The sequence below is a fragment of the Candidatus Bathycorpusculum sp. genome (assembly GCF_009778815.1).
Lineage (GTDB): Archaea > Thermoproteota > Bathyarchaeia > Bathyarchaeales > Bathycorpusculaceae > Bathycorpusculum > Bathycorpusculum hydrogenotrophicum.
The window spans coordinates 1-86,790 of sequence record NZ_WRFL01000002.1; the positions used below are offsets into that span (position 1 = coordinate 1).

Below are 86,790 nucleotides of genomic sequence, written 5' to 3' on the forward strand. Positions count from 1 at the left end.
GTCTTCGTTTCGAAAGAGATAATCCCCAGAAGGCTTAAATCTAATACATTTTTATTGTTTATTTGTAAGCTTCCGGCTTACTCTTCAGAAGGACAGGAAGACACATCATTGAACAGGGGCATTGTGACCCTTATTGATATGGTGTGTGACCTCTTTCCTGTTAAGTTTCGAGGATTGATAACAGCCTAAATTATCGTTCTTCTTCTCCGATTTCTTGAGAGTTAGATTCAGATTTTAACTCAGATTCAGAACTTAACGTTATCATCAAAGGCAGTGGTGAACAAATTGAGTAGTCAGGTTCGGAACTTAACACAGGTTTAGAATTCAACTCATATCCAACAGTTTTATTTTTCACACTAAACTGTAATATCAAATAAAGTGTACCTAACAATCCATAATACAAGCAAAGGACTGCGAAAAACAGAACTCTATACGGATGACCACCAGAAATTTCACCTACAAAATCGTTTCCTGACTGCTTTAAGGCCAAATAGTTTAAAGAGATAAACGATAAAAGCAAAGACAAACAAAGACACCAGAATATCCCTACAATATAACGTAATGTTTTCATCTTTTCTTTTCTCGCATTATCCATTTCAATTTTGGCCTTTTCGATCTTTCCTTTTCTTTCAAATTCAAGTTTTGCCTCCAGTTTGTTAACCAAATCATTATAAAAAATTATCACATATCCAGCAAAAACACCAAAGAGGCCAAGAAACGTAGCACCCACACCTGTTAAAGCACTAACAGCCGCATCAGACCACGTACCGGAAAATATGCCAACATAAATAAAAAATGCTAAAGGTAGCACAGTCAATACTAAAAGCCATTTATCCTTTTTGTGTACTGCTCTAATGAAATATCCAGTGAATATAATTGCTATAAATACCCCCCAAGCAGCAAGCATATTCAAAAAAAACATATCGTGATCTCTAATACAAAAAGTATAAACTACACCTATTACAGTGGATGCAATAAATAGAGCTATAATGATTAAACATTGCTTTTTGTACTTACTACAATAGTCCAAAAATGACTCTTCGCAATCATGATAAACTTTCCTGAGTTTCTTTGCTAAGCCATCTGGAGACTGCAACAAGGAAGCCATTTTTTATTGCCACCCCACCAAGCAATAACTATGTCTATGTGATATATGTCTTTATTTAAAAACATCGAGAAAACTATGCTAATATAAGAAGAGCTATCTGACGGCACAACAAACTTTTTCTCTCTCCCCCCCCTCCGACATTTCTGTCTCCATTATCTGCTGACTATTTGGCAGAGGGGCTGGTTGGAATGTCGGAGGAAAGAGGGGGGGTGCTTCTTCAGTCTTACTTTTTTCTTTTTCGTAATACTGTTTCTTTGTGGTGTTGTGGTTTTTATCTGTATCTTGATTTCAAGCAAGAATTCAAGAGGGGTGACTCAAAGCATGGGTGTATCTGGTGAAGATATGGGTCTGAGGGTGAAAACTGTATAAAATGCAACATAGGGAAAAAACAACATAAAACACGTCTGGGACAAATGGGACAGTTGGGACAAGGTTTTACAAATACAACGAAAAATAATTTAAAAAATTATATTCTTAGTAGTTTCAAAAGCCTGTCCCAACAGTCCCCACTGTCCCAGAAATCCGAGCTTAAAACAGCCTTTAAAACGTGAAAAGACCTCAATTTGAGGTGTGATATCGTAAAATATACGATAAAAACCCAAAAAAAGAGAAAAATGATATCGGAACTTTAACGATACACATACACGTGAAAAACACTGAAAAACTTTCAAAATCACCACAAAATCACAAAAAAACCTCCAAATTATTGTCCTAAAAAAGGGAAAAAAAGAATACGTTCAAAATCAATTAATAAGTATCATTATGACTCAAATAATGCATTCATTAAGCCCTCCTGAATCATCAGCACTTGCTTACTAAACTTCAACATATCCTCAGCTAAATAATGCCTACAGAATACACTCTTCGGAACACGTCCAGCGAGAATATCTGTAAGCTCCGAAATCACATCACTTTTTCTAACGAAAGTATTGTTAAAACTTCTCAATTCTTTCAATCGCAACTTAAACCCTCTCCGTTTGAAACGACAATGTAACGCATTGTAGTTTATTGGTTCACAATGGCAGATTTCAGTGATAAGCTCCTGAGAAACAAAGCTGATGTATGTGTTCTTAGTGCCTCTGAGAAAGAGATCTCCGAACTTGAAATGTTCCAATACATTCAGTTCTTTATTATAGTAATCATCAAGTTTCTTCTTAGAATTCAAAGAGATAATCAAGTTGAATGAATTGATTCCTTCACCAGCACGTAAACCAGTCACTGCTAAGAATTTAACCAGAATCTTCTCATCATTAGACAAATGTAACCATACTTTCTTGAGATATTCCGGCAACGTGTTATGTTTCTTGTTAAAGATTGATAAGAATCCCTTGAAAGCTGTATCCTCATTGCTCCATTTAATACCATAATTCTTGAGTTTACTCTTGTACTCTTCATAACATCCAAGATACTTAGCTAAACACATCATAGCTTTCATAATGTTTCTTCGTTGCCCTGATGGAATTGTTAGAAACTTAGACGGATTAATCAGCAGTTCTTGATAGTTTCGTGCATGATTATATTGTATTCTTGCATATTTCTTATTGGAATACTTTTTACTGAGGTAAATCTCATAATCCTTAAAATCTATATGCGTATCAAATGATTTATTATTCGGCTCCAATGGAGTTATAGAATACTTTTTACCATCGATAATGACGAAATTGCCTCCTAAGTTGGGGGTCGAGGGTTCAAATCCCTCCCCGTCCGCCATTAGGTCAATAGAAATCCGAACCAATCATTGTGATGAGACATTGATAGGCATTTTATTTCACCTTAAGACTGATTGAATTAGTCGATACCATATGTATATGCGGTAGCAGAGCTGGCGATAGGGAGAATAAAAGTATGAAAGACAAAAACAGGATACGGGATATAAGCCAAGAAGACAAAAGAGTATTTTTGGAAATGGCAAAAAAATTCTATGCGTCAGAAGCGGTAGCACACAATTTAGACGACCATATACTTGAGACAATCTTTGAGGTTGCAGTAAACAAATCTCCGTTTATACGCGTGCTTATTATAGAGGATAATGAGACACCAGCAGGCTTTGCTGTTTTAGCGTTTTCTTATGCGACCGAAGTAGGAGGTATGGTCGTATTGCTTGAAGATCTCTATATCAGCGAAACACATCAAGGAAAGGGATTAGGAAAGAAATTCATACAATTTATGGAGCAGACATATTTATCAGCTAAACGGTTCCGCCTTGAGGTTAAAAAAGAAAACAAAAAAGCCATAGAGCTATACTGTAAACTCGGATACAAAACCTTGGACTATATACAGATGATAAAAGATGTTTAATTTTATTTGAATACCGCAATTTAGCAAACGTCGCTATGTGGATGTAGAAAATTCTAATAAATATGAAAGGGGAAGGTTCTCAATTGTGTGTTGGCGACTGTTTGCAGGGTTATTCTAATTCGCGCTCAAACACACAGAGAATATATCTTGTGTTACCCATGCCTTCATTAGACGCAGTTTTTTCAACCAGTCTCCAACCTTGACTGCCCAATTCATTTAGGACTTTATCAAGGTCTTCAATGTTGACTTTGCCACCATTCCAGCCTTTAGCATCTATGACCTTGGTTTGATATTCATATCGTTTCATAAGGTTTAGCTCCGCTCATCAAAGACTTTTTTGTTAATATAAGGTTTCGGCAGGCTGTGCGCATCACTATTGCCACGCTGTTGTAAAATCCAAGTTACACCACAACAGAATGATATTTTTATATAATTTACACAAAACCACCAAAAACAATAATGATGAAAGGTTATATGGTTTCAGTCAATTGATGTAAATTAATCATGCCAGATAAGCACAAGCAATTTTGTATATACCTCAAAGGCGAGGACAAAACCGACAGCATCCGCGACGTGCGGCTTGTTGGCGAGAAATATGAGGTGATTTTTAACAATGGTAAAGCGTTTACATATAGCGCAAACAATGTGCAACTCATCAAAACCTTACAGAATAAGAAAGAGGGCCAGGAATGTTTTGAGTATTTAAAACGCATCGCACATGAAACCGGACTGAAAGTCAAGTTGGATAACGGAGAGGAGTTAAATATCCTTTCACACAATTATTCAAAAATTAAATTTATCACTCCGGAGAGTAGTCTTGGGGCGTTTCTTTCCGGAAAACTCCCAGAAGTTGCAACTACAAAACATAATAATATGGAGAAAGCGTTTGAGCCAGTATATCCTTTTGGATTTAACGCAAGCCAAAAAGATGCAGTTGACAAAGCGCTCGCAAATCAGCTGTGCATTATCGAGGGTCCACCCGGAACGGGTAAAACACAAACGATTCTCAATATTATCGCAAACGCAGTCATGCTTGGTGAGAGTGTTGCTGTTGTATCAAGTAACAATTCCGCAACGATGAATGTATTGGAAAAACTGCAAAAATACGATATTGATTTCATTGCGGCTTATCTCGGCAATTCAGAAAACAAGAAAGAATTTATTAATTCACAGAAACCCCTACCCGACATATCGGATTGGCGTCTCAAAGTAGAAACAGCTGATGCGCTTCAACAGGCTTTAAAACAGCTCTACAGTCTTTTACGTGAAAAGCTTGCCCAAAAAAATGAACTTGCCGCACTAAAACAAGAAATATCAGCAATTGAGACCGAACAAAAACATTTTCAACAATACTCTAAACAAATAAACCCACCATCAACCCCCTCTTCAAAGATACAAACTGTTGAAACCTCCCGACGTGCACTTGAAATGTGGCTACTTAGCGAAACCTATGAAGAATCCGCTCGCACAAAAGGGCTAATCGCGTTTATAAAAAGAATCCTCGAACAACGCGGATTCACCAGCAGAATAAAACAAAAAAACAACAATTTGCTCCAACAGTATCCACGTGAATACATCATCACAGTATTTCAACATCAGTTCTACGAACTAAGAGCCGCCGAGCTGACAAAACGCATTTCTATGTTGACAAATGCGCTTGATACATTTGATTTTGATGCAAAAATGCGAGAGTATTCAGAGATTTCGATGAAGATTTTCCGCCACAAACTCTCAGAAAAATTTGATGAACATAAAAGAGAGAAATATGACATAGACGACCTCTGGAGAAACTCAACGAATTTTATAAAAAACTATCCAGTGATTCTAAGTACAACATACTCACTGCGCAACAGCCTGTCAAGACACGTATTGTATGATTATGTGATAATTGATGAATCATCGCAAGTCGACTTATGCACCGGTGCACTTGCGCTCTCGTGCGCTCGAAAAGCAGTCGTTGTCGGCGATTTGAAACAGTTGCCAAACGTTGTGGATTCAAGTACTGCCACAATAACCGATGCCATTTTCGCAGAATTTGCTTTACCCGATACCTATCGCTATAAAAAACACAGTCTGCTGTCAGCAGTGATTGAATTATTCCCTAATGCACCAAAAACTTTGCTACGTGAACATTATCGCTGTCATCCAAAAATTATCGAGTTCTGCAACAAAAAATTCTATGATAACCAGTTAATTATACTCACCACACCAAAGTCCGACCGTGAACCGTTGTGCGTATATAAAACCGCTGAGGGTAACCACGAACGTAATCACATTAATCAGCGGCAAATTGACGTTATCAAAACTGAGATTATTTCTCAGCAAAATCTTGATGTAAAAACCGGCAACGTTGGAATTGTCACGCCTTATCGCAAACAAACTAACGCACTACAAACAGCGTTTGTTGATACTAATATCAAGGCGGATACGGTTGATAAATTTCAAGGGCAGGAAAAAGACATTATTATTCTCTCAACAGTTGACAATGAAATTACACCGTTTGCTGACAATGCTAATCGTTTAAATGTAGCAATTTCTCGGGCAATTGAGCAACTGATAGTTGTTGTAAACGAGTGGGATACGCTAAGCGACACAAATATTGGAGATCTTGTGCGCTATATTGAATACAATAATTGTATGATAGTGAAAAGTACCGTCTACTCGGTTTTTGACTATTTGTATAAGAGTTATGCTGAACGCAGAAAAGAGTATCTCAAAAACCAGAAACGCATATCAGAATACGACAGCGAAAATCTTATGTACACACTTATTGCGAGTGTGTTAAAAGACGAACGATTTACGCGGTTTGACATCGCAGCGCACGTTCCACTTAAAATGATAATCCGAGATATGAACAAACTTACACCATCTGAAAAACAGTATGTTGCAAACATTCTCACACACGTTGATTTTCTAATTTTTGATACCATTGGGAAATCTCCTAGACTAATCGTTGAGGTTGACGGCACAGCAGTTCACTCGGAGGGAACACGCCAAGCAGAACGCGACGTGATGAAAAACGAGATTCTTAAAAAACATGGACTGCCGATTGTGCGATTTCGCACCGATGGAAGCAATGAACGCGAGCGATTGATTACTACACTTTGCGATATAGTGAATAGTACATAAGCAACAACCTACCGAACAAGCAACAAGTGATGAAAAGAAACACACAACAATGCGGATAAGTGGGCGCTTTTTGTTTTCTAAAATACTCACGTTAGGGGGATTTATTGGTTGTATTTGGGTTTTTGTTGTTATGTAGTTCGGCTAGTCGCAGGATGGTTTCTTTGTATACTGCTATGGCTTGGAGGTATTCGTTGATTTCTATGTGTTCATCGGTGGTATGGTCGAGGTGTGAGTCTCCGGGGCCATATGTGACTATGGGTAGGTTCATGGCTTTGCCTAGGAGGTTCATGTCTCCTGTGCCGGTTTTGCGCAGAAGTGTGGCGGGTTTGTTTAGGATGCGTCGGACTGAGGAGGAGAGTACGTGGACTATTGGGGAGGATTTGTTGGCTTCGAAGGGTTCGACGGTGTCAAGTATGGTGGGGGTTATGTTGACTTTGGGGTTGGTGTTTTGGTAGTTGGCGATTATTTTTATCATTTTGTCGTAGACTTGGGTGGTGGTGAATTGGATAGGTACGCGTACGTCTAGGATCATTTCGGCTTCATAGGGGATGACTGAGTTGCCTTCTCCGCCAATCATCTGGACTAGGCAGACGGTTATGGAGGTGAAGGGGGTTTCGTTGGGATCCATTGAGGGGAAGGTGCAGGCGGATTTGATTTGTTTCCAGAGTTCGTAGGCTTTATCTAATGCGTTGTCGTAGAGCCAGGGTGTGGAGGCGTGGCCGGTTTCGGTTTTTAGGGTTATTTTTAGTTGGATTTGGCCTTTGTAGCCCACCGTTATGTTTTCTACTCCGCTGGGTTCGCCAAAGATTGCATAGTCGGCGTGTATGCCCTCGGTTATGAGGTGACGAACGCCTTTGCTTGTGGCTTCTTCTTCAACTACGCTTACGACCAAAACTTTGCCTTTAAAGTTGGGTTCTTTGGCGGCTTGGGCGGCTGCCATAACCATGGCTGCTAGGGGGCCCTTGGCATCGACTGCGCCGCGGGCATAGATTTTGCCTTCTTCGACGCGCAGGGGCATGTGGCCTGCGACGGTGTCCATGTGGCCGCAGAGCAAAAGAACGGGGCTACCGGTACCTATGACGCCTATGACGTTACCTATGGTGTCGATGCCGACTTCAAAGTCTAAGCGTTTCATTTCTGTGGCTAGAAATGAGGCTATGGCTTGTTCTTTGCCGCTTGGGCTGTAGATACCTAAGAGATTAGTTAGAAACCGTACGGCTGTTGTTTGCTCGCTCATTTGTTTCTTCCTCCAATACAATATCTAGTGTATTTATGACTTGGTCGATTTGGGGTTTGGTTATGACTAATGGGGGCAGGAGTCGTACTACGGTTCGTCCGGCATCTAGGAGTAAGATGCCGTGGTTTAGGGCTTTTGTGATTACGCCATATACGTCGTAGCGGAGTTCTATGCCCAGCATTAGGCCTAGTCCGCGGATTTCTTTGATGATTTTGTGTTTTGCGGCTAGGGTTTCGAGTTGGGTTTTGAAGTATTGTCCGTTTGAGGCGGCTTTGTCGGCGAGCTGTTCTTCTATTAGTACATCTATGGCGGCGCATCCAGCGGCGCAAACCAGTGGGCTACCGCTAAAGGTGGTGGAGTGTTCGCCGGTTTTTAGGGTGGACATAACCGAGTCGGTTGCAAGTGTTATGCCTATGGGTAGGCCTCCTGCGAAGGGTTTGGCTATACACATGATGTCGGGGGTGACATTCCAGTTTTGGCAACCAAATAGTTTTCCGGTTCGTCCAAATCCGGTTTGGACTTCGTCAAATATGAGTAAAATACCATGTTCGTTGCAGATGTCACGGACTGTTTGGAGATATCCCTGTGGGGGTACGCGGATGCCGCCTTCGCCGCGTATGGGTTCCATAATAACTGCAGCGGTTTTGTCCGTTAGGGCTTCTTGGAGTTTATCTGGGTTATCGGGGGTGATATGTTTTATATCAGGGATCAGAGGAAGGAAGGGCTCGCGGTATTTTTTGTCCCAGGTTGCTGATAGTGCTCCCATGGTTTTACCATGGTAGGAGCCCATTAGAGCGATGATTTCTGTTTTGCCGGTGGCTTTGCGGGCTAATTTGAGGGCACACTCTACGCTCTCAGCGCCACTGTTGGAGAGAAAGGCTTTGTTTAGGCCTTGAGGGGTTATTTTGACTAGTTTTTCTATGAATTGGGCGCGTGTGTTGTTGTAGTAGCTACTATGGCAGGTTATGAGTTGTTCGGCTTGGGTTTTTATGGCTTCTACAACTTTGGGGTGGCAGTGGCCTGTGGCGGCTATGCCATAGCCGCTTGTGCAGTCGAGGTATTCTTTGCCGTTGATGTCCCATACTTGGGTGCCTTTGCCGCGTATGAGAACAACGGGTTTTTTTGAGAATACGTTAGCTAAGTAGTTGTTTTCAGTTTCCATGATATGTTGCTGTTGTTGTTGGGCTTCATTCATTTTTTATCACGGTTCCAACTTTATAATTGAGTGCTGAGGTGAGGGGTTGGTTTGTGGTGCCCATGGTTACAATGACTTCATTGACGCCTTGGTTTAGGGCTTCAAGACCTGCGTGGATTTTGGTGCTCATGCCGCCTCCTATTTTTGGGAGCACCTCTTTGACCTCAGTTGAAGAGATTTTTTTGATGCACTCACCGTTTAGTATTAGGCCCTCTACGTCGGTGAGCATGATGAGTTTGTCAGCTTTGAGGGCGCCTGCGACGATGGCGGCTGTGCGATCACCGTCCACGTTTAGCGGTTCGTGGTCTTGGCTCAGAGCAATGGGCGTAACGACTGGAATGTAGCCCTGTTCAAGCAACAGGGTTAGAAAGGTTGTGTTGACTTGGGTGATTTTGCCGGTGTAACCGCCGTCGATTACTTTTTTGCGTCCTCGCTCATCGACTACAATTAGTTTGAGTTTGCGCTCGGCTCTTAGCAGTGAGGCATCTAATCCGCTGAGGCCTACGGCATTGATATTTTGGTTTTGGAGGGCCAGTACGATTTGTTTGTTGAGTTTGCCTGCCATAACCATGGTGTAGATTTCGATTGTTTCTTTGTCGGTGTAGCGGCTACGAAAGCCCTCAGGGGACATAACAAATTTTTGTTCTTTGCCCAGTTTGGAGGCGATTTCGGTGACTTCCACTCCGCCGCCATGGACCAACACTACCTGATGTTGTTTGGTGATTTCTGCTAAATCAGCAATAAGACTACTTGATGCGCCCTCTTTTAGGATAGATCCACCCATTTTAATGACTATCAGCATAGCATGCACCTATATGGGGTGGAATCCTGTACTCTTAAGAGCAGTAGTTTCATCGATACCCATCATTATGTTTAGGCATTGTACGCCTTGTCCAGCTGCACCTTTAACCATGTTGTCAAGAGCTGTGAACATTATGAGGCGCCCGGCATGTTCGTCGATTTCAAAGCCGACATCGCAAAAGTTGGTGCCGGTAACTATTTTGGGGTCAGGTAGCTGATAGGGGCCTTTGAGATATTTTACCAGCCGAATGAAGGGTTCGCTTCCATACATACCCCGCAATGCTCGCCAGAGATCTTTGCTTGTTATGGCTTGTTTAGGGAAGGTGTGAATGGTTGCTAGTATGCCGCGAACCATGTTAACAGCATGGGGCGTAAAGGAGATCTTGACTGGTTCACATAACATTGTGAGTTCCTGCTCGACTTCGGCTATGTGGCGATGCCCCACGACTTTGTAGGGTCGTACCCCGCTGGATCGCTCCGGATGATGGGAGGCTATTGTTGGTTGGCTACCTCCACCTGAGGAGCCGACCTTTAGATCCACAACGATTTTAGCTGGGTCAACTAATCCTGCTTTGACAATAGGAGCTAAACCCAAAATAGCCGCGGTTGCCTCACAACCCGGACAGGCAATGAGATTGGCGTTTTTGATTTCGTCTCGGTGCAGCTCAGGCAAACCGTAAACGGCTTGGTTTAGCATCTCGGGTTTGAGATGTTGCCAACCATAATAGGTTTCATAATCAGCAGGATTTTTGAGGCGAAAATCAGCGCTCATATCGATGACTTTAAGACCCGCATCAAGAAGTGTGGGTACCAGTGTTTGGGAGCCGCCATGGGGGGTGGCTGTGAAGACTAGGTCACAGTTTTTTTGAAGTTCCGCTAAGTCTTGGGGTACAAACTTGAGCTGGGTTAAACCGCGCAGGTTGGGATGCATGTTGAAGACAAATTCGCCTGCATACTGGCGTGAAGTAACCACTGTTACCTCTACTTGGGGATGCATAAGAAGCAAGCGTAGTAATTCGCTACCGACATATCCTGAACCACCAATTATTCCAATTCTCATGTTTATCTTCTCTTATTGGTCGATTAGACTCTTAGCGCCTCTTAGTAACGGCTCGGCTACGTTGAGTCCGGTTGCGAGTCGGGTGTTTTCCCAGAATTCGGGGCATGAATTTGCTTCATGAAACACCAAAGCGTCGCTGTTGGTTTGTAGGTTTTCTTCGATTATGTTTTTAATATTTTCGTACGCAGAAGTGTGCTTATATGTCATAAATTGAGATTCAAGCTGAGTGTTCCAAGCGTTGAAATTGGTAAGGCGGGAGTCGTCTTTTTTTATTTTCTGCACTGCCCCCCAGGCATCTGCAACCAAATCCAGCTGGGATTTAAGGTAGACTTCATCAGCGTTTTTGTTTTTTCCCACATTTACCATGGCATCTAGAGCCAATATCCAGGCGGAGCTGTCTTTGCTTAGGATTTTGCCGCATTTCAACGCTAAGGCCTGTACACTTTGGGGTAGTTTAGCGTCAAACACTAAATTGCCCAGAAAAGTATTGGTACGAAAATCCTTAAACCCGGCTCGTACCATAGCAACGGGATAGCAGACGGGTTCTTTGCCCTGTTCTTTGGAGACAATTATGCGTAAATCATAGAACCATTTCTGGATTAACTCTTGGGCAACAACGCCAACAGGGTTTATGAGACCCGGTTTGGTTTCTTTGATGTTGTTTTCCAATTCTTCGCGTGTTTTGGAGAGCATGATCATTTTGCCATGGGTTCCAGCATCAGCTTTGATAACAATACCCTCAGCAAGAGAAAGATCCTGCTCAAAAAGATCAGCCAGATCAGTTTGGTTGTGGATTTCTTTTCCGTTTTTTAAGGTGTCAGTGGCATCACAGGGCACAAACACCGTTTGGGGAATGGGAATACCTTCTTTGTAAAGATTTAACAGGGTACGCAACTTGCTATAACACATAAATTCGATTTGGGAGGAGTTCAGAGTTTTCTTGCCCAAAACCTCCAGGATATAGGAAGCTTGGAGGCGCCGATTCTTGCTCTGAGAGCGATTAAGAACCACCTTAGCATCCTGGAAAGTTTGAGTGTAGTCTTTACCTTTGGTCTTAGCACTAAACCCATTGCTACCAATGGAGAGTGCAATTTTACGAAAGGGAATATAAGTTAAGTCAAGACCTAGTTGTTGAGCAGTGAGTTTGATACCGTTCTCATCGCTCTCTGAGCGCTCATATAAGAGGGCAATACTCATTGATAGACCTCCCCCGAAAAAGTTAGCTTAAAAGGGTAATTTAACAAGGTGGGATATGGAGATGTTGTTTATTCTCCCCAGTCTTCCCCTTCAATGGTAAGCTCTTGAAGGTCTACGCAACCGCCTTTAACCCCTTTAACTTCAAGTTCAAGGCCGCAACCGGGACAACTCAGAATTTCGCCTTCCTCAATATCAGAAGGTACATCAAGCTCTGCATCACAATCAGGACACTTTGATTTAGATATAGCCTTCACCTCATCTGGTTGATTTGCTTGTTTAATCATTTTTTGTTCGTCACTTTATTTTTAGTTAGGAAACGTCATTGGGGTATTCCAAGAATCTTTTAAACATTGCGACCTATTTGTTACAACTTGGAGCTATAATGTCCCATTTGGTGCAAACAAAATGCGCAAAACACTCACAACAAACCGCCCTAAAACAACTAAAAACGCACAAAACCACCCGCCCCAGTAAAGAAAACGTTAAATTACCACCATACCAAACAACATACAGGCAAAAAACATGGACGAAAAAGACCGACAAATCATAAAAACCCTAAAAGACGACGCACGAGCAGGATACGCAGACATCGGAAACAAAATCGGCCTCTCCGAGGGAGCCGTACGCAAAAGAATCAAAACACTCACCGACGAAGGCACCATCAAAAAATTCACAATCAAAATCGACACCAAAGAAAGCGCCCAAGCCATCACCCTACTAGCAACCAACCCCGCCTACCCCACCCAAGAAGTATCCAAAACAATCCAAACAATCCCAAACATAGAAACCATCTACGAAGTCACAGGCGAATACGACATAATAGCAGTCATAACCGGAAACAACGTCACCGAAGTAAACGAATGCATAGAAAAAATCCGCCGCGTCGAAGGCATCAGAAAAACCAACACCATGATAGTCCTAAAAAACTGGTAAACACCCACCCAAAAAAACAAATGTGAACTTTTATAACAGGGAAACATTTTTCTTATATGAAGAGCTATGTGCGAATTTAATGTCATCTTAAACGACCAAATCCAGATGAGAGACGTAATCTACGCTAAAAAAGAAGAAAACAAAGTTATAGTGAAAGACATCCTTGGAAAAACCATGGAGTTCGCAGGCTGCAAAATCATCGAGGTAGATGTGCCCAACGCACGCCTGATACTTGCACAAGTGTGAGTTAAAGAAAAAATAGACACACTTAAAAAGTAAGTTAACAATGTTAACTACAATGTTAACTATACAACTTTTTTTTAATGAAAAATAACCAAAAATTTGAAACCGATCTCACCACCCTTCTGGACAGAATAGCTTCTGGAGTCCAACCCTACGTAGCAAACAGCCTAGACAAACTCAAAAACTGGCTTGTAGAGCTACATAGGGAAAACATTGTAAAAATTAACCATTCCGTTATGGAACTGGTATGTGCCAAATATCTAATTGAAAAAGAATACAACATACAACTTGAATATCCCCTAAATGAGATTTTAACCTGCGACTTATATGGCACAAAAGGGTTAGGCAATCTCGTAGTTGAAATAGAGACCGGCTTTATACCCCCAGAGAATGCGCTTGCACCTCTTACATATACTACAGCAAGGTTGGCAAGTAAAATTGTTCGCTATAGCGGTTTTACAGGCAAGTTTGCTTTGGGTGTACCGCCGCACTATATTTTGCCTTTTCCCAACACCTTTGCTAAGCCGCCGCGGATGCGTACTAAACAAGAAATTGAAGTGATAAAAGCTCTTTGTGATGCGTATTATCAAAAGCCGCCTGTGACTCTTGAGGGTATTCGTAATGCGCGTATTCAGGAGATATACATAATTGATGTGGATCATGGTTTAGTGCAGGAAATCGATCCCGAGACTTATTTAGATAGGGCAATGCAGAAAGGGGTCAGCTATAACTATCTAACAGCATATGTAGGGTAGGATAAAGCGAGTTTGCATGACGTTTTATGTTTACATATTGCAGTGTTGTGATGGTAGCTACTATACGGGTTACACCAAAGATGTAGAGGCACGAATGCAGCAACATCAAAATGGCAGAGGGGCCAGATATACCAAGTCTCATCCGCCTCAGAGTGTGGCATACCGTGAGCAGTTTAATACCCGTAGTGCTGCGATGAAACGTGAACGGGAAATTAAGAGGCTTAGTCACCAACAAAAAGAGAGCCTAATTGTTGAACATAGTAAAAAATAAAACAGTTATGTGGTTGTAGTCAAACAACAGCATACATTCATAGCATCGGCATGACCCTAAAGAATTTGAGGTTTTATCTGTGACTTCCACTTCGAATTCAAATTTTTCTGGGGAACCCAATCATATATCGGGCCATGACCCCGCAATAGTAGCAGTAAATGAGAATATGTATAAGTGTCCCGAATGCGGTAAAATGTTTACTATCAAAGATGCCGCTGAACAACATCTGCATGGTGTTCATTTGGAACATTTACGCAAGATGCATCAAGAATTCCACGGCAAAGACGTTGTGGGACACCACATAGGTTAGTATACACTTAAGAATTTTTTTCTTTAGCGGGTCATTTCGCGGCAGGCTTCTGCGCATCGTCTACAGGTACTGGCGCATTCTTTCATGAAATCCTCTTCAAATTTATCACAGTCATCACCGCACTCATCGCAGATATCGGCGCATATGCCACAGGTTTGGGGGTAGTAGGTGGAGTTTCGGAGCATAAAATCGGCGTTGATGTTGCAGATTTTGGCACAGTCCATGAGCAGGTTGATGTGTTTTGATTCTGCATGTTTACCACCCATAGTTAAGCAACGCAACGTGGTTTCAGTGCAAGTTTGATAGCAGTCTATGGAGTCCTGTATGCCTTCTCGGACTTCGTCACTATTCATCATCTCGGAGCTTTGGATGTCTTCAAGATCTGCCATGGTTCCAGAGATTCGTCCAGCCATAGGGGATTGGTTTTCTGTCCATCCCTCATCTATGTCTTCTTGCGTCTGTACTTCGATGTGGTCTTGTTCGGCATAGCTATGAGTGTCCATTGAGATGTCTTTGATGTAGTCAGGCTGTTTGCTATAGCTTTCGTTTTTGTAGGATTTTGACACGTTTCTTCACTCTCTAATTTCTCTTTGGCGGCAATTTAAGAATATGTGAGTGTAAACTGCGCCAACATAACCTGAAAAATATAAAAACTGCTAAAAACAGATAGTTTTTAGCATTAGAGACTATTTTTTGGGTAAAAGCTCGTTTAATTCATAGTTTGCGCCGCAGACTACGCTGTCAGCCCCGCCGTAGTAGAGAAAAAACCTATCGTCGATAACTACGTTGCCGCAGCTAAATACTACGTTGGGTACATCGCCTATGCATTCATAGTCTTTACAAGGTGTTAGAATGGGCTGGTCGGTGCGATAGAGGATGTTTTCGGGGTTGGTTTTATCAAGCAATGCTACGCCTAGTGAGTAGTGTTTGTTTGCGTCTACGCCGTGATAGATGAATAGGTAGCCTTCGTTTAGTTCTATGGGGGTTCCGGCGGCGCCGATTTTTAGGCTGTCCCACATTTTGTCGCGGGGTTCCATGATGGATTTGAAGCCGTGCCATGTTTTGAGATCCTCGGAGTAGGCGATGCAGATGCTGGGTTCGATGCGGTGGAACATGACATAGTTGCCATTAATTTTGTTGGGTAAGATGACGGCGTCTTTGTTGCGAACACCTGGGAATGGCAGGATACGTTCGTTCCAGTTCCAGTTATGGTTAACGAAGTCGCGGATGTTTATCGAGGTTAGTGCGATTTGGAAAATTATGGGGAAGTCATGATTGCGAAAAGCGGTGTAGGCCATATAACATTGATCATCAATTAGGGTTAAGCGGGGGTCTTCACAGCCGTCGCGTTCTGCGTACTGGGTAGGACTAAAAATGGGTGTGTCAAAGCGTTCTTTTATGGTGAAGCCATCATTTGAGGTAGCTAATCCGAGGCGTGAGATGTTGTCTTTGCCTTGGGCCCGATATACCAGATACACCAATCCGTCACGGTAGATTGCGGCCGCGTTGAAAACTGAGCGCGATTGCCAAGAACTATCCGATATTGGCGATAGTATGGGATTATGTATAAAACGATTCATAAACCCTTCTCCCTTCGAACTCATCAACGTACAAAGGCAACATATAAACTTGATGCGAAATGTGTTTGAAAATCGCCTGTGATTGGCGGGATACAATCACATTGGCTTAAAGCAATCCGAACCATATTTTACGGTGTGACTTGTTTGGCAAAGTATATGCTAGGCGACCCTGCGCTGGCAGGTGCTAGAAAAGTTGCATATGTAAGTACCTTTCCGCCTCGGAAGTGCGGCATAGCGACTTTTACATCCGATTTAGTTAATTCGATAACTTGTTTAAACAAATTATATGATCAGCGGGTTATCGCTATTGATGGTCGCCATCTCTTTAAACCTGCTTGTGAGGCTATGGAGCATAAAATTGGCCGAGATTTTTTGGAAGACTATGTGCTTATGGCAGATTTTCTAAATCAGTCATCAGTTGATGTGGTAAATATTCAGCATGAATTTGGGATTTTTGGGGGGGAAGCAGGTGAATATATCGGTGCCTTTCTTGACCACCTAAACCGCCCGGTTGCCACAACCCTTCACACGGTCCTGCCAAATTTTGAGAATAAATCCAAAGAAGTTTTTAGCAAAATTGTTGAAAAAAGTACGGCATTGGTTGTTTTAAATGAAACCACCCGCACCCTTATCAGACAATATGGGGTTCCAGCAAAAAAAGTAAAACTAATTCCACACGGTTGCCCGGATTTGCCTTTGGTGTCTAGCGCAAAAGCGAAGCCGAAATTGGGATTGCAAAATAAGGTGGTACTCTCAACCTTTGGGCTACTAAGTAAAGGCAAAGGCATTGAGCAGGTTATTGCAGCTCTGCCCGAGATCATAAAAAAAGAACCCCGCCTGATCTACTATGTTTTAGGAGTTACCCACCCCCAGGTTAAAAAAAATGAGGGAGAAGCCTATCGCAATATGCTACATGACATGGTTAAGAGGCTGGGGCTTAGTGGACATGTGCGGTTTCTCAATCGGTTCCTCTCTAAACCGGAACTCTATGATTATCTCCAAGCAACAGATGTCTACATTACTCCCTATGTTTCACCTAATCAGATAAGCAGCGGTGCATTAGTGAATGCATTAGCAGCGGGAAAAGCGGTGGTGTCCACGTCATATCTTCATGCCATAGAAGCCTTGGGTGGAGGACGAGGAGTTTTTTGCAGATTTAACGATTCGAACTCTATAGCCGAACGGGTTGCTGAGATTATTGAAAATCCAGCGCTACGAGAATCCTTGGAACAGAAAGCCTACGGGTATAGTCGGAAATTTACTTGGCAATCTGTTGCCAAAAAATATCTCAGATTATTTAATGAGTTAACACAACAATCGGAGGAAAAAAATTATTCAACAACTACCCCCCCTAAAAATCGACTATCTCCAAGCCTTCACTGATGATACGGGCATTTTTCAACATGCCAAATATAGTATCCCCAAAAGAGGCGAGGGTTATACTACCGATGATAATGCGCGTGCTTTGATTGCTGTTGTTAAATATCAGCAACTAAGAAATAGCGCAGAGTTGACCCCGCTTGTAAGGGTTTATTTGTCGTTTCTCAACCATATGCAAAAGCCTGATGGAGGGTTTCATAATTATCTTAGTTATGAGCGGACCTATTTGGATATGGAGGGTTCAGAGGATTCGGCTGGGCGGGCGCTTTGGGCGTGTGGGTGTACGCTTAATTCTTCGGTGCCAGAGGAGTTGCGGATGGTTGCTAGGGATCTTTTTGAGCGGGGATTATCGATGAGGGGGAAAGCGGTTTGTCTTAGGTTTCATGCGGCGATGCTTTTGGGGTTGTATGAGTATCATCAGGCGGTGGCAACGGATTATTTGCGGGATTTTGCAAAGGAGTTGGGGGATATTTTTGTTCAGCGTTTTCAAGATCAGGCTAAAGAGGATTGGCAATGGTTTGAGCCTTATTTGACCTATGATAATGCGCGGTTGCCTCAGGCGCTTTTTGCGGCTTATCGGTTGGTTGAAGAACCACAGTTTTTGGAGGTTGCTGAGAGATCGATGGAGTTTTTGCTTAAAACACAGCTGATGAATGGCGTTTTTGTGCCTATTGGTAATGATGGGTGGTATAGTCGGGGGGGTAAGCGACCGCTCTATGATCAGCAACCCTTGGAGGCGGCTGCGACTGTGGAGGCAACGGTGGATGGTTATTATGTTACTAAAAAGCGTGAGTACCTTGAGGCGGCGGAGAGTGCGTTTGGGTGGTTTTTGGGTAGAAATACTCAGGGGGTTATGGTGTATAATCCTCAGACTGGGGGGTGTTATGATGGTGTATCTGAGCATTGTGTTAATCTTAATCAGGGTGCGGAGTCGTCTGTTTGTTATCTTTTAGCTCGGCTTAAACTTGAGGAAGTTTGGCAGGGAGTTTTGTCAGAATGAGATTTAAGCAAGAATCAGTTTTCATTATTAGTTGCTGTTTTTGGTTTTTAGTGTAGGATGTTGAATGTATGCTTAGAGTTAAAGATATTATGTGTAGAAAAGTGATTACTGCTAAAGAGGATATCTCTATTCAGGATGCTGTGCAACTTTTAAGTGATCGGCATGTTGGGTCTATTGTGGTGATTGATGAGGAGGAGCGGTGTCGGGGTATTTTTACGGAGCGAGATGCCATACGGGTTTTTGCGGCCAAGTATTCCCCTGCGGAGCCGCTTAGTAAGATTATGAGTAGTCATGTTGTGACTATATCTCTTGAGGCATCTTTTGAGGAGGCTAAGCGGCTTATGCTTAGTCATAACATACGTCATTTGCCAGTCATAGATCAGACAGATAAGTTGATTGGGATGTTTTCGCTTAGGGCTTTTTTTGATGAGGTTTTGGGTGTAAAAACGCCTGGGTTAAGTGCGGGTAGTTAGGATTGATGGAGCGTTTTTTAGAAAATCCTATTTTAAAACCCATTGAGGCTCATGCGTGGGAGTCGCGGGAGGTTTTTAATCCTGCGGCGATTTATTTGCAGGGTAAGGTTCATCTGCTTTATAGGGCCTTAGGGAATGATAATATTTCTCGAATTGGTTATGCTGTTTCAGGGGATGGGGTTCATATTGATGAGCGTTTGTCTGAGCCTGTTTTAGAGCCGCAAAATGATAATGAGCAAGATGGCTGTGAGGATCCAAGGATAAGCAATGTTGAGGGCACCTTAGCTTTGACATATACTGCCCTTCGTGAGCACAATCATCTGCAGTCCTATCAAGTTGCGCTAACCACGATTTCAATGAATGATTTTCTTGATCATAATTGGAACTGGGGAACACGCCGCTTGCCCTTCCCCGGAGTCTATAATAAAAATGCAGTGGTTTTTCCTAAAAAAATCGGCGGCCGATATGTAATGTTTCATCGTATCGAACCCACTATATGCATTGCTTATTCGGAGGATCTCAAAAAGTGGTGTGATATTATGTCCATTATGGGGCCCCGAGCAGATGACTGGGATAGTTGGAAGGTAGGGATTGCAGGTTCGCCTATAAGGGTCAGTGAAGGCTGGCTGGTGGTCTATCATGGGGTGAGTGATGAGAAGACATATTCGCTAGGTATTGTTCTGCTTGATGCAGACCATCCTGAACAGGTGCTCTACCGCTCAAAAACACCCATTTTAACACCAAAAGAAGACTATGAACGCTTCGGTAAAGTCCCAAACGTAGTATTTAGCTGCGGCAACGTAGTTATCGACGATAGGTTTTTTCTCTACTACGGCGGGGCTGACAGCGTAGTCTGCGGCGCATCCATCAACTTTGAAGACCTGCTATCATCAATACGCAAATAACCCACACACCACAAACAAACAAATAACGAACGATAAAAATGGATAACGCTACTACAACCTATCGTACTTGGTGCATTATACTTTGATTATGTGGTAGCCTGATGCTTTCCGTAGTCGGTTCATAATTGCTAATCCCAGTCCCTCCGATGATACTCCCTCTGCTATGATAATATCAATGCCTTGGGCGTCAACGTCGCGTAGAAGACCAAAGAGGTTTTGGGCAACGCTTGATAGATTAGTGCGGCTACCCAGAGATTTTACGATATCGGCTTGGTAGGCTGTTTGGGTTTCGTCTGTGGCTAAAATGGCAACTTTGCAACCGTTTTGTTTATAGGTATTTGTTAGGATTGAGATTTTGGTTGTGACTGCTTTCGGGTTGCCCTCGACTAGGATGACGTCTGCTTTGGGGGAGTAGTGTTTGTGTTTCATGCCAGGGGAAGGCGTTTTTTCAAGGGCTAATTCTATGTCGGTTTGTACAAAGGGATGAAGCTCTAAATCAGCTATTGTTGCTTTTAGGGCCTCATAGGGTGTGCCTCCGGGGCGCAGAAGCATCGGAGGATCAACGCTTAAGTCGACAACAGTGGATTCTACGCCGATATCGGTTGGTCCGCCATCTATTAGGGCATCTATAGCTCCATCGAGATCATCTAGGACATGTTGGGCGGTTGTTGGGCTGGGTTTACCTGAGAGATTAGCGCTGGGTGCGGCTATGGGACAGTTAGCTTGTCGGATAAGAGCTTGGGCGATGGGGTGGTTGGGTATGCGAATAGCAATGGTATCTAGGTTGGCAACGGTTTGTTTGGGCACTATCTTTGAGTGTTTAAAGATAAGGGTTAGCGGACCAGGCCAGAATTGTTCCATTAAGCGTTGGGCTTTTTGAGAAACCTGCTGTACCAAGGGATAAACCGCTTGGGGGTCAGCTAGGTGTATGATTGGAGGATTATCCAAGGGGCGTCCTTTAGCTTCAAAGAGGCGTAAAACGGCACTGCTGTTTAGTGCATCTGCGCCAAGACCATAAACGGTCTCTGTTGGGAAAGCCACTAACCCGCCGTGTTTGATGATGTCAGCTACGGGTTGGATTTTTTTTGGGTCCGGGCATTGAGGATTGATTTTTATCAGAAGAGTCTTCATCTTAGGCGCCTGATCAGTGAGCTAACTACGTGGATACACAGTATTCTTTAAGAGCTTATTTGTTTCTGCCCAAAAATCTCAAAGATAACTAGCAAAACGCTACTAAGAGATGTTTATAGGGGGATTGGTTGTGTGTGCGAGAGGGTTGTTTAGTAGATGGCGGTTGGTTCTTTTTGGCTGTCGGTTTTTAGTACCTTATCGATGAGGTACATAAAGATCTCTTGAGCTTGGCTTTCGCTTATGTTTTGGAGATAAACTGAGACTAGTGCGGTTTTGCCTTTTTTGGTTGCTGTGTACTCGGCAAACATGCGAGCGGAAATTACATTTTTGTCTCCTAGAAGCACTGAGGATGAGGCTGAACCCATACTACTATCGCGGGGTTTAGGAATTGCAACCGCTAAAGTGCCTAGTTTATCTTCTTTTTCACTTAGCATAATCATAATGCTGTTTTTTGTTTCCACATAAACAGCTAAAAAGAGATTATCTTGATGTTCAACTGCTTCTTTGATGACATTGGCCCGCTCGCTCAAGTTTTCTCCCCAAGGGCTAAGAGAAGTTGCAGCTTAAAAAAACTTTACACCCCAAACATGTCAACTGACTACAAATTTCAGTCAGTTGTGTTACAGGTTTTTTAGGTTGGTGGTTTTGGGGTATTGAGGTTTTGTTGGAGTGTTGGAAATGCTTAATTAAGGGCGTTTGTCTTTTCTGGGTACGAAGGAATAAACTTTGAGTGATGAATTATCCAAGTTGCCTCCTAACGTTCAAGAAAGGTTACTTAGACTCCAACAGCTTCAACAGACTCTACAGTCGATAATGGCACAGAAGCAACAGGTTGAGATGGAAAAAGTAGAGGTTGAGCAGACCGTAGCAGAGCTAGCTAAAACTGCTGATGATGCAGTTATCTACAAAACTGCTGGTTCACTTCTAATTAAAGCAGAAAAAACCAAAGTTAACGAAGATCTCAACGAACGCAAGTCCCTTCTAGAGACCCGCAGTACAGTTATTGCTCGTCAAGAAGAACGCGTAAAAGCTCAAGTTAAAGAAATTCAAACTAAACTTCAGGAAGACCTCAGCCCAGTCTCAGGTCAATCCCTCTCTTAAGCAGGACTTGATGTTGTTGGATGAGCTCGGCTTTCCAGAGCTAACTGCCGAGCAAATCGAACTTTTATGCCAAACTACCGAAGATGGAGTTCGCAAATACATCCTAAACCAAGTGTCCAGTAAAAATGTCAATCAGCTTGACATCTTTGTTGAGGTTGAAGGCACCAAACCGGTTAATGTCTCTGTTGAAGTGGAACTAGTACTCACAAAACAAGCAGAAGCTATTGATGCGGATGCATTGGTTAAGCAAGCAGTAGATGCAGGACATGCTGCGGCTGAAAACTTTTTGAGAAAGATACAATGAGTTTCAAAGATTTACTGGCAATTATAGAAGAGAAGCAGGCAGGCTTTGTGTTGCTGATGTGTCATCGCAGTGCTGATGCTGATGCAATTTGCTCAGCCTATGGTCTGCAGGGCTTAATTAAGCGATTTTTACCCAATACTGTGGTAGAGATTGGCTGTCCAGCAGGCATCAACAAACCCTCCAAAACTCTATTGGATTATCTGCCCATAACCGTTAGCCTCAAACCCAACATTGAATCCGCAGAAGTCATTGTACTTTTAGACATGAACACCATAGAACAACTCGATGAAGCAACCGAAGCGGTTAAAAAATCTCCGGCGCCAAAAATAATCATTGATCATCATGCACCAAATCAAGAAACCCTAAAACAATGCAGTCTCTGCATAATTGATGATAAGGCATCGGCAAACTGTGAACTTATCTATCGCCTCTATGCAGAAGCGCAAGTTAAACCCAATTTAAATGAAGCAAAGGCATTGTTTGTGGGCATAGCCTTTGATACGCGCCATTTTGCACTGGCAAACTCACCCACATTTGGTATTCTTGCAGCTCTGGTAGAAGAGGGTATAGATGCTCAGCAAACGCTTGCTCAATTTGCCCTGCCCATCGAAACCTCTGAGCGTATTGCTAAACTCAAAGCGTGTAAACGAGCAAAAATAGTTCAGGTGGATAATTGGATAATTGCACTCTCCCATGTGAGCGCCTTTCAGGCTCCAGCAGCAAAAGCCCTGATAGATTTGGGTGCACACGTATCAGCGGTTGCAGGCAAAAAGAGCGGCAAAATTGAAATCAGCCTCCGAAGCGTCCGTCAATTTAACGAGGGCGCAGGCGTCCATCTTGGAACCGACATCGCAGCCCCCCTTGGAGAGTACTTACAAGGCATAGGCGGCGGCCATGCCATGGCATCAGGTGTGAGCGGCAAAGGAGAAATCCAAGACGCACTCAAACAATGCCTAACACTCCTAAAACAAAAAATAACCAAACCCGAGCAACCACCAACGGATAAAACTGTTGAAGATACCTAAAGAACTTTAAGGGTTAGCTTTTTTTAAATCGCTTGTTTGTTTTTACCGTTTTTTGAGCAGATTTGATTCCAGAAATATAGTACATATTGGCTCACAATTTCACACGTCCACATAATCTATCACCACATTTGATTTATTATAACCCGCCAAAAAAAGGTCAAGCGATTGCATCCACAACCCCGCGCCCATCAAAAACCGCAAACAGATAAACCTCACAGCCACACCATAGAAGCCAAACACAGACCACCCCCATAAGGTAAAGACCGACTTGTTGGTAACATGCAAACATATCGGCAGTAAGAAGTTTAGGGAATTTTTAATTATATCGAAGCATTTGTGTATAAAATCAGAAATGGGTAGCTACGCTTAAATGAGCAAACTTACGCTTAGAGGGGGCAGGCACGAAATATGGCATTAATCGAAACTAGAAATCTCACCTATACCTATCCGGGCATATCCAAGCCGTCCATTGAGGATGTGTCTATCCAGATAGAGAAGGGAGAATTTGTCTTAATCACAGGGCCTAGTGGTTGTGGTAAGACGACTTTGTGTCGGTGTTTTAATGGGTTGGTGCCGCATTTTTATCAGGGTGAGATTAAAGGGGACATAACGGTTGCGGGTATAAATACGCTGGATCATCACACCTATGAGTTGGCTAAACATGTGGGTTTGGTCTTTCAGAATCCGGAGAATCAGTTATTTGCGCTCTCAATTGAGAAAGATGTGGCGTTTGGTTTAGAAAATGTGGGTGCTTCTCGAGAGGCGATGCGCCAAAAAGTGGATTGGGCGCTTCATCAGACAGGTATTTATGATATTAGGGATCGGTCTCCGCATGAGATTAGCGGGGGACAACAGCAACGAGTGGCGATTGCATCAGTTTTGGCAATGGAACCTGAGATTATTGTTTTGGATGAGCCGACCTCTTTTTTGGATCCACTGAGTGCAGAGAAGATTTTTGAGGTTATCTACAAACTCAACAAAGAGCAGGGCATTACGGTTGTGCTAATTGAGCATCGGTTGGATTTAACGGCGAAATATACCAATCATCTTATCGTTATGGATCAGGGCAGAGTATGTTTGGAGGGAGATCCACGTGATATTCTCAGCAAGGAAGAAACACAACGTATTGGTGTGGGCATACCCAAAGCAACTTTGCTCTATCAAATGTTAAAAAAAGAAGGATGCAGTTTGGGCAATAGAACACCTCTGTGTTCGGAGGAGCTGGCAGATCAAATTTTGGAGGCTCTTAGTAGATGATTGAGATTTTAGATATTCACTATAGCTATCCCAGCAAGATAGAGGCTCTGAGGGGGGTTTCGCTTACTATCAAAGATGGGGAATTTGTTGCCATCATGGGACAAAACGGGGCAGGCAAGTCCACCTTTGTTAAGCATTTTAATGGACTACTCAAACCCTCTGTGGGCAGCGTTAAAGTCGATGGAGTGGAGACGACTAAGTCTAGTGTTGCGGCTTTGGCACGTAGTGTTGGGTTTGTGTTCCAAAATCCTGATCATCAGCTATTTAGTGAAACCGTTGAGGCTGAAGTGGGGTTCGCACTTAAAAATTTTGGATTTGACGCAAAAATAATTGAGGAGCGCATTACCGCGATGTTAGAGTTGCTTTCGCTTTCGCAGTACCGTAAAACCTCTCCGTTTCTGTTAAGCGGGGGAGAGCGTAAGCGGGTGGCTTTGGCATCGGTTTTAGCGTGTGATCCCAAGATGTTGGTCTTAGATGAACCTACCATTGGGCAGGATCATGAGCAGAAAGAAAAGCTTCAACAGTTCATCTTAAAGTTGCAGGAACAGGGAAAAACCGTTGTTGCGGTCACTCATGATGTAGAGTTTGTGGCTGAGTGTAATCCGCGTGTGGTTTTGATGCGGGAGGGTAAAATTGTGGCCGATGGCGAGGGGCATCAAATTCTAACTGATCCTGCGATGCTTGAGGCGGCCTCGATTGTTCTGCCTCAAATCGCGCAAGTATTTACTAAACTTTCAGCCGCAGGATTGCCTAAAGATATTATTGATATCTCAGAGGCTAAATCGGTTCTTCTAAAAGCCCTGGAGAAACGTAAACAATGAGTATTTTTGATGGTTTAAAGTTTCGCAGAGTTAACTCTATTATTCATAATCTGGATCCGCGTATCAAATTTATCTATGTTATTGGGGTCTTCATTGCGGCGCTTTTGTTTCTTCAGATAATTCCGCTTGTGGCGCTGTTTTTGTTACAGTTACCGTTTGTGTTTTTGGCGCGTGTTCAGCGGCAGTGGATGCGTTCTTTGCGCGGTGCAGCGTTTTTGGCGGGGTTTATCTTTTTTATAAACATCGTTACAATCTTTTTGGGAAACAACTACACGGTAACGCCTAGCAATATTGAGGGTGCCTTATCTATGACTCTGCGCTTTGTGGTGTTAGTGGAGTCATTTTCGGTGTTTTTCTTAACCACCTCTCCGGATCATCTGGGGTTGGCTTTGGAGCAGTCTCGGGTGCCCTATGAGTTTGCATTTGCATTTACTACTGCGGTACGTTTTGTGCCGGTATTGGCTGAGGAGGCTCAAACCATCATGGATGCTCAAAAAGCAAGGGGATTAGAATTGGAGAAGGGCAATCTGCTAAAACGCATCCGCAACTACATACCCATTTTGATTCCTTTGATTGTGAGTGCTATTCGGCGAAGTCTTGAACTCGCTGAAGCTATGGAATCACGCGCTTGGGGAGCATGCAAAAAACGCACCAACCTATATACACTACGGCTACACAAAGGAGACTATGTGCTACTGGGAATCACGGCAATAATTGTGATCGGTGCAATCTATGCATACTTCTATGTGTCAATTCCCACGATTGTAAGCTTGCTACTACTATAATCAAACAAACAACAAAAAGAAGATGCATAGAACCCACAAAAAGCAGATAGCCAAACAGATATTTGTGCAGGAACCAAAGGCTAAATGGCAGGGAAGTAGCGGTAAAGGAAAGGGCAAGCTAATATTCCTTAACATTTGATTAATAGAAGTATTAGTAGCATGATGTGATGTTATGGCTGAGCGTACTCGTTTTGGACCTGCAGGTGTGCCGCCTATGTTTCGGCTGTTAGGGGCGTCTACGTTTGATACTCCGCGTTTGCTTTGTGAGGAAGGTTTAGATGCGTTTGAATATCAAGCGGTAAGGTGGGGTCCCAAACCGCAGATAAAAGAGGCTGATGCTCGTCGGCTAGGGGAGGAGGCAAAGCGCAATGATGTTAAGCTCAGTATGCATGGCAGCTACTTTATCAATCTCTCAGGCAAACCTGAAGTGGTAAAAGCCAGCAAACAGCGCATTATAGCCTGTGCAACGGGCGCTGAGTGGATGGGCGCAGGGGTTATGGTGTTTCATATGGGGTTCTATGGGATGTTTGAAAAAGACTATGCGCTTAAATGTTCTATTACAGCACTCAAAGAAATCCACTCTGAGATGCAAAGTTTGGGGTTGAAGGTCAAGTTGGGGCCCGAAACCATGGGACGTAAATCCCAAGTGGGCACTTTGGATGAAATCATAGCCATTAATCGTGAAGTTGAGGGTACGCAACTAGTCGTTGACTGGGGACATCTCCATGCCCTACATCATGGGGCCTTCAAAACTGTAGATGACATGCGACACATAGCTGAAAAAATCGAGCAAGAACTCGGTACTCAAACCCTGCGCAACATGCATTGCCATTTCTCAAAAATAGAATTCACAAGCCAAGGAGAAAAAAAGCATCACCCCCTTGATGAAGAGCAGTTTGGACCTGATTTTGGGATGCTATCAGAGGTAATTTTAGATTTTGGGATGCATCCTACATTTATCTGCGAGACACCAATTCTAGATGTTGATGCCCGAAAAATGAAGGAAATTCTTCAACAAGCCCAAAAACAAAGACAAGAACAAAAATAAGGTAAAATGTTAGCGGACAGAGACCCCCCGCTACTTTCTACAATAACCAAGCATCTATGTCTCAGCGGGGTTCTTTGCGCTTAGTTTGCGGCTCAACACTAAGCCTTCTTTTAGAAAGAGAAGCATTGCCACCAAAGTTAGGCCTGTTAAAACTAAGAAACGTACTTCAATTACTAAAAAGCCCTCAACAACCAAGCTGAGCAATATTAGACTTATTTCTGCTACAAAAGCGCCTATAAAAAAGAAAGAATAAAACATCAATGGGGCACAAGACTCTTACCAACCATATATGGCAAAAAAAATAAACAACCTGTTAGTTGCTATGGAAAACACCAAAAATATTACACCGCTAAGGATAATATAGAAAGAAAAAGCATCCAGTAATTTTATGCTCAATTTAGCAGATTATTTTGGTCCAAAAATCACAAACAACGCCGACATACACAAGCTATACCACCATTTTAGCGTTTTAAAATCTCAACTATCACTTTCACACCTTTGTTGAAAGGAGCACATATAATCAAATTGTCAACCAATTTAGAATATCAACAATTTAGCCAAATCCATGCATCATATATAAAATGACTTAAAACATAATTATTTTGAATTAGGGATAATGTTTTTATAATTTCGTGACCTCCAAATAAAAAAATCACAACCGAGCGAAAGGTAGATGGCTGTAAATGTTTGCATTATGGGTTTAGGTAACATAGGATTACCAGTTGCCCAACACATCTCAAAAATATACAAACAAACCCAAGGATACGACATATCCCAACAAGCCATAAAAACAGCCAAACAAAACGGAATCAACACCACAACCAAACTCCCATATGCAGACATCTATGTAATCACAGTCAACACCTGGTTCCGCAATAACCAACCCGACATGAGTGCCATCGAAGACTGCACAAAAAAAGCAGCCAAACTCAACCCCGACGCGCTCATATGCTATGAATCAACCCTAACCATAGGCACCGCACGAAAACTCGCCGCAAAATACAAACTAACCAACATAGCCGTCTGCCCTCACAGATGGTGGAAACAAGAAGAAGACAAACACGGCGTCGTACAAATAAGAGCCTTGGGTTCACTAAACCAACAAAGCCACACAAAAGCCCTTGAATTCTACAACACCCTAGGCATACCCACCCACCCCGTTAACTCCCTAGAAATCGCCGAACTAACCAAACTAGCCGAAAACACCTACTACTATCTCCGTATCGCATATGCCCAAGAACTAAAACTCCTCTGTGACGAAAACAATCTAAACTATGACGAACTACGCGACGCCGCCAACACAAAATGGAATGTAGATCTGCCTGAAGCACGCAACGGCATAGGCGGAGAATGCCTCCCAAAAGACATACAATTCCTCATAAACACCTACCCAACAACCGCCCTGCTCCAAGCCGCCATAATAGCAGACAAAAACTACCAAACAAAACAACAACACAACAACAAAACCCCCAAACAGACAACAACAAAATCCCCACGTAAAACAACAAAAACTACGCGCACACAATCAAACTTACAAACCGAAATCAGCACATCACAAGATAGATCGAGTTAATGCATTAACCAGTGCATTTCGTCAGTTTATTTCAAGGTTAGACACTACGAGTAAGCTTTTTTCGGTTATATAGAAGTATGATAGTTAACGCCGCTATTATGATGTATAATGCCGTCACAATACCAATCAGGCAAACTAAACCCCACTATTACGGCGCCAGTTTGATCTGATGAAGTTTGATTGGGAGTTAAATCAGGTTGATTTGGCGCTTCATCAGAATATGTGGGCATAGTTAGAGTTTTTGTGCTACTCCAGCCGCTTTTTTCACCTGTCCAGACATAGTCGGTAGGGGATTTGAGATTATTTGTGTAACATCCCCATTCATTGCTTCAACTTGAAAATCTATCTTTGATCCAGGAAAAGCTTGAAAGCCAGATCCGGAAATTCCCGCATCAAACCAGTCACCACTGCCTCCTCGAAAAGCTATCACGGTGTATTGAGAGTCGGTTTGATCTGGAAATCCCTGTGAAGACCGAAAACATTCAGTCCAGCTGTCTTCTGAGGCAAAATATCCTTTAGTTCTAATGTTATACGCTAGTGCTTTGTAACATCTAAAAGTTTATAGTTTGACCGGGTAGTTTTTTCAGTTTTATGCGTGCATCTTTGGTGGTGAATTGCCAGTCAACACCTTTCTGAGTTTGATTACGCTCAATATGCCAAGCGGTCAACTCAACATTGAGCGATTCAATATTTGAAATACGTCTTTTTCCAAGACATTGCACCCCAAGAACCGACAACTCTACCTCAGCAACATTTAACCAGCCGCCATGCTTAGGAGTAAAATGAATCTCTAAGCACTGTGCCAAACCAAACGCCCTCTCCGCAACAAACGCCCCATACAACGCAGACAACCCATGCGTATTCAAATTATCCAAAACTAACACCACCCGCTCAGCATCAGGATATTGTTCCTCAAGCAGCCAACGCAGCTTATGCGCCCAATCTACTTTTGTTCGATACACCAAAGCCTCCACATGACGCCACCCAACCAAAGGCTCACAAAACACAAAAATGCTGCACACACCCATACGCACATACTCATTATCAACCCAAAGGACCAAACCCGAACGCGTTGACAACAGCTCACATACATCTAATAGAAGCTGATATAATTTCTCATCCATACAAACAACCGATTTCTTAGCATCATAGGGGCAAGCATAAACAGCTAAAACATCCTCCAGGGCAGCGACAAAGGCACTATTTTGATGCGGAAGTATGCACCACATTTTCTTTAAATGAGGTTTAAATTGTGTTTTTTTAAAAGCCGCTTCACACTCATATGGGATAATGTGTTAACGTATCCCAGCTTGATGCTTTTATCGGCTAGGAGGCGCAGGGTCCATTTTGCGTAGCCGTCAGGGGGTTTGCTGCATGCTAGGGCGATGATGTGAGCTTGTGTTTCGTCTGTTATTTTTGGTGCTATGGGGGGTGTGGTTCTCTTTTTGCGCTGCAAAAAACGGGTTACTGTTTGGGCAGCGAAAAAAGCGTTTTTTACGTTACTGATTGTTTGATTGCTTACGCCTATTCTTTTTGCGATTTTGGTTTGTTTTTCTTTTTTTCTCCCCTCAGACTCATCTAGGGCTAAAATTATTTTTGCACGATTAACCAGCCTCACACTGTGTTTGCCTTTGGCACTAAACCGCTCAAGCTCAGCTCTATCAGACGAACTTAACACAACACCAACATACTTACCTTTCATAACATCACACTACCAATAGAGAACAACACAACAAACAAAACTATAAACTTTTAGATGTTACAAAGCACTAGATTTAAAAATAGGGTCTCAAGCAGGCGGTAGCTTAGTTGCTGTTTGAGGTTCTGATTGTGGGTTATTCTATGAACTGGGTTAGATATTGAGTAATTAGCTCATAAGCTTCCAAGTCCTCAGGACCTTTTTTGTTACCGTTTTCGTCTGTTCCAATCAACTGTTCACCATCACTTTCAGAAACCGGTTCGTTGTACTCTATACGAAACACGCATTGCACAACTGTGCCGTTGCGGGCTTCAAATGTTAAGAGGGGATACTTTACGCCGGGTAGAATCAGATCATATTTTCCTTCTGTTCGGGGTTCAACAAGAAAAGTTTTGGTTTCTGCCAGTGAGAGCAGGCTCAGTAGAAGGGAGCCTTGATAGGGTTGGAAGCTGATTTTGGGATTGTCGTAGGTTAGTTTATCTTTTGCTTCCTCGATTTTTGTGGTTAAGGCAGTGTTGTTCCACAGTTCTACTCTGCATCTTTGCGCCTCTTGGGTAGCTTGTTCGGTAAAGGATGTGGTCGCTATGATAAGGGCACGGTCGCATTTCTGGGTGCTTTGGGCTTGTTGGGCGGCCAAAATTATGACATCGCTAAGGGTATAGCTGGGAGGATATTTCCGTGCTAAAACCGCAATCTTTTCAGCGTTTTTGATGGTGACTAAATCAGCGCCGTGGTTAACTACACAGCTACTTTGTATTTCATAGCCCAATGTTTCAAAGAGCCACTGGATAAATAGTCTAAACTCTTTATCTGAGAGAACTCCGATCGAATAATTCGCGGTTTGCGGTTCGGGTTTGGAGTGTTTCTCCACAAGAGTTTTTATGCTGGGTTTTTGGGGGGTTAGATTAGGAGTTTTTTTTATTCGATTTGCTAGTATTTCGGCTTTATCCAGGGGGAGCTGTAGTTCATCTGCTAGTAACTCGATTAGGTCATTGTTTTTTGGTTGTTCGGCGATTTTTTTTAAGGTGTTGTTTTTTTGGTGGCTCATCTTAGGGCTCCTTTTTTGCATGTTGAGGGCAGAGTTTTTTTCTGAATTCGTCAGTGTGGGTGAGGTTGAGTTTGGAGAAGGGTTTGTTGCAGACATCGCAGATATCGTAGTGGTGGATGCATACACTTGTGTTGTCGTGAGTGCATTTGAATTCGAGGAGACGGCTGTGGCGTTTGCCGCAGACTGTGCAGATAAAGCCTTTGTCGCGTTCAAAGTATTCGTTTAGGGTTTCGTCGTGGGTTAGGGTTGCTTTTTTGGAGTATATTTTTGCTGTATCTATGGATTGTCGGGTGCAGTCTTTGCAGACATAGAAGCCGTCTTCGGTTGGGTAGCCTTCGGGGTGGGTTTTTTTGCACATAGGGCAGATGACTTCGGGGTTCTGGATGCCTATGATGAGGGTGGATTGGATGGTTGCTTTGTTGTTGAGGGTGATTTCGAATTTGATTTTTAAGGTGTTGATTATGAGAAGATTATGGAGTTTTACGGTTATGTTTGTTTGGCAGGATTCCTCTTCGCGCTGTAGCAACGCTTCATAGGTGGATTGCCATTTTTGGAAGTCGAAATCATGTTTTTTGGAGATAACTTGTTCGCGTCGTTCTCGTTTTAGTCGGCGCTCAAAACTTTGTAATCTCATTTTTTTCTCTTTGACCAAGGGGAGGTCAAAGAGTGTGACTTTGTTTTTGAGAAAGGCTATTAGTTTTTGGTCTGCCGTTGCTTTTAGTTCGTCGTAGAGTTCGGGTTTTATTTTTGATTTCGAGTTCTCGATTTGTATTGTTTTGTTCTCCAGCACAGATGCTAAATTGAAGGTGTCATCGATGCAGTGGCATTCTTCGTTGAGTAGAATGGTTAGGGTTTCTTCGCTTTTTGTTCTGAGTTTGTTTTGAAAGTTTAGTGCATAGTAGAACTGGAAGAAACGTAAGGTTTCTTTTTTAGTAATTTTTATCGAGGTGATTTGGCCGTTGTTTATTTGGTGAAAACAAGGTTCGAGTTTGGTACAGACTTGGGTGTCTTGTATGGTTTGGGTTTTTTGGCAACTCAAACATGCATCGGTGTTGTTAAAGTGGGATTCTATTAGGGTTTCTATGGGGCCGTTGTTTGTGAGGTTGATTTGGCAAAGAGCTCCGTTGTCTATGGATTCTTTGAGGAGCTGTTGAAATAGGGGGCTTCCGGGGGCAAGCAGAGGGATTTTTTTTTCTTTTGCGGTGTTGGGTTGGTAGGTAAATTCTTGGGTGTTGCCGTCGGGATAGGCGACTGTTAGGGTGTCGTTTGTTTGGTGGGTAATTATGCCGCCTTTGATTTGGACGTAGGTTTCAAAGAATTTGCAGAGATCTGCTTCGGCTTGGGTGCTCAATCCAAGACTCCCTGTGTGAATTGTTCGGATAATTCTTGGTTTTCCTTTACTATGTTTAGGTTCTCGGCTAGTTTTTCTAGTTCTTTTTGGATGTCGAGTCGGGAGTTGCTACGCAGGAGAATGTCGCCTATGGTTTTTTGTATGTCTTGTGCACCCTCTTTGAGGTCAGCTAGCACGGTCTCCATTTTGCCCACAGTCATGGTGAACAGATCGATTTTTTGATAGAGCACATGCAAAACGTAGTCGTCGATAGTGTCTTTGACGGCTAAGTTGAAAATTGTTACATCGCGGTCTTGTTTGTAGCGATGTATTCTGCCGATGCGTTGTTCGATTTTCATGGGGTTCCAGTGCAAGTCATAGTTAAACAGCACACAGCAATTCTGTAGGTTGAGACCTTCTGCTGCGGCGTCGGTGGCGATGAGGTATTTGGTTTGGCCGCTCTTAAAGCTGGCAATCACTTGATCACGTTCAGCTTGGTTCATATCGCCCACATAGATAGCAGCTGGTCCAAATTGGTCGTTTAGCATTTCGTTGATTTTGCGGGCGGTTGTTTTGCGTAGACAGAAAATAACTGCTTGTTCGTTTGGAACTTCTCTTAGAACATTTTTTAGCAACTCCATTTTTGCGCTTTTTACTTTTTGGGCCATCTCGATTAGTTTGTTGGTCGCATCAGTTTCCATGGGGAAGCGTTGCTGGCGTTTTTTGAGTGATTCTATGGATGCGTAGGGTGAACTTGAGAAGGATTGTTGGAGAGTGATGGCTTGGAAGACTAAAATGGCGTTGCTCTGGGAAGCTGTCATTTTTCTTGAGGGGTTTTCGGCAATTAGGGTTTCGATGGTTTTGAAGTGGTTGTCGCTGACTTTGCGCAGGTATTGGGTTGCTTCTTCGATGAATTCGCGTTCGTAATCGTTGGGTTCAAGGGTTCGGGATTCTACGCATCGTTTTGTGAAGGGGATGCCTGTTTGTTCTCGGAGGGTGCGACACATAACGTCTTGGAGAGTGTGTTTGAGATAGTTTGCTTCTTGGGGTCGAACTACTCGGCTTCTAACATCTTCTGCGAATCGGGAGATAAATGCGCGTTCGCTGTCTAGGAGGCCGGGTTGGATCAGATCGACAATGCTGTAGAGATCGGTTAGTCGGTTGCATAGGGGGGTTGCGGTTAGCAGGAGCAGGTGGTTTTTGCGCAGATCGGAGAGTGCGGTTCGGCTTTTGCTGTGGGTGTTGCGAAATGCGTGGGCTTCATCGACCATGACTAGGTCCCAGGTTCGGTTTGTGAGTGCGGGGTAGTTTTTTAGGAGCATGTTGTGGGAGCAGATTAGGCGGGTGTTGGTTGTTAGTTTGGCGCGTTTTCCTGCGCCGTTGGCGATGGTGAAGGTTTCGCCGAATTTTTCAGCCATCTCGCTTTTCCATTGCGAGAGGAGGCTTTTGGGTGCAATAATTAGCACTGAGTTGATTTCTTCTCTTAGCACCAACTCTTTCATAATTAGGCCGGCTTCGATGGTTTTGCCCAAACCCACCTCGTCGGCTAATATGGCATTTGAGTTCATTTCGTTTATAACTTGCAGTGCGGTGTGCAGCTGAAAGTTGTAGGGGATTAGTTTTGTGCGTATGGCATCCACTGAGATGAGATGATCGATTTTGTCGGTTTGTTTGAGTTGGGAGGCTTGGATGCTTAGCTGGAAGCTGTTTAGGGATGTATAATTGGTTTTTTGAATTTGTTTTTTTATGTTAAGAGGGTCGGTATAGGTGATGGTGTATTTGTGTTTGGTTTTTTTGTTATTTTCGGGGTCGTCGAGTTCGCATACAATTGTTGTTTGTTCAGGGTTGGGTTCTTTATTTTTTTTTGGTTTGGGTTTGGGGTTTGGGTATAGGTCAACAATTGCAGGTGCGGAGTCGAGTGTGATTTCGGGTTGGGGGGGTTGGCTGGTTTGTTTTTTTGGGCTTTGAGACAAGAGTATCGACATTTACTGACTGTTTGGATATAAAAACCTGAAATGCAACTCTTGGGTGGTTGTGTGTTCTTCGGATAGTGCATATGCTGATTTCATATACAAAGGGTCATTAATTTGGAAATTTTTTTCATTTGAGTTTGAGGGTTTGGGGGTTATATTAACGGGTTTGGTGGGTATGGCGGGTTATTGTTGAGGCAACACCCATTTTTGAGGATTGTTTTGGGTTGGGTTGTTTTTGACATATTTGTGTTAAAAGTGTACAGGTAAAAAAAAGGCCAAAAATCAGCCAATTAAGCGGTTGTTTTTAGGGTTGTTTTGGCTATAGCTCAAGAATTTAAGCGATTTCGTTAGTTAAGGCAGCCTCGTTAGCGTTTAGTAATTTTTAAATATAAATTGAAGCTTTCTGTCCTTTTGAGGTTATTAACGTGGCTAAGGCGGCAAAAAAAGATACAAAAAAGGCTAAAAAGAAGAAATAAAGCCTCAACAGTTCTGCATCCACCCTCATTTTTCTTTCTAACTCTCAAACAACCAACAAACAATAACTAAGTCAAAGTAGACATAAAAACGCCAACACCCAACATAGCACAGAATTTAGTTAAAAAAAGCTTTATCTTATCATCCGCCTAGACTATAATAATGAACGGTGAATTTATGTGCAAACCAGTCCGTTAAGCATAACCCTTGCCGGCTTAGAGTTAACCAACCCCACCATGCTAGCATCAGGCATCATGGGATACACAGCAGAATCCTTTCTCCAAGTAGCCAAAGGCGGCGCAGGAGCTATCGTTACCAAATCCATAGGCACCCAGCCCCGAGCAGGCTATGCAAACCCCATTGTTGTACAAACAAAAGCCGGACTGCTAAACGCTGTAGGACTCCCCAACCCCGGCATCGACATATTTGCTGAAGAAATCAAATACACCAAAACCCTGCTGCACATACCCCTAATTGTCAGCATCTTTGGTTACTCAGCCGAAGACTATGCAACAGCCGCCAAAAAAGCCACAGAAGCAGGCGCAGACGCAGTGGAACTCAACGTTTCATGCCCCCATGTAAAACAAACAGGCGCTGAAATCGGACAGAGCCCCAAACTACTTGCTGAAGTCGTCCAGCAAGTTAAAGCCGTCATCAACAAACCCCTCATCGTTAAACTCTCACCCAACGTCACCGACATAGGAGTGCTTGCACAAACCGCCGTGGAAGCAGGCGCAGACGCACTAACAGCAGTCAACACCCTAAGAGCACTGGCCATTGATAGTGAAACCCAGCTACCAATCTTAAGCAACATAAAAGGCGGCATGTCAGGCCCAGCAATCAAACCCGTGGCCCTGCGCTGTGTCTATGATTTGGCACAAATTGTTGAGGTGCCCATAATTGGCTGCGGAGGAATCACAAACTGGCAAGATGCAGTCGAGTTCTTCTTAGCAGGCGCCTCAGCAGTACAAATTGGAACCGCCGTTGCTGATAACATGGAGGTTTTCAGCAGCATAACTAAGGGCGTGGAGACCTACTTGAGACAAAAACATTATGGAAGTATAAAGGAGATTATCGGGCTTGCTCACCGGAAATAACACAATGCGAATCACCCAAATAGTAAACATACGCACCGAGAGCCCCTCAGTTAAAACCTACACATTTGTAGATAAACTCTGCAGTGAGGCTCGTCCAGGACAATTTTTGATGCTCTGGATTCCAGGTATAGACGAGATTCCGCTAAGTATCATGGACACATCCAATGATCTAGTTTCGGTTGCAGTTAAAGCTGTAGGAGACGCCACACGACACCTCCACAGCCTTGAAGCAGGCGCAACCATAGGCATACGGGGACCCTTTGGCACCAGCTTCAGTGAGAACACAGGCAGAGTGCTTCTAATTGGCGGCGGAACCGGAATCGCCCCCCTGCTGTTTTTAGCAAAACAACTCCAAACAAAAACCGCACATCTGGCCTTTGTAGAGGGCGCTAAAACTAAGGCAGAGTTGCTTTTTGTCAGAGAACTCGGCGGAGTATGTCAAGAGCAGAATCTAATAACCACCACCGACGATGGAACAGCTGGACTTCAATGCCTCGTCACCCAACCACTGGCAACCCTGCTTGATAAGGAACACTTTGATATGATCTATACCTGTGGACCCGAAATTATGGTTAAAAAAATCTTTGAACTAACCGAGCAACACAAACTGCCCCTAGAGGCAAGCTTGGAGAGACTGATGCGATGCGGCATCGGCTTGTGCGGAAGTTGCATGCTTGGCAAATACCGCGTTTGTCGAGACGGCCCAGTATTTACATCAACTCAGCTACGAGAAGTTAGAGATGAACTAGGAATTTCAAAAATAGGCTTTGACGGATCACGCATACCCATCTAAGAGAACAAATAACAAACAGGCACAAAAGCAAGAACATAAAAGCAAGTTAAGGGCCGATTTTTAGGCCCTTTAAATATATACCAAAAATAAGCAGAAAGCTCAACCATTTTTTGGTTATATGTATTTACTTGCTTCTTTAAGGGACAGGTTTGCCAGTTTATCGCTATGTGTTGCTATAAATGAACGTACCCAGGTTGGGTTTGTCTTGCTATACTCACGTAAACTCCAGCCGATAGCTTTGTTGATGAAAAATTCGGTTTGTCCAAAATTGTTAATGATTATTTGTTCTAGGAGGGCAGTGTTGGTTTTTTCTTTTCGCATCAGTTGATGGTCGATGGCAATACGCCTTAACCAAAAGTTGGAATCAGTGCTCCATTCAAGCAAAACAGAGTTAACTTCGGGAAAATTGAGGGCTATTCCGCCTATAATTCGATCTAGACAATCAATCGTGTCCCACCATGATTTGGTAGTGGCAATTTTTTTTAAGTGAGAAATATCGGCAGGCACAAGCAACTTTGCAAGCATTGTTAGATAGTCTAGGGCTAAATATTGAAATTCACGCTCTTTTACCCAACATTGATCAATAAATGCCCAGTTTATGTCAGTTTCTTTTTTAGCGAATTGCAAAAAATTTTTTGAAATTGCTCTACGCTTAGGTGTGGGAATGCCTAAAAAAGGGAACATATCACGCATGTATTTACTCATCTTAGCCGCAGATTGAGAGTCAGCAGCAACAGTGTACTCTTCAAATATTGTTTGGTAGTCCACAGTTAGGCCTCCAATATTTAGGTGAATGCGTGCATATAACTTTATTATTCTACTGGTTGCAACTCTTTAGCCTATCTACGAAGGTACGATTATAAGAGTAAACACCACGCGTATAGATTTTTGACTTGCAGGGGGTTTGTTAAGAGGGATAACAAGGGTTGTTGGCATATTTTTGCGGAATTTTTATATTTGTATATAAAAAAATACATAACGATGAAAAAATTTACAAGCAGATAGGGAGAGAGGCCGTCAACAGCAGTAAAAAGGCAAACTCGCATCTATTGCTTGTTAAATCACATATCTGCGGTTAAGTCGCGTCCCAGTAAAAATATTTAACGCAGAGATAAAAACAGATAGGCAAGGTAAGCGGATGATCGATAAAAAGAGAATCGAAAACGCAGTAAAAGAAATCTTGTTTGCGATCGGCGAGGATCCTAACCGAGAAGGGCTGGTTGAAACACCTGCAAGAGTAGCAGATATGTATGCAGAGATATTTGCTGGACTGCACACTAACCCAAAAGGTTGCACCAAGATTTTCCATGAACACGAAAACAGCGGCCTTGTGGTGGTAAAAGATATTGCATTTCAATCGGTATGTGAACACCACCTAATACCGTTCATAGGCAAAGCATGTATAGCCTACAAGCCCAATGGCGGCCGCATACTGGGCCTCAGTAAAGCAGCCCGCATACTTGACATATTATCAGCAAGACCCCAAGTGCAAGAGAGACTTACTGCACAGGTGGCTCAGACCATAATGGAAATCGTTGAACCCAAAGGCGTGTATGTCTACATTGAAGCCGAACACTTGTGCATGACCATGCGAGGGGTAAAAAAGCCAGGAGCAAAAACCGCCACCACATGCATAAAAGGCGAAATCAGCGAGAGCGATATCGCCACCGTTAGAGGCGGTAATTATAGCTAATATAAGAATGGTCTATCCAAAAAATATAGCTGAAGCAGAAAAAGAAATACACAAAATAGAAACCGATAACAACAACCTCACAGAGCGGATAGCCAACAAAGCAGTTCAGTTATGCATGGTTATCGAGGATCTCACACCCTTTGTTGCAGACACAATTAAACAAGAAATAGCTAATGCCGGTGGAGAGGCACTTATTCAAAGAGGTGAGGATGATGGCGTGCTGGGAAATACAACTGCTTTTATTGTGGGCAATTTGGACCAAGTAAAAAAGTTGATTAGAAAACTGGAGCCACAACCAGAAACATTGGCCGACATAGGTTCTAAAATACAATTAGTCACACAAAGTGTGGAGAAGAAAGAACCTAGCTATTATTGCTGCAAAGAACACAGACTTGAAATCGGTAAAAAAACATACACCGTGGGCATCTTAAACATCACTACAGATTCATTTTCAGGCGATGGCCTGCTGCTAACAGAGACAGCAAATCAGGCACTCAGAGAAACCCCCAATAATTCATCGGGTAGATTGCAGATCAAAGATAGGGACTTACTTATTGAGGCGGCTTGTTGTAGAGCAGAAAAAATGGTTGCCGAGGGAGCTGATATAATTGATGTGGGAGGCGAATCCACAAGACCAGGCTATACCGTGGTGGATGATAGAGAAGAATTAGATAGAATCATAGGTGTTGTGGAGCAGTTGGTCAAAACGCTCAAGGTGCCCATTTCGGTTGATACCTCAAAATTATATGTTGCTGAAAATGTTCTCAAAGCAGGCGCACATATCATAAATGATGTTAATGGATTGATAAAAGAACCTAAAATTGCGGAGCGGGCAGCCGCATATGGGGCAGGGGTTATTGCCATGCACAACCCCGACGGTCCCATTAGCGGAGATATTTTTAGTCACATCACCCATTCTTTGAGAAAAAGTGCAGATATAGCAAGAAGAGCAGGGTTAAAACCAGAAAACATCATGTTGGATCCAGGGATAGGGTTTGGTAAAACCTTGGAACAAAATTTAGAAGTCATGCGACGACTCGAGGAACTCAAATGCTTAGGCTATCCGGTTTTGCTGGGTACTTCAAGAAAATCCATGATAGGCAGAGTTTTGGATCTGCCAGTAAATGAGCGCCTAGAGGGCACAGCCGCTACAGTTACCCTTGGGATTGCAAAAGGGGTTGATTTCATAAGGGTACATGATATAAAAGAGATGCATCGAGTCGCAGAGATGAGCGATGCAATGATCAGAGGAATATAAATGTCAACACCGATACAACAACATTGCGATAAGATACTAATTGAGGGCCTAAAAGCCTGGGGAAAACATGGGGTTTTAGATTTTGAGAAACAATACCCTCAAGCATTTACAGTTGATATGGAAATATATGCAGATCTATCAAAGGCCTACGCAAGTGATAATTTAGAGGACACCGTAAATTACGCCAGTATTTATGAAGCAATAAAGTCAGTTATTGAAACGCAGAGTTTTAGGCTTGTTGAGCGGCTGGCTTTTGTGATTTTAGAAACAGTTTTTCATCATGATGTGCGAATACAGAGAATTAAGATTCGGTTGATAAAAAATAAAGCCCCCCTAGACGGACAAGTTGATAGTATTGGGGTGGAGATTGAAAAGAACAGAACCCAAGTTTTGCTACAAGATACGTGTGAGAGCACAGAGACAAATGTTAACGCAAAGACAAGTGCAAAAACAGAGACTGATGAGGGATATAGAGCAGTACTAGCATTGGGGTCAAACGTCGGCGAGAGACATCAAAATATGCAGAAAGCACTAGAAATGTTGTCTGATTGTGGCGGCATCGTTATTTTAAATAAGTCCAAATTGTATGAAACCGAACCGGTGGGTTATGTTAATCAAGAAAAATTCTACAATGCCGCAATCCTTGTTCAAACCACATTAAATCCGTTTGATTTGTACAGTAAAATAAAGGATATTGAAAATAATTTAGGACGACAAAAAACGTTCAGATGGGGTCCAAGACTCATAGATATTGACATAATAGCATATGAACGATGCGTAATCAACACCAAAGGGTTGACTTTGCCACACAAAGAATACATGCAAAGAGCATTTGTTCTAAAGCCCATCTCAGATATGCCCGATGCAGTCGAAGTTACAGGCTTAAATACGACCCTTATAGAAAAAATGACCACATGCGCAAACGATTACCAAGGCCTAAAATACATTGGCTCGCTATGAGCACTACAAAACACAAATTTTTCATATTCCCATGGTTAATATAAAAAGCGACAGTTATAAAAAGCGAGAAAACAAAAGTCGTCTCTCAAACTAAGCGTTTTTGCGCAGTTTAAAGACAAAGAATAAACCACCAGCAACAACACCGATTGTTAGAACTATTATGGCTACAACAGATCCTGTTAAGAAATCCCAGGTACCATCAGAAGATGGAGAAGACACTGAAGGCAGAGCACTACCATAACCAGCGGGTACATATTGCATGTTTACTTCATGATTGTCAATACGACCAAATATGTATAAAACATCATCAACCACGGCTACATCACAAACGGAAAAGTCAGGCATATCTTTGGCAGTTGACCAAGCATCTTTTACAAGATCATATACCCAAATGATGGACTGTCCCGTTTTAAAGCCTAAGACATAGATATTTTTAGGTGTATAAACACCAGTCGTTGCTCCAGTAGCCATAATGTTACCGTGAACACCTATTTCTTGTGTTTTCCCTTCACTCCATATATCAGTTTTTGGATCATAAATCAGAACATGCACATTATTGGGACGATCATAGGGATAGGCTGATTCGACTACATAAAAGATCAGCAATTTATCATCCATCACAGCTGAAACTATACCATGCCGGGGCTCTATGTAGGGTATTTGGGTTTTTTCAATAAATGAATCCTCAGCGGGATCATACACAAACAACGCATAAAGATCTATAAGAAAAATTTTTCCATCCACAACATATGCTTGCATATTACGCGAATATAGTCGAAACGGTAGGTTATAGTTTTTAGTACTCCAGCTATCAGTAGCTGGATCATAAACCTCAACCACACAGCTAAACAAAGGTGAATTGTCTATACAGTAAATTTTGTCGTGATACACTGTAATGGCAAAAGAAGCTTTAGGTGTTGGCATAGGTTCCAAAGTGACCCATGTATCAGTCAAAAGATCATATCGTTCAGTAGTGTCAAGAAAATGTTCAGTGATATAACCCAAGGGGGGCTCACCTACTGTTTCGTAATAGAAACCGCCAATAGCATAAATTTTCCCATCAAAAGCAACAACCCTAAACCATTTCCGTTCCTGATTAGGGGGCGTTTTTGTATTCCAAGAATCCTCAACTAACTCTGATGCAGAAACCGGATTGAGTGCTGTTACAAATGATCCACTTATAAACAAAAAAATCAACACAATCGAAATGAGTTTATTCATGCTTCCACGAAATATATTTTGATTTTTTCGATATAACATTTACTGCAAATCGCTTTTGAGATAAAAAAACACTAAGCGGCCTAATCTTACAGAGTAGTTTAGGGTTTCAAACGGAGAGGGTTTAGAATATAGCGGTATCTTGCAGGTAGTTCTTATCAGTTCTTAGGGCTATCTCGGCTTTTGTTAACTCGTTACCAAGATATGCAGAATGATCCAATTTTGAAACTATGCCCATTTCCAAAATTTTTGCATACACTGCCTGAGCTGTTTTGCCTTTGATAACATTGAGAGGTTCATTTGGATTGTTCATAGAGTAATGTATGGCAACTATCAGATGGTCAATGTGGTCTATAAAAATTCTAAAAGTACCCAAGTGATCAAGGAGTGCAGGTTCGACTTTTTCAGGGGCAATAATAACGCACTTGGCGAGAGTTTCTATGTTTCTATTGTAGGGTTCTTCGTGGGCGCGTTTGTCTTTGAGAATCAAAAGGTCGATACCTAGGTCTTTTGGGATGGAGTTACGTTTTTTAGCTAGAAACATCATTTTTGCGGCAATAACTTCCTCAGCTACAGTCCCTTTAGCTTTGTTGCTTTTCTCGGTTGCTAAGAGGATACCCCCGCTTATTTCTGCTGAGAGACGGGTCAAAACTGCATTTAGGCCCACAGAGTCTGCGTCAAAGAGCTCAGTTACATTGGAAATACCCACAAACAGGGGTACCGCAGGATTTTTTTGGGCGAACTCTTTGAAAGCAAGAAAGGAGTTGAGAATTTCTTGGGGATCTAAAATCAAGTCCGCTAGGATGTTATTTACGCCTAGGCTTTGGGCTTTGGTTATAATTTGTTCAAGGAATTGGACGCGTTCAGAGACATTTTTTGGAATGTAGCCTATGTTTTGGTTAGTGGGGATAACAACCAGGGGGATATCTTTGATGAAGGGGGCTATGGCGTCGAGATTGCCTGCATCAGCACTCAAAACTAGTTGTGCACCGGCTTTCACTGCAGCGTTAATTTCCTCTGGATCAAGCGAATCTATACTTACAGGTAAATTGGTAACTTCTCTAACCCAGTGGATCAGCTGTGCGGCTTTTTGGGGTTGGGATTCACCTGCAGCCATACCCACATCGATAAAATCCGCACCTGCCAAAGCAAAACGGCGGGCGATTTGTTGAACAGTTTCTTTGTCCATCAGGGCGGCGTCTACGATTTCGGCAAGCACTCGCAGGGGGAAATCTTTGCCGACCGCCACACCGCCTACCAGCATGTTACCGGGGTTTTTGAGCAGGATGGTGCGTTGGTTTTCAACTTTTTCTATTTCTGCCAGAGCTTTGGCAGTCAGTTGCTGCTGGAGCAACTCATCAGCGGGGGTGGTTGTTGAGAGTTTCACTTCACCGAGTAGATCTAGCACTACTGAGAGATCTGCGGCATATTTGGGGCCCTTATAGGCTGGGATACCTAGGGCGTGGGTGATTGCGGCGGTGTCGCCTCTTAGTAATCCAGGGGTTAGGATCAGGTTGAAGCTGGTGAGGTTTTTTTTGTTTTTTAAGCTCTCAATGATGGCTTTGGGGGTTAAAAAGGCGGCAACTGCTGTTTTTAGGGTAACAACTTCGGTTTCGATTGGACTTTGTTTAGCGTATGTACTAACGACTTCTGTTGCTAGTTGTCCTGTGACAAGAAGCACCTTCATGGTTAATCCTCGATTTGGATGGTTGCACCTTTGTTATTGGCTTGGGCGATGAATGCTTCTCCGCCGGTATTGGCTTTGAGGTGGTCTTGGACTTTAGTTAGAAAGGTGGTTGCTTGTTGTCGTTTTACGATTGCATAGAGGGCGGGTCCCCAAGAGCTCTGGCCAACGCCGTAGGCGCCTTGTTGTTGCATAAATTCGATGCATTTTGTGGCTTGGGGTTTGGCGTAGGTTCCACCTTGGGCCTGGGCAAAGTGATTGCCGGTTAGAACTTGGATTTCTGTGAGTGCAACTCCAAAGGTTTCGATGTCTTGCTCGGCTATGGCGGGTAACAGTTTGAGCATAATTAAACGGCAGATCTGGCCCACGTCTTGGGCGGGCATGGTTGTGAGTTTGTTAAAGGCTTGTTTTTCTTCAGAGCTTGCTAAGCCTTTGGGCTGGTTGGGGGAGGCCACAATAAAGCACCAATCCTCAGGGAAAGGTTGATGATAAATTAGTGGAGGAGCTTGGTTGGTTTTTGGGTTTTTGCCGCCATCTACTACAAATCCGCCATACTCAAAGATGCTGGTGCCAACACTTGTGCGCTTGGCACGACCAACACTTGCTGCAAGCTCGGGTACAGATGCTTTAAGATTTGAGATTTTTGCGAGTGCAACAGCTATGGCTAGGGCAAGTTGGGTGCCTGAGCCTAATCCGCTATGGCAGGGGATGGTTTGGGCGATGTGTAGATGTACTTTGGGTGATAGGTGATATTTTGTTGAGAAATGGTTAGTTATTTCTTGGGCGAGATCGGTTTTTTCTCCAGTAATTTTGAGGTCGGCTGCGCTTTGGGCGTTGATTATGACGTTTGGATGGTCTATACCAACGCCTAAACCGCCAAACATTCGGCCTAAGTCTCCGTTCATATCAATCAGGCCTAGGTGGAGTCTTGCGGGGGTTTTGAGATATATTTTTATGGGGTTTGCCTCCATAGCAGGATTTGTTTTTGCAGATTTGCCATCACAGTTGTGTAGGTGCTGTTGGGTGCCACACGTTCTACAATTTGTGCGTAGTCAAAGATTTGCTCGGTTAACTTGATGATTTCGGTTTGTTTTTGGGAGTTTGTGAGATAGGTTTCTATGCGGGTGGCATGTATAAGTGCCTCAAGCGTCAATGCCAAAGCACGGCTATATAGTTGAGGCGTTCCAACCAGGGAAGTGGTTTGGTGTTTGATGCTACAGGTAACTATGGTTTTTTCATTGTTGAGAGGTTTAAAGTCAACCACAGAGACTTCAAGGGCAACCTCGGCGGCTCGTAGTTTTTTTGCGGTCACAACCTCTGAGGGGACAAACCACTCCAAGGGAACGCTTCCGGGGGGATTTGTTTTTTTGAATACCGTTTTGTAGAAGAGTTCTATGTCGTGGGTAAAGTTTATGACGGCACATCGGGTGGTCTTTAGGTTCTGCAGGGTTTTTGAGGTGTTAAAAATTGTTAGAGACAGGTGTTGTTCGTCCTGTATGGTTATACCCATGGGTGCCGCGTTGGATGTGGAATCGGAATTTAGGGTAGAGACAATGGATTCATAGATGACATCTTTTTGGAATCCAAATGTGGACAATTGCCCTAAATCAGCTTGGAATCGCACAGACATGAGCATTCCCGTTCAATCGAATGTAAAATTTTACAGTTAGTTAAATAATAAAAGTTTTGCCGCCAAACCACCAAGTTATCCGCCTAAAATAAAATACCAACCCACCAACAAACTTGAGCTTAGCACAACAACCAGGTTGGAGGGGTTAAGAGGTGGTGGTTGTTTTATCATTGTTTTTTGTTGCGGCGTTTGTCGGCTTTTTCTTGTCTTACGCGGCGTTGTTCTTTGATGAGGGGTATGTTGTCAAAAAGGCGACCGATTTCGCGTACTGCAGTGGGCAACAAAGTTAGGCCCAGCACGACTATCCAATGGAAGCCGCTGATGGTGGTGAGGCCAAAGATTTGACCGATGGGCAGAGCAACCATTAATGCGAAGGTGATCAGCATAGCGACTGCACCGATAAGCAGGGGCTTGTTGTTTCTAACGGGGGTCTTAAAGACAGAGTTGGAGCTACGAACATGGAACACATGCACTATTGAGGTCAAGCCGGTAATTAGAAACGCCATAGTCTGACCCAACAACGCTGAGGGAGCAACTGCGCCGGGCAAGACAACAAAGGCGCCTATGTAGTAGCCTATCAAGACAGTAACCGAGCAGGCAATGGTCTGACGAAGAATCAGATGCAGCAACTCGTCGCTAAAGAAACTTTCATTACGCTTTATGGGCTTTTTATCCATCAATTTAGGATCAAAGGCTTCACGGGAAAGATTAATCCCCGGAATACCATCACCCACCAAGTTAATCAACAACAACATAACTGGAGTTAACAAAATACCCCAGCCAGCCATCTGCGCAAAAATCATGATGATAATCTCACTCATGTTGCAGACTAGGAGGAAATTGATGGTCTTTTTGATGTTAGCATAGACATTTCGGCCCTCACCCACAGCCTCAACAATAGTCGCAAAATTATCATCAACTAGGATCATATCTGAAGCACTCTTAGCAACCTCAGTCCCGGTCTTGCCCATCGCAATCCCAATATCAGCCGCCTTTAGCGCAGGCGCATCATTTACGCCATCGCCTGTCATGGCTACAACTTCACCATTTGCCTGCCAAGCCTTTACAATACGAATCTTATCCTCAGGCGTCACGCGGGCATAGACAGAATAGTTTCTAACGGTGTCATTTAATTCGGTATCAGACATTTCTGCAAGATGCGCACCAGTCATGACATGGCGACCTTCTTGGAGAATGCCCAAGTTGGTGGCAATTGCACCTGCCGTTGTGGCATGATCACCCGTAATCATTACGGTGCGAATACCTGCGGCTTTGGCCTTTGCTATAGCAACAGCGGCTTCGGGACGTGGCGGATCAATTAGACCAATAAGACCCACCAAGTTGGAATCCGGCTCCACTTCCTCTAAATGATCCTGATCGGGTAGTTGGTCAATTTTTTTAGAAGATAAGCCTATGACGCGTAAGGCGTGTTCAGCAAAGCCGTCATGTACAGCTCGTGCGATGGGCAGATCATTAGCAACAGATTCTGCGGAGAAGGTCAGGTAGTCTAGTGCGCCTTTGGTTAGTACAAGGTACCCTCCGGTTTTGACCTTGAAGATAACTGACATGCGTTTGCGATCTGAGGAGAAGGGGATTTCTGCGACTCTTTGATAGGTTTCCTCATCTATGTGGTAGCCTTTTTCGTTAAAAAGCCGAAGTATACCCACATCAGTGGCGTTACCCAGATATTTCTTCTCGCCGCTTGGGGTGGTCTCATAGGTGGCGTTGCTTGCCATTACCAAATATTTGAGGAACCGGCTTTGCTCTTCAGAGAAGGTGGTATCGTCTGCGAAGGGTTCACCGCCGCATACCCAGAGCTGTTTAACTGCCATACGGTTTTGGGTAAGGGTTCCGGTTTTATCAGAGCAAATAACCGAAGTATTACCTAAGGTCTCTACAGCTGGAAGTTTTCGGATCAAAGCATTCTTTTTAACCATTTTTTGAACGCCGTTTGTCAGAGTCAGCGTAACAATCAAAGCCAGCATCTCAGGAACCGCCGCCACAGCCAAAGAGATAGCAACCAACAACATGGTGGGTAGATCAGTACCGCTTCGCAGACCCACCGCCATTAAGAAAAACGCAGATATGATGGCAATCCAGCAGATAGTTTTGCCGAGCTGATCTAGGCGTATTTGCAGAGGGGTTTTCATGCGTTTGCTACCGCTTAGAAAACCAGCGATTTTACCCATCTGAGTTTTCATACCGGTAGTGGTAACTACGGCAGTGCCGCGGCCTGCGGTGACCACACAACCCGTAAAGACCATGTTGTGTTGATCACCCAACGAAGCATTACCAGAAGTGGTAAACAGTGCATCTTTTTCTGCGGGTTCGCTCTCACCTGTTAGGGCGGATTCGTCAGAGAAAAACCCGGTGGATTCAATTAATCTAGCATCTGCAGGAACAACGTTTCCAGTTTCCAAAATGACGATGTCACCGGGTACCAATTCGGTAGCGTCAATGCTTTTCTTAACCCCCTCACGTATAACAACACAAGAGGGTGCGCTTAGTTTTTCTAAGGCTTCCAGAGCTTTCTCAGCTTTACCCTCATGAGTAATTGCCAAAATTAGATTCAAAATCACAACTGATAGGATGACGATGGGTTCAACAAACCCCGAGTCCTCAAAGATAGCCATAGCAAAGGAGAGCACTACTGCAATCAGCAAAACAATGATGGAGACATCTTTTAGCTGGTGGAGAATTTTTTGAGGTAAACCTTCCTTTTTTGGGGGCTGCAAAACATTTTTTCCATGCCTTTCTTGGCGCTTACCAACTTGAGCTTCAGATAACCCCTGCTCAGGAGTCACATCCAACGTTTCTAACACTGAGGAAACATCTGATTCGTACCAGTTGGTGTGATCCTGATTTCTATTTTCTATGATTAACTCAACCTTTAACAATATGCCACTATAAGAACATATTAGAAACAACAACCCGTAAGCGTAGTATATATCAGCTTGCCATGTGTGCACACCATTTCCATGATACTACGCAAAACCTTGGTTACAACACTTTTCAGAAACAAAGATCACCTACTGAACAACAGAAAAGATTGAAAAAAGAGACTAGGCTTGTTGCTCAGCTAGATGGGTTAGCTGCATTAGGGCTTTGCCTGAACTGAGTGCTTGGCGTGCTTGCTCCATGCCATCTTTGTAGGAAGTGCTTGTGCCAGAAGCATACAGAGCCGCGGCAGCATTCATACAAAACAAATCGGCTAGAGGATCATTATAATCGCCTGAGAGGACGCGTTTGATAGCGGCGGCATTGTCGTAGGCTTTGTTGTAGGAAGCGATGTCAAAAGTGGCATGGGTTTTTATGCCAAAATCTTCGGGGTGGACAGTATAGGTTTGGATTTTATTGTTTTTTAATTCAACGACTCGTGTTGGACCGCAGGGTGAGAACTCATCAATGCCAAGCGCAGGATCGTGGCCGGTAACCATGCCATAGGGAGCTATCGCACTGTTAAGACCGATTTCTTTCAAGATGGCAATTAGTTGATCACATACTTGAGGGGCATAGGCCCCAATTACTATACAACTGGTGTTCTCACAGGGCATGGTTAGGGGTCCGACAATGTTGAATGCGGAGGTAAAGCGCATGGATTGGATTAGACGGGCCCAGCCGGATTTTAAGAAGGCCTCCCCGGGCATGTAGCAGATGTTGTGTTTTTCTAAACTTTGTTTTGCTTTACTCATCGGACTTGAGAGATTGACCCCTAAGATCTCAAAGATTTCTGAGGCTCCAGAGACACCGGTTACTTTTTTGGCGCCTTTTTTAGCAATCGGAACCCCACAAGCTGAGGCAATAAGTGCAGCAGGAGAGGAGGCATTAACAGTTTTCATAGCATCGGAGCCTGTGCCAACAATATCGCAGATAGGACCCGTAACGTTGGCTGTGAATTTTTCTGTGTCAAACTTGTCTAGGGCATCCCAAACGCCGGATAATTCTTCAGTGGTGGGTTTACGAGTAATATGGGCTATCAAAAAAGCACCCTGCTGGAGCTCGGGTTGCTCATTTAGAATGATTTGTCGATAGGCCTCACAGGATTCTTCTCGAGTCAGAATTTTACCCGCAACAATTTTACAGATTAGTTGACCAAAGGCTCTTAATTTTTCTTCAGTTACCAAATTTATCACTCCGTTAGGTCTACAACATACTTTAGGGATTGACCAAGCAAAATTTTAGGCAACACCAAAGGAACATTTTCCAGACGGATTATTTTATCAATGAGAAGCCGTAGGGTTTGAGTGTTTGTTTCTATTATTTTTAGGGCTAGCTTCATTTGGCGTTTTGTGCTACCATAGGCACCAATTAGGGTTAACTGCCGATAATGGACTTCATTTAACAATTCGCTTGGGATGGGCGTGTTTTTTGTAAATCCGCTAAATAGGCAATATTTGCCTCCTGGATTTAATTTTGAAATCCCCTCAATCAGAGCAGAGGGGTCAGGGGCAGCATTTATAGCAACATCAAAATTGCCAGCGGGGGTATCAGAGAGATAGATGTTTGCTTTTTTGCAGAAGGGGGTTACTTGGTTTAGTTTGGCAGAGTTTTTTTCGACAATAAAGGGGTGGGCACCAAAATATTTGCAGGCTAAGCCAAGCATAAGCCCTGCAGGACCGCCGCCAAAAATGAGAACGGTTTGGTTTTTTTGCAAGTTTACTTGTTCAGTTGCATTTATCGCAGAGGACAGCAATTCGGTCATGCAGGCAATTTCAGGGGGAACGGTTGGAGGGATTTTTATGAGACTGCGTTTGGGTACTTTTATGTATTGGGCAAATCCGCCATCGATATGAAAACCTATAACTTGGATGTTACTGCAGAGGTTTTCGGCACCACTTTTGCAGTAGTGGCATTGATTGCAGGTTTTGGCAGGCCAAACCACAAAATTTTCCGCCGGATTGTTGGGTTTATGGCCGCAGATTTCATGGCCCAATACTCTGGGCAACACTAGATCGCGTTGACCTTGAGACCACATTTTTGCATCCGTTCGACAGACAGAACAATAGGTGACTTTTAGCAGTGTTTCAGTGCTATCGCAGACGGGGGGTTGGATGTCGATTAGTTGAATTTTTTCTATACCTTCAAGGCGAAGCGCTTTCATATGACTGCCTGTAACACGGTAGAGCAGAAACCGCATTTAAAACTATCCACCCGTATTACATTTGTAATACAAAAAAAGTAAAGGAACCAAATTTTTGGAGTACACCACAGACACAATTAAAGCAGATCAGTACGGCGAGGTGAGTGATGAGAGAGGTACAGAGCGAGGAGTTAATACAGTACAAGAGTATAACATAGAGGAAGTCTATGCAAGGAGTAGAGGTTATTGTCGGCGGTTTCATGAGTATTGATGGGAAAATAGCTCCTGCCAATCGGAACGGCCAAGAATTCACTCAACTCATGACCCCACTGCACAAAAAAATGCTACACAGCATCCGAGCGTCTGTTGATGCGGTTGTGGTAGGGGTGGGCACGGTTTTAGCAGATGATCCCACGCTTACTGTGCGAGATGTTGAGGGAAAAAATCCGCTCCGAGTAGTGCTAGACAGCAAAGCACAAACACCCCTAACAGCAAAAATCGCAAACACCAACCAAGCATCCACCCTAATAGCAACAACTACACAGGCCTCAAAAGAAAAGATCAAAGCATTAAAAAACAAAAATATTGAGGTATTTATTTCAAACTCGGAAAAAACGGTTAATTTGCAGGAATTAGTCGAAGCACTCAAGAGTCGTGGTGTTAGAAAAGTTCTTGTGGAGGGCGGCGCTGAGGTGCGGTGGAGTTTTTTTGAAGCAAACCTTGTGGATGAATTATTTGTTTGGATTATGCCCTATGTTTGGGGCGGCAAAGAGGCCCCAACATTAGTGGATGGACAGGGTTTCCTTGGAGCACAAGAAGCGAAAAAACTAAAACTAAAAAGCACCGAACATATTGAGGGATTAACAGTTCTTTGGTTCACAGTTCAACATTAATAACGGCAATACTAAAAGCGCATCTAACTGTTATTTTCATAAAGAAAAAGGTCATGTTAGAAATTGTAATCAGCTAATGATGATACTATAGAACTTCATCAGGATGAACTTGTCTAATCCAAGTATGTCGCCTTAGTACAATTAAAATCATCTAAATTTGACTCAGCGTTAAGATCGTCCTCTGTCAATGCTCAGCCATATCCAGTAAACCCTGACGTATGCAAGTTACTCTTTTCGTTCAATTTTATTATAAATAGCGAGACCTTTTTCCATCATTTCACTCTGTAATGACGTAGGACCCTTCTTAATTTGGCGCTCAAACTCTTCGAAGGTTTCACGGTCTAAAACTGGAATTGGACATGGTTTCGCCATTTTTAATCACCACAAACTTTGGAACACAAACCATAACTAAACTTCAGCTAAAATAGTGTTGTCTTGGTTTTGTTTAAGGATTGATTGGAAGTGTTTGGTGTTGCCGCCGCTTAGGGTAACTAGTTGGTTTAGTTTTTCGATTGCAAGGCCAGCATCTAGGGCTTGTTTGGCTAATTCATAGCCGTCTTTTAGATCTGAGACGCTTTCTGCTATGTAGAGGATGGATGCGGCATTTAGTAAAATGAGGTCTTGGCGGGTGCTTTGATCTTTGCCTAAGAGTATTTTGAGGATGGTTTGGGTGTTTAGTTCGGGGCTTCCGGGGTAGGCGATCTCTTTTGGGTTTCCGCGTTTGAGTCCAATGTCTTCGGGGTAGAAACTGTAGGTGTCTATTGAGCCGTTGGGTTTTACTTCAGAGATTATGTTGCGTCCTAGGTTGGAGAATTCATCTATACGTATGGTTTCATCTGCGCCATATCCCAGTACGACTAGGGCTCGTTCGTAGCCGTTTTTTGAGAGAACGGATGCGATTGTTTCTGTGTAGGGTTGGCTGACTCCTCTGACTTGTCGTTTGAGGCCAAAGGGGTTGAGGCCCGCGGCGATCATGAGTCTCATTGCGTAGAGCATGGGCATAACGGTGTGGGTGGCTTTGTCGGCGGTTAAATCGATCAGGGGTTTCATCCATGGGTATATGCCTGCTGAGGCCCAAACAGATGTTTGGATGGTGTGTATGCATTGTTCGACTATTTGGGGGGTTGTGTATACGTTGATGCCTAGGTTTTGGGCTAAGTCGATGCATCCGGTTTTGGATGAGAAAGATTTGGATCCGCTTTTTATGGCATAGGCGCCGGCGGCGGCGGCAATTATCAATGCGGGGGTTGTGATGTTTATAGTTGGGAAGGTGTCTCCGCCTGTGCCTCCGGCGGTTACAAGGGGTTTATCGGTGTTGAATTGGAAGGTGGAGGTTCTTGTGGCATCCATTGCTTTGACCATACCGCTTAATTCGTCTACGGTGGGTTTTTTTATAGTTAAGCCGCCAAAAAAGGCGACCATTAGGGGGAGGATATCGGTTGGGTGTTTGTTTTGGGTGAGTTGGGTAAATAGGGTTTGGGCGACCGATTGGGTTTGAAGATTGGTCAGGTTTTCTCCATGGGAGAGTTGGGTTATTATTTCGTTGAGGTTGGGGTTTGTTTGGGGGTTGTTGGGTGTCATTGTTGGTGCCTTAGGGGATGACTTTGGAACGTTTTAGGGTTCTGACAAGGAGGTAGGCTAGAATTGTTGAGGGGATAAGTTGTAACACGATGTAGATGGGAAGGGCTCCGAGGTAGACTATGTAGGGTAGTCCTAGGGCCATGACCATTACTACATAGACTAGGGGGATGTCTAGGATTGCGCAGATGGTGCTCATGGTTAAGAGTTTGGTGCTGAGTTTTGCTTGGGGACGGAAACGTGTGAAGGCAAAGGCGGCTGCGCCTACGCCTAGGGCAAAGAGGAGGTTTATGATGGGCCACAGCGGGGAGAGGGGGCTTGATGCGGTGATGAGTCCGATTAGGGCTTGGATCTCGGTTGTTATGATAGCTCCTATAAATCCAAACAGGACGGCTGAAACAAGAATCCAGGTGTAGGTGTTTATGTATCCTAGTGTGTTGAAATTGCCTCCTGTGAAGAGTGTGTCGGCTCTTTCGGCAAAGATGGCTATTACGCCTGCAACGACGCCTATCATTAGGGCGGCCATGGCTTTTTTGAGGTTTTGGGATTTGAGGTCAATAGACACATAGGTCACTCTCAGATTTGAGTAATAACTCAAAAATGAGTATTATCATATAAAGGTTTTTTACCAAAAATGAGTAGCAAATAGCCGGTTATAGGACCAGCTTTTTTAGCCGCAACATCAACGCTTCACGCTCATCAGGTTGGCGCACCCACAAATCCCGACTCTCTCTAAACTCTTCGCCTGAGAGAACCCCCTGCTTTTGCAGCTCACCTAAAAGCTTCATAAACCCCTGCAAATCCAGTTGCTCCTCAGTCACCACCATACCGCTCCCCCTACTACGCTCAGAGCTCGTTTGGGGTTCGCTATCTGGCGGCGGAAACTCGGCATAAAGAAAACGCGCAAAATATAGCGTATCCCAACCCTTGGTAGGCAAAAAGTTGTTTTTTAGGTTCAACAACTCGGAGGTGTAGTGCTCATATTCTTGGCCCAGTGAGAGATACTTGGGTTTCAAAGTAGCCGTACCTACCGTTCGGTTAACAAAATGACGCAGATGCTGATTGCCAAACACCGGCAACACAGTACCCTTTTCATAGTTAAAGCAGTAAATGATTTTTTTAGCAACCACCTTATCCTGCCCAAACCCGCCGATTCGCTCCCAAGGTGCATCGATCTTTTGTGCCAAAGATTTACGATCATCTACTGATATGCGAAGCAGATTTTTGAGATCTTTTATTTGCAAACGAGCATTACGGTAAGCATTAGAACTGTTTTGAGTTGAAGTACCCGACAGATTGAGGTTTTTTTCAAGAAACCCAAAGAACTCACCGACTTGATCGGGATTAACTTTGAAGAGACGATCCGGATCAAGCCACTCTATAGAAGCCAAGTTCTCAGCGAAGGGAAATTTTTGACGAAAACCCTTGAGAGCCCCCAATACAAGATTGACCTCACATTTTATTGCAGTAGCTTTATCGAAAGCTTCAATTTTTTGTTGCAGTAAGCTACTCTTAGACATGGACACCGAAGCACTAAATGTGAACTGAGCTAATAAGATTTACAGCAACCCACCGATCGGCTTACCTTCGCAGGTCACAATTACAAACAACCACCGTTAAACAGCCAAAATATTTATTGTAAAATCGCACGGTAACCAAATTTCTCAAGGCTTACCAAGAAATCAGGATATATTAATATATTCTTAAATAAAGTAAACAGAAGCAGACACATTTCTGCCGTTACTGCGGAGTTCTTTGTTACAGATGATATATGGAATATCGCTATAGTTAACTACAGATTGGTTACATGTCGATTGAGCACTTCACTGTACAACCAGTACTGCCGGCTGTTTTGAAAATAGTTGTAGTAATTTTGGTAGTAAGCGGTATTGTTCTGTTGACAGTGAATTTGTTATTACGTAACCGGCTAAAAACGTTGCCAGTTTATGGAATGGTAGGTATAGCGGCAGGTTTACGTAGCAAATATATCAGGGCAATCATAGGGATAATGCTGATAATCTTTGGCGGTATTTTTGTGTACGTTATAGCGGGTCAACAAACGACATCAGTAGTGACTGTTGGCGATGGATACATAAATGTTGAATCGCCTTGTTTTGTTTCTTTGGGAACCCTTCTGGGTGTCAAAGGCAACAAAAATGTTACTTCTGAGGAAATTGATACGGCGTCTGTTAGGCAAATAGGTTCAGGTAACTTTAACTTACAGAAACAAAGCGGAACCAACTTTGACGACACAAATGTAGGCAGGTTCACTTTGGGAAATGGAGCAACTGCTTATGTAGCAACAACTAACACCACCAGCCTTATAATAAGGTTGAATAATGGCGAATATCTCATCTTAGGAACCGCAGACACACAAGCACTTGCAGATAGTTTCGCACAAAACGTTCACCCCCTAACCTCATAACAATATCAATAAATGCATGTCAAGAGGTCTCAGCAATAGATGCAACATCAACTATTACAGTTAGTTAGCTGGTTAAACAATTGTTATTGTGTCTGTTAATGTGGAGACACAGGTTGGTTAAGCTTGTTTGACGACTGGTTCAGGCGGTGAAACAAAAACAATCGCCAGCATTAACACAAGCTCCAAAACCAAAAGTCTTCACGCCACGGTGATTTTAAGCATGTCCTAATAAGAGGCTACAACTGCGATCTGTTTGTCGTCATAGCTTACAATTAGGAAATCCAAGGTACGATCACGAAATCAATAACTGAGTTGCTTGGGAAGGCATATTAGGTGTGAGAACTGCACCTTAGCGGGGATGTTGTGGTAAAGCAGGTTTTCATTTCAGGTCCCATACTGGGTATGGAAAACAACCAAAGCTATCGCCAAACCATAAAAGACATATGCACTCCGCTGGGACTAGAAGTTATTGATCCTTGGAATCGTGAAAAAGTTCTCTACAAAGGCACCGAGGAATGTTGGTGGAATACCTACACCACCTTTGATTTTGTAGAACGCGATCTGGCCGATGCTGATCGGTGCGATATTATGGTTGTGTATTTGCCAGTTCTCTCGGCGGGCGCTTGCATGGAGATGTTTTATGCAAAACGCAGAGGCAAACATGTTATTGTTGTAACAGAGCTACCCTGTGTCAGCCCTTGGATAGTTGTGCACACAGATAAAATCCTCAAAACTTTCAACGAGCTTGGAGAAACCCTAAAACAATTTCTCTAACCTGACTTTACTTAACAGCCAGCGTAAGGCCTATATCATCCAATCTAAAAAATGGTGACGGGATAAGCCGTGGATGCCATAACCATCGTCTTGATTGCTGTGGGTTTAGCTATGGATGCTTTTGCAGTCTCGATTGCAAACGGCATGAGCACCCCGAACAGTAAACGACGTAAAGCAACCCTTTTAACGGCGGTATTTTTTGGTGGTTTTCAAATGCTTATGCCCATAATTGGCTGGCTCATTGGACTTAGTTTCCAAGACATTATTATGACGGTGGATCACTGGATAGCCTTTGGTTTACTTGCATTCATTGGTGCCAAGATGGTTTATGATGGGACAAAAAAAGAAACCGAACAAAAAACCGCAAACCTCAAACTCTACACATTGCTTGTTTTAGCGGTTGCTACAAGCATCGATGCTCTGATGGTGGGGTTGAGTTTTGCGTTTCTCCAAACAGAGATTTTGATGCCTATTTTAGTAATTGGTATAGTTACGTTTGGGTTGTCGTTTGTTGGCGTCTACTTTGGCTGTAGTCTGGGCAGGTTCTTTGGTAACAAAATAAAAATCGTGGGGGGTATAGTGTTAATTCTCATCGGTTTGCGGATCTTGCTTGAGCACCTTTTTGGTTGAACGCTTAGAGGGTTGTTTGAACTCTTCGCGGATCTGCATCTGGCGTCGTTTGCGATTGTAACCCAGTGAGAAATCATGGGTGGCGTCACGGATTTTTCGGAGCAGAAGCATCATGGTACTGTTTTTATCAAACACTCTGGGGACAGGATCGTTGGGGAGATAGATTTCTTCACGTTCTTTAGCCAACCCAAACATGGGAGTTTGAAGTCCCAGGGTTTGAAGGGCCGCTTTGGCGGCGCTAACCTGTCCGGGTCCACCGTCAATAACAATCAGATCGGGCAGGGGATTGTTTTCTTCAATTTGACGCTTATAGCGGCGCAACACCACCTCATGTATACTGGCAAAGTCATCTTGTCCAGTAACAGTTTTAATTTTAAATTTACGATAGTTCTTTTTGTCGGGTTTGGCGTCTTTGAAGGCCACCATACCCGAGACAACATGCTCAGTACCCAAGTTGGATATGTCAAAACACTCAATCACCCTCGGCAAAACAGGCAAATGGAGGTTGTTTTGTAAATCTACCAAAGCAGAGTCAAACTCGAGGCCAGACTCAAGGTTTTTTTCGGCCAATTTTATCAGAGCCAACTTGTCTGCTTTGTGAGGAATCGTCAAAGATACAGGTGCCAAGCGTTTTTTTGCGAGAAACTCTTCAAGAGCAACCTTTTCGTCGGGTTCTATCCAAACGGGTTTGTTGAGTAGAATCTCGCGAGGAATCTGATTAGCCGTGTAGAAGGCTTTTAAAAATTCCTGCTCGATTTGGGGCTGCAAATCCACACTAAACTCTTTTTTACCCAAAAGTACCCCTTTGCGCACCCCCATTTGTAGCGCCATCATCTTTTCTCCAACACGCCTAAACACCATCACATCCTGATCAAAACGCCGCTCATTATCTACAATTTGACGCTCAGTGAGCAGACGTATGGAGGCGATTTGTTTACGTAACTCAAGTGCCTCCTCAAAATGTTGAGTTTGGGAGGCTTCTTGCATCTGAGTGTTGAGTTGTTCGATGGTTTGTTGATAGTTGCCGTTTAGAAAGGCACGGGCATCTTTGACTTGTTTGTCGTATTGTTCGGGGATTATGTTGCCGGTACAGGGGGCGGTGCACATATTGATGTGATAGTTTAGACAGGCACGTTTGTGCATATTTTTGCAGGTGCGTAACTTGAACACCCGAACAACGGTGCGTTGGAGGTCTTGGCGGGTAAATCCATCGGTGTAGGGTCCAAAGGATTCGAGTTTGCGGTGGACTTTGCGGCTGGTTAAAACCCTTGGGTAGGTTTCTCGGGTTAGTGAGATGTAGGCGTAGCTTTTGGCGTCTTTGAGATCAATGTTGTATTTTGGTGTGTGTTGTTTGATGAGCTTATTTTCTAGTAGCAGGGCTTCTACTTCGGTGTTGACAACAATCCAGTCGATGCTTCGGATATGCAAAAGCAGCTGACGTGTTTTGGGTGGTTGATCGATGCTTGAGAAGTAACTTTTTACTCGGCTACGAAGATTTTTGGCCTTACCCACATAGAGAATAGTCTCTTGTTCGTCACGATAGAGATACACGCCAGGATCAGTGGGTATATCGGAGCTTTTGAAATCCGAGGGACTGGATAGTTTAATCATGTTTTGCCGCTGTAATTTGACTAATCAAGGCATGCATTAAGCATTTCCATCACCCCATCTATGAGAATTGCCGATTTATGCTGGTGATAACCTTTCGATTCAATATTTGAGACGGGCAGATTTAGAATATTGTGGAACGTAAATGTTGATGCGGTTATTGGGCGTAAACTAGACAGGTTTTGGAATAAAGTCTCTAAAAGTGAATAGACAAAGATTGTTGGTTATTGTTGGTTATTGGGTGTTTGTTGTTGTGATAGTAGTTTTTTTAAGAATATACCTGTGTATGATGTTGGGTTTTGGGCTACTTCTTCGGGTGTCCCTTGGGCTAAGAGTTGTCCGCCTGCGGCGCCGCCTTCGGGGCCTAGGTCGATGAGTTGGTCGCAGCTTTTTATGACGTCGAGGTTGTGTTCGATGATGTAGACTGTGTTGCCGTTGTCGACGAGGCGGTTGAGGACGCGGATAAGGCGTTTGGTGTCGTCGAAGTGTAGACCGGTTGTGGGTTCGTCGAGCATATAGATGACGTGACCTGTTTTGTGTTTGCTGAGTTCTCGGGTGATTTTTATGCGTTGGCTCTCTCCGCCGCTTAGTTGGGTGCTGCTTTGGCCTAGTTTGATGTAGCCTAAGCCGACATCAAGGAGGGTTTGGAGTTTGCGGTGAACTTGTGGGGTGTTTTCGAAGAATTTTGCGGCTTCCTCAACGGTCATGTCTAGGACTTCGGCGATGTTTTTGCCTTTGTATTGTACGGCGAGTGTTTCTTTGTTGTAGCGTTTACCTTTGCATTCGCTACACTGTACATAGACATCAGGTAGGAAGTTCATCTCGATGCGCAAAACGCCGTCGCCTTGGCAGGTTTCGCATCTGCCGCCCTTAACGTTGAAGCTAAAGCGGCCTTCTACGTAACCGCGTGCTTTGGCTTCTTTGGTAGCGGCAAATATGCGTCGGATTTCATCGAAGAGTTTGGTGTAGGTGGCGGGGTTGCTTCGGGGGGTTCGGCCGATGGGGTCTTGGTCGATGACGATAACGTTGCGTATGGCTTTGGGGACGTGGAGGCTTTGGTGGCGTCCGATTTTGTCGACTTGCTCGCCGAAGAGTTGTTTGAGTGCTGGGATGACGGTTAGGTTCATAAGGGTGCTTTTGCCTGAGCCAGAGACACCGGTGACTCCGCAGAGGACACCTATGGGCAGGTTTACGGTGAGTTGTTTGAGGTTGTTCTCAGATGCGTTTTTTATGGTGAGGCAATCGGTGGGTTGGCGGCGTTGTTGGGGAACTTCGATTTGTAGTTCGCCTGAGAGGTATTTGCCGGTTAGGCTGCGGGGGTTTTGCATGACAGCTGTTGGGGGGCCTTCGGCGACGATGTGGCCTCCGTGTACGCCTGCGCCGGGGCCCATGTCTACGATGTAGTCGGCATGGCGCATGGTGTCTTCGTCGTGTTCTACTACGATCAGGGTGTTACCCAGATCGCGGAGTCGGGCTAGGGTGGTTATGAGTTTGGCGTTGTCTCGTTGATGTAGCCCAATGCTGGGCTCATCTAGGATGTAGAGAACGCCCATGAGGTTGCTGCCGATTTGGGTGGCGAGGCGGATGCGTTGGGCTTCGCCGCCGGATAGGGTTTTTGCGGCGCGTGAGAGGGTGAGATAGCCTAGGCCGACGTTTTTGAGAAAGCCTAAGCGTTCATTGATTTCTTTTAGGACTTGTTTGGCTATGGAGAGGTCTTTTTGGTTTAGTTTAGGGGGTAGGTTTTGGAAGAAATCCACCGAGTCTTCAATGGAGAGATCCGTGACATCGATTATGCTCTTGTCTTGGATCTGAACGGCTAATACGACGGGTTGGAGTTTTTTGCCGTGACATGCGTTGCAGGGACGGCTGGTCATGAATTTTTCGATGTCGGATTTGCGCCATTCGCTTTCGGTTTGGCGGTAGAGGCGCATGGTTTGGGGGATGATACCTTCCCAGCCGTCTTTCATGGACATGTGGGCGCCGTTGGACCAGTTGGCGTTAATGGGTTCGCTGTCGCCGTAGAGCAGGATTTGGAGTTGTTGTTCGGTGAAGTCTTTTATTGGGGTAAATATGTCAAAGCCGTATTTTTTGCCCACTGCGGTTAGTTGTTGGGCTCGCCAGCTAAGATCCATGGTGCTTTTGTAGACCGCTAGGGCGCCGTTTATGATGGAGAGGTTTTTATCGGGGAGCACTTTGTCTGCTGTGACCTCGGTGATTTCACCTAATCCGTGGCAGACTGAGCAGGCACCAAAGGGTGAGTTAAAGCTAAACATGCGGGGCTCAAGGCTTTCAAACACGATTTCGGGGTGGTTGGGACAGGCACCAAAGGTGCTATACATGATTTCTCCCTCGAAACGTTCGAGTTCTTTTTTCTTGCCGGCATCGGTGTTTGTGGCATCTATGATTATCATGGTGCCTTTGCCGGTTTTAAGTGCGCCCTCAACTGCTTCAGCGATTCGGCTACGTTCGTCGTCTTGGATGGTGACAGTATCTATAACGGCCTCGATCCAGTGCTTCTCATAGCGCACCAGTTTGATTTCTTCTTTTATGTGGTCGGTTTCGTAGATTTTTTGGTCTACGCGGATTTTGGTGTAGCCTTCTTTTTTGAGGTCATCAAAGATTGATTCGTGGGTGCCTTTCATGCCGCGTATGATGGGGGCTAGAAACACAAGGGTTTTGTCTTTTTCGGCCATGATTAGGCTTGTGATGTTTTCGGGGCTTTGCGGGTGAATTGAGCTACCGCATTTTGGGCAGTGATGGGTGCCTATGCGGGCAAACAGCAATCGGAGATAATCATAGATTTCGGTGACGGTCCCCACGGTACTACGGGGGTTTTTGCTGGTGCTTTTCTGCTCGATACTTATCGCAGGAGATAACCCCTCGATGCTATCCACATCAGGTTTATCCATCAGCCCCAGAAATTGGCGTGCATATGCTGAGAGGCTCTCGACATAGCGTCGTTGGCCCTCAGCATAGATGGTATCAAAGGCCAAGGTGGACTTGCCTGAACCGGAAAGTCCAGTTATGACTATGAGTTTGTTGCGGGGCAACTCTAAATCTATGTTTTTGAGATTGTGCTCTCGTGCACCTTTAACTGAAATATTATCACGCATTGCCTTTCGCCTAATGTAGAGTTTATCTTGTTTTAGCTCGCAACATTAGAACCTTATTGCACTAAACAGCTAAATTTCTGGGTTAGACACAGCTTTTTCTATTTTGTAGGCAAGGGCTTTTTGTAATTCGGCAATGGCGTCGCGGAGTTCGATGGCTTTTTCGAATTCTAATTTTTCGGCGGCTTCACGCATTTTAGCATCTAATTCAGCGATTTGGCGTTGGATATCGGATTTGGCGAGATGCTTGGTGCCTTTTATGGTGCTTTCTTTTAGGGTGACGGCTTTGATGATGGTTTGGGGTGTGATACCGTATTGTTGGTTGTAGCGTTTTTGGAAGTTACGGCGGTAGTAGGTGAGTTCCATGGCGCGTTTGATGCTCTGGGTTTGGGTATCGGCATAGAGAATGACTTTGCCATTGACGTTTCGGGCGGCGCGGCCTATGGTCTGTATGAGACTGCGCTCGTCGCGCAGAAAGCCTTCTTTGTCAGCATCAAGGATAAATATGGTCGCGACCTCGGGGATGTCTAATCCTTCGCGGAGCAGATTTATGCCAACCAGTATGTCAAACTCGCCGATGCGGAGTTGACGCACCAGCTCAATACGATCAAGGCTCTCAATTTCGCTGTGCATATATCGTACGCGAAAACCTTCTTTGACAAGATAATCAGTCAGATCTTCTGCCATTCGTTTGGTCAGTGTGGTTATTAGGACGCGGTCGCCTCGTTCGATGGTTTGTTTTGCTTGGGCCATCAGATGCTGCATTTGACCCTCAATGGGATGCATTTCTATCTCGGGGTCTAGAAGTCCGGTGGGTCGAGTGATTAACTCAACTGGCGATCCGCTTTTTTCTAGTTCATATTCGGCAGGCGTTGCTGACACAAAAAGAACACGCCCCATTTTGTGTTCAAACTCACTGAATTGCAGGGGACGATTATCTAGTGCGCTTGGGAGGCGGAAGCCAAAGTCAACGAGATTTTTTTTGCGGCTATAATCCCCGTTGTACATACCGCGTGCTTGGGGGATGGTTTGGTGACTCTCATCAATAATGAGCAGGTAATCTTTGGGGAAGTAGTCGATTAGTGTGAATGGGGGTGCACCGGGGTTACGGCCATCGAAGTGGCGGCTATAGTTTTCCATACCCGAGCAGAAGCCGATTTCACGAATCATCTCTAGGTCATAGTTTGTTCGTTGTTTTAGCCGTTGGGCTTCAAGAGGCGGCAGGCCTTTTAGCTGTGCTTCGAGTTCTTGTTCGATGTGCTCGATGGCTTGGGCGTGTTTTTCTTCGGGAACCACGTATTGTCTTGCGGGGTAGAGGGTAAGTTGGTCAAGGGTGTTTTTCACATCACCCGTTATGGCATGCACTTCTTTTATTTTCGAGATGGTGTTTGCGCTTATTTCGACGCGTATGATATCGTTTTCATAGGAGGGTACGATATCAACGGTGTCGCCTCGAACACGGAATTTGCCGGGTTCAAGCGCCTGATCGTTGCGTTCATACTGCATATCTACCAAGGAGTGGATAAGCTTAATTCGACTCAGAGGCAAGCCCGTTTTTAGCTCAATAGCCATAGTGCGAAAGTCATCAGGGTTACCCAAGCTGTAGATGCAGCTAATCGAGGCCACAATTATGGTGTCGTTTCTGCTAACAATACTTGAGACAGCATGCATACGCATTTTTTCGATTTCATCGTTAACAGTGCTGTCCTTCTCAATGTACATATCCTGGGCCGGCAGATACGACTCAGGCTGATAGTAATCATAGAAGGATATGAAAAATTCTACCCGATTATGAGGAAAGAGCTCTTTAAGTTCACCATAGAGTTGAGCGGCTAAAATTTTGTTGTGTGCCAGGATTAATGTGGGTTTCTGTAACCTGTTGATGACATTTGCCATAACAAAAGTTTTACCACTACCCGTTATACCCAGAAGCGTCTGTTTATCTTTGGTTTTAAAACTCGCCTCTAACTGGTCAATAGCGGTCTGCTGGCCTGGAGAAATCTTGTACGGTGAAACAAGCTCAAACTGCAATTTCTCTTCCCTGTAAACGACAATGACCCCACCGTTTGAATTAATAAGTTTTGTCTATAAACTAGGCAATTTCAAGCGCAGACAAATATACAAAATTAACAAACCAACACACGCAATATCTGCAGAATAAGCTAAAAAATTAAAGACGCCCGTTACCAAATCAGTAATACCGCTAACCAACAACACAATAGCTATAGAAAGACCGCGAGATAATTTTTGCCACATACATAACAGGAATAGTTGTGTTTAGGATAGAAAATAAATTGTGCTCTAAAAAGTGAGCGTTTAGGAAACGGTGAGTTTGCCGAATTTACCGACGTTTAGCTGGGTTTCGCCTTTGAAGCTGGTTACGTAGCCATTTTCAATCTTTATGTTGTCGCCCACGTTTACCTGCTCGATTTGCTCGTTCCACAGCGTCAATTTTATGCTACCGGTTTCGTCTGCAAGAACGGCGTCAACTATCCGATAAGATTCATCTTTAAATCGGGATTTGACTTCTCGCGGGTCGCCTTTTTCGACGATTTTGCCTTCTACGTCAACCCGTTTCATTCCATCGACTAAGTCTTTTATATCAACCAATTTACTTCACTTCTAGCTGTTCGCTTAACGCTTTTTCTTCTTTGTATGATATAAATCTTGCCCAATAATTAACGGATACAAAAAGAAGAGAAGAAAGGTATAGCGTTTAGACAACGCCTAGGATAAACCATAGAACCAAGAGCGTTATGCCTACGCTAATAGCAGAAATGATTAGGCATTTTATGGTGGATAAGTCCTGGTTTAGCCCTTTAGAGTCATTTACTACTATGGGGGTTTGCGATGGTTCAGTTGGTTGGATGATTACGGGTTGTGCTTTGATTGCTTTTATAACAAAAGCGCCCAGTGCTATCAGCCAAACATAGGATGCAACGAACATAACGGTGATAATACCGCGAAAGACACCCAGTGATGCATCTATGGCGGCAAGGCTTGCCTGTGACTGTGGAAGAAGCGCGGAAACGGCATTTGCTGGATAGTACAGTGCGCCAAGAGGATCAAAGAGAGTGCCAAATGATACATCGAAGGGATAGTAGACTGTGGGCATAGTTGCAGTTGCAATTACACCTATGGCCGCCCGTATTACCATAACCATCATAGCAATCCCTAGTCCAATAAAGAGCGGTTTCCAAAGAACTGTACTTTTTAGGGCTCTGCAGAATAGATAGATAATCCCGCTTAGAACTATCCAAGTGAAGAGAAACTGGAGAGAATACACCTGGAGGAACTGTACAAGTAAACCAACACTGTTGTACTCCAGCGGTGTTAGGTATAGGCCGCGGAAGAATAAGGCGCCTATGCGAACGGTTATGTTTTGGCTATCGGGATAGTCTAATTGCAAAGACAAAGAGGTTATGTTGCCCCACAGGGGATTGCCGGTTTCGCTCCAGCCTTTTGCGTTGGGTCCTACGGGGATAGTTAAATTACCCCATTGATTAACAGCTGAAGCACCAGCTAAATCGCTGGTCAGATCGTAAGTATAGTAATTGCTATCGGAAAGTGAGTAGAGAGTTAAGGTTGCGTTTTTGGGAACAGTTATGGGTTGAACTAGCTTTATGTTTAAGGTGAGATTTTGGAAACCATTTTCACTACAATCTACATTATCTGTGTCAACCAGTGCTGCTGAGAGGGTATTGGTATTTGCAGCATCCATCTGAAGACTAAAGTTTCCAAAAAGAGGATAATAAGCCAAAGGATCAGTTGGAGGACGCAACAGATTAGCTATGAAAACAGTATTGTTGTAGTAATCAGCAAAGTTGTTGGTTAAATTCACATTTGGAGCCGTTGCCCAGCTGGTGGCGTTTGTAAATGTTTGGATTAAACCACTAACAGGCTGGGTCTGTTCCAACTCGATTTTGCTGAATTGACCAAAAGCATAACCAACTTGCAGACCTATAAAGAGAAGAAATATTATAATTGCACCAAGATACTTGGGATTTGCGACAACACGCTTGAATACTTTACGTGGTGCATAAAGGACTTCTACGATATCATTGAGAATCAAGCTTTCGTTTCCTCACTATCTGAAAACAACAGGGCATTATTAAGTGTTATTCACATCACACTAAACCAACGCAACAACTACAAACCAAATAGAACACAAACAAACCCGGAATTATAACACAAAAATACCAGAGAAATATGAGAAACCGCCTATTGCAAACACGCCCTTGACACCACGAGGCGGCTATTGTTAGCTGTTAGATTTTTTGAGGCTTGCCTCGAGTTCTTTTCTTGTCATAGAACCTAGTTTTATGGGTGCATCAGATAGCCAGGGGATGTATTCCCATTTCCAGAGGCGGTTGTTTGTGTCATGTTCGGCCATTGCATGATTGGATGTGTTAACAAATACTACAGGATGATTTTGGTTCATAAAGTAGTATTTTATGGGATGTTTGGGTGGAGGCGGAGGAGCTTTGTCTCCGTGGATGGAGTCAGCGTTAATTTCGTTGTTACCGCTATAGATACCCTCGAAAACGAAGGTATTATTTTGGGGGTTTTTAGCTATGTTGATTTTGAAGGTTTCTAGATCCATTGTTCTGCCGTATATGAGGCGGCGGATACACTCATAGATTGAATTTAAGATACCGTGCTGGCGGAGGCGTTCATTTTCAAAGAGAACAGAGACTTCTATGGTGTAGGAACCATCAGGGTTTTGGGGTTCTTTGGCACAGTGGACTTCGCGTACAAAGTTCTTTAGGGCATCAATACTTGGTTGATATATAATTGGAATCAGCTCTACCGATTGTGGTTCAACTTGAGCCTTTATGATATTGTCTGGGTTTATGGAAGGATGCACTAACTCATGGACTATTTCGTGGTATAGTTGGTAGATTGTAGAGTTTGTGATGTCTTTGTCTTTTTGGGCCCACTCCCAGATCCAATGTTTATCGTCGAGTTGTAAAACCCAGCGTTCTTTTGGGCCGGTTCTTTTTTCGGGGATGTTATTTCGAGCGGTATAGGTTTCTGTTTGGGGTTCGTGGGGTACCTTGTAGATCTCAAATCCCAGCATGTAGCGGAGCACTACATCTTTTTGCATGTAGTGGCTGTATTTGGTTTGGTTGCTTCGAACCACAATTAAGCATTGGTCTTTTAGGGTTCTTGCAATGCTTATGGTGCAGTTGTCTGAATCCCAAAGTTCTTCGTTTCCGGTCCATGAAAACTTACCGAATAACCCAATTTTCCACCGCTGCTCTTTAACGGTAAACCAGACAGCCTCCAAATCATGAACCCCAATCGTTAAACGGCTATCTCTATTGTTGAGGGTTAATAAAAACCCTTGCTGTAAAAACGGCTAAAGAAATAGTTTACATAAATAATTTGAAGTGGACTCGGTAGCGGAAAAAGCACTCACAGACCTCCAGCTTAAATTTCCCCGCCTTTAGCCTCAGCGTACCTCGATATCCTCATTGTCCAAACTCTATAGGAAAGAGACCGACTTATTTGGGTTTAGTTTTCAAACTGCTTTTGAATCAGTTTTTCTCGTCAAACTTGCTTGTGTTACATAATGTTCATATCGTATCGGTTCTAATTTTTGGGTTATGAGGGCAAGGCATGAGCCGGGTTTGGATAATCTGCAAAAAGATCTTTAGTTTAACTCTGATTTTTAACGCACTCTTGACTATAGCCTGTGCAGTGAGTATTCTCTCAAGTGTCTACTGGATTTATCCGGGTTGGAAACCTTTTAGTCCCTACCTTGTTGATGGCTATGTGTTTTGGGTCGTTATCGTTGCAGCAGTTCTAAATGTTTTTCCAAGTGCACTCTTGGGACGAAAATTGCACACGGGCAGGTTTCTTTTCCATCACTATGTATATGGTTTTCTTGTTTTAGCAGTTGGCACCATTTATGTCACTTTTTTTACGCCTGTATCGGTAGCAACTATTTTTTTGGTCAACAACACCGTTGCCTCGGTGAATGCGGGTCGGTTTCTGTTGCTGGGCGGATTAACATTGCTCCTTGATGATTTGCCCGATGTCTCCAAACACATAGAGACAGCCCTTAATCATATGAAAGCAGGAGCGTTTCGTATTAGAAAATTAATCATTGCCGCCCAACTCGGAACAGGAGTTATCTCGTTGTATTTGTTTGTTGCAGTATGTGTTGCCATGATTCAGGTGCCAGAATGGGTAACATTAGCCAACTTTATCCTAATCCTTACTACTTTTATCACATCAGTATGCTCATTTATCTTTGTAAAGAGAAAAGTTTGGGATAGTATTATGATCAAACAAGAAAATACGCATTAGAGCGTCTTGGATCTGGGGTAAAAGGGGTTTATGGGGGGATGACGCCCATGCGGCTACATTCTTCTTTTAGGCTGTCGCGGAGTTGTTTGAGGCTTAGCCGTTTATGTGCGTATTCGTCGCCATCGATTTTGTCTGTGCGTAAATCGGTGTCAAGTTGAGCTATCTGTGAGTTAATTTCTATGATGCGTGCTTTAATCTGATCTACATACGAAGCGGCGGCTTTTTCTTGTCCAATAACCTCTGAGGGGGCTAGGGCAGTTTTTATGACGCCGTCTTCGATACGCAGAATTCTACTAGAAACGCGGGCAACGCTTGGGTCATGGGTAACCATGATGATGGTTTTTCCTAGTTCTTGGTTGATCTTGACCAGATGCTCTGCGATGATTCGTGCATTAGCGGTGTCTAATTCACCGGTAGGTTCGTCTGCTAAAAGAATTGGGGCATCGTTTGCTAGTGCGGAGGCTATGGCGATTCTTTGTTGTTCACCACCACTGAGGTCCTCTGGCTTATGGTCAGCTCGGGCGTCTAAACCAACAATATTTAGGAGTTCCTGTACACGTTTTTTGCGTTTATCGCGTTTGACACCTGAGGCTACCATGGAGAATTCAATGTTTTCCTGTGCGGTAAGCGTGGGGATTAGGTTGAGGTTTTGGAAGATGTGCCCGACCATTTTTCTGCGGAAATCAACCAGTTGTCGTACAGAGAGGTTTGTAACGACTTTGTCTCCTACGGTAACTGTGCCAGCAGTGGCCTTGTCAAGTCCTCCGATTATATTTAGCAGGGTCGATTTGCCGCTACCGCTAGGACCAATGATGGAAATGAGTTCACCGGAGGATATTTCAAGGTTTAAACCTCTTAACGCCTGGACTTCGATGTGTCCAGTGTGGTGAATTTTAACCAAATCTTTTACTTTTATGTTTAATCCGCTCATCTTGTTCTAACCATCTTTTCTAGTTTAGTAACATACTGACTAGTCATAACTAAAATTGCACCTATTGTGGACGCATATATGAGAGCAGCGTAGGTTCCTATGACAACAAAAGCGTTAGATGGGAAAACTAGGCGCTGAGTTACTAGATTGTAGGAGTTGATGTATACGTTGCTCGCAGTTATATTGCCATATATGACAATTACGCCAACCACTATTCCCAAGATTACTGCAAAGGTAATGATTGCCAAACTCTCAGAGAGAAACATCCATACAAGTTGTCTAAAAGATAAGCCGCGTACACTCATCAAAGTAGCTTCGCGACTACGTTCTTTTAAGCTAACTATAGCTATCAAGGCGGTACCAACTGAAGCTGAGAGAACAGCAAAGATAAGACCAAAATTCTGCAACTCTAGAATTTGGAGATCGTTGTAAGTGTTAAGATTATCCATTTCAACTGAACGCCGCCACTGCTCATCAAAGGATTGAACGCCATATACATCTAAGTATAGAGCGCGAATTTGATTTGCGACATCGGTGCCATTGACACCTGGTTCTATGCTGATTAAGATTTTGGAAGACCAATATTCTAAGACATAGATATCACTGCCCTCAGTCATGTTAAACAGATCTCGAGGTACATAAGAACAAAATGGCGAATAGAGAGTTTGAACCCCGTTGATGTAAGAGTAGGAATTGCTGTTGTCTTGAGGTTCAGGGCCAAAGAATCCCACAACCCGTAGTTGTCGTGCACAGGAAGAGAAATCCACAGCTATCTCATCGTAGAGCTTGAGATCAAGCTGTTTGGCAACAGTCCGATCTAAAATGATAGTATTGTTGTTTGATTTTAACTCAGCAAGCATCTGATTCATGCTTGGGCCACCGCTAAACCAACCATCTTCATAGTAAGCACACTCAGCCCACGCATCTGGTTCTATGGTTCGCACACTCATATAACTAGTCCTATCTCCCACTGAAAAGGCAGTAAGAGAGCGCTCTATGGTTGCATTGCGTATACCAGATACGTTCTGGGTTATATTACTAAGAATTTCTTGACTCCTAGTCACATTAGCCACCGACACGCTTATGTCAGCGCCAACATTGTTGTGGACATTACGCTCAATATAGTCCTCTTGACTGGCTATTTGTCCGGTAACTTGGACACTAAGACCAATAATTAGAGCGATCAAAAAGGCTATGGCTGCCAAGCGTGCGGGATTTCGCCTAACGTTCTTTGCGGCCAAAGCACCCAAGTCACCCATAGCTGAGGAAATCTTTGTTGTTACCGCTTGGAATTTAGTTGAATCAAGAATGACAAGTTTTGTGAAGCCCCAGAAGAACAGCAAAGGACCGATGTAGGTCATAGCCTGATCAAATATAACCACTGGAACTGAGAGCACAGAAACAAACATGTTCCCCTGGAAGCTCATTTGATTAAACAGATACTGAACGTTCACACCTAATAGAAATATGACAATCTTGTAGCTACCCAATATTAGAGCAACTAGTGGAAATATTTTTCGTGAGGGTTTGCTTGGAGGCATATAATTACGAAGAGCATCAACTGCAGCTATCTTTGAGGCTTTACGAGCCGATAAAAATACTGCCGCAACAGCCAAAACAACGGCAAAAATAATGGTAGTTACTGCGACTATAGGATTTAACAGAGTTGAACTGAAAATATGAGCCACATTAACTGTACCGAGATAATATTGGTTTAAGAGTAAACCGCCAAAGGTACCCAATAAACCGCCGATTAGACCAATCACTAATGCTTCTGTTAAAAACATCCGTTGAATTTGTCCGCTTGAGAGACCTTTTGTTGAGAGTAAACCAATCTCCCGTCTGCGAATGTTAAAGGACACATCAGAAACGGTATAGCCCAAATACCAAGCAACAAAGAAGATGGGTATAGAAACCATAATAAAACCATTGAGCATATTTTGAGAATCATAGTTATATGACCATAGAGCACTGCGGAGCATATTGTCGACCCAGCCCCAAGAGAGATAGTTACCAAGAACACGATTTTGGATGTTAGTAGCTACTCGGTCAACGTTATTTATTGATTCTTGGATATTGAAAGGACTGATGAGATCTTCTCGGTCCACATCGATGATAAATCCTATTTGAGTAGTGCCACAACCATCCAATGTGGAAGTCCACATCTTTGTAAGTGTGCTCTCCCAGCCAATAATCAATAAATCACTCCGATAACCGCTAAAGTCAATAGAATTACCCCGGAGGTTATCTGTACAGTATGCATAACCGTCATCGGTTAATTCTGCAAATCCAGCCACTGTCAAGTTAACGGCGAAAGTTGAGGCGTTGTCGTATTTTGGCTGGTAGAAAGTCATCTGAGTGGTAATGACATCACCAATGGCGGTTCGATTTGCAAGCTGTGTGCCAGTTATGATGTAGGTATAATTTTCAGGTATACCGTCACTGGGTTTGTTTAGCCATTCATCATAAATTCGAGAGTTATTGGGAAAACTTATCATCGGCACAGAAAGAAGACAATTGGTATAGTTATCAGCTGGGAACCCTAAATCTTGCCAAGACCGAGACACTATCTCAACATCTGTGACACCTTGACATTAAGTATATCTTGCACTACTAAGGGCACGTTTGTGTAGTTGAACTGGTTCTGGAACGTCATATCAGCTTTGAGGGAGCCAAGATGCTTGTTAAACGACTGATCAGATGCTATATCTGATTTTACCCATATGCCAGCGAAAAATGTTGCTGCCAAGGTTATACCGATTAACAGAGCGGTGAAAAGTTTCCAGTTGCGAAACACATGCCTAATGGGATACATTAGCGACATTGCAATTCTCTTTCTACCTTACTCTGTGTAGTGATATTAAGTTTACGCACAGATCGTATAGAGCTATCAAACAGCACTCAACAAAGTAGCCATCCGAAATTTAGACTCAAAAATCCGATTCCCAAAAAAAGATGACACGAACGCAACAAAAAGAAATACACACCACAGATAAACTGCATCAACTACATTTTTCATATTCTTAACTGTGCCAATACAACAATACATCAGATTTCAAGGGGTTGTGTTTGTTTAAGTGAGTGAAAAGTGACTGCCAGAAGTATAAAGGCCACATATACCATAAGGGAACCGGAAAACATCACTGTTGTTACCGCAAGTGACCCATTGAACGATGTGTTTAGAACAATTAGCAAAATTTGATTCACTACAATGACCACAGCTGTACATACCAATGGAACTATTGAACCAATAAACAACATTATGCCTGCGGAGCGAAAGAGGCGCTTGCCAGAGCAGGCCGCCAATGTGTTAAGTGTACGTCGATAGAACAAAGCCATCAACAAGATAAAGCTGAATGCTACAACGCCATTAAAACCTATCAGCGGAGTGATTTGTCGGGTTATTATGGTTCCTGAGTCAGTGGTTGATATAACAACTGAGGGGAAATATAAGCTAAGAAGAAAACTAATCAGAGTGACAGTTAGCACATAGAGACCAACTATACCAAAAATCGTGCCTACGGCGGCGTTACGGTAAATACTACGGTCTTTGTATTGTTCGACGAAAACTCTCATGCCCCAGAGAACAAGAACAAGCCCAAAGATGTTTAATATTGGAATTAACAACAGAACCGAGCCTATTTTAGCTAAAAGATTATTTGAGGTACTAACGCCACTCATAAATGCCCATCATCAAGTAAGCCATATCTTTCATCAGGATAAACTTTTATGATACCCAGTGCAGAATTCCACCGAAACTCGGGCAGAAAGTATTAAATCAATGCGACACCTCAACTTAGCCATGAGTGCTTTTCTGGGATACTTAAATGAGAAGAACATGAGTCTTTTCACTGATTATTATGAGCTCACCATGTGTGCAGCTTATTATGATAATCAAAATTTTGAGCCGGCAACCTTTGATCTTTTTATTCGACGTCTCCCTCAAAATAGAAATTATTTTCTCTTTGCAGGCCTAGAAGAAGTACTAAATTATCTGCAAAACATCAAATTTACTGATGAACAGCTGGGTTACTTAGAAAAGCAGGGGTTTAAAGCAGACTTTTTAGAGCATATGAGGAATTTTAGGTTTACAGGTGAGGTTTGGGCGGTTCCTGAGGGGACGGTTGCTTTTCCCAATGAGCCGCTTTTGCGTATAACTGCACCTATTATTGAGGCTCAGCTTGTTGAGACTTTTTTGTTGAATTCGATTAATCTGCAGACAATGATTGCCACCAAGGCTAGTCGGGTCGTGGAAGCGGCTCAGGGCAGATCTGTTATTGAATTTGGTCTGCGAAGAGAGCCCGGTGTCGATGCGGGTATGAAAGTAGCCCGCTCCAGCTACATCGCGGGTTGTCGGGGAACCAGCAATGTCTTGGCAGGTATGGTTTATGGTATTCCTGTGTTTGGTACCATGGCACATAGTTTTATCATGTCTTATCCCAGAGAAATTGATGCTTTTCGGGCTTTTTTGAAAACTTTTCCCAATAAAACAACTCTGCTCATCGATACCTATGATGATATAGCAGGGGCAGAAAAAGCAGCCATGGTTGCCAAAGAATTAGCGGCAAAGGGGATTTGTTTGGGCGGAGTACGGCTGGATAGCGGCGATTTGACGGAATCGAGCCGAAAAATTCGGGAAATATTGGATAATCAGGGGTTGCAGTACGTCAAAGTTTTTGCCAGTGGAGATCTTGATGAATACAAAATCACAGAGTTGCTCGAGAAAGCTGCACCGATTGATTCGTTTGGTGTAGGTACTAAAATGGGAACCAGCGCGGATCGGCCCTATCTTGATGTTATTTATAAACTCTGTGAAACACAAAACACCGATAAGAGTTTCTCCCCTATTATGAAACTTAGTAAGGATAAAAATACTCTGCCGGGGCGCAAACAGGTTTATCGCTTTCGAAACAATGATGGGACTTTCAAAAAAGATGTAATTACCCTCGCAGATGAGTCCTCAGAGGGTGAGGCGATGCTTATTAAAGTTATGGATAAGGGAAAATTAATGTCTAGTTTGCCATCGCTTGAGGAGATTCGGGGGTTTGCAACCAAAAATATAGCACAACTGCCGCAGAAATACAAAACAGTGATTGATGCCCCGCTCTATCCGGTTGAGTTGAGTGAAAAGTTACAAAAGTTAGTCGAAGTGCTAAAACAACAAATAGCAGAAAAAGAGCATCTATAGCCAGATCAACAGGTTGTTCTATAGAAATCATTGAATGGCACAGCAAAGTAGCACAAATGTCGCTTTAGTTTGCTTGAAGGACTTTTGCGTTTATCAGTAACTCGGTAACTTTTCAGATTTTAGTTTAGTTTAGTTTTAATGCTCTTTTGTTTGGTTGTGCCTTTTTGAGATAAAAAAATATACTGACGGCCGCAATGGCAAAGCTAATTGTTAGAATTATTGCCGCTAGGATAGTGCTTTGACCAGATTATATTTAATGTTGGTGTTTTATAGCGGAATAGGTTAACTTTTGCGTTGTGCTGTAGTGTTTGTTCTGATGGTAGTGTAGTGTTTTTGAGGAACAGCTCTGTTTATGTGCAAAAAAGATGTATGGTTGGTGTCTAAATGTGAAACTCGGCAAAAAATTATGCACACCTATTTTGCAAGGTGCAGATTTTAAACTATTCCACTATAGTTTGCTTTTTATGAGTTCTATTGCATAATGTTTGAGGGCTTTTTGGTTAATTTAACCGTTTTTTGCTTTGTTACATGATCATTCAACATTTACTTGTATACAACACTAAATTATAATGCGGTCGGAGCAATAGTGGTGTTTAGAGAAGTGTTTGGGTTAGATGGTTGTGGTTTAGAAGTAAGTGTTTCTAAGGGGGAGGGTTCAGGTGAAATTTGTTCATGATATGAGTAGCCTATTGGAACATATTGCACACCTATTGGGAGATATTGCATGCCTAGGTTGGGGTCATATTGTGCGTTGTAAAAGGTTCCCATGTAGAAAGTGTCCTCAACAACAGCAATCAAGTGGCCAAAAGAGGGTCTATATGAGTCAGGTATAGTTTTTGAAGTTGACCAAGTGTTATCTTCTGGATTATAGGCCCAAGTAAATGTTTGAAATGTGTTTAGGTCAAGTTGTTCTTGACCAAAAACATAGAGCCGTTTGGGTGCATAAATGCCTGAGGTTACGCCAACAGATTGAGAGTGGTGGAAACGTCTAACTGGAGGGCTGGGGTTGGCTTCACTCCAGATATCGGTTGTTGAATCATAAATGCTAAGACCTAACTCAGGCCAGTTCGTGTGTGGATTTGATTGCGAATGACCACCAAGTATCTTGTCGTCCACCACAATAACAAAGGAATAAACAGTTAGTGGTGGGTTGGCTTTTTTTGTCCATGTATTTAGAACTGGATTGTACATATGCATCTCTGTTATTTCCCCATTTTTGGTTATAACAAAAAGTTGGTTATTTAGCGCATAAACTTGCATATAGGTTGCTTCAACGGATAGGGAGGCTTTACTGCTCCATTTATCAGCAGATGGGCTATATACTGATATAATTCGCCATTTAGGCCTATAGCGAAAAGTTGGTCATCTACCACACCAATCTGTATGGGCGGGATGACTGATTCGACCTCAACGGGTACTGCAACTTTTTTGCTCCAACTGTCATTAATGGGATCGTAGGCCTCAACTGTATTGACATAGCGATACACTATTACTGAGTTATAGTTCTCAACATGACCGCTTATGCAATAAATTTTGCCTTGATAAACAGCAACAAGAGGACTAGTTCTTGGTGTGGGTATAGAAGCTAAGGTGGTCCAGACATCAGTTTTCGGGTCATAAACTAGGGTGGGGTCACCACCGATAATGTAGATTTTATTATCCAAAACAACAGTTTCACCCGAAGGCATCGAGGGGGTATTAACGGGTCTGGGAGTTTTTGTATTCCAGGAGTACTCAACTAACTCAGAAGCTGAGACAGGACTAAAGACCAGCAGAAATGAGGCGCTTATGAGAAAAATTAATGTTAATGATAACGCTTTATTCACAGTTACCACCAATAACTCAGTTGCTTGTTAATTTTTAAACATTATGTTCACACACAAAACATGGTTTCTTTGCATATTTTTGGGTAGGCGATATTTTGTTTAGGCTTTTGGGGGTTAGTCAACTGGTTGAATATGGCAAACACTTAATATTCTTCTTAGACGAACTTTAGGCAATTAAGAGGAAGAGCTCATGATGCAAAACCGTCCAGCTATTGTTGCTGTCGGCAGAACCAAGTTTGGAGAGCACTATGGCAAAGAGCCTGAAAAGCTCATTGAGGAAGCTTGGCTTGCCGCATCTATGGAGTGTAACATAGAACGTAAAGATCTTGAAGCATGTTACATGTCTGATTGTTTTTTACCCATAACCAACAAATTAGGGCTCCAAGAGGGCTTTCTCTCCGAGCTCACAGAGCTACATGTACCTATGGAGGGCACGCGTAGTTTTAGTGCGGCCTTGTCGGCGGCTTGTCATGCAATTCAAGCAGGTGTCTACAATACGGTGCTTGTTGGGGGTATTGAAAAGATGTCTGATCGCTGGGATAAAATCCGCGATGACCTTATGTTGCTTGATGATCCGTGGAGTTACTTTGCAGGTGGAACCCCGGAGTCCAATCATGAACTGATGCTTCGAGCCTACATCAAAAAGCATGGTCTAACAGGTAAAGATCAGGAACAATTAGAGGTCGCTCTAGCTCAGGTGGCCGTTAAAAATCATGCGAATGGGGCCAAAAACAAGTATGCCCAGTTTCAGCGCAAAATCACCATCGACCAAGTGCTAAGTGCCCGCAAGGCAGCTCGCAAACCATTGGGGCTCTATGATTTTGCACCCATCTCAGATGGTGCCACTGCACTAATTCTCACAAGCGAGACCGTAGCTAAGCAAATGACTGATCGACCGGTCTTTGTTTTATCTATTGGTGCAGCAACGGATTATCTTAACTATCCTGCCCGAGAAGATCTCACCCATTTTGTGGCCGCAGAACTTGCAGTGAAACAGGCCTGTCAAACTGCCAAACTCTCAGTAGCAGATTTACAGCTTGTTCAAGTTAACGATCAATCCACTGCGATGGAGATGATCAGTCTCGAAGACTTAGGCTATGCCAAAGCGGGCTCTGCATGGAGAAGCCTCTACGAGAGCAACCAAACAGGGCAACTCAGCTACGAGTTTAACGGTAAACCAGTTCATGTGAACACTAATGGCGGGTTGAAAGCGGATGGAAATCCCTTGGGCGCAACTGGTGGGGCACAGTTCTTTGAGCTTTATCGCCAACTCCGAGGCGAAGCAGGCGAAAGACAAATCACCACACCAGAGGGTCTTAGACACGCTGCAACACTAGAGTTTGAGGGATTTGGAACTAAGGCATATATGACAATTTTAGGAGAGAAAACACAATGACAAGCGAACCCATAGAAAGACGTGTATCATATCTAGGCGATAGACTAAGAGCATGTCGGTGTCAGTGTTGTGGTAAGGAATACTTTGAAGTCCGCGATTACTGTAGCAACTGTGGCCGTAAAAGCTACAACAAACTAGACAATATTGATCTCTTCTACGATAAAGGCACCCTTGAACTCTGCACCTACATAAATGAACCCACCAACAAATTCACCAAACTCTCCAGCTACATCTATGGCATTGTGTCATTTCACGACGGCAAAATCCGAGTTCCAGCCCGACTAACCGATCAACTAATAGCCGATAACAAAACCATAGACCTATCAAGCCTAGAGGGCAGAGAAGTCACACCGCGTTTTCGCAGACGCCACTCTGTTGGCAAAGGCGATATTGTACCCACCATCTCTTTGGCATTTACCCTAGCTGATGAGTACTATCCCCACCAAGAATACAAAATAAGCCAACCCAAAAAAGACTACGATCTGCCAGGAATTGTGGGCTATGGAATGTATTCATCACGCTTTCGCATAAAAGAAGAAGGCATCGAGCGTGCAGTGCCCTTCTTTGATGAAGACTCAGTTACCGCCGCAGTTGAAGCCGGCAAACTAGCCCTTATCCACTCAAGTCTAGATAGCGCACTGATTGGAAAAATCTATGCAGGCTCAGAATCAAATCCTTATGCAGTCAAACCAATTGCCGCCAAAGTCGCACAAGTACTCAAACTAGGCAAAGAAGACGGAGACATACAAGCAGTAGATGCAGTAGATACAGAGTTTGCCTGCAAAGCCGCCTCAAGCATGTTCAAAGACGCCTGCGCACTTGTCAGCTACCCCAAATCAAACATTGATTATGCCATGGTTATTGGCGCAGACAATAGCCAAGCAGCTCCCCGCGGATGGCCCGGAGGAGAACTCGATGCGTTTGTCGGCTATGGCGGCGCCGCATTCATATTTGGCAAAAAAGACGTTATTGCAGAGGTCGAAGCTTGGTATAGCTGCACCTCAGATACCCCAGACTTTTGGCGCCGTGACGGTGAACCCTACCCCATGCACGGCGGCAGATTCACAGGCGACCCCGCATATCATAAACACGTCCGCAACGCCGCCTCCAAACTCATGGAGCAATGTAACCTCAAAGCCTCAGACCTCAACTACTTTGTACCCCACCAACCCAATCCCAGCTTCCCAGTGCGCATCGCCAAAGAATTAGGCTTCAAAGAAGAACAATTTATGCCCGCCATTCAGATGACTAAATTCGGCAACACCTACAGCGGCGCTTCTCTGGTCGGATTAGCCGCAATATTGGACATAGCAAAACCCGACGACCGCATACTAGTCACCAGCTACGGTTCAGGAGCAGGCAGCGACAGCTACCTTCTACGCACCACCAGTCAACTACTTGATAAACGTAACCGCCAAAAAATCAATGTCAAATTCCTCGCTGAAAATCCATTTGCAGAATTCATAGACTACACAACCTATCGCCGCCTAAAATCAGGCATGTAACATCAGCAAATACACCACCACTCTTTTATCTCCTCAGATAAGCAACAACAGCAAACATCCAATATAGCACAAACATACACACCTCCACAGACAGAACAACGACCCAAATGGTTAAAAAGGCAATTCAAGCCCAGTTTTATACTGAATTGAACACATCAATTTTTATATGACCCTAACATATTGACTGAAGAAAAGAGAGTGAAGTTTCCAGTTGACTCTTATCGTTGATGACGCCGGCAGCGGTGACTTGCTTTTCGGTGTTGTAGTCGGCGCCTATCGGGAAGAAACAAAAGAATTCAAATATGATATAATCGACGTAAGATTCTACCAAGACATATTTCGTGAAAAAGAATACCTTCAAGAAGCCTCGCGGGTTGTGTCAAAGCTTGTGGCCAAATTTAATCTAAACCCCGAGGAAGCCATTCACATCTGCCAGGGATGCATCTTTGATGTTGCCGCAGAGGAACTCAAAAAGGTCTACGGCGAAGACCACGTCAAACGCATCCACGTCGAAGGCGAAACTCAGCGCCTAGTTGAAATCGCATATCTCGATGAAATCCGCAATCTAGGCTACGAACCCCTTGCTGAGCGAGATGAAAAAAGAGGCAAAAGCTTTTTCCATATGATGCGCTGGCTCAAAGATAACCCCAAAATGCTCCGCTATGCCAAAACCGGCTGGCCACGACTCAAAAACTATCAGCTTTTCAAATCGTTCCATGCAAAACCAACCTTTAATGCAGTTTGCAGTGAGTGCGGCAGTGAATGTGAAGTCCCATTCCAACCCAAAACTGACAAAACCGTTTTCTGTAAAAAATGCTGGAGTAACCACAAACCCGCTCGACCCCCACACTCCCGCAAACCCCACAACAAACGAAAAACAAACAAACGCTAAAGCAAGAAATAGGCAAGTTTTATATTTTTAATTCATACCAATTCATAAAGTTTGTTTAGCTAAAGAGACATATAATTTTTTGGCAAACATGAAAACAAAGACAAACGCCCAAACAGTACCGCTTGCTCCCGCTAACAGAGGTAACATGCTGTGGATATACATACGCATATTACATATCCTTATTAGTAATTGACACACGCAAAGAACACCAATAGGAGACAAAAAACAGTGTTAAACAAAGAGTGCGATGGATGCGAAATGTTTCACATGTGCAGTGAAAGATTCCGAAAAGCTGGTAAAGACGAAAAAGTTTACTGCCCCGACGGTACAGCACATCTAGCCGACCAAAACTAGCACCAATTTAGCTCATTATTTTGGGTATATGTTAGCTAAATTGATCAATTCGTCAATAGTGATTAACGAGCTCATTATTTTAAGAGCAAAACAAAAATGCTTCTGTACACACTACAGACCAGATAACTTATGGATAAAGCTGACTATCTCATGTGGAGCCGCAAATATGACAAAGCCTACGGCTGGCAGGCACAACGGGAACGCGAATTAAGTGCAAAATTCCAAAAAAACAAGGCTCTAAGCGTGAAGGATCTCATGGCGGTGGCAGAATGGAAATTCAAAGACGAACCCGAAAAACTACAACGCGCCCAAGAGCTGGTCACACGCAATACCGATGAAAAAGTTCAACGTATAACCAGCCAAAGTCTAAGTCTCCCAAATGCTGATGATCTCTACCGTATCAATTGTCTAACCACATTAGAAGGCATCTCACCCATACTGGCCAGCATCATCTTGACCTTCTTTGACCCAACGAGTTATGGCATATTTGACCAAACAGTCTGGAAGGGATTGTTGGGCAACACCCCTCCAGGAGGACTCTACACACCCCAAAATTACCTGCGTCTCATCTCAGCTCTGCGTAAAACCGCTACCAAACACAACCTCAGCGCTCGAACCATCGATAAAGCACTCTACAAAAAAGCTCAAGATCAAACAACTTAACAACTAGTCTAAACTGAATGGTATACCCACCAAAAACGAGGCCAACAACAATACTGACACTACAGATCAGCCAATCAGATCACAAAAACCCTTCTCAAGGGTCAATACGAACTATTAAGGTAAATATAGATAATTATTCTGAGATCAATTTAATGTAATCCCAAACTTTATCGCCGACATAATGTAACACCTTAACAGCTGGACCCTTCTTAGTCTGGCGTACAGTATTCGCATCCATCAAACTCTCGCCTACCGCTAACGCTTTCCCATACTTTACATCAGTAACCAAAACTAGTGACCCAGCCGCAAATTCACCCTCCACACGAACAATACCCGGAGCCATAACTGTTGCGCCCTTACACACATATGGAACTGCACCCATATCAACAACAATTTTAGGTGCAGTAGTGATGAACTCAGAGAAGAGTAAAGTAGGCAAAATGCGATCATTAATTTTATAGATTACAGGTTTGCCAGAGAATATATAAATTAAGGCCACATCTGATTCAACAACTTCCACACTCGCTCTAACATCAAATAGCTCCTCAAGATTGAGGCCGAGTGTATGCTGAGCCTCTTCTAGAATCTGTTTAATATCTTTGTTTTTGATGGGATATCGACGTTGTTTTGTGGGCATAAGCAACTATCTATGTGCATAGATACAGAGTTATTTAGGTTCCTGATCTGCTGGGGGTTTTCGGTGCAGGTATTTCTCGAATAGTTTACCAAGATCGACTTTAAGCAAGATAATAGTGAGAGCAATGGTCATCGCAATGGACAGAACAACCATAACTTCTGAGCTGATAAAATCTCCAAAGATTTCTATAGAAAAACCGGCCAAGAAGGCGCCCATAACACCGATTCCAAATTTTCCCAAGAAGTAAGCGCCAAAAAATTTTGATGGACTGTACTTCATAAGTCCCAGGGCTATAATTATGGGTTCATCAGGAATTGGTGTCGCTGCCGCAAAGAAAAGTAAAGGGAAGGCCCAGCGTTTGATTTTTGAGGCGTCGAGTTTTTGGCGGCTTTTTTTGATATATCTTCCACTGATAAAGAAGGTGACCATATAGTAGATACCTTTGGCTAAAGCGGAGCCCAAGGCCATGGCGGCTCCAATTAATGCAAAAGAGAGAAAATCAGTGCTGTTCAGTCGTAGGGCAAATGTGTATGCGATGAGCATATTTGAGGGGCCAGCAAACGGGATCAGGTTAAGAACAAAAGATACCACAAAAATTATGACAAAACTTATCAGCGTCACCATGGACTGTTCCGTTCAAGGCAGATAAACCATAAACCCTCTTATAAGTACAAGCAACACATAGTCAAAATCAGCCATTAACATGCAAATAACACATGTCTTCAGATACTAATAAGACTATTGACCGTTAGCATGAAAGCGTCACCAAAAAGTAACCAAGCAGATTTATCACACCAAACACAATCAAACAATCTGCCATCAACAGCGCAAGGGCAAAGTTGAGGCTAGAACGATTTGTTTTGCCGCAACATATAGCATCCAAATAGTTAACGCCTCCAGAGTATGAGATAGGTTTAAATGTTGAGAGATAAAGTATAGAACAGATAAAGTTACAAGAGGATCTCAAAATGAGCGAAATGACAACCGAAATCCTTGAACAGAACCTCAGCAAAATTGTGCTGGTTCGCCTAAAAGGCGGCAAAAGCCTCAGAGGCAGACTCAAGGGGTTCGATCAACATCTAAATCTGGTTTTAGAAGAGACCGAAGACACCACCGTCGTTGAAGACCAAAAGAAGTTAGGACTCATAATCGTCCGTGGAGACAACGTAGTCCTTATTTCACCCCCGCCCAGGTGAGTTAGATGGGAAAGGGCACTCCTTCAATGGGCAAGCGCATGGGGCGCGTTGTCCATATAAAATGTCGTCGATGCGGCAGACGTGCATACCACGTACGCAACAAGCGATGTAGCGCATGCGGCTACGGCGCACAAGCTACTCTAAGACGTTATAACTGGCGGACCAAGACTCTGCAAAGAGCACGAGTCGCAACCATCCGCTAAACCCAACTTTTAATTTTACAAATTACGTTCTACTCACAAATATTAGTAATGTTACATTTTACAGGCAGGTTTTCTACAAACTGCTGAAGTATAAAGCAAAAAAGGGTTATTCGGGTGTGTTGTAGTAACCCTTATCGACCTTTACGAAAATCAAAGGGCCTCGACTGTGCGCCATCGCGCGTGCTTTACGCAAGGTGTTGTTGAGAGCAACAAAGATACGGTCTGTTTCAGGGATACTTTGGAGGTATTTTTCGCTCAACTCCATTTTGAGCAGATTTTCTGCTAGTATATCTGTTCCGCAGATTTCACCGTTTTTAATAAGAGTTGCAACAATCAACTCTTGGAGGTCTTGTTTGCACTCGATTTTTCGCCAAATGGGTTCAGCATCAGCAAGGGGTTTGTTCATTTTATTCCATTTATTTGCGCCCTGATTACCGATCAGCAGTTTAACACGCTCTTTCCATTTTTTAAACCACATGTTGCACCAAACTGCCAAAAACGCATCTAATTCGTCAAGATCTTTTTGACTAAGCGTGTTTATACGCTCAAGAATTTCAGGTTGTTTTACTTCTTGGCCCACCAAATCCCAGCGAAACTTGAGATAATTTGTAAAATCTTGGAAAGCTACCTGTAATACCGTATGATCAGAGCCCATTATATCTAGGGCTGGATCGGCTTCTCTAAGTTTCTCCCCTATCATGAATTCGACAAAGTCCATTAGGATTCCCGCTGAAACCCGTTCTATAACCAGTTAGTTGAGGTTTTAATTAAACTTTATTTAAAAACGCCTATAACTACCTTAGGCTAAAAATCGAAATATATCGAATTTGACATATCCTTAAAGCAACCTATTCTATGTTATCGGGTAACGCGGTAATGTCGGGTAATATTAAATCAGGTTGTTCTTTAGCCAGTTCTTCAGATCCAAAGAGACCTGAGAGCAAAGCTACGGTGCAAGATCCAGCAGCTTTTCCTGCTCGCATATCACTAACTGAGTCACCCGCGATAATGCAGTCACACATTTTTAAATCCAAAGTTTCGACACATCGAATTAAGGCCTCTGGGGAAGGCTTAGGCTTTGATGTGTCCAGCCCTGTCACAACCAAGTGGAAATATTGTGAGATACCCAGATAGTCGAGTTCTTTTTGGATAACTTGATTGGGAACATGGCGCATAGTGATTAAGGCCAGTTTAGCTTTTTCTGCAAGACACTCAAGCGTCAGTACCACATTAGGCAAAAGTTTAGCATGTTTCTCAGTGGCAGAATGGAAGGCTTTTATGTATATGGGCATGAACTGTTCTGCACAGCCATAGGTGAGGTCGTTTATGCTTTGGTGCTGTTCGAGGCGGCGGGGGATTTCCAGCATGATTTGGGCAGAGGGCATTTCTTTGCCGATGGCTTGGAAACCGATTTTGGTAGCTTCGAGGTAGGCTGTTTTGGAGTCAACAAGGGTACCGTCTAGGTCTAGAAATATTCCGTTGGCCTTCAGCTTGTTTGATTGCATTGGGTTGTTTGGGGGTTCTTGTTTTTTAAAGGTTCTTCTTGTTTTGGAAGTTATAACCCCGCTTAAATATATAATCTATATATTTTATTGGGAACATATCTATAGGTGCCGGTAAGGATATTGTTTTGAATAAGTGGAGATGAGATAGATGATTTCAAGAGATTGTGATGGATGCTCCAAACTAAAAGAGTGCAACACACGTTACCGTAGAGCCATAATAGGTGACAAAGTCTACTGTCCAGATGGTACCGCCCATCTAATTGATAGTTCAAGCATTGCTCGCAACTGAGACACCACCATCATCAATAAAGCTATAATCAACCAACCCGCGTTTGCGGGAGCAAATTTTATTTGATGTATGTTGATAGTTTGTTTGTACTATAAGGGTTGAGATGAATGGATCCGCGTGATTGTAAATATTTTGATTTTGAGTGTACAACTTGTGAGGGATGTGAGCATTTTGAAAGTCAAATGTCAAAGTATCAAAAGTGTAATAATTGTGGTGAGCAATTTAGACCAACTGAAAATAGCAGGATTGAACTAGAGAATAATGAATTTAAAGAATATCATAAATGTCCAACCTGTGCGGGTGTTAACATCAAAATAGATGACAAACGTATTGCTCACAAGACAGGCTCTTTTTATTGAACAAATGGGATGGCACGATAAATTTGGCAATATGGTTCGCGTATTTTACCGTTTCCTAGCAAACGCTGAATTGAGTGTCTCAACTCAATTTCGCGCGAAGATTCTAGTGCAAATTTTTCTGAGAGAAGGTGATAACTGACCCCGATGTCATTTGTTTCTTTTTCAGTGATGAATTTGAGTACCTGTCGGTCAAATTCACTTAGCGATACCATCTCGACTCCTTTGGAGGTAAATAGATCCTCCCAGGCTTCGAATACGTTTTCGATATTTTTGACATAAAAGTCTTCGATGGCTTTTAGGACCAAGGTGTCATCAACTGTTGGTATTTGTTGGGAACGTGCTGAAGAGAGGGCTAGTCGTAGTGATGATTGGGGTTTACCATAATAGTTAGCATCAAATAGGCCGTGGCGCTGGACTTCTTGGGGGAGGTCATATTTTTCGGCGATAGCTATGATTTTTTGGCTAGCCTGGTCAAGGGTGCTGTTTAGATCGTCTTGGGTTTTGCCTACAGTTGGAAACAGCATTTGCATAGTTACAATATATTTGGTAACGTCTAGGGGGGGATCAAAGTGCATTGCGCGCATCTCTGCACTTCGCTCCAATATAGCGGGTTGATCTACCAATCGAAAGGGGTGATCATAAATTGATCGCGGCTGATTATGTCTGCTACCTAAACCTACGGAGATCTCGGGAAATCTGGAGAATCTTTTCGAGGTTCTTCGGTCAAGAAAAGTTACTAGGTTTTGGTTGAGCGGTTTATCAGCGTTAAAGCTACGAAACTGAAAAGTGAAGGGCGATAGGGGTTGTTCAGCAGCTAATTCGGGAATTGTGAGGTTTCCAGCTTTTCCCTGAGCGAAATCGGGCGGCATAAGATCATGAAAATATTTTAGTAATTTGCTGGTTTGGTGATGTTTGGTTTCGTCATAGAGTGTGATGCTTAATCCGCCAGCTTGTCCAAGATTTACCAGAGGGGGTGAACTGACGAATTCAAAAGCAAGTAAATCTTTTTGGGGTGAAAATATTCCGCTCCATTGTAAGAAGAGCTGTTGCTGAAATTCTTTAAAATCAATTTCGGGTTTAATTGGTTGGTTGATCTTGGCAGGGGTTAGGTCATCAACCATTATTTCCCAGTAATCGTAGAAAGGTTGCTTTTGTCCTGTGACGGTTATGTAGGAGAGATTTGATGGAACCGCTACACCGGTGGGGCATTCGCATATAATGTAGTCTTGGGGTAGATGGGCTGCAGGGATTAGGAGAAACCGATTTCTGCCGAGTTTACCATCGTAGACAACGGTACCTGAAACGGAGGGATTGGTTGATTTTTTTGCATAAGCAAACTCTTTTAGAATAGAGAGCTCCCAAGCATTAAATTCGCTACCGTATTGTCTATTTCTAAAAGCAGGTTTTAGGGGTGTGAATTTATCCGTGCCTTTTAATCTGACATCAGATGGGGGCTTTGGAATAAATGTCACCTACTATCGCTTCCTAGAGCACTACTAATTTTATACCGCAATATAAGAATACGCAAAAACAAATATTGCTTTGACCGCATTATAAGTTAGGATATAGATGTTTTAGTTTACCTCTTGCTTGTTTTGTGGTAAAATGCCAATCTATCTGCTTACCCGAACCATTTCGATCTGCCGCCCAAACCGA

Annotated in this window: 87 protein-coding genes; 40 read left to right on the forward strand and 47 right to left on the reverse strand. The window is 43.4% G+C overall.

The features are described 5' to 3' along the window. Positions 1 to 189: hypothetical protein (locus tag FWF39_RS00590; RefSeq protein WP_343381490.1), on the forward strand; the 189-nt coding region annotated here is incomplete at its 5' end. 1 nt (position 190) lies between these two features. On the opposite strand, the gene FWF39_RS00595 is transcribed toward FWF39_RS00590, so the two are convergent. Continuing rightward, complete coding sequence (locus FWF39_RS00595) at positions 191 to 1,108, reverse strand: hypothetical protein (RefSeq protein WP_343381491.1); 918 nt, start codon at positions 1,106 to 1,108, stop codon at positions 191 to 193. Between the two features lie 760 nt (positions 1,109 to 1,868). Further along, positions 1,869 to 2,819, reverse strand: coding sequence for an integrase (locus tag FWF39_RS00600; protein ID WP_343381492.1), 951 nt, complete (start codon positions 2,817 to 2,819; stop codon positions 1,869 to 1,871). A gap of 134 nt (positions 2,820 to 2,953) precedes the next feature. Here FWF39_RS00600 and FWF39_RS00605 point away from each other — a divergent pair, with 134 nt between their 5' ends. Beyond that, positions 2,954 to 3,406: a GNAT family N-acetyltransferase gene (locus tag FWF39_RS00605; protein WP_343381493.1), complete on the forward strand. Its 453-nt coding sequence runs from the start codon at positions 2,954 to 2,956 to the stop codon at positions 3,404 to 3,406. Between the two features lie 109 nt (positions 3,407 to 3,515). On the opposite strand, the gene FWF39_RS00610 is transcribed toward FWF39_RS00605, so the two are convergent. Beyond that, positions 3,516 to 3,713 carry a DUF4177 domain-containing protein gene (locus FWF39_RS00610; RefSeq protein ID WP_343381494.1) on the reverse strand — a complete coding sequence of 66 codons (198 nt, stop codon included), beginning with the start codon at positions 3,711 to 3,713 and terminating at the stop codon, positions 3,516 to 3,518. 197 nt (positions 3,714 to 3,910) lie between these two features. Here FWF39_RS00610 and FWF39_RS00615 point away from each other — a divergent pair, with 197 nt between their 5' ends. After that, on the forward strand, positions 3,911 to 6,535 hold the full coding sequence (locus tag FWF39_RS00615) for an AAA domain-containing protein (RefSeq protein ID WP_343381495.1): 2,625 nt from the start codon (positions 3,911 to 3,913) through the stop codon (positions 6,533 to 6,535). A 91-nt stretch (positions 6,536 to 6,626) separates the two neighbouring features. Here the strand turns inward: FWF39_RS00615 and FWF39_RS00620 are convergent, their stop codons facing one another. The 6 genes from FWF39_RS00620 to FWF39_RS00645 form a co-directional block, all read right to left on the reverse strand. Continuing rightward, positions 6,627 to 7,772, reverse strand: a complete 1,146-nt coding sequence (locus FWF39_RS00620) for a M20/M25/M40 family metallo-hydrolase (RefSeq protein ID WP_343381496.1) — start codon at positions 7,770 to 7,772, stop codon at positions 6,627 to 6,629. Next, complete coding sequence (locus tag FWF39_RS00625; RefSeq protein WP_343381497.1) at positions 7,735 to 8,967, reverse strand: aspartate aminotransferase family protein; 1,233 nt, start codon at positions 8,965 to 8,967, stop codon at positions 7,735 to 7,737. Before FWF39_RS00625 ends, FWF39_RS00620 begins: the two co-directional genes overlap by 38 nt. Further along, positions 8,960 to 9,766, reverse strand: a complete 807-nt coding sequence (locus tag FWF39_RS00630; RefSeq protein WP_343381574.1) for a [LysW]-aminoadipate/[LysW]-glutamate kinase — start codon at positions 9,764 to 9,766, stop codon at positions 8,960 to 8,962. Before FWF39_RS00630 ends, FWF39_RS00625 begins: the two co-directional genes overlap by 8 nt. Before the next feature lie 12 nt (positions 9,767 to 9,778). Next, a complete protein-coding gene (gene argC, locus FWF39_RS00635; protein WP_343381498.1) occupies positions 9,779 to 10,828 on the reverse strand; it encodes an N-acetyl-gamma-glutamyl-phosphate reductase in 1,050 nt (349 codons plus the stop codon). 12 nt (positions 10,829 to 10,840) lie between these two features. Next, positions 10,841 to 12,025: a hypothetical protein gene (locus FWF39_RS00640; RefSeq protein ID WP_343381499.1), complete on the reverse strand. Its 1,185-nt coding sequence runs from the start codon at positions 12,023 to 12,025 to the stop codon at positions 10,841 to 10,843. 68 nt (positions 12,026 to 12,093) lie between these two features. After that, on the reverse strand, positions 12,094 to 12,309 hold the full coding sequence (locus FWF39_RS00645; RefSeq protein WP_343381500.1) for a lysine biosynthesis protein LysW: 216 nt from the start codon (positions 12,307 to 12,309) through the stop codon (positions 12,094 to 12,096). Between the two features lie 238 nt (positions 12,310 to 12,547). Between FWF39_RS00645 and FWF39_RS00650 the strand changes: the two genes are divergently transcribed. The 5 genes from FWF39_RS00650 to FWF39_RS00670 all read left to right on the forward strand — a co-directional run bounded on the left by FWF39_RS00650 (position 12,548) and on the right by FWF39_RS00670 (position 14,537). Beyond that, positions 12,548 to 12,958, forward strand: coding sequence for an Lrp/AsnC family transcriptional regulator (locus FWF39_RS00650; protein ID WP_343381501.1), 411 nt, complete (start codon positions 12,548 to 12,550; stop codon positions 12,956 to 12,958). Between the two features lie 66 nt (positions 12,959 to 13,024). Continuing rightward, a complete protein-coding gene (locus tag FWF39_RS00655) occupies positions 13,025 to 13,204 on the forward strand; it encodes a CooT family nickel-binding protein (RefSeq protein ID WP_343381502.1) in 180 nt (59 codons plus the stop codon). A 77-nt stretch (positions 13,205 to 13,281) separates the two neighbouring features. Continuing rightward, positions 13,282 to 13,956 (forward strand): hypothetical protein, encoded by a 675-nt coding sequence (locus FWF39_RS00660; protein WP_343381503.1) that lies wholly within the window; start codon positions 13,282 to 13,284, stop codon positions 13,954 to 13,956. Between the two features lie 16 nt (positions 13,957 to 13,972). Then, positions 13,973 to 14,227: a GIY-YIG nuclease family protein gene (locus tag FWF39_RS00665; protein ID WP_343381504.1), complete on the forward strand. Its 255-nt coding sequence runs from the start codon at positions 13,973 to 13,975 to the stop codon at positions 14,225 to 14,227. 79 nt (positions 14,228 to 14,306) lie between these two features. Further along, entirely contained in the window at positions 14,307 to 14,537 is a 231-nt protein-coding gene (locus FWF39_RS00670; RefSeq protein WP_343381505.1) for a hypothetical protein, read from the forward strand. A 23-nt stretch (positions 14,538 to 14,560) separates the two neighbouring features. Here the strand turns inward: FWF39_RS00670 and FWF39_RS00675 are convergent, their stop codons facing one another. Together FWF39_RS00675 and FWF39_RS00680 are read right to left on the reverse strand one after the other, a co-directional pair. Continuing rightward, positions 14,561 to 15,103, reverse strand: coding sequence for a four-helix bundle copper-binding protein (locus FWF39_RS00675; protein WP_343381506.1), 543 nt, complete (start codon positions 15,101 to 15,103; stop codon positions 14,561 to 14,563). 120 nt (positions 15,104 to 15,223) lie between these two features. Beyond that, entirely contained in the window at positions 15,224 to 16,117 is an 894-nt protein-coding gene (locus FWF39_RS00680; RefSeq protein WP_343381507.1) for a glycosidase, read from the reverse strand. A 144-nt stretch (positions 16,118 to 16,261) separates the two neighbouring features. Between FWF39_RS00680 and FWF39_RS00685 the strand changes: the two genes are divergently transcribed. The 4 genes from FWF39_RS00685 (at position 16,262) to FWF39_RS00700 (ending at position 19,875) form a co-directional block, all read left to right on the forward strand. Next, positions 16,262 to 17,500 carry a glycosyltransferase family 4 protein gene (locus FWF39_RS00685; protein ID WP_343381508.1) on the forward strand — a complete coding sequence of 413 codons (1,239 nt, stop codon included), beginning with the start codon at positions 16,262 to 16,264 and terminating at the stop codon, positions 17,498 to 17,500. An 82-nt stretch (positions 17,501 to 17,582) separates the two neighbouring features. After that, complete coding sequence (locus FWF39_RS00690) at positions 17,583 to 18,497, forward strand: hypothetical protein (RefSeq protein ID WP_343381509.1); 915 nt, start codon at positions 17,583 to 17,585, stop codon at positions 18,495 to 18,497. A gap of 68 nt (positions 18,498 to 18,565) precedes the next feature. Next, complete coding sequence (locus FWF39_RS00695) at positions 18,566 to 18,970, forward strand: CBS domain-containing protein (RefSeq protein ID WP_343381510.1); 405 nt, start codon at positions 18,566 to 18,568, stop codon at positions 18,968 to 18,970. Between the two features lie 5 nt (positions 18,971 to 18,975). After that, entirely contained in the window at positions 18,976 to 19,875 is a 900-nt protein-coding gene (locus FWF39_RS00700; RefSeq protein ID WP_343381511.1) for a glycosidase, read from the forward strand. 75 nt (positions 19,876 to 19,950) lie between these two features. Here the strand turns inward: FWF39_RS00700 and FWF39_RS00705 are convergent, their stop codons facing one another. Then, complete coding sequence (locus tag FWF39_RS00705; protein ID WP_343381512.1) at positions 19,951 to 21,006, reverse strand: L-threonylcarbamoyladenylate synthase; 1,056 nt, start codon at positions 21,004 to 21,006, stop codon at positions 19,951 to 19,953. 149 nt (positions 21,007 to 21,155) lie between these two features. Continuing rightward, on the reverse strand, positions 21,156 to 21,536 hold the full coding sequence (locus FWF39_RS00710; protein ID WP_343381513.1) for a hypothetical protein: 381 nt from the start codon (positions 21,534 to 21,536) through the stop codon (positions 21,156 to 21,158). A gap of 217 nt (positions 21,537 to 21,753) precedes the next feature. On the opposite strand from FWF39_RS00710, the gene FWF39_RS00715 reads away from it, so the two are divergent. The 7 genes from FWF39_RS00715 to FWF39_RS00745 all read left to right on the forward strand — a co-directional run bounded on the left by FWF39_RS00715 (position 21,754) and on the right by FWF39_RS00745 (position 27,347). After that, positions 21,754 to 22,107 (forward strand): prefoldin subunit beta, encoded by a 354-nt coding sequence (locus FWF39_RS00715; protein WP_343381575.1) that lies wholly within the window; start codon positions 21,754 to 21,756, stop codon positions 22,105 to 22,107. A gap of 10 nt (positions 22,108 to 22,117) precedes the next feature. After that, positions 22,118 to 22,411 carry a DUF3194 domain-containing protein gene (locus FWF39_RS00720; RefSeq protein ID WP_343381514.1) on the forward strand — a complete coding sequence of 98 codons (294 nt, stop codon included), beginning with the start codon at positions 22,118 to 22,120 and terminating at the stop codon, positions 22,409 to 22,411. Beyond that, entirely contained in the window at positions 22,408 to 23,436 is a 1,029-nt protein-coding gene (locus FWF39_RS00725) for a DHH family phosphoesterase (protein ID WP_343381515.1), read from the forward strand. Before FWF39_RS00720 ends, FWF39_RS00725 begins: the two co-directional genes overlap by 4 nt. A gap of 408 nt (positions 23,437 to 23,844) precedes the next feature. Further along, complete coding sequence (locus FWF39_RS00730) at positions 23,845 to 24,693, forward strand: ATP-binding cassette domain-containing protein (protein WP_343381516.1); 849 nt, start codon at positions 23,845 to 23,847, stop codon at positions 24,691 to 24,693. Next, positions 24,690 to 25,514 carry an ABC transporter ATP-binding protein gene (locus FWF39_RS00735; protein WP_343381517.1) on the forward strand — a complete coding sequence of 275 codons (825 nt, stop codon included), beginning with the start codon at positions 24,690 to 24,692 and terminating at the stop codon, positions 25,512 to 25,514. Before FWF39_RS00730 ends, FWF39_RS00735 begins: the two co-directional genes overlap by 4 nt. Further along, positions 25,511 to 26,299, forward strand: coding sequence for an energy-coupling factor transporter transmembrane component T (locus FWF39_RS00740; protein ID WP_343381518.1), 789 nt, complete (start codon positions 25,511 to 25,513; stop codon positions 26,297 to 26,299). Before FWF39_RS00735 ends, FWF39_RS00740 begins: the two co-directional genes overlap by 4 nt. Positions 26,300 to 26,471: 172 nt before the next feature. Next, positions 26,472 to 27,347 (forward strand): TIM barrel protein, encoded by an 876-nt coding sequence (locus FWF39_RS00745; RefSeq protein WP_343381519.1) that lies wholly within the window; start codon positions 26,472 to 26,474, stop codon positions 27,345 to 27,347. A 54-nt stretch (positions 27,348 to 27,401) separates the two neighbouring features. Here the strand turns inward: FWF39_RS00745 and FWF39_RS00750 are convergent, their stop codons facing one another. Further along, a complete protein-coding gene (locus tag FWF39_RS00750; RefSeq protein WP_343381520.1) occupies positions 27,402 to 27,542 on the reverse strand; it encodes a hypothetical protein in 141 nt (46 codons plus the stop codon). 478 nt (positions 27,543 to 28,020) lie between these two features. Here FWF39_RS00750 and FWF39_RS00755 point away from each other — a divergent pair, with 478 nt between their 5' ends. Continuing rightward, the gene (locus FWF39_RS00755) at positions 28,021 to 28,920 is read left to right on the forward strand and encodes an NAD(P)-binding domain-containing protein (RefSeq protein ID WP_343381521.1); all 900 of its coding nucleotides are present in this window, start codon (positions 28,021 to 28,023) and stop codon (positions 28,918 to 28,920) included. Between the two features lie 232 nt (positions 28,921 to 29,152). Here FWF39_RS00755 and FWF39_RS00760 read toward each other — a convergent pair whose 3' ends face one another. The 6 genes from FWF39_RS00760 to FWF39_RS00785 all read right to left on the reverse strand — a co-directional run bounded on the left by FWF39_RS00760 (position 29,153) and on the right by FWF39_RS00785 (position 34,982). Further along, positions 29,153 to 29,350 carry a hypothetical protein gene (locus FWF39_RS00760; RefSeq protein WP_343381522.1) on the reverse strand — a complete coding sequence of 66 codons (198 nt, stop codon included), beginning with the start codon at positions 29,348 to 29,350 and terminating at the stop codon, positions 29,153 to 29,155. A gap of 121 nt (positions 29,351 to 29,471) precedes the next feature. Further along, positions 29,472 to 30,044 (reverse strand): transposase, encoded by a 573-nt coding sequence (locus tag FWF39_RS00765; RefSeq protein ID WP_343381523.1) that lies wholly within the window; start codon positions 30,042 to 30,044, stop codon positions 29,472 to 29,474. A gap of 110 nt (positions 30,045 to 30,154) precedes the next feature. Further along, positions 30,155 to 30,622, reverse strand: a complete 468-nt coding sequence (locus tag FWF39_RS00770) for a helix-turn-helix domain-containing protein (RefSeq protein WP_343381524.1) — start codon at positions 30,620 to 30,622, stop codon at positions 30,155 to 30,157. Between the two features lie 133 nt (positions 30,623 to 30,755). Then, complete coding sequence (locus FWF39_RS00775) at positions 30,756 to 31,667, reverse strand: restriction endonuclease (RefSeq protein ID WP_343381525.1); 912 nt, start codon at positions 31,665 to 31,667, stop codon at positions 30,756 to 30,758. A gap of 1 nt (position 31,668) precedes the next feature. Further along, complete coding sequence (locus FWF39_RS00780) at positions 31,669 to 33,018, reverse strand: hypothetical protein (RefSeq protein ID WP_343381526.1); 1,350 nt, start codon at positions 33,016 to 33,018, stop codon at positions 31,669 to 31,671. Next, positions 33,015 to 34,982, reverse strand: a complete 1,968-nt coding sequence (locus FWF39_RS00785; protein WP_343381527.1) for an SNF2-related protein — start codon at positions 34,980 to 34,982, stop codon at positions 33,015 to 33,017. Before FWF39_RS00785 ends, FWF39_RS00780 begins: the two co-directional genes overlap by 4 nt. A gap of 641 nt (positions 34,983 to 35,623) precedes the next feature. Here FWF39_RS00785 and FWF39_RS00790 point away from each other — a divergent pair. Then, positions 35,624 to 36,541, forward strand: a complete 918-nt coding sequence (locus FWF39_RS00790) for a dihydroorotate dehydrogenase (RefSeq protein WP_343381528.1) — start codon at positions 35,624 to 35,626, stop codon at positions 36,539 to 36,541. A gap of 4 nt (positions 36,542 to 36,545) precedes the next feature. Continuing rightward, positions 36,546 to 37,334 (forward strand): dihydroorotate dehydrogenase electron transfer subunit, encoded by a 789-nt coding sequence (locus tag FWF39_RS00795; RefSeq protein ID WP_343381529.1) that lies wholly within the window; start codon positions 36,546 to 36,548, stop codon positions 37,332 to 37,334. Positions 37,335 to 37,448: 114 nt separating this feature from the next. On the opposite strand, the gene FWF39_RS00800 is transcribed toward FWF39_RS00795, so the two are convergent. Beyond that, complete coding sequence (locus tag FWF39_RS00800; protein ID WP_343381530.1) at positions 37,449 to 38,102, reverse strand: DNA alkylation repair protein; 654 nt, start codon at positions 38,100 to 38,102, stop codon at positions 37,449 to 37,451. Between the two features lie 370 nt (positions 38,103 to 38,472). Here FWF39_RS00800 and folE point away from each other — a divergent pair, with 370 nt between their 5' ends. Genes folE through folK form a run of 3 tightly spaced genes read left to right on the forward strand, consistent with a single transcriptional unit; the run spans position 38,473 to position 41,245 of the window. Then, complete coding sequence (gene folE, locus FWF39_RS00805) at positions 38,473 to 39,027, forward strand: GTP cyclohydrolase I FolE (RefSeq protein ID WP_343381531.1); 555 nt, start codon at positions 38,473 to 38,475, stop codon at positions 39,025 to 39,027. Positions 39,028 to 39,034: 7 nt separating this feature from the next. Next, positions 39,035 to 40,285, forward strand: a complete 1,251-nt coding sequence (gene folP / locus FWF39_RS00810; protein WP_343381532.1) for a dihydropteroate synthase — start codon at positions 39,035 to 39,037, stop codon at positions 40,283 to 40,285. Beyond that, the gene (gene folK, locus FWF39_RS00815) at positions 40,286 to 41,245 is read left to right on the forward strand and encodes a 2-amino-4-hydroxy-6-hydroxymethyldihydropteridine diphosphokinase (protein ID WP_343381533.1); all 960 of its coding nucleotides are present in this window, start codon (positions 40,286 to 40,288) and stop codon (positions 41,243 to 41,245) included. A 90-nt stretch (positions 41,246 to 41,335) separates the two neighbouring features. Here the strand turns inward: folK and FWF39_RS00820 are convergent, their stop codons facing one another. The 7 genes from FWF39_RS00820 to FWF39_RS00850 form a co-directional block, all read right to left on the reverse strand. Continuing rightward, positions 41,336 to 42,466: a hypothetical protein gene (locus FWF39_RS00820; protein WP_343381534.1), complete on the reverse strand. Its 1,131-nt coding sequence runs from the start codon at positions 42,464 to 42,466 to the stop codon at positions 41,336 to 41,338. Positions 42,467 to 42,587: 121 nt separating this feature from the next. Continuing rightward, complete coding sequence (locus FWF39_RS00825; protein ID WP_343381535.1) at positions 42,588 to 44,150, reverse strand: dihydropteroate synthase-like protein; 1,563 nt, start codon at positions 44,148 to 44,150, stop codon at positions 42,588 to 42,590. Positions 44,151 to 44,152: 2 nt separating this feature from the next. Beyond that, a complete protein-coding gene (locus tag FWF39_RS00830; protein WP_343381536.1) occupies positions 44,153 to 45,118 on the reverse strand; it encodes a beta-ribofuranosylaminobenzene 5'-phosphate synthase family protein in 966 nt (321 codons plus the stop codon). Beyond that, complete coding sequence (locus FWF39_RS00835) at positions 45,100 to 45,777, reverse strand: DUF447 domain-containing protein (protein ID WP_343381537.1); 678 nt, start codon at positions 45,775 to 45,777, stop codon at positions 45,100 to 45,102. The genes FWF39_RS00830 and FWF39_RS00835 overlap by 19 nt, the downstream gene beginning before the upstream one ends. A 167-nt stretch (positions 45,778 to 45,944) precedes the next feature. Further along, positions 45,945 to 48,674 (reverse strand): cation-translocating P-type ATPase, encoded by a 2,730-nt coding sequence (locus FWF39_RS00840; protein WP_343381538.1) that lies wholly within the window; start codon positions 48,672 to 48,674, stop codon positions 45,945 to 45,947. Positions 48,675 to 48,839: 165 nt separating this feature from the next. Further along, positions 48,840 to 49,901, reverse strand: coding sequence for an anthranilate phosphoribosyltransferase (trpD, locus tag FWF39_RS00845; protein WP_343381539.1), 1,062 nt, complete (start codon positions 49,899 to 49,901; stop codon positions 48,840 to 48,842). 5 nt (positions 49,902 to 49,906) lie between these two features. Further along, on the reverse strand, positions 49,907 to 50,914 hold the full coding sequence (locus FWF39_RS00850) for an alcohol dehydrogenase catalytic domain-containing protein (RefSeq protein WP_343381540.1): 1,008 nt from the start codon (positions 50,912 to 50,914) through the stop codon (positions 49,907 to 49,909). 170 nt (positions 50,915 to 51,084) lie between these two features. Here FWF39_RS00850 and FWF39_RS00855 point away from each other — a divergent pair, with 170 nt between their 5' ends. Beyond that, on the forward strand, positions 51,085 to 51,750 hold the full coding sequence (locus tag FWF39_RS00855) for a 2,5-diamino-6-(ribosylamino)-4(3H)-pyrimidinone 5'-phosphate reductase (RefSeq protein WP_343381541.1): 666 nt from the start codon (positions 51,085 to 51,087) through the stop codon (positions 51,748 to 51,750). A 408-nt stretch (positions 51,751 to 52,158) separates the two neighbouring features. Here FWF39_RS00855 and FWF39_RS00860 read toward each other — a convergent pair whose 3' ends face one another. The 3 genes from FWF39_RS00860 to FWF39_RS00870 form a co-directional block, all read right to left on the reverse strand. Next, positions 52,159 to 53,331, reverse strand: coding sequence for a hypothetical protein (locus FWF39_RS00860; protein WP_343381542.1), 1,173 nt, complete (start codon positions 53,329 to 53,331; stop codon positions 52,159 to 52,161). Between the two features lie 10 nt (positions 53,332 to 53,341). After that, entirely contained in the window at positions 53,342 to 53,893 is a 552-nt protein-coding gene (locus FWF39_RS00865) for a hypothetical protein (protein ID WP_343381543.1), read from the reverse strand. Between the two features lie 88 nt (positions 53,894 to 53,981). Then, positions 53,982 to 54,848, reverse strand: coding sequence for a hypothetical protein (locus FWF39_RS00870; RefSeq protein ID WP_343381544.1), 867 nt, complete (start codon positions 54,846 to 54,848; stop codon positions 53,982 to 53,984). 332 nt (positions 54,849 to 55,180) lie between these two features. Between FWF39_RS00870 and FWF39_RS00875 the strand changes: the two genes are divergently transcribed. From FWF39_RS00875 to FWF39_RS00885, 3 genes are all read left to right on the forward strand, one after another. Then, complete coding sequence (locus FWF39_RS00875) at positions 55,181 to 55,753, forward strand: hypothetical protein (RefSeq protein WP_343381545.1); 573 nt, start codon at positions 55,181 to 55,183, stop codon at positions 55,751 to 55,753. Positions 55,754 to 56,116: 363 nt separating this feature from the next. Next, complete coding sequence (locus FWF39_RS00880) at positions 56,117 to 56,527, forward strand: nucleoside 2-deoxyribosyltransferase (protein WP_343381546.1); 411 nt, start codon at positions 56,117 to 56,119, stop codon at positions 56,525 to 56,527. 69 nt (positions 56,528 to 56,596) lie between these two features. Further along, positions 56,597 to 57,157 carry a manganese efflux pump MntP family protein gene (locus tag FWF39_RS00885; protein WP_343381547.1) on the forward strand — a complete coding sequence of 187 codons (561 nt, stop codon included), beginning with the start codon at positions 56,597 to 56,599 and terminating at the stop codon, positions 57,155 to 57,157. Here FWF39_RS00885 and uvrC read toward each other — a convergent pair. The 6 genes from uvrC to FWF39_RS00915 form a co-directional block, all read right to left on the reverse strand. Then, positions 57,110 to 58,768 carry an excinuclease ABC subunit UvrC gene (uvrC, locus tag FWF39_RS00890; protein ID WP_343381548.1) on the reverse strand — a complete coding sequence of 553 codons (1,659 nt, stop codon included), beginning with the start codon at positions 58,766 to 58,768 and terminating at the stop codon, positions 57,110 to 57,112. The two genes, FWF39_RS00885 and uvrC, sit on opposite strands and share 48 nt — an antisense overlap. Before the next feature lie 221 nt (positions 58,769 to 58,989). Further along, positions 58,990 to 61,878 (reverse strand): excinuclease ABC subunit UvrA, encoded by a 2,889-nt coding sequence (gene uvrA / locus FWF39_RS00895; RefSeq protein ID WP_343381549.1) that lies wholly within the window; start codon positions 61,876 to 61,878, stop codon positions 58,990 to 58,992. 69 nt (positions 61,879 to 61,947) lie between these two features. Beyond that, positions 61,948 to 63,906 carry an excinuclease ABC subunit UvrB gene (gene uvrB, locus FWF39_RS00900; protein WP_343381550.1) on the reverse strand — a complete coding sequence of 653 codons (1,959 nt, stop codon included), beginning with the start codon at positions 63,904 to 63,906 and terminating at the stop codon, positions 61,948 to 61,950. A gap of 285 nt (positions 63,907 to 64,191) precedes the next feature. Then, positions 64,192 to 64,485, reverse strand: a complete 294-nt coding sequence (locus FWF39_RS00905; RefSeq protein ID WP_343381551.1) for an OB-fold nucleic acid binding domain-containing protein — start codon at positions 64,483 to 64,485, stop codon at positions 64,192 to 64,194. A 106-nt stretch (positions 64,486 to 64,591) separates the two neighbouring features. Then, a complete protein-coding gene (locus FWF39_RS00910) occupies positions 64,592 to 65,947 on the reverse strand; it encodes a hypothetical protein (RefSeq protein ID WP_343381552.1) in 1,356 nt (451 codons plus the stop codon). A 189-nt stretch (positions 65,948 to 66,136) separates the two neighbouring features. Then, positions 66,137 to 67,165, reverse strand: a complete 1,029-nt coding sequence (locus FWF39_RS00915) for a hypothetical protein (RefSeq protein ID WP_343381553.1) — start codon at positions 67,163 to 67,165, stop codon at positions 66,137 to 66,139. A 332-nt stretch (positions 67,166 to 67,497) separates the two neighbouring features. On the opposite strand from FWF39_RS00915, the gene FWF39_RS00920 reads away from it, so the two are divergent. Further along, complete coding sequence (locus tag FWF39_RS00920; protein ID WP_343381554.1) at positions 67,498 to 68,190, forward strand: hypothetical protein; 693 nt, start codon at positions 67,498 to 67,500, stop codon at positions 68,188 to 68,190. Positions 68,191 to 68,218: 28 nt separating this feature from the next. Here FWF39_RS00920 and FWF39_RS00925 read toward each other — a convergent pair whose 3' ends face one another. The 3 genes from FWF39_RS00925 to FWF39_RS00935 form a co-directional block, all read right to left on the reverse strand. Then, on the reverse strand, positions 68,219 to 69,121 hold the full coding sequence (locus FWF39_RS00925; RefSeq protein WP_343381555.1) for an ABC transporter ATP-binding protein: 903 nt from the start codon (positions 69,119 to 69,121) through the stop codon (positions 68,219 to 68,221). Further along, on the reverse strand, positions 69,118 to 71,688 hold the full coding sequence (locus FWF39_RS00930) for an FtsX-like permease family protein (RefSeq protein ID WP_343381556.1): 2,571 nt from the start codon (positions 71,686 to 71,688) through the stop codon (positions 69,118 to 69,120). The genes FWF39_RS00925 and FWF39_RS00930 overlap by 4 nt, the downstream gene beginning before the upstream one ends. Positions 71,689 to 72,169: 481 nt before the next feature. After that, positions 72,170 to 72,802: a DUF996 domain-containing protein gene (locus tag FWF39_RS00935; protein ID WP_343381557.1), complete on the reverse strand. Its 633-nt coding sequence runs from the start codon at positions 72,800 to 72,802 to the stop codon at positions 72,170 to 72,172. 157 nt (positions 72,803 to 72,959) lie between these two features. Between FWF39_RS00935 and FWF39_RS00940 the strand changes: the two genes are divergently transcribed. Continuing rightward, a complete protein-coding gene (locus FWF39_RS00940; protein ID WP_343381558.1) occupies positions 72,960 to 74,309 on the forward strand; it encodes a nicotinate phosphoribosyltransferase in 1,350 nt (449 codons plus the stop codon). Positions 74,310 to 74,873: 564 nt separating this feature from the next. Here FWF39_RS00940 and FWF39_RS00945 read toward each other — a convergent pair. Further along, a complete protein-coding gene (locus tag FWF39_RS00945; protein WP_343381559.1) occupies positions 74,874 to 75,569 on the reverse strand; it encodes a hypothetical protein in 696 nt (231 codons plus the stop codon). Beyond that, positions 75,551 to 76,135, reverse strand: coding sequence for a hypothetical protein (locus tag FWF39_RS00950; protein ID WP_343381560.1), 585 nt, complete (start codon positions 76,133 to 76,135; stop codon positions 75,551 to 75,553). Before FWF39_RS00950 ends, FWF39_RS00945 begins: the two co-directional genes overlap by 19 nt. Positions 76,136 to 76,325: 190 nt before the next feature. Between FWF39_RS00950 and FWF39_RS00955 the strand changes: the two genes are divergently transcribed. The 5 genes from FWF39_RS00955 (at position 76,326) to FWF39_RS00975 (ending at position 80,945) form a co-directional block, all read left to right on the forward strand. Further along, positions 76,326 to 77,531, forward strand: a complete 1,206-nt coding sequence (locus FWF39_RS00955; RefSeq protein WP_343381561.1) for a hypothetical protein — start codon at positions 76,326 to 76,328, stop codon at positions 77,529 to 77,531. After that, on the forward strand, positions 77,528 to 79,036 hold the full coding sequence (locus FWF39_RS00960) for a hydroxymethylglutaryl-CoA synthase (protein ID WP_343381562.1): 1,509 nt from the start codon (positions 77,528 to 77,530) through the stop codon (positions 79,034 to 79,036). Before FWF39_RS00955 ends, FWF39_RS00960 begins: the two co-directional genes overlap by 4 nt. Before the next feature lie 211 nt (positions 79,037 to 79,247). Continuing rightward, on the forward strand, positions 79,248 to 79,928 hold the full coding sequence (locus tag FWF39_RS00965) for a CxxC-x17-CxxC domain-containing protein (RefSeq protein ID WP_343381563.1): 681 nt from the start codon (positions 79,248 to 79,250) through the stop codon (positions 79,926 to 79,928). 228 nt (positions 79,929 to 80,156) lie between these two features. Then, positions 80,157 to 80,282 carry a hypothetical protein gene (locus FWF39_RS00970; RefSeq protein WP_343381564.1) on the forward strand — a complete coding sequence of 42 codons (126 nt, stop codon included), beginning with the start codon at positions 80,157 to 80,159 and terminating at the stop codon, positions 80,280 to 80,282. Positions 80,283 to 80,411: 129 nt separating this feature from the next. Further along, positions 80,412 to 80,945: a hypothetical protein gene (locus tag FWF39_RS00975; protein WP_343381565.1), complete on the forward strand. Its 534-nt coding sequence runs from the start codon at positions 80,412 to 80,414 to the stop codon at positions 80,943 to 80,945. A 133-nt stretch (positions 80,946 to 81,078) separates the two neighbouring features. Here the strand turns inward: FWF39_RS00975 and FWF39_RS00980 are convergent, their stop codons facing one another. Together FWF39_RS00980 and FWF39_RS00985 are read right to left on the reverse strand one after the other, a co-directional pair. Further along, positions 81,079 to 81,582, reverse strand: a complete 504-nt coding sequence (locus FWF39_RS00980; RefSeq protein WP_343381566.1) for a DUF1947 domain-containing protein — start codon at positions 81,580 to 81,582, stop codon at positions 81,079 to 81,081. 30 nt (positions 81,583 to 81,612) lie between these two features. Beyond that, positions 81,613 to 82,206, reverse strand: a complete 594-nt coding sequence (locus tag FWF39_RS00985; RefSeq protein WP_343381567.1) for a hypothetical protein — start codon at positions 82,204 to 82,206, stop codon at positions 81,613 to 81,615. 344 nt (positions 82,207 to 82,550) lie between these two features. Here FWF39_RS00985 and FWF39_RS00990 point away from each other — a divergent pair, with 344 nt between their 5' ends. Together FWF39_RS00990 and FWF39_RS00995 are read left to right on the forward strand one after the other, a co-directional pair. Beyond that, the gene (locus FWF39_RS00990) at positions 82,551 to 82,778 is read left to right on the forward strand and encodes an LSm family protein (protein WP_343379569.1); all 228 of its coding nucleotides are present in this window, start codon (positions 82,551 to 82,553) and stop codon (positions 82,776 to 82,778) included. 5 nt (positions 82,779 to 82,783) lie between these two features. Further along, the gene (locus FWF39_RS00995) at positions 82,784 to 82,981 is read left to right on the forward strand and encodes a 50S ribosomal protein L37e (RefSeq protein WP_343381568.1); all 198 of its coding nucleotides are present in this window, start codon (positions 82,784 to 82,786) and stop codon (positions 82,979 to 82,981) included. Positions 82,982 to 83,087: 106 nt separating this feature from the next. Here FWF39_RS00995 and FWF39_RS01000 read toward each other — a convergent pair whose 3' ends face one another. Together FWF39_RS01000 and FWF39_RS01005 are read right to left on the reverse strand one after the other, a co-directional pair. Beyond that, positions 83,088 to 83,699, reverse strand: coding sequence for a hypothetical protein (locus FWF39_RS01000; protein WP_343381569.1), 612 nt, complete (start codon positions 83,697 to 83,699; stop codon positions 83,088 to 83,090). A gap of 130 nt (positions 83,700 to 83,829) precedes the next feature. Continuing rightward, the gene (locus FWF39_RS01005; RefSeq protein WP_343381570.1) at positions 83,830 to 84,486 is read right to left on the reverse strand and encodes an HAD family hydrolase; all 657 of its coding nucleotides are present in this window, start codon (positions 84,484 to 84,486) and stop codon (positions 83,830 to 83,832) included. 148 nt (positions 84,487 to 84,634) lie between these two features. Here FWF39_RS01005 and FWF39_RS01010 point away from each other — a divergent pair, with 148 nt between their 5' ends. After that, positions 84,635 to 84,775 (forward strand): hypothetical protein, encoded by a 141-nt coding sequence (locus FWF39_RS01010; protein WP_343381571.1) that lies wholly within the window; start codon positions 84,635 to 84,637, stop codon positions 84,773 to 84,775. Positions 84,776 to 84,882: 107 nt separating this feature from the next. Continuing rightward, a complete protein-coding gene (locus tag FWF39_RS01015) occupies positions 84,883 to 85,134 on the forward strand; it encodes a hypothetical protein (protein ID WP_343381572.1) in 252 nt (83 codons plus the stop codon). Here the strand turns inward: FWF39_RS01015 and FWF39_RS01020 are convergent. Then, the gene (locus FWF39_RS01020) at positions 85,128 to 86,606 is read right to left on the reverse strand and encodes a hypothetical protein (RefSeq protein ID WP_343381573.1); all 1,479 of its coding nucleotides are present in this window, start codon (positions 86,604 to 86,606) and stop codon (positions 85,128 to 85,130) included. The genes FWF39_RS01015 and FWF39_RS01020 overlap by 7 nt on opposite strands. Positions 86,607 to 86,790 lie beyond the last annotated feature (184 nt).

Bases quoted from the DNA above. Each gene is read 5' to 3' on its own strand.
- FWF39_RS00595 (WP_343381491.1), bottom strand. From the start codon at position 1,108: ATGGCTTCCTTGTTGCAGTCTCCAGATGGCTTAGCAAAGAAACTCAGG.
- FWF39_RS00600 (WP_343381492.1), bottom strand. From the start codon at position 2,819: ATGGCGGACGGGGAGGGATTTGAACCCTCGACCCCCAACTTAGGAGGC.
- FWF39_RS00605 (WP_343381493.1), top strand. From the start codon at position 2,954: ATGAAAGACAAAAACAGGATACGGGATATAAGCCAAGAAGACAAAAGA.
- FWF39_RS00610 (WP_343381494.1), bottom strand. From the start codon at position 3,713: ATGAAACGATATGAATATCAAACCAAGGTCATAGATGCTAAAGGCTGG.
- FWF39_RS00615 (WP_343381495.1), top strand. From the start codon at position 3,911: ATGCCAGATAAGCACAAGCAATTTTGTATATACCTCAAAGGCGAGGAC.
- FWF39_RS00620 (WP_343381496.1), bottom strand. From the start codon at position 7,772: ATGAGCGAGCAAACAACAGCCGTACGGTTTCTAACTAATCTCTTAGGT.
- FWF39_RS00625 (WP_343381497.1), bottom strand. From the start codon at position 8,967: ATGAATGAAGCCCAACAACAACAGCAACATATCATGGAAACTGAAAAC.
- argC (WP_343381498.1), bottom strand. From the start codon at position 10,828: ATGAGAATTGGAATAATTGGTGGTTCAGGATATGTCGGTAGCGAATTA.
- FWF39_RS00640 (WP_343381499.1), bottom strand. From the start codon at position 12,025: ATGAGTATTGCCCTCTTATATGAGCGCTCAGAGAGCGATGAGAACGGT.
- FWF39_RS00645 (WP_343381500.1), bottom strand. From the start codon at position 12,309: ATGATTAAACAAGCAAATCAACCAGATGAGGTGAAGGCTATATCTAAA.
- FWF39_RS00650 (WP_343381501.1), top strand. From the start codon at position 12,548: ATGGACGAAAAAGACCGACAAATCATAAAAACCCTAAAAGACGACGCA.
- FWF39_RS00655 (WP_343381502.1), top strand. From the start codon at position 13,025: ATGTGCGAATTTAATGTCATCTTAAACGACCAAATCCAGATGAGAGAC.
- FWF39_RS00660 (WP_343381503.1), top strand. From the start codon at position 13,282: ATGAAAAATAACCAAAAATTTGAAACCGATCTCACCACCCTTCTGGAC.
- FWF39_RS00665 (WP_343381504.1), top strand. From the start codon at position 13,973: ATGACGTTTTATGTTTACATATTGCAGTGTTGTGATGGTAGCTACTAT.
- FWF39_RS00680 (WP_343381507.1), bottom strand. From the start codon at position 16,117: ATGAATCGTTTTATACATAATCCCATACTATCGCCAATATCGGATAGT.
- FWF39_RS00695 (WP_343381510.1), top strand. From the start codon at position 18,566: ATGCTTAGAGTTAAAGATATTATGTGTAGAAAAGTGATTACTGCTAAA.
- FWF39_RS00700 (WP_343381511.1), top strand. From the start codon at position 18,976: ATGGAGCGTTTTTTAGAAAATCCTATTTTAAAACCCATTGAGGCTCAT.
- FWF39_RS00705 (WP_343381512.1), bottom strand. From the start codon at position 21,006: ATGAAGACTCTTCTGATAAAAATCAATCCTCAATGCCCGGACCCAAAA.
- FWF39_RS00720 (WP_343381514.1), top strand. From the start codon at position 22,118: ATGTTGTTGGATGAGCTCGGCTTTCCAGAGCTAACTGCCGAGCAAATC.
- FWF39_RS00725 (WP_343381515.1), top strand. From the start codon at position 22,408: ATGAGTTTCAAAGATTTACTGGCAATTATAGAAGAGAAGCAGGCAGGC.
- FWF39_RS00730 (WP_343381516.1), top strand. From the start codon at position 23,845: ATGGCATTAATCGAAACTAGAAATCTCACCTATACCTATCCGGGCATA.
- FWF39_RS00735 (WP_343381517.1), top strand. From the start codon at position 24,690: ATGATTGAGATTTTAGATATTCACTATAGCTATCCCAGCAAGATAGAG.
- FWF39_RS00740 (WP_343381518.1), top strand. From the start codon at position 25,511: ATGAGTATTTTTGATGGTTTAAAGTTTCGCAGAGTTAACTCTATTATT.
- FWF39_RS00745 (WP_343381519.1), top strand. From the start codon at position 26,472: ATGGCTGAGCGTACTCGTTTTGGACCTGCAGGTGTGCCGCCTATGTTT.
- FWF39_RS00755 (WP_343381521.1), top strand. From the start codon at position 28,021: ATGGCTGTAAATGTTTGCATTATGGGTTTAGGTAACATAGGATTACCA.
- FWF39_RS00765 (WP_343381523.1), bottom strand. From the start codon at position 30,044: ATGGATGAGAAATTATATCAGCTTCTATTAGATGTATGTGAGCTGTTG.
- FWF39_RS00770 (WP_343381524.1), bottom strand. From the start codon at position 30,622: ATGAAAGGTAAGTATGTTGGTGTTGTGTTAAGTTCGTCTGATAGAGCT.
- FWF39_RS00775 (WP_343381525.1), bottom strand. From the start codon at position 31,667: ATGAGCCACCAAAAAAACAACACCTTAAAAAAAATCGCCGAACAACCA.
- FWF39_RS00785 (WP_343381527.1), bottom strand. From the start codon at position 34,982: ATGTCGATACTCTTGTCTCAAAGCCCAAAAAAACAAACCAGCCAACCC.
- FWF39_RS00795 (WP_343381529.1), top strand. From the start codon at position 36,546: ATGCGAATCACCCAAATAGTAAACATACGCACCGAGAGCCCCTCAGTT.
- folE (WP_343381531.1), top strand. From the start codon at position 38,473: ATGATCGATAAAAAGAGAATCGAAAACGCAGTAAAAGAAATCTTGTTT.
- folP (WP_343381532.1), top strand. From the start codon at position 39,035: ATGGTCTATCCAAAAAATATAGCTGAAGCAGAAAAAGAAATACACAAA.
- folK (WP_343381533.1), top strand. From the start codon at position 40,286: ATGTCAACACCGATACAACAACATTGCGATAAGATACTAATTGAGGGC.
- FWF39_RS00820 (WP_343381534.1), bottom strand. From the start codon at position 42,466: ATGAATAAACTCATTTCGATTGTGTTGATTTTTTTGTTTATAAGTGGA.
- FWF39_RS00825 (WP_343381535.1), bottom strand. From the start codon at position 44,150: ATGAAGGTGCTTCTTGTCACAGGACAACTAGCAACAGAAGTCGTTAGT.
- FWF39_RS00830 (WP_343381536.1), bottom strand. From the start codon at position 45,118: ATGGAGGCAAACCCCATAAAAATATATCTCAAAACCCCCGCAAGACTC.
- FWF39_RS00835 (WP_343381537.1), bottom strand. From the start codon at position 45,777: ATGTCTGTGCGATTCCAAGCTGATTTAGGGCAATTGTCCACATTTGGA.
- FWF39_RS00850 (WP_343381540.1), bottom strand. From the start codon at position 50,914: ATGCGGTTTCTGCTCTACCGTGTTACAGGCAGTCATATGAAAGCGCTT.
- FWF39_RS00855 (WP_343381541.1), top strand. From the start codon at position 51,085: ATGCAAGGAGTAGAGGTTATTGTCGGCGGTTTCATGAGTATTGATGGG.
- FWF39_RS00860 (WP_343381542.1), bottom strand. From the start codon at position 53,331: ATGACACCCAACAACCCCCAAACAAACCCCAACCTCAACGAAATAATA.
- FWF39_RS00870 (WP_343381544.1), bottom strand. From the start codon at position 54,848: ATGTCTAAGAGTAGCTTACTGCAACAAAAAATTGAAGCTTTCGATAAA.
- uvrC (WP_343381548.1), bottom strand. From the start codon at position 58,768: ATGATTAAACTATCCAGTCCCTCGGATTTCAAAAGCTCCGATATACCC.
- uvrA (WP_343381549.1), bottom strand. From the start codon at position 61,878: ATGCGTGATAATATTTCAGTTAAAGGTGCACGAGAGCACAATCTCAAA.
- FWF39_RS00920 (WP_343381554.1), top strand. From the start codon at position 67,498: ATGAGCCGGGTTTGGATAATCTGCAAAAAGATCTTTAGTTTAACTCTG.
- FWF39_RS00925 (WP_343381555.1), bottom strand. From the start codon at position 69,121: ATGAGCGGATTAAACATAAAAGTAAAAGATTTGGTTAAAATTCACCAC.
- FWF39_RS00935 (WP_343381557.1), bottom strand. From the start codon at position 72,802: ATGAGTGGCGTTAGTACCTCAAATAATCTTTTAGCTAAAATAGGCTCG.
- FWF39_RS00940 (WP_343381558.1), top strand. From the start codon at position 72,960: ATGAGTCTTTTCACTGATTATTATGAGCTCACCATGTGTGCAGCTTAT.
- FWF39_RS00945 (WP_343381559.1), bottom strand. From the start codon at position 75,569: ATGCAAGTTTATGCGCTAAATAACCAACTTTTTGTTATAACCAAAAAT.
- FWF39_RS00955 (WP_343381561.1), top strand. From the start codon at position 76,326: ATGATGCAAAACCGTCCAGCTATTGTTGCTGTCGGCAGAACCAAGTTT.
- FWF39_RS00960 (WP_343381562.1), top strand. From the start codon at position 77,528: ATGACAAGCGAACCCATAGAAAGACGTGTATCATATCTAGGCGATAGA.
- FWF39_RS00975 (WP_343381565.1), top strand. From the start codon at position 80,412: ATGGATAAAGCTGACTATCTCATGTGGAGCCGCAAATATGACAAAGCC.
- FWF39_RS00980 (WP_343381566.1), bottom strand. From the start codon at position 81,582: ATGCCCACAAAACAACGTCGATATCCCATCAAAAACAAAGATATTAAA.
- FWF39_RS00985 (WP_343381567.1), bottom strand. From the start codon at position 82,206: ATGGTGACGCTGATAAGTTTTGTCATAATTTTTGTGGTATCTTTTGTT.
- FWF39_RS00990 (WP_343379569.1), top strand. From the start codon at position 82,551: ATGAGCGAAATGACAACCGAAATCCTTGAACAGAACCTCAGCAAAATT.
- FWF39_RS00995 (WP_343381568.1), top strand. From the start codon at position 82,784: ATGGGAAAGGGCACTCCTTCAATGGGCAAGCGCATGGGGCGCGTTGTC.
- FWF39_RS01000 (WP_343381569.1), bottom strand. From the start codon at position 83,699: ATGGACTTTGTCGAATTCATGATAGGGGAGAAACTTAGAGAAGCCGAT.
- FWF39_RS01005 (WP_343381570.1), bottom strand. From the start codon at position 84,486: ATGCAATCAAACAAGCTGAAGGCCAACGGAATATTTCTAGACCTAGAC.
- FWF39_RS01010 (WP_343381571.1), top strand. From the start codon at position 84,635: ATGATTTCAAGAGATTGTGATGGATGCTCCAAACTAAAAGAGTGCAAC.
- FWF39_RS01015 (WP_343381572.1), top strand. From the start codon at position 84,883: ATGGATCCGCGTGATTGTAAATATTTTGATTTTGAGTGTACAACTTGT.